Raw genomic sequence first — 109,301 nt, forward strand, 5'->3', positions numbered from 1 at the left:
CTCTGAATTTAAAAAACGAACCATTCTACTTCAAGACAATCCTCTTATAGATCGAATGGGACGTGTCAATGGCACGCGGGAATTAGTAATAACAGGAACTCACTACATTTTGCCGTATCGTGTGCAAGCCAACCAAATTCAAATTTTAGCCGTTTTTCATACAGCGAGAAAATGGCCTGATGCCTTTGAAAATTAATCGCTTATTGTTATTCAATACCTTCGCCAAAATGGAAAGACGTACAAAACAATAAGTCATTGAATTAAAGTATGTATTTTCAAAAAATTGGTTTTTGATTAAAAATCATGTCAGCTTTTGGGTTTAGCGAGTTTTTAATACCAATTTTGGAAAATTAAAATTAAAATTACAACTTACAGCGTTTTCAACTTAGGACAGTTACAGCCACCGTTCGTGCTGAGCTTGTCGAAGCACGAACGGCACACTTCGACAAGCTCAGTGCGAACGGTTACGCTGTAACTATTGAACTGTGAAAACGCTGTAAGTAGTTTGGGAGAGTTAACTCATACGGTGCAAGGACGGCCAACCAAATTGGTGGTGATATTTAAGGCATATTGACATTACCAATATTTTTGATTTACCACCTGAAAGCGTTATGCTGCGGTATTACCTTATTTTGTAACGCAATGTAATTTAGGCACTAACTTCTCGACGTAAAGCATCAATAGCCCATTGATTAAGGCTTTTTCCGACTGCTTGTGCTTTAACTAGAGCCGCAGCATGAACTTCAGGAGGAACCCGTAACAATATTTTTCCATTAACTGGTTTCTCAGGCGATTTACCAATTTTTTTACATGCCTCAAGATAATCGTCTACAGCCTCTTTAAACGCTATATGTAATTCAGAAACATTATCGGCATGGAAGCTAATTAGGTCTCCAATACCAAGTAATTTACCAATTAAAATATTGTCTCGATCATCAAAGTCAATACGGGCTGTGTAACCTTTATAAGTCAGTGTGTTCATGATTAGCTCCGATTGCAATTAAAAATTCGCGAGCTTGCTCAACCTGATACGGCTTGGCTTCTTTGGCAGGATGCGGACGGTGGAACGCAGTAATTTTGCCATTAAACTCGAAGCGGACACGAGAATCGCGTCCTTCAATAACACAACAACCCAGTGCAATAAATAGCGCCTCAATGCGCACCCATTCAAGCGATGAAGAAGTTGGTTTAGTAAAAATAGCCTGCAAGGTTTTAGCGTGTTTAGCTCTCATGAGTAATATGCTATCAAAAAACGATAGCACAAGAAAGTTATTTTTTCTGTCATTATGTTTTTTACAGGCATTTTTGGTTTGAGGCGTTTCCTAACGAAGCTTTGGTGCTTTATCGGCTGTTAAAAGATATTCGTGCGATGCAGAAATTTTAGGCTTGTTGGTTACGAAGCCCAATTAAGTAATTTGGGAGAGTTAACCCATACGGTGCAAGGACGGCCAACCAAATTGGTGGTGATATTTGAGGCATATTGGCATTGCCAATATCCTTGAATTTACCACCTGAAAGCTTTATGATAAGGTATTACTTTTTAATACCCACGAGGCTAATTATGACCAGTCGAGCTGTCAAATTAGATGATGTTATTTATGATCGTCTGAAAGTTTTGGGCGAAGTACGCCAACGCTCACCGCATTGGCTGATGAAAGAAGCCATCCGTCAATATCTCGACCGTGAGGAAGCTGCGGAACATATCCGCCGGGACACTTTGCAACGGTTGGCACAATTTGAAGCTGACGGGAAAACAGTTCCCGATGATGCGGTGGATGCGTGGTTGGCCTCTTGGGGAACGGATAGCGATGCGGTGCAGAAGCGGTTACTTAAGTTAGTGGCGGATATTTAATAAAATAGATTTACAATAACAGTTCTTGTTATTGGTATTAAAACTGAGGCATTAAAACTATGAATATTTCCCTCAATCCCCATTTTGAAACATGGGTAAAAAACAAGGTTGAGAGCGGCCTTTATAACTCGGCCAGCGAAGTGATGCGCGAAGCCTTGCGCTTACTGGAAGAACGTGACCAACTGCGTGAATTGCGCCTTGAAACATTAAGGGCTGAAATTCAGAAAGGCATAGACAGTGGCGCGGGAACGGCTTTGGACATGGAAGAGATTAAAAATCGGGGTCGTGCGCGGCTTGCTGCTCAACAAATGGCAGGCTGAAATTTTAATGTCGTGCTTGTTAAAAAGGCCAGAAGCCGAAAACGACCTTGACGAAATTTGGTGGTATATTGCCCAGGATAGCCCAAACAACGCGGATATTTTTCTTGATCGCATTCAGAAAAGCTGCGAATCACTTGCCAATTATCCACATATGGGTATCAGTCGCGACGAGCTTAAGTCCAATTTGCGTAGCCACCCTGTAGGTAATTACCTGATTTTCTATTTTCCCATTGCGGACGGCATTGATATTGTTCGTGTCCTGCATGGGTCATGTGACATTGAAAATCTATTGTAGAAGCCGTCGTCGGTGACAGGTATTTGCTTTGAGCCGTTTCCTAACGAAGCTTTGGTGCTTTGTCGGCTGTTAAAAGATATTCGTGCTACAGTGTTTTTAATTTGAGACGGTTAATGTTGAAAATAGAAGTTCTATAAAAAATTAATATGAATCAACGTATTGATAATTTTGTATCTAAATTTCTAAGTAACTAATTGAGTATAAAAACACTGTAATATTTCTGTTATCCAAATAGCTATCTTTTAATTTTTTGATTTTTAAATGATTTCAATAAGTATGTTACATGAATTGGTGTTATTAAAATAGAAAATACAAGTGCGGTAATTTTTAATATTTGATCTTGTATGATATCCCAACAGGATTGCTTAATGAGCCGCCCTTGTTTCCATTGGTAAATCTGCGATGATTGTTTTAAAGAGCGGAGACTGTACTGTTTGCCTATGATTAGCATAGAATAGCTTTGTTCTTTGGCAGGCAGCATACCTTCCATATCAATAAATTTGAAATAATCTTTTAAATGTGATGCCAAAAAAAATACTGATGAAGGTTTGGTATTACGAATATGCTGCATTAAACTCATACAATCACCAGCCCCTTCACTAATATCAATGAGTATTTCATTAACAGTATCTGAAAATTCAATAGTAGATTGATTAGTTTCTGTTTGGTTTAGAGCGGTTAAATCTCGTTTGCCCAGTTTTCCTTCCAGTGTATCTTGGCGTGCCCATAGATAGGCATAATATAAATCGAAATAACCTTGCCATTTATGAGAGAATATTAAGTAATTCAAGTTCAAAAGATTTAGAAAAATAGCGATTGAACCGCCTTTTTTAGGTGGATACAAAGCCAATACAGTGAGGCGATTTCGTTTTCTATAGTATTCACGCCAAGCCACAGTAGGTTTTGTTGCACTAAAATTATGGCGAATGACTGATGAAGGTACGCCCCACAATAACCAACCTTTGCTTTGTGCGCGCAAACCCCATTCGACATCATCGTAAAATATAAAAAAATCACCAAAAATACCAACATTTTCAACACAACTTTTCTTAAGCAATACGGAGCATGCAGCAAGATAATCGACAGTCCAAGGTTGTGTATTTATTGGAACTCGAAATTGGCCAGAAAAGCATAGCTTTAAACTACCTATCCAAGGTGAAAAATGAGCTCCAATTTCCTGTACGATTTCTGGTTGATTATATAAACAAATTTGCGATCCAGCCGCACCAGATTTTGGGTTTGCATTAAGACAATCTAATAGTGGTTTTAATGCGTTTTTTTCGATAATAATATCATTATCTAATAGCCAAATAAACTGGCACTGTGAGCATTGTAACGCTATTTTCATCCCTGCGGAAAAGCCACCTGCACCACCTAAATTTTCTCCAGTTTGTAAAATGGAAACTTCTGGGAAATGGTGTTTAACATATTCACAACTACCATCTGATGAATTATTATCGACCAATAATAATTTTCCATCATGCAAAGCCAATTCTGAAAGTAAAGTAGATAAACTAGCTTGTAAATAATATTTACCATTCCAATTTACCATAACTGCAATAACAGTAGCATTAATTTGTTCGGCAAGAATTGATGGCATAGTATTAATTCAGGAAAATTTCATTATAATTTTGATAAAACTTTATCATATAAAGCTAAATGTCTATTAATAAATAAATCACGATTAAAATGTTTTTCAGCTTTTAGTCTCGCATTTTTCCCCCAACTTTTAAGGCGTAATGGTTCATTTATTGCAATTTCTAAACCAGCAGCAAGTCCTTGTGTATCTTTAGGTTTAACGAGCCAACCGTTTTGATCGTGATCAATAATTTCAGGTACGCCACCAGTTGAAAATGCAATAGCGGGCGTACCACATGCCATTGCTTCAATAGCAACACATCCGAATGTATCGGCAAGAGTCGGATACAAAAATATATTTGCGCAAGCATAATATTGAGCGAGTAGTTGATCGTTATAAATATATCCTGTAGTAACAACTTCTAAACCTTTAAAAAATATATTTTGGTGTTCATCCAGTTTACCAATAGCAATAATTAAAGGTTTAGACTTAAGCTGTTTTAAGGCTTCAACAGCATAATAATTTCCTTTATGTTTATCTGATAAATTTGTTGCTGTTAACAAAACAATAAATCTGTCTTTTGGTAAGCCAAGTATCTCTCTTACAATATTTTTGTCCAATGGTTTAAAAATAGCTGTATCAACAAAATTAGGAATCACAATTGGTTTAACTTTAAAATTAACAACCTTTATTGCTTCTTTAGCCAACCATTGGGAGGGAACAATTATAACAATGGGATAATCACCAAGTAATTTTATTTTAAAGTTCTGCATTGCCCCCGTAAAATCAATTTTAGTTCCTAATGGCAATTTATTAAGTTGTGGACATTTATTGCAGCCAGAATAAACAGCCTGACAATCCAGTGGAGCGATACATCCACCAGTAAAGGGAGAGCAATCATGCATTGTCCATATAATAGGCTTTCGCATGGCTAACCACTTAAGTGCGATAGGCGAAAACGTAAAAGAAATATCATGAAAATGATAAAGATCGTAGTTTACTGATTTGCGCTGTAAATGGATAAAAAGTTCTGGCGTCAAAAAATCTGGTAGGCCAATTGTTCTTGATCCAATTGCACATACGCCTTGAATCAATGATAACCATTGTCCACCATGCAGTTTATAAGTAAACCAATCAGCATTGATTCCTGGACGACCAACCCAATGATGCGCCTCATATTCCGGTAAATCATTTAATAATCGAGCTAGGCTAGCTGCAATTCTGCTTGCTCCACCACCTGTTGAGTCAGATTTACTTATAATAGCTATATTTGACATAAGATAATAAGATTTAGGCAACCTAAATAAATAGTTTTAGTTAATTTGGTGTCTGTGTTTTTTATAGAAAAAATAAGCCAAAATTAGCCAGTAGTTTATTGTTAAATATCGTTGATTATAAAATCTAGTAAATTCTAATGCTTTTTGCGCCGATAAAAACCTCTTATGCTTTATGGCATGAAAAGCACTTTGTATAAAAAAATTAAATTTATCAATTGTTCTATTAAATATGTCATTAGCATTAATATCAGCTAGACATTTTCTATAAAATTCATCACATTCAGAAATATGAATTGATATTATTTTATTAGTATCCTGTTCATTATGCAGGCGCGATTTTATAAGCAAATCAGTCATATGATGAAATTCGTATTTTTTAGAAATTCTGTACCACATATCATAATCTTGTACAGTTCTAAGCTGTTCATCAAAAAAGCCAACCTCTTCAAAAATAAAGCTAGGAATTAAGACAGTACAACCATGTATAGGATGACTAGTCATTAATGCATATTTAAATTCTTTTGGCTCAATATTTGGATTACGCTGTGTAAATAGATAATGGCCATTCTCATCAACAAAATCATAATCACTGTATAAAATGACATTTTTTTGTAGCTTATGAAGGTAAATTATTTGATTATTTATTTTTTCCGGACAATAAATATCATCATGACTTAACCAGGAAAAATACTCTCCCTCCATTTTGCGGATGCCCAGGTTTAGGGCGCTTGCTACTTTGCCATTTTCCTTATAAAAATAGCGAATTTTGTTGCCATAACTTAGTGCTATTTTTTCGGTTTCCCCATTATCACTAGAGCCATCATTTATAACAATAATTTCAACATTAGGATAAGTTTGAGCTAATGCACTATCAATTGCTTCATTAAGATAATTAGCTCCGTTATAAACAGGGATAATAATAGAAACAAGTGGTATAGGATTAGACATTAATATGTCCCTAATACAATTTTTACTACCGTTTGACTAACATTGTTTTTTTTGTATTCTTCTGGAATTTTCCATTCTGTATTTAAGTCTAATGCAATTTTGACACTATTTAAAATATTATCTATTTCTGCACCACTAATAATATTACTCCCTGATTCCAACGTTTCTGGTCGTTCAGTAACATCGCGCAACGTTACATTAGGTACGTTAAATAAGCAACATTCTTCCTGTACCGTACCTGAATCCGTCAAAACACATTTGGCATGTTGTTCTAAATGAACGAAATCAAATAACCCCAACGGCTCTAACATACGCACATCGCTTTGCTCATGATTAGAATTGTAAACAATACCTTGTTTTTCAATTTGGTATTTGGTTCTGGGGTGTGTACTACAAATGACAGGAATAGAATAATCTTTACTCAATCGGTGTAAAGCAGTTATAAATTTAACAAGCCTTTCATTAATGTCTACATTTTCTGCTCGATGCAAGCTAACCAAGAAATACTCACCCTGTTTAATATTTAAAATATGTAAAATATTGCTGTCTAAAATAGATTTTTGATAAAAATTTAATACTTCATGAATTGGATTCCCAATTACATAAATATTTTTGCTATTAATACCTTCTCTTAATAAATTAATTTTACTTTGTAGGGTATAAGGCAAAAGAATATCACTAGTGTGATCAATAATTCTACGATTGATTTCTTCTGGTACACGATCATCGTAACAGCGGTTTCCTGCTTCCATATGAAATACAGGTATGCCAAAACGCTTAGCAATAATTGCTGTTAATGCACTATTGGTATCTCCTAATAATAAAAGCCTATCTGGATTTTCTTGTAAAATAATTTTTTCACAGCTGGATAAAATATTACCTATTTGCTGAATGGCTGTATCCGCCTTAGAATCTAAACTATAATCTGGTTGTCTTATTTGTAATTCTTCAAAAAAAATATTACTCAAACATTTATCATAGTTTTGTCCAGTAAAAACGACTTTGTGCTCACAATAACGATCAAGTAAAGGAATAATTAAACTTAAACGAATGATTTCCGGACGTGTACCAACAATCGTCATTACCTTAAGCATTTGCAATTTCCTCTTGCACCATATCTAATTTAAGTAATATTTTTTTTATCTCTTCAATATTTAAACGGTGAGTATTGTGGGAAGTATAATCTTCAAGTGTAGCAATTTCAGTTTGGCCTTCGGAAAAATACTTATCGTAGTTTAAATCCCGATTATCTGCAGGAATACGATAGTAATTGAGTAAGCTTTCTGCGCGTGCCATTTCTTCCCTGGATACCAATGATTCATATAGTTTTTCACCATGTCGGGTTCCAATTACATTAATGGGATTAGATTTATTCAGTAGTTCCTTTAAAGCTATAGCCAAATCACCAATAGTAGATGAAGGTGATTTCTGTACGAAAATATCCCCTTGTTTACCGTGTTGAAAGGCATATAACACCAGATCAACAGAATTTTCTAGCGACATGAGAAATCGGGTCATACTTGGATCGGTTACTGTTATTGGTTTTTCTTGTAATAATTGCGTTATAAATAATGGAATTACTGATCCGCGCGAAGCCATAACGTTGCCATAACGTGTTGCACAAAATATGGTTTCCCCTGTGTTTTGGTTTCTCGCTTTAGCGATCATTAGTTTTTCCATCATAGCTTTGGATAGTCCCATTGCGTTGATTGGATAAACAGCTTTATCAGTACTGAGCACGATTACATGCTTAACATTCTGGGCTATTGCAGCGGTCATCATATTCTCTGTACCCAAAACATTGGTACGGACAGCCTCCATTGGATAAAATTCACAAGATGGAACCTGTTTTAGCGCAGCGGCATGAAATACAAAATCTACTCCTTTTAAAGCCTGATGAATACTGTCATAGTTTCGAACATCGCCAATATAAAACTTCAGTTTGTTATTATTTAATGACAACCGCATTTCTTCTTGTTTTTTTTCGTCACGACTAAAAATACGAATTTCTTTGACATCAGTTGCTAAAAAACGGTTAACAACTGTATTACCAAATGAACCAGTACCACCAGTTATCATTAAAATTTTATCTTTGAACATTATTTTCCTGTAATTGATAATAGTCATGCATTATTTTTATTAACTCTGGCCATTCAGGAGAAACATAGCCTGTTGCTTTTAGAAAACGTTCTGCATTTAATGACCTGTCAATAACTAAAGAGTCATCAGGAATAATTTGAATTTTTTTAGAGTAAATATCCGCTATCAATTGTAGTAGATCAAGTTTACTAATGGGTTTGGCTGCCACATGATAAAGGCCTTTTAATGATTTATTAGGTATAACAATATCTCGTATTATTTCTGCAAGTACAACAGCAGGTAAACCTGAAAAAATGACTTTTTTGAAACCTTTTACTTTAATTTGTTGAGATAAAAACCACTCAACTAATCCTCGCTGGGTATTTAATTCATGACCAATGATAGATGTTCTCAATGTAACAACATGAGCCTGATCATTTATTTCACCTAAATATTTAGATCGACCATATAAATCGTTAGCATCACTTAAGTCTTGCTCAATATAATTCCCAATATTTCCAGAAAATACACAATCAGTACTGATGTGAATAAGACGCGCCCTAGATATTTCGCAGAGTCTTAATAGACGGTGTGGTAATAGTGAATTAATAGAAATTGTTAATAATTGGTCATAAGAGTTTGCTAATTGTTTGACTACTCCTATACAATTAATCACAATATCAGGTCGAACGATACGAAATATATTTACTAAAGAATCATTATTTTCGATATCAACGCCGGAAATAATTCGTTGTGAAAATTCAATAGGAAAATATTTCTTAATATTTTCTGATCTTACTGTGCTAAAAACGATGAACTTTTTTTGTTCATTTAAAACACGAACCATCGTATTTCCCAGCATTCCACTGGCACCTAATACAAGAATTTTTTCTGGATTAATATTATTTTTCATAGGGATTTTATCAATACAGAACGGAATTATTTTTGCTTTTCATGATTTAATTTGTTGTTTTATAGTTATCCAGCATAAGCCAAAGTGACAGTAATATTTTTTGCCATAAAATTACAGAATTATAGTTTTTATAACGCCTTGATTATTAATAGTAAATATTCAACAGCAAAGCCGATGGCTTCATGTTGTGAACCGCTCGAAGCGGTAAGGGCATGTCTTTATACATAAGTCGAAAAAACCTAAAAAAATTAATAGCGCTATGTTTTTGTACCCTCGTTGATTTTACTAGAATTTTCGGACTTGTGTATAAGGACATGCGGTAAGGGGGGGGTCGCTAACGCGGCTCCAATTTAATAGCTACCAATAGGTAGCAAGTCAGTGCCATAGGCTCAATTGTTCAATCCTATGATCTTCTTATTCTTGGTGACGTATGTACTGCCGAATAATGGTTTCATCCCGCTAAACCGTTGAAACAAAATAACCAGGCGCCCAAAAATGTTGTCCAACATTGTTCGCTGTTTCTCTCCATACACCCGTGCAAGATGAATAGCACTCTTGCCTTTAATATAACCAATCATCTGCGATACTGAATATTTCGGTGGTATCGATATCAGCATATGAACATGATGATATTTACATTTTATTTTTGAATGGCTTAAGCTTTCTTTGTCGTCCATCAGACTCTCCTCTATCACGTACTTGGCGGTTCACGATTACGAGTGTCTTGATGGACTCCTGTTAATATCAAACTTTTGCTGTCTCCCAGGCAGAGTCGAGGGGATACTTATGATTAATTATTAATTTAAGCAACTATCATTCCGCTCTGTATTGGGATTTTATAAATTATCTATAGCGAAGAAAAAGCCTTTGCATTGTTGTAATAAAGCTACTACGACATATTGAAGAAAACAATTTAAATAACGAACAATTAATATTTATTGCCAAAATAATTAAAAAATTTAAAAAATTATTTCTATTTAAAATCAATTTTAATGTATTAAGTAATAAAATTTTTACATAACTTTCATATTGACAAAGGTATGAATCTCTCATTATATAAATGGCTATATTTAAATGCCCAATAACTTGCTTACGAAAATTAATTGCAGCTGATTCTTCAGTCACGCGAACAAATGATAACCCCTTACTAATGCCTCCAAATTTATATCGACTAACAAGAGAAATCCAAAGGCAAACATCTTCTCCTATGTCAATTTTTTCTTGAAAAAAATAATTGTCAAAAACTTCTCTACGCACCATAACTGATGGCGCTGCAATAGGACAATTAATCATAATATTAGGAAAAGCATTTTTATTCAGAGAGCCTGAATTTATAAAACCTATAACTTTTCCATAGGAATCAATACGAAAATATGAAGTGTGTGAAATAAATAATTCGTTTTCTTCCATATATCTAATTTGAATATCAAGTTTTTCTTGATCAAACAAATCGTCTGAATCGAGGAAGGCAATATAATAACCAGTCGCAAGAGCAATCCCACTATTTCGCGCTTTTGCAGAGCCTGAATTAATTTGCTTAATATATTTTATTCTATTATCAAGCCTAATTATTTCAAATAGCGACTCTAGGTTATCTGTTGAACCATCATCAACTAATATTATCTCAAATTCCTGATGTGTTTGTGCTTGTACGCTATGTATTGCTTCAATTGTCCAGCCAATACGATTATAAAATGGAATTATTACAGATACCTTTATATTACTTAAATGTTTTTCAATCATTGATATAGCTAATTTTTCAGCCTTATCGTACAATGCCGATGAAAGAAACTGAGAGCTTTTCAATAAAAAGCGATAAACAGAACCCTCCATTAAAATCATTTCTTCGTCAGTTAGGCGTTTTAAAAAACTTGACCATAGTGCATTACATTCTTCTATATGTTCTTTAATTTTATGTGTATCTTGTTCAGGATGAACACGGGATTGAATAAGAATTTTAGAGTCGAAATGTAATGGCGCTATTCTGAAAAACTCAAACCATAGAGCATAATCCTGAGTTGATGGCAGGGCTTCGTTAAACATACTGATTTCGAAAAAATATTTTCGATGAATTAATAAAGAGCAACCGTGAATTAATCCTCTTAATAAAGGAAGTAATGAAATATTGAGCTTTTCCGATGATAAAATGGAATCAGGACGAATTAAGTATAAGGGTTTAGAATTAGAATCAATTACTTGATAACCACCATATAGGATTGTTGTTTTATCCTCTAAAAGAGATAGTACATTCAATTGGTGTTCTATTTTTTCTGGAAAATATCGGTCATCATGACTTAACCATGAAAAATACTCACCAGACATTCTTGAAATTGCAAAATTAAGAGCAGATGCTACTTTTCCATTTTCTTTAGAGAAATAACGGATTTTATCACCATAAGAAAAAGCGATTTTTTCAGTTGCTCCATCATCATTCGAGCCATCATTTACCACGATAATTTCGATATTTTTATATGTTTGTGCAAGAGCGCTATCTATAGCCTGATTTAAATAGTTAGAACCATTATAAACTGGTATGATGACCGAGACTTTAGGTGAAAAATTCATTTTTTTACTCAATTTTTAGAAGAAAGAGCTATGAAAATTCACGCGTTTTATTTCCACGTTTATCAAGAAAATTCCTCTTTTTCCACAAAGCGCTATGAGGCTCTGAAACTGTAATTTGCTCATTTGGTCGATTTTCTTTTGTATAATAGTATAGAATAATAGAGCGTCTTGGCTCATTTATTGGAAAGTTGACGGGGTCTGGAAGACCGTGAAAACTTTTATCATGAGAGTCAAATATTACGAGACGATTAAATAGAGGAGCTACTTTTTTCAAGCAAACAGTGCCCGTTGAATTATAAATACCAAATTCTCCTCCCCAGTTTTCTTGCCACCCAGGATTTAGGTAATAAATCGCATTCAATCGACGATTTAAACCTGTTGCATCATGATAGTTTCCATCCACATGCACATCTAGTAGCCCACCACGTTTAGTCACATTTAAACCTCCACCTAAGAAATATGGATCGGGAATAATCTTTTCTATACCAATGGTTGAAGATACAGAGCGCAAAAAAATAGAGCTATTCATAATTCGAATAGCCGCAATTAGTCCTTCAGGAATATCAAATTCAGATTGCCATTTTGTACGAAATTTTATTTCAATATCTTCATCACAAGCTTCTTCCCAGTCCATCTGATTGACTTGGGGAAAATGTTTTAAACACATTAATGCAATTTCTTTGGGAAAGAAATTATCAATAACTAAGTGTTTATATGGTTCAGTGAAATATTCAACACCTTCTGTTGCCATAAGAATCTTTTGACATGAGTACTCTGAAATTTCTTTAAGTTGTGTTTGCGTAAAACCAAACATTAATTCCCCTTGATAACAAACAAATTATAAAATATTAATTTTTTTAAAATTTTTTTAATTTTCTTCATTATTTTAATAGCCATTAAACTATTAATATCATTAAGTTTAGATTCCAAATGAAATAATTTACTTTCCAACTCCCATACACGACCATGAAGTATTTGCATTGCATTTGGTAATACTGCATTAATAGGAAAATCCAATAGATTTCTCACAGGCAATAAATATTTATTACTATATATTCCAATTATTGAATTAATATTTTTATTTTCTTCATCTAGAAATGTAACACCTTTTAAATCTTCGTAAAAAAATTCTAAATTATTATATTTTGGAAAACTTATTTTTGTTATGTTTGTCAATAAATGAAATTCATTTCCTGGCATTTCATTATATGGTACGTTTATTATTAAGCGTTGTTTCCATTTTAGACTTAAACAAAGTGTTAAGCCATTTTGTATATGCTCAACTGCATGTCTTGACACGATATAATCATAATCAGGCATTTTATCAATAAGTTTTTGTATATCTGTCACTATATAATCAAGATTAGTCACAAAATAATTATCTCTAGCATATGAAATAGATTCAATGCTAATATCAACACCAGTTACTTTTGAGTTTGGAATATTGGCAAGATAGCGACTACCATGTCCTGTTCCACATCCAAAATCAAGAATAGTTATTTCTTTATTTTTTATTTGATTAGTAGCTATATCTTTCTCAATAACTTTTTTAAAAAATTGATAACTACTTTGATGCCGAATTTCTTCCTCCAAATTATGGGTTACACCTAAAATCAATCGTTCACCATTGTTATAAATATTTTTTTGTTGTTCGGTAAGTGTTTTCATTTTAATAGCATAATAATTAGTTACAACGTTCCCAAACAGGGTAAGGAAGATAAGTAATACTTGGCCAGAAAATATTGTGTGTGGATAACCGCGTTATAATTGTTTCTTCTTTTCTAAACCATATCCTATCTGAAGGAAAATGAACAGGCTCTCTTCCTGGTTCCCAAAAGCCAAATGCAATCCAATATTCTCCAGGGGCTAATATTGAATAAGGTACATTAAGAGTTACAACATGTGTTCCTACATTACGTTTGTTTCCATCTTTCCAAAATTCGTCATTCGCATAAAAAACTGAGACATCGGATTCGTTTTTTATCTCTACACATAACAAAGTATTTTCAATACTATTATCTTCAACCTTATAACTAAATTTTAGTTTAAGATCATCTTCATGATAAATAGAATTAATTAACTCTACTGTCAAAAATTGAATTGATAGATTACAGTTAGAATAAACAAATTTATATAATTGTCGTTTATTATTAGAATGCAAATATAATCCAATTGCTTCAGAAATGCTTCCATCAACAAAAATCTCACCTTTATCTAAGATAATTGCTCTTGAGCATATAGCTTTTACAGCTTGCATCCCATGACTTACAAATAATAAGGTTATTCCATTACCTGATATATCTTTCATTTTATTTAGACATTTTTCTTGAAATTGGTTATCCCCAACCGCCAAAACCTCATCCACAATCAATATCTCAGGTTCCAAATGCGCGGCCACAGCAAACGCCAAACGCACATACATACCTGATGAATAATGTTTAACTGGCGTATCCAGAAACTTTTCCACTTCCGCAAACGCTACAATTTCATCAAACTTGCTTCTTATCTCTTGGCGCTTCATACCTAAAATGGCACCGTTAAGAAAAATGTTTTCCCGCCCCGTCAGTTCAGGATGAAAACCCGTACCGACTTCCAGCAAACTGGATACACGGCCATTAATGGTAATCTTGCCGGTAGTTGGCGCAGTAATGCGGCTTAAAATCTTTAATAAAGTAGACTTACCCGCACCATTACGGCCAATAATACCCACCCTGTCGCCTTGGTTAATCTCAAAATTAACCTCTTTTAATGCCCAAAACTCTTCGTGTTCAACGGTATTGTCCAAACTGGAAAACGGATGGCGCAAGAAGTTATAAGCTTGTTTGCCGCAATTTGACAACGCCCCGCCCAACGTTTCGTAACGGTAATGGCCTTGTTGTTTTTGGTGGTCGATAATATAGCGTTTACCGAGATTTTCTACTTTAATCGCTGTCATAACACATCCGCGAATTGTCTTTCGCGTCGGCTAAAAAAGGCAATGCCGCTGATAAGCAGCATGGCCGACAGCACAATGGACACAACCAAGCCAGGTAGATATAACTGAATATCCGAGCCAAGCAAACACCAACGAAAACCATCAATCACTCCCACCATAGGATTAAGACTGTACAGTAACCGCCATTGCTCAGGAATAATGCTGCTGCTAAAACCAATCGGTGAAATGTACAAACCAAATTGCAGAATAAACGGCACGATATAGCGGAAATCGCGGTATTGGGCATTAAGAGCCGCAATCCATAAGCTGACACCTAAAGCTGCAACTATCGATAACAGTAAAAATAACGGCAAATAGACTATTTTGATGCTCAAAGGGGTGTGATAGAACGCCATTAGCACTAACAAAATCACAAATGAAATAGCAAAATCCATTAAATTAACAAAAAACGGCGCAATCGGAATGATAATGCGCGGAAAATAAATTTTGCTGATCATATTGGCGTTATTGACGATAGACAAACTGCTGTCTTGCAGCGATGAGGAAAAAAAATACCACGGCAACATGGCGGTAAACACCATAACAGCATAAGGGCTTTGGCCTTCAACCGGCAGCTTGGCCAATATTCCGAAAACAACGGTAAACACCACCATAGTCAGCAACGGTTTTAACACAGCCCACGCCACGCCAATAACAGTTTGTTTGTAGCGTACCTTAAAATCCCGCCACGCCAAAAAATACAGTAAATCTTTATACTCCCAGAATTCACGGCTGGAATCTTCCAAGGTTTTGTTGGCAGTGATTATGGTTTGTTTCTGGTGCATTATTTTTTTATGAGCTACAAACAATAAAATACAAAATGGCTGAAGGGCAGGGCGTTTATAACGCAGTAAATGGCTATAATGAAAGTATAGTGAAAATATGTAAAGTAGTTGGTAGTTCCTTAAAAAATGTTTTGCTACACGGTATCATGCAAAAACTTGGGGGTGATAATTGTCGTGATGTTTTTTTAATCCTAGCGGTTACAATGACTACGAATGTAGCACTATCGCAAGAGGTTTCAAATGGCCGGAAGCCTTCAATTCGAATTAATCAAGAGCTGTACGATCAGGCTAAGCAAGATGCGGCTTTGGAGCACCGTTCTATCGCTGGACAAATCGAGTTTTGGGCGAAGGTAGGTCGCGCCGCCTTAGACAACCCTGATCTTCCTGTCAGTTTTGTAGCCGAGTCGTTGGCTTCAATATCCGAACCCCGTGAGCAGTCTCAACCGTTCGTGCCTCGTAGATAATTTATGACATGGGTAGTCATATATTTTTGAAAAATCTGTAAAAAAGATTGCTTTTCTATAAACTAGCTAATTTATGGGTATTATCAGCTAATTTTTTAGGATAAGATTATGAAAACAATATCTTCTGTGGAAGCACAAAATAATTTTGGAAATATGGTAGCCCTGATAAAAGAGGGTGAACCCGTGACAGTAACACAGTACGGGAAACCGACCATGCTTATATTACCATACGCTATCGGTTCTGATGCTTTACGCCAATACAATGCACGGCGCATGGCTCAATTTATGGACGCACTGCCACCTAGCAACCTTAACGCTCCAGAATTGACTGACGATGAACTGACCAAGCTTATCCATGAATTACGCCCGTAAAAAAATTGTTTTTGACACCAGCTCGCTTATCCCAATTTGTTTGTATCCTGAGCGAGCCCCAGCCCAAATTTTCAAACGAGCCATTTTCAATCATGATCTTTTTGCTTCAAGTGAAACCATTACCGAGTTAATGGCAGTTTTGGCTCGCCCAAAGTTTGATGCGTGGCGCTCAGCTAACCAGCGTATGGCATGGGGTATTTTTTATCAATCGGTCGTTATTGTAATTGATTCGACCGTAAAAATTGATGATTGCCGTGATGTAAAAGACAATAAATTTTTAGAATTGGCAGTATCCGCCCAAGCGGACATTTTAATTTCTAGTGACATCCACCTTTTGGAACTCCACCCCTATCGAAACATGGACATCATTAAGTTAAAGGACTTTGGAGAAAGATTTTTTTAAATTTTACTGGGGTGCTTTCGTAAGATTACTGTGAAAATAAAAACAAAATGGCCGTAGCTCATGAACAAGGCGGTTAATGTCTTCTAGGGTGAGGCTTTCGGCTTCGTCATTTGTTGTTATGCTTTTCATGAAGTGTATCATTTGCTCCGCCCGGTACAGCCTCATGGCCTCCAGTCCAACTTCGTAAAGCAGGATCATAAGCGTGGGTTTGTTGTATTGGGTAACAACCACCCCTTCTCCACGGAGCACCGTATTAGTAACTTGCCCAAAGTTGTTTTGTACTTCACGGGAAGCTAAGGGACGTGCATGAAATAACTTGAACAACTTAAACGCCACCACTGTTCGTGCTGAGCCTGTCGAAGCATGAACTTGCTCAAGTTATTTCGTGCGCGTTCCTAAGGTTTTCATGGGTATACCTTAAGTGGCTACCAATCTAAAACGGGACAGCTTTAAAAAAGCCGTTCGTGGTGAGCTTGTCGAACCATGAACCACAAGTCCTTCGACAAGCTCAGGACGAACGGATGCCCCGTCTTAAATTGGTAGCCTCTTAAGTTTAACTATTAGCGAAAATTATCATTATAGGTAAGATAGCTACAATCATAATAAATAGTTTGTTGTGCCTAATAAAAATAGGATTCAATAAGTTCAGTGCCTGGAGATCGGGCTAGCTTTCCAGATTGTCACAAATTTGTGGTGGCGTTTTATCTGTATCTCATAGCTAAAACGGTATATAATCAAGTTATTTTGTTAAATCTTTTACTGAATTCATACCGGAAAAAAACATGTTGGGTAAGCTAGTCAAATTAGTGATAGGAAGCCGTAACGACAGGCTGGTCAAGAAGAAAAGAAAGCTGGTAAAAAGCATTAATGCTTTATCTTCTGAGTACGAAAACCTGTCTGAGGATGCTTTAAAAGCTAAAACTCAGCAGTTTCGTGACCGTTTGGCACAAGGAGAAAAACTCGACAATTTAATAGTAGAGGCCTTTGCAACCGTGCGAGAAGCCTCGGTACGCGTGTTTGGTATGCGGCATTTCGATGTGCAGCTTATCGGCGGTATGATTCTTCATGACGGCAAAATTGCCGAAATGAGAACCGGTGAAGGTAAAACCTTAATGGCCACCTTGGCGGCGTATTTAAACGCCTTACCTGCCAATGGCGTACACGTTATTACTGTCAACGATTATCTAGCCAAGCGTGATTCGGCATGGATGGGTAAATTATACGGTTATCTGGGTTTGACTACCGGTGTTATTATCAGCCAAATGGATAATGAAGAGCGCCGCGTTGCTTACGCTGCCGACATTACTTACGGCACTAACAACGAATTTGGCTTTGATTATCTGCGCGATAACATGGCATTTACCATTCAACAAAAAGTTCAGCGCGAATTGAGTTTTGCTATTATCGACGAAGTCGATTCGATTTTGATTGACGAGGCCAGAACCCCGTTGATTATCTCCGGGTCTACCGAAGAAAATACTGAAATTTATATCAGAATTAATAACATAATACCTTTATTGATTAAGCAGGAAAAAGAAGGTACGCCAGGGCATTACACGGTTGATGAAAAAACCCGTCAAGTGCATTTGTCAGAAGCAGGCCATGAGCGCATAGAAGAGCTGATGGTTGAGCACGGTTTAATGTTAGACGGTAGCAGCTTGTACGATGCGTCTAATATTCGCTTGATGCACTATTTAAATGCTTCGCTACGCGCCAACGTATTGTATAGAAAAGATGTGGATTACATCATTACCAATGGCCAGGTTGTTATTGTAGATGAATTTACCGGTCGTATTATGACTGGTCGTCGCTGGGGCGAGGGCTTGCACCAAGCCATTGAAGCCAAAGAAAGAGTGCCGATTCAAAACGAAAACCAAACGCTGGCATCCATTACCTTTCAAAACTATTTCCGTCTGTATCACAAACTGTCTGGCATGACCGGCACTGCGGATACCGAAGCGTTTGAGTTGAATAAAATTTACGGCTTGGAAGTTATTGTTATTCCCACTCATCGCAATATGATCCGTAAAGACATGGGTGATATGGTGTATTTGACTACCGATGAAAAGTACAATGCGGTGGTCAATGACATTAAACGCTGTGTGGAAAAACAACAGCCGGTGTTGGTAGGTACTACGTCGATTGAAAATTCGGAACGTATATCTAATTTACTGAAGCTGCAAGGTGTTCCGCACGAGGTTCTGAATGCTAAGCAGCATGAGCGGGAAGCGTATATTATTTCACAAGCAGGGCAACCCAGCGCGGTAACCATTGCTACCAATATGGCAGGTCGTGGTACCGATATTGTGTTGGGGGGTAATCTGGATGCAGAATTAGCCGCCTTGGATAGTTCAGCCAGTACTGCACAAATGCAGCAGATACGTGACGCTTGGCAAGAACGCCATAATCAAGTGGTTGCCAGTGGTGGTTTGCATGTGATTGGCTCAGAGCGGCATGAGTCACGTCGTATTGATAACCAGTTACGTGGCCGTTCTGGACGGCAGGGCGATCCTGGTTCAACTCGTTTTTACTTATCTTTGCAAGATGATTTAATGCGTATTTTTGCATCAGACCGTGTTGCGGGGCTGATGAAAAAACTGGGTATGGGGGATGGTGAAGCTATTGAACACCCTTGGGTAACCCGATCTATTGAAAATGCCCAGCACAAAGTTGAAGCGCGTAACTTTGATGTCCGTAAAGAAATTTTAGCTTACGACGACGTGGCTAACGATCAGCGTAAAGTAGTGTATGCCCAGCGTAACGAGCTAATGGCAGCTGAAGAAGTGTCGGACATTATTACCTCCATACGCGAAGATGTGGTCAATAATTTGATTACCCAATATATTCCGCCTAAAACAATGGCAGAGCAGTGGAATATTCAGGGCTTGGAAGACCATATTTTGCAGGAGTTTAACGTTGAAGTGCCTGTGACACAGATGTTTAAGGAAAATAAAGCCTTAAATGAAACTGCATTACGGGCGGGTGTCATTAAAATTTTAGAAGACAGCCACAAAGACAAAGAGCAGCAAATTTCCACAGAGGTCATGCAGCATTTTGAAAAGTCGGTCATGCTGCAAGTGTTAGACAATAGTTGGAAAGAACATTTGTCAGCAATGGATTATTTGCGCCAAGGCATTCATTTTAGAGGGTATGCGCAAAAAGATCCTAAGCAGGAATACAAACGTGAAGCCTTTGAAATGTTCACCAGTTTGCTGGATCGTATTAAGTACGAGGTCATCAGCATCTTATTTAAAGTCAATGTGGCTGATGATGAAGATGTGCAGGCGATTGATGATCAAATGCACTTGCCTAAGGACATGCACTTTGATCATGCCTTAGCGCCTTCCATAGATGATTATGACAGCGCTCAAGGTAATTTATTGGGTCAAGATGAATTGCCCATACTTAATAATGCTAACGTAGGTCGTAACGATCCTTGTCCGTGTGGATCGGGGCTTAAGTTTAAGCAATGTCACGGTAAAATCAGTTAAAATTAACTGGCACTTAGTTAATCTTGATATGTCAGGTATATTTTTGACCGGTGTGAGACCTACGAGGTTTTAAAAACCTCGTAGGTCTTTAATAGCATCCAACAGAATAATATTGACTGAGTACTAGTACTTAGTCATTTTTACTTTGTCGAGTACTATAAAATACTCCGTTCGTCCTGAGCTTGTCGAAGGACTTGTGGTTCATGGTTCGACAAGCTCACCACGAACGGTTTTTTAAAATTCACACTCGCCAAAATAAAATTGACTGAGTACGTATCCTTGGGTTAACCGTTTAATGTTAACCCAGCGTGTTTTTAGCCAGTGCGATTACTTACATTAAAACGCCGCTCACCTCACCTATATTTAACCAACACCGCATTAGCCCCCAACAATACTTTCAACTGTCCAAGCAACACATCAGTCGGATTAATTCGCCACTGGTCGCCAAACTGCACATTAGCCTGCTCAGTTGCCGTACTGTAAGTAAGTATAATAGGACATGTCCCCCCAGAAAACGGCTGTAACACGGCCTTTAATTTGGCCATGAATACCTCAGGTGCCAAGGTATTTTCCGCTGCATCCCAGCTTAGCTGAATATGCCGTGCAAACACCACCCGTGCCTGGTCGATATTGTAGAGCTTGTCGGCATTCAAGCGCAACGTACCCAAATAATCATCTACGCCCAACTCACCTTCAGCCACTAACAAGCTGTCACGGACAAAAATATCGCGGTAGCTGTCATACACAGGCCCAAAGGCCGCTACTTCCAATCGACCCGTTTTATCATCCAGGGTAGCAAAGCCCATCGTTTTACCGTTTTTAGTTTGCCGAGTACGCACTTCCACCACCAAACCTGCTACCCGCACATTCATCTTGCCCTTGGAACGCTCCATTTTTTCCAATAAGGCCGCAATACTGCTTTGGGTAAATTGCTGTAATTCCGGCAAATATTGCTCAATGGGATGGCCAGTTAAAAACAAACCCAAAGTCAGCTTTTCCGCTGCCAGGCGTTCGTTTTCAGTCCACGGTTCTACGGTGCTTGCGTAAGCGGCGTTTTCAGACTCATTGGCAGACTCCGACATTAAACCAAACAAATCATCCTGACCGGTTTGCGCCATTTTACCGTGTTGTTCGGCCACTTTTAACGCCATCGGCAATTCTGCCAGATGCGCGGCGCGGTTATCGTCAAACACATCAAAGGCACCGGCACGGATCAGGGCTTCCAGTACACGGCGATTAAATTTACGCAAATCCACTCGCTGGCATAAATCGTACAAGCCCGTAAAATCAGCGTGTGCAGCACGGTTTTCCAGCATATCTTCAATAGCGGCCTGTCCCACGCCTTTTACAGCACCCAGCCCATACACAATATGGCCTTGGGCATCCACAGTAAAACGGTAGTTAGATACGTTAATATCAGGCGGACAAATCACCAGCTTCATTTGCCGACATTCTTCAATCAATACCACCACCTTGTCGGTGTTGTCCATGTCCGATGACAACACCGCCGCCATAAATTCGGCCGGATAATGGGTTTTTAGCCACGCGGTTTGATACGCCACCAACGCATACGCGGCACTGTGGCTTTTATTAAAACCGTAACCGGCAAACTTTTCCATCAAATCGAACACATAGGTGGCGATTTTCTCATCAATCTGATTAGCAATTGCGCCCGTGGTGAATTTTTCACGCTCCTTGGCCATTTCCTCGGCTTTCTTTTTCCCCATGGCTCTTCGAAGCATATCCGCCCCACCCAGGGTATAACTGGCCAGCTCACGGGCAATCTGCATCACCTGTTCCTGATACAAAATAACGCCGTTAGTCGGTTTTAAGATAGGTTCTAGCCAGGTATGGGCATACACCGCCTTCGTGCCGTGCTTGACGTTAATATAATCATCCACCATGCCAGACTCCAACGGCCCTGGGCGAAACAACGCCACCAAGGCGATAATGTCATCAAAACAATCGGGTTTGAGCTTTTTAATCAGCTCTTTCATGCCGCGCGATTCCAACTGGAACACGGCGGTGGTCAAGCCGTATTTTAATAGCTCGTAAGTTGGCGCATCATCGCGTGCAATCAGCGTAATATCGACTAACGCGGCGTTAGTTTGCTGTTTTTTAAGGTTGATGGTTTGCAGCGCCCAATCAATAATGGTCAGTGTGCGCAGCCCCAAAAAGTCAAACTTGACCAAGCCGACCGCTTCCACGTCGTCTTTATCAAATTGCGTAACCAGATTACCACCGCCTTGCTCGCAATACAGCGGGGTAAAATCAGTCAGCTTGGTGGGCGAAATCACCACCCCACCGGCGTGTTTTCCGGCATTTCTGACCGTGCCTTCCAGGCTCAAGCACATATCAAGCAGCGCTTTGACTTCTTCTTCGCTGTCGTAAAGGAGCTTAAGATCAGGGCTGTCTTGCAGCGCTTTGGTCAGCGTCATGCCGATTTCAAACGGCACCAATTTAGCCAAGCGATCCACAAAACCATAGGCATGGCCTAATACTCGCCCGACATCACGGATTACCGCTTTGGCGGCCATCGAGCCATAAGTGATGATCTGTGCGACATGGTCGCGGCCATAATGCCGTGCCACGTAATCAATCACCTCATCGCGCCGATCCATGCAAAAGTCGATGTCAAAGTCGGGCATGGATACCCGTTCGGGGTTTAAAAACCGTTCGAACAACAAATCAAATTCAATGGGATCCAAATCGGTAATTTTAAGCGCATACGCCACCAATGAACCCGCACCGGAGCCGCGTCCTGGCCCTACCGGAATCAGCTGATTTTTTGCCCATTGGATAAAATCGGCAACAATCATAAAATAGCCGGGAAAACCCATTTGGGTAATCATCTTCAGCTCAAAATCCAGGCGCTCATAGTAGACAAGACGATTTTCCGCATCCGTGCCTTTACCCACAGCGGGCGAATGCGTCAGACGCTCTTCCAAACCTTTTAACGCGGCTTCGCCCATCACGTCACCGAGCGTCATACCTTCTGGTACGGGGAAATCGGGCAGAAAATTTTTACCCAGTGTTAAGGTTAAATTACAACGCTTGGCAATCTCGACAGAATTTTCCAAGGCTTCGGGAATATCGGCAAATAGCGCTAACATTTCCTCTGTACTGCGTAAGTATTGCTGGTTAGTGTAGTCTTTGGGTCTACGCGCATCATCCAGCACGCGGCTCTGGTTGATGCACACGCGGATTTCATGGGCGGCAAAATCCTTGGCGTGGATGAAACGCACATCATTGGTGGCCACTACCGGCAAGTCCAGCTCTAGCGCCAACGCTACCGCTGCGGCGATATAACGCTCTTCATCGGGTTTACCGACGCGTTGCAGCTCCAGATAAAAGCTGTCTTTGAACAATCTCTGCCAGAAAACAGTCAACCTTTTGGCGGCATCCATTTTTTCCACCAATAACGCGCGGCCGATATCGCCATCCATTGCACCAGACAGTGCAATCAAACCGCTGTGATTATCTTCTATCCATTCATAACGCAGCATGGGCACGCCCTGATGCTGGCCTTCTTGATAGGCTTTGGAAATTAACTCAGTGAGGGTGATATAGCCTTGGTGATTATTGACCAGTAAGCTTAAGCGGTAAGGGCTAGCAGGATCTTCGACGTTGAAAATCAATACGTCAGCACCCGCAATAGGTTTTATACCCAGCCCTAACGCGGCTTTATAAAACTTAACCAGGCCAAACAAATTGGCGTGATCCGTTACTGCGATCGCTGGCATGTTTAGTTCAGCTAGCCGCTTAATCAGTGGTTTTATTTTAACAATGCCGTCTACCAGCGAAAATTCGGTGTGGAGTCTTAAATGGATAAAAGCAGGTTGCATAGAATTGGATAATAAACCGATTGGAAACGAGCAACACTATACATCAAAACAGTATTTTAAACGGCAAACAGTGCCGCTGTGTGTCATGTGCAGTGACAAAGTCCCCCAGTGATTAAGTAGCGATTCAATGCCACAGTCAATAACATGTGCAGTTGGTTTTACAAGAACAGGAGGAATCTTAAACGCCTATTTTTGTAAAAAATATCTGTAAAAAACAGTAAGATAATTTACATAATAAAAAAAACTACATACTATAAGCATAGGCCTACACGGTAGGCTGTTCATATAAAATAGGAGTCCATTACATGCTTGTAAAGAATAGAAGATTATTTATTATTTTTTTGGTGTTAGGCGTTGCCAGTATCGTCAGTAGCTGCATGACGCTGGCGTTACTTAACTTAATCGGCTAATGATTGCTGATAGACACTATATCGCACTGTATATAGTGATGACGTGAGTTTTTTATGACTATTCATAGGCAAGAACCGCAGACCACTCATGGGTTTGTGTATGAAAAATAGTGGTCGACGGTGTATTTCAAAGTAGCTTTAAATACACTGTTGTCGTCCATCTATCAATTAGAAAAATAATTGTCGCTGAACAGCACACTGTTGAGTTCGGCGCTGCTGAGTATTGTGTCGTCATAATACGCATTTATCGTCAGGATGCGATAGGGCAGCACGATGCCTCAAGCTGATTTGCTGTGCAAAAGCCGTGCTGAGCTTATATGCTTACTTACGCATTTGATTTTCAAAAATACTGTTCAAGCGTCTATTTTCTTCTTCGTGACTGTATTGATCCGCATTTTCAATTACGGGCAATCTGGGTTTAACAATCGCAACTGTTTGTGCAATAGGCGCTCTGGCAGACTTATAAGACGTATCGAGTCTGAAAATCTTTTCGTAAGTATTGGCTTTGTCGAAATCATCCCAAACCCGTTGTGGATAAACAATCGGTTTAGTAATCAGCGGTGCGGTTAATAAATCAAACGTACCGGCTGTCATGCGCCCAACCGTATCCAGAATACCTTTGACACCACCGCCAATCACACCATAAACAATATTGCTGTCTTCTTCGTTAGTGAGATTAATCATATTTTTAGGCACTTCAAGAAAACCAGTAGCAATGTTAGTAATACCGCTGATGGCTTTTTTTTCTACCTGGCGTTGATATTGTTGCTGACGAAAATGTTTTTGCACTTCCAGTTCGTGTTTTAAGAGCTTTTCATTTTGCGACTGTTGTTGGACATAATCTGCCTGTATTATTGGCGCAATTGTTAGCAGCACGCTGGTACAGGTTAAGGAAACGAAAAAACGATAGAATTTGCTCATCTCACATCCTACTGGTTCAGTGAATAATTATGATCAGTATAGCAGAGCTTTTCAGGTTTTATTTTTTCAACGCCTTGGCCATTGCATTGGCCATTGCATTGGGTAGTGGCGCTGCTTGTGGTTTGATTTTATTGACGTGTTTTGAATGATCACGCTCTTGCTTAGGCTGTATTTTATCTGCCGGATCAATCTGGCTTTTCATGGTTAACATAATACGTTTACGGTCGAGGTCAATCTCCAAAACCGTCACCTTGACCATATCGCCGGTTTTGACAATATCCCGCGCCTCTTTAACAAACGCATCTGCCAAATGCGAAATATGTACCAAACCATCTTGATGTACACCAATATCGACAAACGCACCAAAGTTAGCCACATTAGTCACTACGCCTTCTAAGCGCATACCCACTTCCAAGTCAGTGATTTTTTCAATACCCGCTTTAAAAGTGATACTTTTAAAATCTGGCCGAGGATCACGACCAGGTTTTTCCAATTCTTGCAAAATATCGGTCACCGTTGGCAAGCCGAAACGCTCGTCGGTGTAATTGGCGGCTGTTAAGCCGCGTAAAAATTGGCTTTGGCCGATAAGATCACGGATGGATTTACCAGTATCTTTAATAATCGCTTCCACTACCGGATAGGCTTCAGGATGCACGGCGGACGCATCCAATGGATTTTCACCATTCATAATACGTAAAAAGCCTGCCGCCTGTTCATAGGCTTTATCACCCAGACGCGGTACTTTTTTTAACTGCTTTCGGTTACTAAACGAACCGTGTTCGTTGCGGAAAGCGACAATATTTTCGCTGATACTGGCAGACAAGCCCGACACTTGCTTTAACAAAGCCACGGAGGCGGTATTTACATCGACACCTACTGCGTTCACGCAGTCCTCAACCACGGCATCCAGGCCTCTGGCCAAGTGCGCTTGATTCACATCGTGCTGATACTGACCGACACCAATAGATTTGGGATCAATTTTTACCAATTCCGCCAGTGGATCTTGTAAACGTCTGGCAATAGATACCGCGCCACGTAGCGAAACATCCAGATTCGGAAATTCCTTGGCGGCTAATTCCGATGCGGAATACACCGAAGCCCCCGCTTCTGAGACCGTGATCTTGGTAAATTTTAACTCCGTGTAAAATTTCATCACATCCGCTACCAATTGGTCGGTTTCGCGTGATGCCGTGCCGTTGCCAATACTCACCAAATTAACGCCGTGGGTTTTTATCAATTTGGCCAAACTGGCAATAGATTCTTGCCATTGGTTGCGTGGTTGATGCGGGTAAATGGTATCGGTGGCCAGTAATTTGCCGGTGGGATCAACCACCGCCACTTTTACACCGGTACGTATACCGGGATCTAAGCCCATTGTGGTTTTGGCGCCTGCGGGGGCTGCCAGCAGTAAATCGCGTAAATTACTGGCAAACACACGAATGGCTTCACGTTCCGCAGCCTCACGTAACGTGAGTTTTAAATCCAGATCAATACGGGTAAACAGCTTTATTTTCCAGGCCAAGCGAGCCGTTTCAGCCAGCCAGGCATCGGCAGGTTTACGGGTATCAGGAATAGTAAGATGGCGATGCACCGCTTGAATACACACTTCCTGCTCTAAGGGCTCATCCATGCCCGGCTTTAAGGTCGTGCTTAAAAAACCTTCGTTACGGCCACGGAATAAGGCTAACGCGCGGTGCGAGGGAATTTTATTGATGGCTTCATGGTAATCAAAATAATCTTTAAACTTTTCGGCTTCGCGCTCTTTACCTGCCACAACAATTGAATGTATAACGCCTTTTTGCCAGACATGTTCACGTAAACTGGCCAGCAAACCCGCTGCTTCAGAAATACGCTCCATAATGATTTGCCGCGCACCTTCTAAAGCCGTAGTTACATCTGGCACACCTTTTTCACTGTCGATAAAGCGGGCTGCAATAACATCCGGCAGCAGATTGCGGTCTTCCAATAACGCATCAGATAGCGGTTCTAAGCCTGCTTCGCGGGCTATTTGCGCTTTGGTACGGCGTTTGGGTTTATAGGGTAAATACAAATCTTCTAACAGCGTTTTGGTATCGGCGGCATTGATGGCATTTTCAAGTGCTGGGCTTAATTTATCTTGCGAGCGAATACTGTCCAAAATGCTGGCACGACGATCATTGAGTTCGCGTAAATAAACCAAGCGTTCGGCCAGTGTTCTTAGCTGGGTATCATCTAAACCGCCGGTGATTTCTTTGCGGTAACGGGCAATAAATGGCACGGTTGCACCTTCGTCCAATAAGGCAACAGCGACGCTGACTTGCTGGGTATTAACAGATAATTCTTCGGCAATGCGTTGGATGACATCCATTTTTCTATGATTTATACAGTTAAAGTAAGTGTATTGTAGCAGTAAGCCAATAACACATCGAACTTGGCGGGTAAAAATTGATACAGCGGAGAGAGATTGGACAAATCAAGAAATATTTAAAACACTGTGCTGTTATAGGGCAGTTAGTGGTTTATTAATGATATTTTAGCGAGCCATGAACGCATTGTTTGCACTCGCTCCCAGAGCTTTGGCGTGTGTTTGACTTTACGCTTTAAGCGATGATAAGCCACCGAAAATACCGTGTAGGTTTTACCTAATACAGTTGTGCCATGATAATAATTATACAAATTTAATTCGTGATTACACCATTGGGTTTTATAAGCTTCATCGCCAATGGTAAAATCGTAAGTTTCGATACCATTATCAATGCACCATTCAAATAGCTTCCACATCAATAAGCCGCCCGGTGCATACCGGGTTAGTTCAGATTGCTCGTAAGTTGGGTACAAATGGTAAAAACGTTTTTTATAAACCAGACCCCAATGCGTAGCAATAACTCTATCATCTAATGTCAACGCACTCATATGCACCATGCCTGATGGATATAATTGCAGCGATAATGCTGCAAAAAAATCACAGACTTCTTTGCTGGCAAATAAATTACTGACCCCCATTTCCATATAACTACGCACTTTTTGGCTAATCATATCGGCCAAAAAACGCTTTGTTTGCGTAGAATGGGTGGCGATAACAAATTCAACCTGGCCGAATTCTCGTAAGCGCTTATGTTTTCTTTTTTCGGTATCAAGGGATTTTTTACTGCGTTTTTGTGTTAGGAAGGCATTAAAATCAGTTCCTAAGTCGGTAAAATGGGCGCTGCTGGCGGTTGGGATGCAGGGCAGTGATACAAAGGGGTTAAGTTGGCCACCAATAGTTTGCGGCATTTCTTCGAAGACAATGCTGTCAAAAGCAGGTAATTGTGCTTGAATGATACGCCATGCTTGCTGAAATAGCGCTGCGGGCAGTTTTTTAGAATAGTCGGGGCTTAATAATGGCCCATGATAATCTGCAACTTCGCCGCCTAGCCAAACTAAACAGCGGATACCGTGGCGTTTTTCAATACCCAGCGGTAAAATCATAATCGGTTGGTCAAGCGGGTATTTAACAACAACTAAACACGCTTGACAATTTGTTACTATGTCAACGCTGTCATGCCATTGTTTTAAAAAATTAAAACTCTGAAACGCATAGTTATCACCGGACTCTTCAAAAGAGCGCCAAATGCTTTCTATGTCGGCAAAAGAATTAAAAATAACGGTTTTAAGAGACTCAGTTACTAACAACGACGACCTACCAATTCTATTAAAGGGATTAAAGGGATATTGAATGCACTTGCTTTTATTGATATTCCCAGAAAACACTATTTTAAAATAATGCGTTGCCAGTAATTGCAGTAATTGTTAAATTTTTAATGACAGTGTTTTCAGTCTGCATTGATTACCCAATAGATACAGCGTTTTCAACTTAGGACAGTTACAGCCACCGTTCGTGCTGAGCTTGTCGAAGCACGAACGGCACACTTTGACAAGCTCAGTGCGAACGGTTACGCTGCAACTATTGAACTGTGAAAACGCTGTATATGCGCTCTATATTTGGAGGCCAGGTTCTGCTTAATTATCAGGCAGAGCCTAGTACTCAGTCAATCTTGGTATGTCAGGTATATTTTTGATCAGCGTGAGACCTACGAGGTTTTAAAAACCTCGTAGGTTTTTGCAACACCCGACAAAATAAAGTTGACTAAGTAGTAGCATCCATTTGGTGTAATTAACGTAATATAACACTACTGTACCTGACATTGCCTTAGCAGATGTCAATAAAATCTAGCTTTTTGCAGGTATTTCAATAGGAAAAGAAAGTAATTCACGGTAAAACGCAATAATATGCTCTACCATTGTGGAAAATCTAAAATGAGTATAGACATATTTATGCAAGGCGGCAGCTAATTGTTCAGCGCCGTCATGATCATCAAGTACAAATTGCATTGCTTTGGCCAGTTCATGTGCATTGCCTGCTGGCAATAACTGATTGGCATGTGGACCAAAAATTTCAGGAATTCCGCCTACGTTGGTGGTCAATAACGGTACTTTTGCCGCCGCAGTTTCCAAGACAATGTAAGGGAATGATTCTGCCAAAGAGGGCACAACAACACACCGCGCATTAATAAAGGCTTTGGTTACCGGAAAAATGGGTGGGTTAAAGGTGACTTGTTCGGTTAAATTAAGCTCTTTAACACGGTGTTTAAAAAACTCTTCATCAGGGCCTGCGCCAAAAACCAATAGGCTGACATTACGCTCTTTGAGCAAAGTGAGTGCCTGTAATAAAATATCCAAGCCCTTAAGCTTTCTTATTTCACCCACAAAGACAAACTGATTTTCAGGTGTGTTGCGATTAAGGCTGTTAAATTCATGATCGCGCAAACCGTTATGCACGATGCGATGCTCACACGAGAAGCCGCCCATTTTACCACGATATGTTTCTGCGCTGGATTTACTATCGAAAATAATACCGTCAGTGAATTTTTTTAAATAGCGTTCTAACGACAAATAAAACATGCCTGTTGGTGTGGTAATAGAATAGTGCATTGAGCCACCGTGTGGGGTGTAAATGGCTTTGGCAGTTAATATTTTGGCCATAATGCGTCCGTAGGCACCGCCTTTAGCACCGTGCCCATGCACAACATCGATATTTTGTTTAGCACACAACCGTGGAATATCGCGTAAAACTTTTATGTCAGAAAAGCCAATATGGCGACTCATTGGAACCCGATGTACACCTAAAGTGCAGATGGCTTGTAACGCATCCAGCTTACTGGCTGCGCTGTTGCCACCGGTTGACGCATCGCAAATAATACCGACATTATAACCCAATCGTGCTTGTTCTTCGGCAAGGTCGCACACATGACGAAACAGCCCACCGACAGGTGAACGAAATACATGAAGAATATTCATCGACATACAATCCTTATTAATTGTTTAGCGTTGAAAAAAAATTTAATATTTTCAGCGGCTGATGTACAAAAAAACATATAAAACTGCCACGTTTTGGTAATTATTCAGTCCTCCTCTTTGAAAAAGAGGGGTTAGGGGAGATTTTTTAAATAAATCTCCCTCAATCCCCCTTTTTCAAAGGGGGATTGAACACTTACAGCGTTTTCAATTTAGAACAGTTACAGCCACCGTTCGTGCTGAGCTTGTCGAAGCATGAACGGCACACTTCGACAAGCTCAGTGCGAACGGTTACGCTGTAACTATTGAACTGTGAAAACGCTGTAAGCGTTTTCAATTCACATCGATTACTCAACAAAATATACCTGTTCTGGAGGTCAGGCTTTACCTGATCTCCATTTAGTGTAATTAATCAGTTATGAAAATACTGTACACATTTTGTTCATCATCATTTCACACCTTTGTGTCGCCAATTTTGTATATACTCCAATAAAGTGGGGTGATGCCATAGTTGTGACGGAAATACACCTTGTTTAATAGTTAACCGATTTTCTTTTATATCATCTAGTGTCGCTATCATCAGTGGAATCGCCTTGGCGATTTGATGAATCGGGTAGGTATTTAAATTATCTTGCTTATTTACCTGAATAGTGGCTTGATAAAGTACACCTCCTGTATCAATGCCTGGGTCAACAAGGTGTAATGTAACACCACAATTATCAGCATCGCTATTTGCCAAAGCCCAGTAGCCGCCATGTGTGCCACGGTATTTTGGCGTAATGCCGTTATGGGTATTAATAAAAGGCGCGGCTATGCACGTCAGCACGTTGTTCGCTATGATTCTCGTGCCATTAACAACCACTGCATCAGGTTGAATTTCTTTTAGTAAAGCAATTACTTCCGCACTGTTAACGGTGGCTACTCTAATGGTAGTCGCGGTTGGGAAATTGTCCTCATTCAGCCCGTAAGCAGAAATAAGTTGCGTAATTCTGCCGGTAGATAATTTTTCAAGTAACCGATTAACCACTAAAAAAAACAATTGTCCAACTGTTTTTGCAGCACCTAGTTTCGCCATTCTGCGTTGTATCATTATTTTTGCCGAAGGTTTATCTTCAACAATTATGTTGACGATGTCGACATGCGAGGCTAAGCCGTTATACATTATTCTGGAAGACTGCCTATTACCACACAACATAACAACGCGGATTTTTTTGGTATTCATTTATGCGTCCTGCATTTGACACAACTCGCTCATATTTAATGAAACCATGTCGTAATTTTTTGTTAAAAGCTGATAGTGTGTAATAATTTCGCTAAGAAAATCAATGTTTTTACTGATATTAATTCCAAAGTCATGTGGATGCCACCACAAATGAAACAAGCGTTTATTAATAGCGGCATCGTCCATTGCTTTTTTAATTCGCCTTAAACGCAATTTTTCCAAACCGGCTAACTTGGCTGAATAGGGGCGAAGATAGCGACTTGACGGGAAGTTAAATGGCGCATTTTGGACACAGGTGTTTAAATCGTAAGTATTTTGGCCGGACAGATTAATATACGCATCCATTAAGCGAAACGCTCTTCGAAATTGATTTTGACTGACATCCACAGAGGCGGCTTTATACATCCAGCTTGATTCTTTACCTCTAAAACACTGCACACCCAATTGGGTTAGCGTAGAAAAATAGTCAGCATTCCATTGATTGCGCGGAAAAACAATGCTTTTTATGGTAATGCCTTTGCGTTTTGCAATCGCGATAGCCGCAGCAATGTCTTGTTCAAATTGAGCTTGTGTTTGGCCGTCTTCGAGACAGTAATAATGGGAAAAGGTATGTGTACCTACCTCCTGGCCATCGTGCTGAAGAATTAAGTCGATAAGCTCAGGGGCAAAATGATATAAGCTATCAAGTTCTCCTGCTTGTTCTGCATATTTATACGGTGAAAGCACTGCCTTGGTATAGGTTGGCAATAAGTCAGGTTGGTTTTGCTTTAAATCGTGAGTATCATTACAAAACAAAAGCCCGACCGCTGCCCACGTCACATGAACATCGTTCTGACTGAACACCTGTAACATTTCGGGTATGGCTTTTCTAACACCCTGAAGATTATCTTTGTATTGTTCAATGCTTACTATATCTCTCATTCCCCAATACAGCTCAAAATCAAGAGACACAGTAAAAACGCCACGGTTTAGATTCATATTAATATCCTATTGTAATGAAACCGAGGAGAAGCACACTGCCTTACCACTGCAAAACGAGTCCCCTCGAGTATGATTAAAAACTAAAAACCGCCAACGTCCAATTAACAGCCAGCATGAAATAAGCTTAATAACACGTCCCTGGTTATGTGCCAGTTTTTAGTTTTGTTAACGTACTTTACGCGATACAGTTAACTTTAATACGCATTTTTTTGATCAAGAACAACAAATACGGTTCTGAAGATAATAAAAATGTCTAAAAAAAACGACCAATTTTTAATGTAGTCTATGTCGTACTCTACGCGTTTTAATATTTTTTCTTCGGTATCGGTTTCGCCACGCCAGCCATTAACTTGTGCCCAACCGGTGACACCTGGCTTAACTTTATGGCGTTCAGCATAGCCTGCAACCGCTACTTCATACAGTTTACCTGCCGCACTGGCTGATAACGCGTGAGGACGTGGGCCAACTATAGACATGTCACCTTTTAACACATTGTAAAATTGAGGAATCTCATCAAGACTGCTACGTCGTAAAAAAGCACCTAACTTGGTCACTCTGGGGTCATCTCGAGTAACTAAGGTTTTTGCCGTCATGTCCGCCTGATTAACATACATTGAACGGAATTTATAAACCTCAATTAACTGGTTGTTATAGCCATAGCGTTTTTGTTTAAACAATATAGGTCCTGGGCTATCCAGTTTAATAAGCAGGCCAATAATCAGATACACTGGGGTTAGTAGCACGCAAAAAAGTAAGCCCAGTAAGCGATCTTCCGCCAGCTTTATCAAAAAATCCCAATCGGAAAGGGGTTTATTCAAAATTTCTACCGTTGGAATACCGTTAAAGTATTCTATCTTGTGATCGGCGTAACTGTGCATAGAAAAGCTGGGAATTAATCGAACCGGCACGGGTAACAGCTTAAGTTTCATGCTGATCTCTTCAATTCGTTCACGGGCTTCTAAAGGCAATACCACAAATATTTCGTAGCAACGGTTATCACGTACGTATTGCACTAAAGCATCTATATTGCCAACCAGTGGACTGCCATTAACCATTGCGGGGGTTCTGTCTAAACGATCGTCAAACAGTCCTGTTACTTTAATCCACGGGCTTTTATCGTTTTGCACGGCATCAATAAATTCGCCTGTCCGCGCATTGACACCAAATATTACAATTTGACGTGTTAAGTGTCCCTTAATGGCGAGTTCTTTGAGCAGCATATAAACTGCGGTTCTCTCAAGACCCAAGGCAAGGGTAACGCCTAGCCACCAAAGCAGTACCCACCACTGTGAAAATATCGCTATTCTGAAAGAGCCCAGTAAAATCACACAAAAAATAAATGCAACCACTCTGATAAGGCCAACAATTTTTTTGTCTTTCTCAAGCGCATTCGCGGTTAAATTAAAGCGATATAATCCGGAAATATAAAATACGCCCACGATTGAAAGTGCGGTCAGCATCATGAGTAATTGATGTGCCAGATAGCTTTCGTTGCTATTGTGAACAACAAATAAACAGACGACCGTGCCGGATAGCCACACGATGAGTCCTTCTAGTACCATCAGGCAAGCAACGACTATTTTTCCGGATAGCGCATTACAGTTAAAGTGTTTCATAATATTGGAATAATACAGAAAATTTGTTAGCATCCTTCGATTTCCTCCATGGCGCGTCCGCGTTAGATTACCTAGCGTAAAGGACGTGAATAATTTTTTGGCATAAACACCGTCATAATCAGAGCAGTTGGGTTATTCAAATTGAATTTTTACCCCAGTATTCTTAATTTTGTATTCATTTCAAAATGTAAAATTACCAGACATTGAAAAAATGATTACACACTTACCTGTACATTGGTGTGTAGTAAGCATTTTTAAAATTCAGTAACAATTATTTGTTTTCACCAAAAATTAATGCTTTTGCAGTTGCTTAAAAAACACTGCATGGCGGAGTAATTTTTAAAGTCTCAACTGATGGCCTCTTAAATTTATGTAGACTAAGAGGATAACAGCATAATTTAACAAAAGCATTATTTAGGCCAACTTTTAGAAAATTATAAATATTTAATATAGGGATATGATTGTTATAATATTTTTTATTGAATGATTTTTTTTGTATTTAAGTTGTGTCGTAAAAGAAACCAATTATTTGCGCTAGTGTTAAATTATAAAGACAACTCTATTGTGCATTTTATAAGCAGCCCTTACACAGAGGGTGGATTAGCGCCTTACATTAAAAACTATTACACTGTTTTAGGTGTATATTTTGTTTACAATCACTGGGCTTAAGGTAGTAAAGGCTGTTATTTATTAGATAAATTACACATAATTGAGGTATATGTTGCTTGAGGCATATTGTAAAATTTAGCTAATAATTACAGTGTCTACATCGTAATGCCAATCAGTTATTTTGTCTAGTACCAATGGTAAGTAGCGGCCTACGTTAAAAATAATGCGCCGAATTACCGGTCGTCATCCAGTGCTATAGGTTGTATAAATATTTTACATTTTTGCTGTAATTGTCTTGCATACTTGTCAAAAGTAATTCTTTCATAAGCTATATTAACTATACGGCAAGACAGCGATTTTATGTTTTTTTACTGCTGATAATTACATAATAGTCAGTAATAAAATACAAAAAACTAAAAATATATTTTATTTTAAATAAAATAATATCAAATAAAATGTGATATGTAAAAAAAATATACATAGTACTGTGCTTCAGGTAATTAAATTAAAATGTAGCAAATATTTTACATCTGCTCTGCATTACAAGGCGTATTGCTTGATGAGATTAGGGCAGTCGGCTGTGGATTTAATGCTTACAGTCAAAGATTTTGATGCCTAACTGAGTAGCGTGGCATATGTCTTTTGTGGCCACGCAGAACAAGTGTTAATACCAATGGTGGGTGCCTATCTTATACGATTTGCCTTAATTTAAGGGCAGTGGCGTACTGTGATGGCAAAAGCGCAAGGCTTGAAATGCGTGTTTTCGCGCCTGTGTCAGCGCTTACAGTTAATATTGAGAAACCTTCTCCAAAGAGAGAAGGTTGGCTCGGGTTAGTTTAATATTTTGATTTTAATATAAAAATATACGTAAGGTGAGTACTAGCGCGTATTGGTATAGCTTGCCCCTAATTGATGTTTTTGAGCCTCATTTACACCTAAATTACTCATAGACCACACTTTGCCGGTGTAAATATTGCCTACATACAGACGATAAAATTTGTCACCACGGTTGCTGGAAAAAAAGATATTGGCGTTATCTATTGGTGCAGGATCAGAATTATCCGCATTGCAATCATTTAAGCTAAGCTCTACAGGTTGCCCCTGTAAATTGGGTAAATACCAATAGATTTGATCCATCTTGGTTAGCGCATCTTTCCAGCTAACAAAAAATAAAGCGTTATTTTTAGTGACTGGATAGTATTCACTTAAGCCTTCTTTGCCTGTAACTAAGCTGGGTGTATCGGCAACCAATTGATTGTATTTTATTTTAAAATTGACGCGATAAATATCGCTGTTAGCCCCCGCGCCTTGGCTGTAAAAAACAGATTTACCATTGGTGGAAAAATAAGGCATTGATTCTTCTGTATCGTAACCATTATTAGTTAACCGCGAAGAAGTTCCCAGAAGCGGTGCATCTGGATTAGCAAACGTTAAGCGGCTTAGCACAATATCAGCATTATTTTTATAAACAATGTAGTTTCCGTCTGGGGAAAACTTAGGATCTTCACTCACATCGCTGGAGTCCTGAGTATGATTGGTTAAATTTATTGGCGCTAATGATGAACCTGGCTTCCAGATAAAAATATTCCATCGTGTATTTTGCTTACCCATAAAAACGATATATCGTCCGTTTGGCGAAAAATGGGCATTCATGGGATCTTCAATATTCCAAGAAGCTTGATTTAATTGCACTAAAGTATTAGTACGAAAATTTTTTAAAAATAAATTGGATGATCCGCTGCCATAGTCGCTATACGAGTGATAAATCAATCTACCGCGTAATGACTGCGGAAATTTTGAATCGGATTGTAACACTGGGCTAGAGGTACATTGCGCGTAACTGGTAAAACTAGCCATTAAAGATGACACGATAATAGGTAAAATTAAGAGTGTTTTCATAGTGTTTTTTAGTTAGGTTAAGGTGTTATAAAGTTTTCGAACCGATGTGTTTTTATGGCCTTAAGTTATGAAAACGCGCTTGTTGTCTGTTTAAGAGTGGTTTCTAAAAACACAGTAATTCAAGCTAAATTCATAGATAATTTATTTTATTACTGATGATTAATAGCTTAGATGAACTGCCGATTTGCTTCCGTGACGCAGTTCACAAAAGCATTATTCTTCTTGGGGATTTACAAAATAATTCAGCTAACGAAGCTGCATTCAGTAAATGGGCAAAAATAATTGAATGCCGTGAGCAGAAAAAGATATTTTAGATGTTATGTGTAAAGATATTTTTAACTGTATGTGTAATAAGGTGTTGCAGGTTTTGTTGTTAGGTTGATAGGAAATATAAATATAAGTTATTGATTAAAATATATTTTTATTGGTATTTTACGATAAATGCGGGGTCAATTTTTGGATGTCATGATTGTGTGAGTGGTGATTTTGTTTTTTTATTTTACACTATGTGCTTAATAAAATAACATGTGTCTATAAAATTTATTATGGTCACTAAGATATCGGTATCGCCGGTGTGGTTTATTCACATGATTACAATCCTGATAACTGAAGCACACGCAACCCTGTTAAAATGAAAAAACTTTTCACCAAAAAACGACACCCTCCATGGAAAAAACCTACGCACCGCATTCAATAGAACAACGCTGGTATCAAACTTGGGAGCAAAACGGTTACTTTGCCGCCAAGCCCGACGGCGAATCGTATTGCATTATGATCCCTCCACCCAACGTTACTGGCAGCTTGCACATGGGGCACGCCTTTCAAGACACCATCATGGATGCGCTCACACGATATCATCGTATGAAAGGCTGTAGCACCTTATGGCAAGCGGGCACTGACCACGCAGGCATTGCTACGCAAATGGTGGTGGAGCGCTTATGCAATGCCGAAGGCAAAACCCGCCATGATTACGGGCGTGAAAAATTCATCGAAAAAGTCTGGCAATGGAAAGAAGAGTCCGGCGGCACGATTACCCGGCAATTACGTCGCATGGGGTCTTCTTTGGATTGGAATCGCGAGCGCTTTACTATGGACGATGGCATGTCCGATGCCGTACAGGAAGTGTTTATCCGCCTGCATGAAGAAGGCCTGATCTATCGCGGCAAACGCCTGGTGAACTGGGATCCGGTTTTGCATACCGCTGTTTCTGACCTGGAAGTGTTGTCCGAAGAAGAAAATGGCTTTATGTGGCACATACGCTACCCGTTGTCCAATGGACTAGGCCATTTGATTGTCGCCACCACCCGTCCCGAAACCCTGCTCGGTGATGCGGCGGTGGCCATCCACCCTGACGATGAGCGGTATAAGCATTTGCTGGGTGAATTTGTGGAGCTGCCGCTCACGGGCCGACGTATTCCGATTATTGCTGATGACTATGTTGACCCTGCTTTTGGTACCGGCTGCGTAAAAATTACCCCCGCGCATGATTTTAACGATTACGAGGTCTGGACACGTCACCGCCATACGTCAGTTGTACAAGACTTGCCACACGGCGGCTTAATCAATATTTTTACCAAAGATGCCCGTGTGGCGGCTGATGAATTAATACCTGTCTGCTATCAAGGTTTGGATCGCTTTGAAGCCCGTAAGCAAATGGTCGCTGATCTTGAAGCGCAAGGCTTACTGGAAAAAATTGCCGATCATAAATTAATGGTGCCGCGCGGTGACCGCACCAACAGCGTTATTGAACCGCTATTGACTGATCAGTGGTATGTCAAAGTTGCGCCGTTAGCAGAGCCTGCGATTGCTGCTGTCGAAAACGGCGACATTAAGTTTGTGCCCGACAACTGGAAAAACACCTATTTTGATTGGATGCGTAACATTCAAGATTGGTGTATCTCACGGCAAATTTGGTGGGGACATAGAATTCCTGCTTGGTACGATGAGCTGGGCAATATTTACGTGGGACAATCGGAGCAGGCCATCCGTGATAAACACGGCTTAGCCGCCGATTATCGGCTCAAACAAGATGAAGATGTGCTCGATACCTGGTTTTCATCGGCGTTATGGCCGTTTTCTACCTTGGGCTGGCCGGAACAAACACCAGAACTGGCCAAGCATTACCCGACCAGTGTTCTAGTTACCGGCTTTGATATCATCTTTTTCTGGGTGGCGCGGATGATTATGATGGGTCTCAAGTTCCAAGGCACAGTGCCGTTTAAAGAAGTCTATATACACGGTTTGGTACGCGATGCCGAAGGCCAGAAAATGTCCAAGTCCAAGGGCAATGTGCTAGATCCTATCGACATCATTGACGGCATAGATTTAGAAGCGCTGGTCAGCAAGCGGGTTTCCGGCATGATGCAGCCGCATTTGGCGAAAAAAATCGAGCAAGCCACCCGCAAGCAGTTCCCTGATGGTATCCAGTCGTACGGCACCGATGCCTTGCGCTTTACTTTTGCCTCTTTGGCATCAACAGGCCGCGATATTCGTTTTGATTTGGCGCGTACCGAAGGTTACCGTAATTTCTGTAACAAACTGTGGAATGCGTCGCGCTTTGTATTAATGAATACCGAAGATCAGGATAACGGCTTATCCGGCGAAACCTGCCAGTATAGCCAAGTAGATCAATGGATTAATACCCAGTTAAACCAGGTAATTGCTGAAACCTGCAAAGCCATAGACCACTACCGTTTTGACTTGGCCGCCCAAGCCATCTACGACTTTACTTGGAATGCGTTTTGCGACTGGTATTTGGAGCTTGCAAAAATCTCCCTGCAATCAGACGATGCCGCGTTGCAACGTGGCACGCGTAAAACCTTGTTGACAGTATTGGAAAAACTGCTGCGTTTGGCACACCCCATTATGCCGTTTATTACCGAAGAAATCTGGCAAACGGTAGCGCCGCTTGCGGGTATTCACGCAGATACCATCATGTTGCAGGCGTATCCGAGTGTGGATGAAGCCCAAAATGATCTGGATGCGGTGGCTAACATTAACTGGATGATGCAGTTTATTTTAGGGGTGCGCCGTATCCGAGGCGAAATGAATATTGCCCCCGGTAAGCCTTTACCTGTGCTGCTAAAAAATGGCTCTGCTAGCGATCAGCACAGCGTCACTCGCAACGAAGTTTACTTACAAAAAATGGCCAGGCTAGAATCAATAACCTGGCTACAAGACCATGAAATTGCGCCAGAATCTGCGATGGCACTGCTCGGCGATATGCAAATATTAATCCCGATGGCAGGTTTAATTGATAAACATGCCGAATTGGCGAGACTGGCAAAAGAAATTCAGCGTATTAAAAATGATTTGCCGCGTATTGAGGGCAAATTAAGCAATCCGGCTTTTGTCGATAAAGCGCCACCCGAAGTCATTGATAAAGAAAAAACAAAATTAGTGGAGTTAAACTCTTTGCTGCATAATCTTGAACAACAACAACTTAAAATTCAAAACTTGTAAAATATGACGTGAGTTGGTAGCAGATTTACGTTTTGTTAATCGTAGGTGGGGTGAGATGACGCACTCCAACCTGCGATGCCGAATAGGTGTCATCACACGCCACAGCATTAACATTTTGTAAGGTAGCGCTACAGTAAATAGCTCACGCGCTACCCTCATATTAACTTTTATGCCGTCTACAGTTTAACCGTACACATCAAACGATTGATACACCAACAGCAAACACTGTAAAGGTTTGTATTGGCGAGCTAGGAATCTAGGTAAAAACGGACATAATTGGCTTATAGATTGAATAAAACCAATATTTCATCTATATTTTTCTTGTTACATCTCACTTGATATTTATCTTATGGCAACTGCACCAATAGATTTTCGCCTCAGCGGTCTTACTAACTGTTTAATTCAAGAAGGCTTGCTGTCTGAAAGCAATGCAAAACTACACGCTCAGGAAGCAAAAAAAAATAAGCAGTCTTTAATCAGTTACCTTGTTGCTGCTAAATTGGTAGACAGTAAAACTGTTGCTAACCTTGCCATGACAGCATTCGGCATTCCGTTTTTCGATCTAGATGCTATTGATAAGGCGCATCTTCCCATTAATCTGGTCAGTGAGGTATTAATTCGTAAACATAATGCCTTGCCATTGTATAAGCGTGGCAAGACTTTGTATATTGCAATGTCTGATCCGACTAATTTACAAGCTTTAGATGATATAAAATTTCAAAGTCGGCTTAATCCAGAGACTATACTGGTAGAAGAAAATAAATTGGTTAATGCCATTGAGTCGTCGCTGGAATTGGTCAATACGGTCATGTCCGATTTAATGGATTCTGATTTGGATAATTTGGTCACTTCGTCCGGCAGCGAGGATGACAACCCTAAAGATAACATTAATGGCGACATTGAAGATGCACCGATTGTGCGTTTTGTTAATAAAATTTTGTTGGATGCTATCAAAAAAGGTGTCTCTGATATTCATATGGAGCCGTATGAAAAGAACTTCCGTATTCGCTTTAGAGCTGACGGCATTTTGTTTACCGTGCCTAGCCCACCGGCCAATATCGCCAGTAGAATTATTTCCCGTATAAAAGTCATGTCTAAAATGGACATTGCTGAGCGTCGCATTCCTCAAGATGGGCGCATTAAATTAAACATCTCTAAAACCCGCGCCCTTGATTTTCGGGTTAATACCTGCCCCACTTTGTTTGGCGAAAAAGTAGTTTTGCGGATTCTCGATTCCACTTCCGCACACATAGGTATTGAAAAACTGGGTTTTGAACCCGAACAAGAGCGGTTGTTTATGGCGGCTATCAACAAGCCTTATGGCATGGTATTAGTGACAGGCCCCACCGGTAGCGGTAAAACCGTGACGTTATACACGGGTTTAAACTTACTCAACAGTGTTGAGCGTAATATTTCCACGGCGGAAGATCCGGTGGAAATTACCGTAGAGGGTATTAATCAGGTTAACGTTAATCCTAAGGCAGGTTTAACCTTTGCCAGTGCATTACGGGCTTTTTTACGTCAAGATCCAGACATTATTATGGTGGGTGAAATACGCGACTTAGAAACCGCCGAAATTGCGGTAAAAGCCGCTCAGACGGGGCATTTAGTGTTGTCGACACTGCATACCAACGACGCACCACAAACGCTAAACCGATTGGTACAAATGGGCATAGAGCCGTTTAATATTGTGTCAGCGGTTAATTTGATTATGGCGCAGCGTTTGGCAAGACGGCTGTGTGAGCACTGCAAAATTTCTGTTGATTACCCTGACAGCGTTCTCAAATCCATCGGCTTTACCGATGCAGAACTTGCCACTATTACTATCTACGGCCCAGTAGGTTGCGATAATTGCACCAACGGCTATAAAGGTCGCGTAGGTATTTATCAGGTGATGACCTTAAGCGAAAAAATGCGCCAAATTATCTTGGAAGGCGGTAATGCCATGCAAATAGCCGATCAAGCTGCCGCAGAAGGTATTAATGATTTACGTGCATCAGGCTTAAATAAGGTACGTGCGGGCATCACCAGTCTTGAAGAAATTGACCGAGTTACTAAGGATTAATCATGGCAGAACAAACTGATCAACTGAGTTTTACTTGGGAGGGTAAGGATAAAACCGGTAAAAGAACCAAAGGAGAAGTCGCTGCCAAGAGCGAAACCGTTGCGCGTGCGGAATTAAGGCGACAGGGCATTAAAGTTATTACTTTAAAAACCAAATCAAAATCCTTATTTAGTCCGCGCACACGTCCCATTACCCCTGCGGATATTGCTATTTTTTCTCGGCAACTGGCTACCATGCTCGGCGCTGGCGTACCATTAGTACAGGCGTTTGATATTGTTGCCAGAGGCCATGAAAATCCCAGCATGCAAAATATGTTACTGAGTGTAAAAGCCGATGTTGAAGGCGGTGATACTTTAACTGAGGCATTGAGTAAAAAGCCGCTGTATTTTGATGAGTTATTTTGTAACTTGGTAAGAGCTGGTGAACATGCCGGTATTTTGGAGACGCTTTTAGATAAAATAGCGACTTACAAAGAAAAAACCGAGTCCATGAAGAAAAAAATCAAAAAAGCTTTAACCTATCCCGCTGCGGTATTGGTGGTGGCTTTTGTGGTGACGGTAATTTTATTACTGTTTGTGGTACCTGTTTTTGAAGATTTATTTAAAAGTTTTGGTGCAGATTTACCAGGTTTTACCCGCATGGTTATTAATATGTCGGAATGGATGCAAGAATGGTGGTGGATTGTTATTGCGGCTATTGTTGGTGCGGTGTACACCTTTTCATATTTTAAAAAACGCTCACGAAAATTTTGCCATGCACTGGATCGTACTTTATTAAAAATACCCGTGGTAGGTTTAATTTTAAATAAATCGGCCGTCGCGCGTTTTGCAAGAACCTTATCTACCATGTCAGCTGCTGGTGTACCGCTTGTCGATGCCTTGGAATCTGTAGCCGGCGCATGCGGTAATATTATCTATTCTGATGCGGTGTTAAAAATGCGTGAAGAAGTTGCTACCGGTCAGCGCTTACAATTTGCCATGCAACAAACTTCTTTATTTCCGCATATGGTGCAGCAAATGGTGGCTATTGGTGAAGAATCCGGTTCTATTGATTCAATGTTAGCAAAAGTGGCTGATTTTTATGAGGAAGATGTGGATAATCTTATCGACAATTTAAGCAGCTTAATGGAACCTTTAATTATGGTTATTTTAGGTATTTTAGTGGGTGGTTTAATTGTCGCTATGTATTTGCCTATTTTCAAAATGGGCGCAGCGGTTGGTTGATGTATTTTTACGGAGTAGGTCATTGTTAATACATAAGATATTCGCTAGCATACTGGGTTAACCTGTGTTAAAAAAATCATGACTTTAGCATCTTTATCACCTTATTTATTTTCCATGCTGATCGGTGTTATCGGTTTGCTGGTCGGTAGTTTTCTTAACGTACTTATTTACCGGCTACCCATTATGATGCGCCGTGATTGGCGTAATGAATGTGCAGAATATTTACAAATTTCAATTGATAGCACCGACGATATTGAGCAGCCGTTTAATTTGGTTTTACCTTTATCACGCTGTTCGGCGTGTAAGGTTGCTATCAAACCGTATCAAAACATTCCTGTCATCAGTTATGTTTTGTTAAAGGGGTGTTGTGCAAGTTGTAGGCAGCCGATTTCACTGCGCTACCCTGCCATTGAAATACTGACGGCGCTGGTTTCGGTGCTGGTTGCTTGGCGTTTTGGTTACTCTTTGCAAACCGTGTTTGCGTTATTATTGAGCTGGTCTTTAATCAGTTTGAGTTTTATTGATATTGATCAGCAGTTATTACCCGACTCCATTACCTTGCCCATGCTTTGGCTGGGTTTAATAGTAAGTGTTTTTTCTGTGTTTTGTGCGGCAAATACCAGTATTATCGGCGCTGCGGCGGGCTATTTAGTGTTGTGGAGTGTTTATCATGTATTTAAACTGGCAACCGGCAAAGAAGGCATGGGTTATGGCGACTTTAAATTACTGGCTTTATTGGGGGCGTGGCTAGGCTGGCAGGCTTTACCGATGATTGTCTTATTATCGTCACTGGTCGGTGCTATTATTGGCAGTGCTATGATTATTTTTGGTAATCGTGATCGTAACACAGCGATTCCTTTTGGGCCTTATTTAGCGGTTGCAGGTTGGATAGCACTGATCTGGGGCAAGCAGATTAATGCGCTATACTTAAGTGCAGTGGGCTTATAACAATGCTTAAAATTGGTTTAACAGGCGGTATCGGCAGTGGCAAAACCACGGTTACCCAATTATTCGCAGCGCTTAATGTCCCCATTATTGATGCAGATGAGCTGGCTCACCAATTGGTTGCAGTAGGGCAACCTGCGTTGAAGCGTATCCAAACAGAATTTGGTGCGGCGGTTATTAATGCAGATGGGTCATTAAATCGAAAAGAAATGCGAGAGCGTATTTTTTCAGATGCAGCAGCCAAAAACACACTGGAGGTAATTTTACATCCGTTAATTTATGCGGCTATACAGGCAAAAATTAACCAGCTCACGGCGGCTTATTGCATAATTTGCGTGCCCTTGTTATTTGAAACCCAGATGACCGCCATTGCCGATAGAATATTAATTATTGATTGCCCCGTAGGGCAGCAGATAGAACGCGTTAAACTGAGAGATCAACTGACGCGTGAAAAAATTCAGGCGATCATCGACAGCCAGATAAGCAGGGAAAATAGATTGTCAAAAGCCGATGATATTATTAATAACTCAGCAACGGACGCTGACCTTGGCCAACAAGTTAAGGCGCTGCACCATTTATATATCTCATTAAGTACACTTTAGGATAAATTGTCTGTGAACACCTCTATTATCTATGAATTCCCACTCAATGAACGCATTCGAGTTTTCATACGGCTCGAACAATTATTTCAACAATTTAATTATTTTTTAATACGGGATAGCATTGCCGATAAGCGTATCGCTATGAGTCTTTTGTTGGATATTGTGTCTATTTTTAGGCGTAACAATCTTAAGTCGGAAGTTTTGCAAGAACTGGATCGGCAATCAAAAGTTTTAACAAAAATTGTTAATAGCCAAAATTTGGGAACCGGAAAGCTACAGGAATTAATTAATAGAATCAATGGTATTAGTAAAAGACTGTACGCAATTAAAGACCGTGTTGATGTCAATATCATGGCCAGCGATTTGTTTCAAAGTATTAGCCAGCGCAGTGCTATTCCTGGTGGCAGTTGCTCTTTTGATTTGCCTGAATACCATTACTGGTTAGAACAGCCAGAGGCTACGCGGCTTGCAGATTTGGAATATTGGAGTGATCCGTTCGAAGATATTCGAGAGGCCAATCAGTTGGTGCTTGAGTTGATACGCAGTAGTAACACCACCAGCCATGAAGTGGCGGAATCTGGCTTTTTTCAGATTGTGTTGGATGCCAATCAACCCATGCAATTAATTAAAGTTGCTTTAAGCAAATCAGTGCCGTGTTTTGTGGAGATAAGTGGCGGTAAACATCGTTGCACTATTCGATTTATGGTGCCATCGCCAGATGAAAAACGCCCCGTACAAAGTGCCGAGGCTATTCCTTTTGTCTTGAGTTGCTGCATGCTCTGATGACATCTGGTACATGTATACATGTTAAGTGTCCCACCTGTAAAAAACAGGTTGCCTGGGGTTACGAGCAATTATTTAAGCCTTTTTGCAGCGAACGCTGCAAACTCATTGATTTGGGCGAGTGGTTCATGGAAAACAAGGTAATCCCTGGTGAGGCTGTATCAGATGATGAGCCAGAACAATAAAATAAGCGCAGCTTATTGTTGGGTAGTTTTTTCAAGGCAACGCAGGATTCCATTCGGTTCTTGCGTTGCTAGCGCGGCAATGGTATCCGCACGTATTGCTGTATTGGCAACCGCGTATATTCTTAGTTCATCGGCATTGCCAGAAGGGCGCAAGTGCGCGATGTCGTTATTGCTAAAATAGAGTCGCACACCATCAATATAGTTGATGCCAGCAATATCAGTAAAGCCCAGCGCCTGTGTAAAAAAACTCTGTAGCGTTGTGCGGATAGCGCACAGTGTAGTCACGTCTTCTGCGCTAACGCTCAGTGCTAAATTGTTGTTGTCAAAAAATGTACAGCTATCGTTGGAAAATACCACGTCACAAATCGCTGCATTGGCAGGCGAGAAACGTTTTACTATAGCCAGTCCTAAAGCTTTTGGAAATTGCTTAAGCAGCGCAGCGCAGCTATACCGCTTGGGTAAGCGAGCAAATAAGTGGGTGAGTGTGATGTTTTCTCGTTGTGCAGTAGCCAGCACTGCCAAAAGAGGCAGCACGGCATCGCGTGTTGGCAAGGCGGTCAGTTGCTTGCCATTGTAGACTATATCCGAAGCTGTCAGGAAGCCACCATTGGCTTCAAATCCACATACCGCCTGCTTGCCTTGCGCTAAAGCGATCTCCATGCCAGCAATCACATAAGGTGAGCCTATGCGGGTTTTAGGTTCAAGCAGGTGTTTTAGGGGGCTATGGTCAATACTGTCATTGCTGCTAATGGGGACAACGATGGCCTTCGCACCTAAAAATTCAGCAGTTACCATGCCCACTAAATCGCCGCTAAAAAAGCGGACGGTGTTGGTTTCGGGGTCTATACCCAGCAATAACGGACGGTCGCTATCACCATCGGTAGAGATAATCGCATCGAATGTGCCGTGCTTCACTATTGCTTCATCATACAATGCTTGCAGTGTCGCCAGTTGAGCGGCGTGTATGTTTTCAGTATCTATCGGTACAAACGTTTCGCTACGTCCTACCGGCAACACCATCGCCCCCAAGGCGCGGAAAATATCTACTATTATATCGCGGCCAACAGCAGAGTGTTGGTAGGCCAATACGCGCAATCCTGTTAACGCATCAGAACTAAAAAAATCCACGTAACGTTGAATATATGCTTGTTGCGCGTGTTGATATTCGGTAGATAAATTATCGGGATCATTTTTTAAAAAACCGTCTGTGGTAAATAACGATTCTTCAAGAGGCTGCGCGTAAAATGCTGCTCTGACTTGTTTGACTTTGGCGTTAATAGGGTTTTCATGCTGTTTGAGCAATTCGCCGCGTGAGGTATTGGTTTTATAGCCATTACGGTCGAATGGTATATGGCTACCGGTAACCATAATGCTAGCTTTACCTTGCAGTAAAGCGTAATACATGAGGGCAGGTGTTGGGATTTGACCTTGATTAACGGGGATCATACCTGCGTAACGTATCGCTTGTTCAATGGCTTGTGCCAGTTTACCGCGATTGTCTTGCTCTATGACGTAACTATTTGAGCTAGGGCGTAAGTCGTAGGCGTAAAAAAATTCTTCGCCGCGTAAGATGCCGCCTTGCTCCTTTGGTAGTGATTGCAGAAACTCAAGTTCTGCCACTACATTAATAAAAACTTCCAGGTGTGTTAAGTGAGTTACTAAGCCGCGTCTACCACTGGTGCCAAATTGTAATTCTTGTGGGGTATATTTGAGGTTGGTGCGTAACGACTCTTGTGGATAACTGTGATTTGACATATAATACTCTTGGAATCTCAAGTTGGATGCACAAAACCTCTAATTATAGCCCGTAAAAAATCCAGTATAGAAAGTATTTTGAGCTATTCTGGGTGATTTTTAAGCGACAAGTTAAATTAAAGACGCTTTTAGTTTTTTTTTTCGGAAATGCTGATATAATTCCCAGAGTAAGTTAAATGCTGTGCTTAGTGCAGTGCGTTATTAATTACATTAGGAAGAAGCCATGCTTATCTTGACTCGTCGAGTAGGTGAAACTTTAATGATTGGTGATGAGGTTACGGTCACGGTTCTTGGAGTGAAAGGGAATCAAGTTCGTATAGGGGTTAACGCGCCAAAGGAAGTTTCTGTACATAGAGAAGAAATTTACGAAAGGATTAAAAAGGAACTGGCTGAGTCTTCAGGTTTAACGGGTTCTACACAGCAATAAGTATTCAGGAGGGATGGCCGAGAGGCTGAAGGCGCTCCCCTGCTAAGGGAGTATGGGCTTTAACTCCCATCGAGGGTTCGAATCCCTCTCTCTCCGCCACAACAACAAGCGCTATTATTTTTAATTGTTGACATGAAAGCAATTAAATTAGATAATGTAGGGCTAAATAAAGCGCCCGTAGCTCAGCTGGATAGAGTAATCGGCTACGAACCGATCGGTCGGGAGTTCGAATCTCTCCGGGCGCGCCAATTAAGAGTAAAAAATAATTCCCCTGTAGCTCAGCAGGTAGAGCAGGTGACTGTTAATCACCTTGTCGGCGGTTCGAGCCCGTCCGGGGGAGCCAAGCAAATCAAGGGCTTAGAGTAAAATCTAAGCCCTTTTTTTATGCCTGAAATTTAGTGGGTTATGTTGGGTCAATTTTTACATGACCACAACCCGAATTACTCGATATGGTGGATCAAACTTACTTTCTGGGGACATTTTTAACCTTCATTCATTGGTAATCATTGAAGCTAGCAACGCATCCTGCATTTTACAAACCCTCACTACAGGCCAACCGATAACCCACACCGGTTTCTGTGAGTAAATAACGCGGCTGGGTAGAATCTGCTTCTAATTTTTGCCGCAGTTGTCCCATGTAAATCCGTACATAATGGTCGTGTTCGACATACGTCGGCCCCCAGACATTTAACAGCAATTGCCGGTGCGTCATCACTTTGCCCGCATGACGGATCAAAGCACTTAACAATCGATATTCGATGGGCGTTAGATGCACCTCGTGTGTGCCGACAGTAACCAGCCGACGTGCCAGATCAACCCGCAACTCACCCTCACAAAATACGGTTTCCGTACTGTCTTTAAATTGCGCGGCGTGACGAATGGATACCCGAATCCTGGCCAGCAATTCACCAATACTGAACGGTTTTGTCAAATAATCATCTGCTCCTGCATCCAGGGCAGTAATCTTATCAAGTTCCTGACTCCTGGCTGACAACACGATAATAGGTACACTAGACCACTCCCGCACTTTATGGATCACGGCAAACCCATCCAGGCGCGGCAAACCCAGATCGAGGATAACCAGATCAGGTTTTCGAGTGGCAATTTCAACCAGGCCTTGCTCACCGGTATTCGCCTCAAACAAGCTAAAACCATTGGCGTTCAAACTCGTGCGTAAAAACCGGCAAATTTGCGGATCATCCTCAATCACCACGATGATGGATTTTAGGGTGTCCATTTTCCTAAGCCTCTGCTTCTAATTCGGGTGGCGCTTCATCCATAGGCAAGACAAAATAAAATTGTGCGCCGCCACCGGGTCGATTGGCTGCACCCACCAGGCCGCCGTGTGCAACCACAATCGCCTTGCAAATAGCCAAGCCTAAACCCACCCCGCTTTGAGAACCTTCCCGATGCAACCGGTAAAATTTATCAAATAACTTTTCTTCTTCGCCAACCGGAATGCCTAAACCGCGATCCGCGACACTGATTTTTAATGTATGTACTGCTCGCTCCGCTATAACATCAATCGGGGTAGCTGGCGGCGTGTATTTACAAGCATTTTCCAATAGATTGATAAGCACCTGCTCAATCAAAACCGCATCAACACGCACCAGGCACAGGCCTTCGGGAAGTTCGGTGTTAATCATCCGTCCAGCAGTTAGTTTGCGTACCCGCGTTAAAGCACCGCCTATAATCTCATCCAGAGGATACCATTGCCGGTTCAGTTGCGCTTGCCCTGCATCCAGGCGAGCCATGTCTAAAATATTGTTGGTTAAATTGGACATGCGCAAGGCTTCATCGTAAATGGTAAGACTTAACTCATGCCGATCCTCTGGAGAAAGCTGCCCGTCTTCAGCCACTAAGGAACTGGCTGCACCAACAATGGAGGCCAGCGGTGTGCGTAAATCATGCGAAATTGCACTGAGCAACGAATTGCGCAACGACTCCGATTCCATGCGTATTTGGCTTTGCTGTGCATCGTCCGACAGGCGCACACGTTCAATGGTTTGCACAATCTGATTGATAAAGGTATCCAGCAACCGGCGCTGTTCAGGTAGGAACACCCGACGCAAATTAGCCGCCTGTAAAGCCAGTACGCCTATAACGCCCCGATAACCTGTCATGGGGAAAAACACGGCATTCGCGCCGGGTAAAGTATCGGTGCCTTGCCCTGCAATCTGGCCATGATCAAACACCCATTGCGCGACACCCAGATCACACCCGCGCAAGGATTCCGGTAAGGGTGAGTCCAATGGGTAAACCATGCGCCCCCCGTCAACGGGAAACAATAAGACATTAGCGCCGCCAAATTCGGCTTGAATATGCCGCGCGGCAACTTTTGCTGCATCGGTTAACGTGCGGCCAACCGCTAATTCTTCGCTTAAGGCATACAACACGCTGGCACGGCGCTCACGGTGCGCGGCAACTTTAGTTTGTGCCCGCATATCACTGGTTAAATGGCTAATCACCATGCCAACCAACAGCATAATAAGAAAGGTCACCAAATACTGGGCATCAGCCACCGAGAAGGTATTGATAGGATTGACAAAGAAAAAGTCAAACGCCAACACGCTTAAGACTGATGTCATGACCGACGCTTCACGGCCAAAACGGGCGGCAACAAACACCACCCCCAGTAAATACACCATGACGATATTGGCCAGCTCAAACCGACCGCTCATCAACCACGCCACCAAACTGCTGCAAACGGTACTGGTCAACGCCCATCCGGCATTTATTCCCCACTTTCTTGTTGGGCCTTTAGGATAATAAAAGCGGCTGGATTTGGTTTTAAGTGTCTGCTTAACCTGTGTTAAATCCCCTGGCTTTGATCGGGGGCTGCCCAACAAATAAATATTAATATTATGGGCTTCGGAAATGAGATCATCGACCACCGAACCTAACAGCCAGCGTTTCCAGCCCCTGCGGTTGGGTTTACCCAAAACAATTTTGCTGACATTGCGACTTTTGGCGAAATTCAACACGGCATCGCTGATGACCAAACCTGACAGCGTCACGGTTTCAGCACCTAACTGCTCGGCAAAACGCAGCACCCGCAGAACATCATCACGCTGTTCAGGCTTTAGGCGTTGCAGCTTAGGGGTTTCGACATACAGTACAATACACTGGGCATGCAGGCTGGTCGCCAGGCGTTTACCTGCCCGTACCAAACGCTCGGCAATCGGGTTAGGGCCAATACAAATTAAGATACATTCACCGACCTGCCAGATGTCACGTATCGCATTGTCATCGCGATAATCCTGTATTTGGGCATCGACCCGGTCAGCGGTCAGCCGCAACGACAATTCGCGCAAGGCAATCAGGTTACCTTTGCGAAAAAAGTTTTGCATCGCCCGTTCTGCCTGCTGAGGAATGTAAACTTTGCCTTCTTTAAGCCGCAGTAATAAATCATCGGGCGGTAAATCAATTAGTTCGATTTCATTGGCAAGCTCAAAAACCGTATCGGGCACTGTCTCCAAAATCTGTACGCCGGTCACCTGGTTGACATCATCGTTCAGGCTTTCCAGATGTTGTACATTCAGGGTAGTGTAAACATCAATCCCGACCTGTAACAGTTCATCAATGTCCTGCCAGCGTTTGGGATGACGACAACCCACCGCATTACTGTGTGCCAGCTCATCGATTAGGATTAAGGTCGGATGGCGTTTAAGTGCACCATCCAGATCAAATTCACGTTGTACCGTGCCACGGTATTGCACCAATTTCGGTGGCAGCACGTCCAATCCCTGTAAGACGGCAATGGTTTCCTGACGCTCATGGGTTTCGACCAGTCCAACGACAACATCGATACCCTTAAGACGGAGAGATTGTGCCGCCAACAGCATAGCGTAGGTTTTGCCCACACCTGCGGCCGCTCCGAAAAATATTTTTAAGCGGCCACGTTTGCGCTGTTGTTCTTCCCGTTCTACACGAGCAAGCAAGGCATCTGGATCTGGTCGAGTATCGTTCATAGCTTAATCCACCACTTACTCAAGGCAAGAACGCCTATTATCCAGCGCTAGATTTAATCTTAAAATATTCACCCGTGGCTCGCCTAATACGCCCAATTGCCGCGCTTCAGTGCACTGCGTCACTAACGCTTCTATCTTATCCAAGGGTAAATGTCTGACTGCCGCTACTCGGTTTAATTGAAACAGTACCGCAGCGGAGCTGATGTGTGGGTCAAGGCCGCTTGCCGAAGCCGTGACCAAATCCACAGGAATGGGTTGAGTGTTGCTTGGATCCAGTTCGCGCAAGACTTTGATGCGTTGCTGCACGAGTTCCCTTAAATTAGGATTGCTTGGGCCTAGGTTAGAACCACTAGAGGCAGCGGCATTATAAGCACTGGACGAAGTCGCAGAAGGCCGTCCCCAAAAATACTCAGGCCGGGTAAAGGATTGCCCGATCAATTCCGAACCCAAAGTGTGCTTATCATTGACGATTAAACTCCCATTAGCCTGGGCAGGAAATAAAATCTGCGCACCGAAAGTAACCAAGAGCGGGTAGGCAATGCCCGTTAACACCGTGAAAAACAAAAGCATGAATAATGCGGGTTTTATGTGTTGCATCATAACAGTCTCCTTAGCCTTTAAAACGCTAACGCGGTTAAACCGAGATCAATTAACTTAATCCCAATGAACGGCACAATAACGCCACCGCCGCCGTAAATCAGCAAATTAGTACGCAGTAAACTTTCAGCACTTTGAGGCCGATAAGTGACACCTTTGAGTGCCAAAGGAATCAGCGCAACAATAATCAGGGCATTAAAAATAACCGCCGCAAGAATCGCGTTGGCAGGACTGCTTAAGCCCATAATGTTTAGCGCCCCCAATTCAGGGTAGGTGCTGGCAAACGCAGCGGGCACAATCGCAAAATATTTTGCCAGGTCATTCGCTAAACTGAATGTCGTTAACGCACCGCGTGTCATCAGCATTTGTTTGCCGGTTTCGACAATTTCAATCAGTTTGGTCGGGTTGGAATCCAAATCGACCATATTACCGGCTTCCTTAGCCGCCTGCGTACCCGAATTCATCGCTACCGCCACATCGGCCTGTGCCAGCGCGGGCGCGTCGTTGGTACCATCGCCGGTCATGGCGACCAGGCGGCCTTCTGCCTGTTGTTCGCGGATGAGTTTAAGCTTGGCTTCCGGCGTTGCTTCCGCCAAAAAATCATCAACACCGGCTTCTGCGGCAATGGCTGCTGCTGTCAAGCGGTTATCGCCGGTAATCATAATAGTTTTGATGCCCATCCGGCGCAGCTCGACAAAGCGTTCTTTAATACCACCCTTGACGGTGTCTTTCAGCTCAATCACTCCTAATACTCTGCCACCTTCAGCCACCAACAGCGGCGTACTGCCTCGGCGAGCGACGGTATCGGCAAGCTGTTTGGCTTCATCCGGAAACTTGGCCTGTTGCGCTTCGATGTAGGTACGAATGGCATCCATAGCGCCCTTACGAATTTGCTTGGCACCGATATTAACACCACTCATTCGGGTTTGGGCACTAAAGGCGACAAAGGTAGCGCCTAATTCCTGAATATTACGCTCCCGCAAGGCAAATTTTTGTTTGGCCAGAATAATAATACTGCGGCCCTCCGGCGTTTCGTCCGCCAAGGTTGCCAGTTGCGCGGCATCGGCCAGTTCCCGTTCGCTGATGCCGTTAAGCGGGAAAAAAGCCGATGCTTGCCGGTTGCCTAAAGTAATTGTGCCGGTTTTGTCGAGCAGCAACACATCCACATCACCGGCCGCTTCAATGGCTCTACCAGACGTGGCAATGACATTTTTTTGCATCATCCGGCCAATACCGGCTACGCCAATCGCGGACAGCAAACCACCGATGGTGGTCGGAATCAGGCACACCAGCAACGCGACCAGCACGGTTATTGATACGGGCGTTCCGGACTTGGCAATGTCCACGCTGTAAATTGAAAACGGCAGCAAGGTCACGGTGGTGAGTAAAAAAATCAAGGTCAGTGCGACCAGCAAAATGGTCAGGGCAATTTCGTTAGGGGTTTTTTGCCGTGAGGCGCTTTCCACCATTGAAATCATCCGGTCAATAAACGCTTCCCCAGGATTAACCGTTACCCGCACCACCAGCCAATCCGACAATACCCGTGTTCCGCCAGTGACTGAACTAAAATCGCCGCCGGATTCACGGATGACCGGCGCACTTTCACCGGTAATAGCACTTTCATCGACCGATGCCGCGCCTTCGATAACTTCGCCATCGGCAGGCACAAAATCACCCGCTTCAATCAACACAACATCACCACGGCGTAATAGTGTGCTGACCACTTTAGTGTAATCAGTATCGTAGTGTGGCTCATTAAGTTGCTTGGCCATGAGTTCTCGCTTTGCACCCCGTAATGAAGCTGCCTGGGCTTTACTGCGGCCTTCGGCGATACTTTCAGCAAAGTTGGCAAACAAAACAGTAAACCAAAGCCAAAACGTTATCGCCAGCATAAAACCAAGCTGTTGCTCGTTACCTTGGTAGATACTGGTAATACATAAGCCGGTAGTCAATAGACTGCCCACGTAAACCACGAACATTACGGGGTTTTTCCATTGCTGCTGCGGCGCTAATTTACGTAGGGTGTCAGTCAGTGCTACCCACATAAGCTGTTTGGTAAAAAACGGCTGGGACTGATGTTTTGTAGTCATCATTTAATTCCTTTTCAGTGAGGCTTGGCAGCATTAAAGTTGGTTGAGCATTTGTAGATGTTCAACAATAGGCCCTAGCGCCAAGGCCGGTACAAACGTCAACGCACCGACCAGTAAGATCGTTGCAATTAGCAGCAGTACAAATAAAGGCGTATGGGTTGGCAACGTGCCAACGGTTGCCGGTACCGATTTTTTAGCCGCCAATGAACCAGCCATTGCCAGTACCGGCAGAATGATGCCAAAGCGCCCAAATAGCATAATGATGCCTAACACAATATTGTAGAATGGCGAATTGGCGCTTAAGCCTGCAAAGGCGCTGCCGTTATTACCGGCAGCCGACGAAAAAGCGTAGAGAATTTCACTGAAGCCATGTGCGCCGGGATTGGCCGTCGCAATTTTACCGGCATCTGACAGTACCGCCAGCGCCGTGCCCATTAGGATAAAAAAAGCCGGTATTAAAATAACGATGGCGGCCATTTTGATTTCAAAAGCCTCCATTTTTTTACCCAGATATTCCGGTGTACGACCAATCATTAGCCCTGCAACAAAGACGGCAATGATGGCAAAAATTAACATGCCGTACAGACCAGAACCGACCCCGCCAAAAATCACCTCGCCCAGTTGAATCAGGCACAACGGCACCATGCCACCGAGCGGCATAAAGGAATCGTGCATAGCATTGACGGAACCATTGGAAGCGGCTGTTGTGGTCGTTGCCCACAGCACCGAATTAACAATGCCAAAGCGGGTTTCCTTGCCTTCCATGTTGCCGCCAGATTGCGTTAGGCTGGACGTTTGATCTACCCCTAAAGCATTCAACAAGGGATTGCCTGCTTGCTCATAGTGCAGCGTAACCAGCAATGCACCCAGCAAGACCAGTGTCATCGTGGTTAAAATCGTCCAGCCTTGGCGCGGATCATTAACCATAGTCCCGAAACTATGACACAACGCTGCCGGAATCAGCAAAATGGCCAACAACTCCAGAAAATTCGACAACGGCGTTGGATTTTCAAAAGGATGTGCAGAATTGGCATTAAAAAATCCGCCACCGTTGGTGCCCAACTGCTTGATGGCGACTTGTGATGCCGCAGGACCAACGGCAATCGTTTGGCTACTGGTTTGTTGTGTTGGCGGGCTAGCTTGTACCTGCTCTACCATTGGAATAGTCAGGTAGGGCTTGAAAGTTTGCACCACGCCTTGACTTACCAATATGAATGAAAATACCAAAGCCAGCGGCAATAAGATATATAAAACACCACGGGTTAAATCCACCCAAAAATTTCCGATAGTGGTCGCATGGGTGCGTTGAAAGCCACGAATCATCGCCACTAAGACCGCCATCCCAGTTGCAGCAGAAACAAAATTCTGCACACTAAGCCCCAGCATTTGGGTGAAATAACTCATAGTGGTTTCACCGGAATAACCTTGCCAATTGGTATTGGTGACAAAACTAACCGCCGTATTAAACGCTGAATCAAACGACACATTGGCGAGTTGTTGCGGATTTAACGGTAAATAGGCTTGCGCTATTTGCACTATAAACACCGCTAAACCGCCGAAAAAATTAAACCACAACAAGGCCGCCACATACTGTTTCCAAGTCATTTCCTCAGCTGCTTTAATGCCGCTCAAACGGTATAATGCTAATTCGACAGGAGCGAACAAGCGATTTAGTAGCATCGGATTATTTTCATAAACGTTAGCCATATAAACGCCGAGCGGTTTTGCCAATAGCAACAGCGTTATCAAGTACAACGAAATTTGGGAATACGTGTTAATGAACATTAGAATTTCTCCGGAAAAAATAACGCCACTAACAAATAAATGAACAAAGCCAACGCCAATAATGCGCTTAATGCGTAAATAAAGGTCATGATTATTCCTCCTAACAATTGATACGTTGGAGAGCAATTTATCGAAATGCGTGTAAAAAAGCTGTAAAAATTGTCTTTTGGACACAACACCTTCGCCAAACGCATAAAGTAAGGTGCTGTAGACTTGAAGCTGTGCTACTTTGTGTATGAGGGTGCTCTGGGCAATAATAACGGCTTGCAGTGAGTCAAACAGACGAGCCTAAACTTTTTAGGTTAATATGCGGTCAATTTTTACCGCAATGATTAACGCCGCGTTTGATCACCGCTTATTGTGCATATTTTTAATCACCAATAACTTACAAACGTACTATTTTTTGCCTAATACGTGCGCCATAGCTCTCACCAAAACGACATAAGGCAACAGTACACGCGGCGCTGTCTGTTGAATATCAAGATAAACCTGTTGGTATGATGTAAGCCGCTGCTGTACTTCGGGCAAGGTAAAATAATCGCCACACGTCTTAAGTGAGCTGGCCAGAATTTTCTTCACTATCTGGCCAATATAGTGTTGCATATCTTCTTGCAGATCATGGACGACAAGACTCTCCCAGTTATCACGTAACGCAATAGCAGCTATTTGTTGCTGGATGTCATTCACGGCTAGTCTGTGGGTCACCTCATCCAACAAGGCCAAAATAAGTGTAAAATCCTGTTGGGTTTCTTCCGTTAATGACACCCAATAGGGGAAGTTGTGTATCGCGTCAATAACCCCCCATTTTTGCGCCAGTGCCGCCGGTAATTGCGCTAACGGGTGCTGGTGTTGCGCTTGTTCCTGTTCCGATCTGTGCTGGTTAATATAGGTTTTATAAGCATTTAAATAGGCACTGTACACATTAATCGTGCTGGCATCAGGCCGTATCTCCCTACCGTGTAATAATGCCCAGCGGCAAAAAGATATCAATCTGTGTTCCAACTGGTTTAACAATTGATATTGCTGTGCTGCTGGTATTTGGTTATCCAGTTCCGCTATCGCTTGCCGCAGTGCATCAGCCTGTAAAATCTGGTCAAACGCCAAATAGCAATCGATTGCCGTTATGATGTTGCCGTCGGTATCGAATATCAGGCCTAAAAAACCACAACCTGCCTGATTGATAATCAGGTTACTGATGACGGTGGCCTTAATTTCAGTGGCTAAGGCATGTCCAGAAAGATACGCCTTAAAGCCCGTACGCAGCTGCACTGGAAAATACGCCTGGCAATAACGCTCATAACAGTCATCCTGCAATAAATCCGCCTGATCTTGTAGTTGTTGCGCCAGATACATTTTACTGGCCGCCATTAAATCAGCCAACTCAGGGCGAGAAATGACTTGTCCAGGCCTGGTCAGGATATCCTTATTAGAAGCAAAGCACTGCACCGCCCTATCCAGAACCCCTGCCGCTTCCAGGTGTTCTGCCAGTTGCAAAAACAGCGCCGGATTTTCTGCACAGCGCAGCTGTTCTAAAGACAAGCACAGGCTTTGCGCTACGTTATCCGCCAATACCAACTGACAAACTGCGTCGGTCATGTCGGTAAACAACGTGTGGTAATCGGCTACCCGCTGTTTTTTTTGCAGGCTATTGAGTAATATCTTTAAATTGACTTCATGGTCAGAGGTGTCAACACCCGCCGAATTATCTACCGCATCGGTGTTGATACGGCCACCGCGTAAACTGTATTCAATGCGAGCCTGTTGAGTAAAGCCTAAATTTGCACCCTCGCCAACCACGGTTGCACCCAGTTCACTGGCATTTACCCGCACAGTGTCATTGCCGCGATCACCGACCTCTTCGTGTTTTTCGGTGCTGGCTTTTACATACGTGCCAATGCCGCCCAACCATAATAATTCCACCGGTGTAACCAGTAGGGCACGTATCAGCGCTTCACCGTCTATCGACTTGTAACGGATACCCAGCCAGCGTTTTAGCTCGTCTGAAACGGGGATATCCTTGGCTGATCTCAAATACACGCCACCCCCTTTGGAGATCAGGCTACGGTCATAATCATCCCAGTTGGAACCGGCCAATTCAAATAAACGCTGACGTTCCTTGAAAGCGGCATCACTTTGCGGTGGTGTAGGATCGATGAATATATGCTGCCCGCTGAACGCTGCCAGCAAGCGGATACACGGTGATAGCAACATGCCATTACCAAACACATCACCGTCCATGCTGCCGATGCCGATGACGGTAAAGGGGTGCCGTTGAATGTCTTTGCCCAATTCCCGAAAATGCCGTTGTATGCACACCCAAGCCCCGCGTGCGGTGATACCTAAAGCTTTATGGTCGTAGCCATAGCTGCCGCCACTGGCAAACGCATCCCCTAACCAAAAGCCGTATTCAGCGGCGATGGCATTAGCGCTGTCCGAAAATTGTGCCGTACCCTTGTCTGCCGCCACCACCAGATACGGGTCTGGGTCATCGTAAATCACCAAGTCTTTGGGGTTAATATGGTTGTTATCGATAAAGTTGTCGGTTAAATCCAACATACCGCGTATCAATCGACTATAAGCTTTTTTACCGGCGGCTTTAAAATCTTGCCGGGAAGTATTGTCTTTCACCACAAAACCACCCTTGGCACCGGTTGGGATAATCAGGGCGTTTTTATTGATTTGGGTTTGCATCAAATCCAGTATTTCCGTTCTGAAATCATCCAGGCGATCCGACCAGCGAATGCCGCCGCGTGCTATTTTGCCACCGCGCAAATGAATACCTTCCATGTCGATGGCGTGGACATAAATTTCACAATACGGCTTGGGGGTTGGCATGTCGATAACGCCCAGGCTATTGATCTTGAAGGCGATAAAATAATCATCCGCCGTACAGCGCTGGTGGAAATTACATCGAACCGTTGCATCAATCAGGTTAAACAGCGTGCGTAAAATCCGGTCGTCATTAATGTCGGCTACCGATGCTAAATTGTCGAGTATGCGTAATCGCAGTGGAAACAAAACCTGCTCTTCCCTGAAAACCGGATCTTGCCAATCAGGATCGGGTTTAAAGCGCGCATCAAAATACTGGTAAAGGGCTAACGCCACGTCGGGGTTATTTAGCAAAGCATGATGCACACTTGCCCGCGTGGTGCGGTAGCCCAGTTGCAGATAATAGTTCCGGTAAGCCCGCAACAAATCGCAGGCTTGCCAATTCAACCCTGCCAGAACACATAATTTGTTGAGCGCATCGTTTTCAACCTGGCCTTGCATCACCCGCTCAATAGCCGTCAGCAAGTGGTTTTTTATCAGGTTTAAAGGATGAGACGGCAGGTGGGCGGACTTAATGGTAAAGCTTTTAAGGCTGACGCTAACGCCATCAACATTAAAACTAAATTGCACCTGATCCATCACCCGTAAACCCATATTTTCCAGCACAGGGATAAATTCATCCAGGTAACGGGCTTGCTGGCTATAAAAATGCAGGCGATAATGCGGGTAGTGCGGGTAGGGTTTAAGCAGGCTGATAGCTTGCTGTTTCGTGCTAATTAAACGCTCAAGCTGCAAAATATCATTCAGGGCATAGCGGGGTGAAATCAGGCTTTGATAGTCTGCTGATAATAAGGGCTGGTATTTTTGCCATAAGAGCCGAGCCGTTTGTACACCCAATACTCGTATAGCAAAGGCCTGAAGCTTGTCATGCCAAGCGGTGGGGAAGTTATGTTCTGGCTCATCTGGGTTCATGATTATAGGTCGCCGATGTGAGGGTTAAAAACGTGGCTACTTCAAGTATTTGATAATCTCCAGGACATTGTAATCGGCTTGCCTGGTATACGTGACTGAATCCATCAGGCTGCGGATAAAAAACAGCCCCATGCCGCTTTCCTGGGGATGCTCAAAATCCGGTATCGGCACAGTGTCCAGGTCAAAGCCCTGGCCATAATCATACACTTTAATATGTAATGCGTTACTATGCAGGTGTATTGATATTCTGACCGTGTGTTGCAGGTCATCATCGCTAGCATGTTTGATGGCATTGGCAGTCGCTTCGGTCAATACCAGATTCAGCTGGTAGGCTAAGGCTTCTCGGTCACCGGTAAAGCCATCTACTTTTTTAGCGATGCGTTCGCCAATGCAGCCGATTAAATCCAGGTATTTGGTTTCAGTGGGAATAACAACGTCTACTTGCAAGAGCGGTATACACATGGCGGTCTCTAGGTTTCGTTGTTGAGGATGTCATTGATATCGGCATAGATTTCAAACACCCGATTTAACCGGGTTAATTCGAACATCGACAATACCTGTGGCTGAATATTGACTAATACAAAACGACCCGATTTGGCAACAATGTGCTTGTTGCCAGCCAATAACGCACCTAAACCGGAGCTGTCAATAAAGCGGACTTGTTGCAATTGCACGATGATCTGAGTGTCGCCACGCGCTATCATTTGCAAGAGCGTGTCTTTTAATTCGCCTGAGTTATGGGCATCAATTCTTTCATCCTGTACGGTCAAAATATTAAAGTTGTTTATGTTTTCACAAGTTGCACGCATGGGTTGCCTTTATCGGTGTCTTAGACGTAGTCAGGGTGTGATTAAAAGTACGGAGAATTTATAAAATATCATATGTTGGTAATATTCCTCAATCTACCCCTATCATTTAGAATTATAGTTATGGAATACCCAACATTCGGTGCATTACGCTTACGCTATGCGCCCTATGAATTCCCGTACTTTTAATCGCATCCCGTCGTCAATAAAATAATGCAGGGCAATAAAGTCAACGAGTTGAGATGTTTTTTAACTTTTAATGTTTGATGCTTTATGCGTCAATACGTTAAAACTGACAATTTATACAAACAACCTACCTGTGTTGTGTTGCAGGCACTACCCATTTTTACACGTTGATTAATATAAAAAAGCGTGCGCGCCATTTTACATAGCACTCGGTTATTTTTGTAATAAGTGTAAAAAAATTAAAAAATTTGATCGTTATAATGGATAAGTTGACTATACTCAATAATATATTAAAGAACACAGATGTATTAACTTTAATAATTTGTTTCCTCTTTTTGTGAATATAACTTCAGGTATCTTTTACAGCGTATCAGTAAAGCATAAAAAAGAAGATTGGCGTGTAAGTATTTCAATAAAAGCTGGTTTGATCCGTCTGGTAGCGGGCAACTATAATGACTAATTAACAAATAGTGTTGGGTTTGTTGCTACACTTCAAGCTGAAAAATTTGCTCATCCTTGTAAATTTGGTAATTAAAAAAATACCAAAAATTATAAAAGATAGCCACAATAGATTAAATTTTGCCGGATTAATTAATAATGATGCGTTTTTATCCTAACAATAGGTTATGGAAAGCAATAGGGCTGTGGGTATTGCTGTTGCCAGCGGCCTGCAATAACAATGATCCTAAAGAGCATTTGCAGCGCGGTGTTGAATATTTTAAACAAGGCGATTATGAAAAAGCTAAGCTGGAACTAAAAACATCCAACCAATCGGACAAAGATACGGCTCAAACGTATTATTATCTGGCGTTGTTAGATGAAAAAAATCATCAATATAAAGCGATGCGGGAAAATTTGGTTAAAGTAATTGAGCTAGAACCTAAAAATACCGAAGCCAGATTGAAGCTGGGTAAATTATTACTACCGTTTGGTGAGCCTGATGCGGCGTTGGTACAAGCAGAAAGTGTTTTAAAAGAAGCGGCTGAAAATTTAGAGGCGCTTGCTTTAAAAGCTTCTGTATTTATCAGGCAAAAAAAGCAAGAAGATGCCTTACGTATTATTGATAGTATATTGCAGAAAAATCCTAAATTTATTGACGCATTATCATTAAAGGCGCTGATTTATAACGAAAGAAATGAAAAAGATAAAGCATTAGCCTTGATGGAAACCGCAATGGCGGTGGAGCCTAAAAATATAGATTTACATTTTTTCAAGATCCAATTACATGCAAAAGCCAAAGATATGGCGGCTGTTATGGCGGATTATGAGGTGTTAAGTCGTTTGTATCCTGAAAACGATGACTATAAAGTGACGTTGGCTAGGCTTTATACGCAGATGGATAAAAAACAAATTGCTGAAAATCTATTGCGTGAGTTGATGGCAAAATCGCCTAATGACATAAAACCCAAACTATTACTACTGGATTTTTTGAGTGATACTGCGCTAGATAAGGTGACGGATCATTTGCATCAATTTATAAAAACGCATAACGATGAACCGCGTAAGTTGCTGGAGTTAGCTAACTGGACGATTGCACACAAACGTTTAGGGGAGTCAGAGAAAATACTCAATCAGGTTATTGAGATGGAGCAAGACAGTCCGGTGGGGTTGCTGGCAAAAACATCACTGGCAAAAATTGCCTTTGATAGGCAAGACCTGATTGAAACAGAAAAGCTCATTGGTGAAATTTTAGAGGACAATGCAAATTATAACGATGCGAAAGTATTACGTGCGCGGGTGCTGTTAGTAGAAAAACATTATGACAGCGCACTTGAATTGCTAAATAAAGTATTGTTAAGTCAACCTGAGCTGGAAGAGGCCTTAGTGCTGTCAGGGCAGGCATTTTTAGCGACAGGTGATCGGAAAAAAGCCACGCAATATTTTGACAATACGCTAAAGATAAATCCGACTAATGCGCAGGCTTTAAGGTATTTATATGATAAAGCGCTCAGTGAGAATAAAATAAAATCTGCTAAAGATATGGTGCTTACGGCGGTTAAGTATCAAGCTAATAATATTGATTTTCTTGAAAAATTAGCCAAAGTAAGTTTGTTGGATGCCGATTTGCCTGCTGCAAAAGAGGTGGTAGAAAAAATTGCTGAGTCAGCCAGTCCGTTAGCGGAAGATGTTGCTAATTTTTTACGCGCACAAATTTTTCAAGCAGAAGGTGCGTACGGTCAAGCGATAGAGCTGTACAAAGTATTGCTGGTTAAATTTCCAGGCCATAAAAACACGCTGGAGAATATGGCGCGTTGTTTTGACACGCTTAATAAACGTTCGGAGATGATTGTTGTGCTGAATGCAGTGCGTGATAAAGAGCCTAATAATGTCGCGATTAATTTAATATTGGCTGATTTATTGTTGCGTGATAAAAAAATCACCGAAGGCGTTGATATTTTAACAGCGTTGCTTAAAAACAATGCTAAAGTGCCGCAGGCGTACATAAGCTTGGCTAAATTTAAGCTGGCTCAGAATGATAAAACAGCAGCTGTTGCCGTTTATCAGGATGGCTTACAGCAAAACCCTGATGACGTGGGGCTTTCATTGGCATTGGCCAGTGTCTATCAAGCGCTGGGTGACAATGAACACGCGATTTTGATTTATGATGCGCTGTTGGCTAAAAATCCTAATCTCGATACGGTGATTAACAGTTTTGCGGTCTTGTTAATTGAGCATGAGGGTAGGGTAGAGCAGTTACAAAAAGCGTTGCAATTGTCTGAGCGTTTTAAAGATTCCGATCAGCCGTACTATAAAGATACCTATGCGTGGGCGTTAATTAAGCAGGGTAAAACACAGGAAGGTATTACGCTGTTACAAGACATCATTACAAGTGCGCCTGATATTCCTGTATTTCGTTACCATTTAGGTGTTGCTTATGCTAACAGTGATAACAATGGCAGCGCTATGGCCGAGTTGCAGCAAGCACTGGATTTAGCCAATAAAAAAACTGACTTCCCTGAGTTACAAGCAGCAAAAACCTTATTGACACAGATTATTGCCAAAACAAGAGGTCATTGATTTTTAGATAGGGCTATACAGTTACAGCGTTTTCACAGTTCAATAGTTACAGCGTAACCGTTCGCACTGAGCTTGTCGAAGTGTGCCGTTCATGCTTCGACAAGCTCAGCACGAACGGTGGCTGTAACTGTCCTACGTTGAAAACGCTGTAAGGCCGGATAAAAAAATAACAACAACATTCAAGTAGGTTGGGCAGCCTGCTGTTTGGCAAGCCAACATTTACAATACTTGGGAATGTTGGGTTGATAAAAGCGTTCAACCCAACCTACATTTTGTCTCTTGTTAAGCTGGTAGTCGACTTTTAGACAGGGCTATACAGTTAATATCGGATAAAAAATACTGCTGAAGTAGTAGGTTACCTGCTGTTTGGCAATTCAATATGTGCATCGATTTGATTGTGTTGGATTGAGCAAAGCGTTCAACTTAATCTACATTTTGCCCCATCTTCTTGGTAGCCATAGCCAAAAAGCAGTCGAACCATAACCGCACACCGTGCATCTTTCGACCGTTCAGGATGAATGGTGTGCCTTGTTGCGCGTAGCGCCTTAGATATAAAGTTGGTAGCGAGTACTCAGTCAATATTATTCTGTCGGATGCTATAAAGACCTACGAGGTTTTAAAAATCCCGTAGGTCTCACACCGGTCAAAAATATACCCGGCATATCAAAATTGACTAAATACAGCGTTTTCAACTTAGGACAGTTACAGCCACCGTTCGTGCTGAGCTTGTCGAAGCACGAACGGCACACTTCGACAAGCTCAGTGCGAACGGTTACGCTGTAACTATTGAACTGTGAAAACGCTGTACTAGGTAATGCAATACGTAACGTTAACACGGTGCAGAATATAAATTAAACAGCTTAAAATCCGGTTTTTGTTCGTTCTGAGCTTGTTAAGACATGGGTTTGCTTAAATTATTTCGTGCGCGTTCTGTGTTTATTGTGTGGCCAAGTAAAATAGCATATTCAAATAATTGAGGTATTTTTGGTGAGTTTTTTTAAAAAAATAAAATGGCTATTACTTTTTTTAGCAACCTTGTCGCTTGGCGGATGCGGCGGCTATCCGCTGTTAAGCGAGGAAGAAGATGCTGTTATTCCCAGCGATTACACTTATATTATTGGCCCTGGTGATAATGTTAATATTTTCGTTTGGGGTAATCCTGATATTTCCACCACAGCAATAGTAAGACCGGATGGCAAAATTACTATCCCGCTGGCAGAAGATTTATTGGCGAGCGGTAAAACACCGTCTCAGCTGGCGCGGGTCATGGAAAAACAACTGTCTAAATATGTACGTGATCCTCAAGTGGTTATTATGGTCAGTGGTTTTGAAGGGGTTTATTCTCAGCAAGTGAGAATTATTGGTCAATTAAGTGGCGGCAGTGGCGCATCAGGAAATGGCGGATCAGGCGCTCTTGGTATCGGTGCTAGCAATGGTTTTTCTGGCGGAGGTTTTGGCGGTGGTGGTAGTGGCTTTTCTGCACGCACATTTCCTTATAAAAAGGATATGACTTTATTGGATTTAATGATACAAGTCGGTGGGTTAGGGCAATACGCCGATGGTAATAAAGCAAATATTATTCGTAATATTGACGGTGAGCCACAGCATTTTGGTATCAGGATAGATGATTTGATTGATAACGCTGATTTATCTGCCAATGTAAAAATCTTACCCGGCGACATTATTATTATTCCGGAAGCATTTTTTTAACAGCTAAGTCAGACATTAATAAGGTGTTAAGCAGGGCAGTAAAATAATATGCAAGAGCAGATTTCTGAGATTATCTATTACGTAAAAGGCACGTTACGCTATAAATGGCATGGTATTGTTATTGCTTGGGTGGTGTGTTTAATTGGTTGGGTATTTGTATTGGCAATGCCTAATAAATACACTTCTGAGGCCAAAGTGCATGTTGAAACACGGACTATGTTACAGCCTTTGTTGCAAGGAATGACTATTCAGTCAGATATACGTGGTTTGTTGCGGGTAATGCAATCTTTAATGTTTACGCAATCTAATCTTGATGAAATTATTAAACTGTCAGATTTGGGGAAAACTGTTCAGAATGAAACAGAACGACAAGCGATGATGACACGCTTGAAAAAAGACATTCAAATTAATGGCGGTGCCGATGAGATTTTTATTATTAAATACGAAGCCCGTGAAGCCGAGATGGCTAGAAATGTGGTGCAAGCGGTATTAACGGTTTTTTCTGAGCAAACCCATAAATCTACTTTGGTAGGCGCTGATTCGGCGAAAAAATTTATTGATGTGCAAATAAGTGATTATGAAACACGCTTAAGAAATGCCGAAAAAGCCAGAGAAAATTTTAAACGTACTAATTTTGGGCTATTGCCTGGCGAAGGTAATGATCAAATTGCTCAAGTGCAAACCACGGCGGGTATGTTAGCCGATGCCAAAATGAAACTGAATGAAACTTTATCGCGTAAAGAAGTGTTGCTTGCTCAGTTGAAGGAAATTAAAGAATCTGATGAAGAATGGGGTGTCACTGATTTACAACAGCAAGAGCAAAATTTATCGGAAGAAGATACCACTATTCAGGTATTAAAAATTCGTAAAAAAGAATTGTTAGTACGCTATACCGAAAGGCATCCAGAAATTGTATCCATTAATAAAGCTATCGCGGAAATGAAGCAACGTAAAAAAGACACGGTGCAGGTTGAGCAGAAAGCAGATGATGCGTTAATTAAGCCCAGTGTGATGGCAAATCCGTATATACAAACAATCAAGGTAGCGTTGAACGAAGCAGAGGCCGATGTAGCTTCGGCGCAATCTCGCGTTACTGAGTTGCAACAACGTGCTGATAAAATAGGCACGGAGTTGAATTCTCGGTTGACTGTGGAAACCGAGTTGAAAAACTTGAATCGTGATTATGATGCTATTAAAAGCACTTATGACAAGTTACTTGAAAGCAGGGAGCAAGCCAAGATGTCTGAAAAAGTTGATAATCAGGCTGAGGCGTTGAAATTTAGAATTGCCGATGCACCCAATAAACCGCTGGCTGCGTCTTCGCCAAACCGACCGTTATTATTTTCAATTGTTTTGGTAGGTGGCGGTTTGTGTGGCTTTGGTTTAGCGTTGGCTTTGTATTTTATCAGACCTACGGTTATGTCTACCTTGCAGTTACGGCAGCTAACAGGACTGCCTGTGCTAGGTAGCGTGTCTTTAAAAGTGACTGAGGATAAAGTGCAAAAGAATAAAAAAGATCGCTTGCGTTACAGTTTTGCTGGTGTAGGGTTACTGGTTATTTATGTTGGTTTTATGGCGCTTGAGTTGATGGGTGTTAGGTTTTTCAGCCTTTCTAAATTATTACAAAGCATTACTTGATATTTCTGTAGAGGCATACGATGAGTATTATTGAAAAAGCATTAAATAAAGCCAAAACTCAAGAGCAAGAAACTAATAGCGCTACTAATTTTTCTAATACTGCATTTAAAAATACAGATCGAGTGCGTTCAATCAGTCCCGCGATACCGCTATTTTCGGGTAATGACTATGAAAAAACCCGACATGATTTTGAGCCTGCTGAAACCGTAGAAATTGATTGGCAGCGTTTGGCGAGTATGGGTTTTGTGACACCGGATGATGTTAATACACAAACCATAGAGGAGTACCGTAATATTAAAAGACCGCTGGTCAGTAACGCCTTTGGCAAAGGCAGTTTAGGTATAGAGCGGTCTAATTTGATTTTAGTGACCAGCAGCGTGCCAGGAGAAGGGAAAACATTTACCGCCATTAATCTGGCATTGAGTATCGCTAATGAGCGAGATAAAAATGTTTTATTGATTGATGCTGATGTCGCGAGGCCGTCAGTTTCAAAAACGTTAGGTATTAAATCGTCGCCGGGCTTGATTGAATATTTAGAATCGACAGATATTGATTTTGTTGATGTTATTTTGGCAACCAATATGCCTGGGCTGAGTGTGGTGCCGGCCGGTAAGAAGCATAAATATTCCACCGAATTACTGTCTAGCAATAAAATGGGTGTGTTGGCTCAGGAGTTAAGCACTCGATATCCCAACAGAATAGTGATTTTTGACTCACCGCCTTTGCTGGCCGCCACGCAAGGTGAAATATTAGCAAAATTGGTAGGGCAGGTGGTTTTAGTTATTGAAGCGGAATCTACCTTGCAAAGTATGGTGATGGAAGCGGTTGCTAAGTTAGCGCCGTGTGACGTTGTGTTGACGGTTTTTAATAAATCTCAAAACACCGGAATGGACGGCAGTTATTACGGTTATGGACAGTATGCGCATTAATACCATGCGTCTGTTGTTTGCGTCCGCATGATAGGCGCATTTTAATTTATGGGGTATCAGTGAGTAATGTACGTACAGTGTTTTGATTTCAGCTGGCGCAAACGAGGCGAATTCAGTTTGTCAAATACACCCGTACGATTTGTTAATTCATGGCGTAATCAGACAATTCGCGATAACCTTCAGCGCCAATGGATTAAGTCTGGTGTGTTTAGACTGTTGTATTGGGGCGGCATTCAGGTATTAGTGTTTTTGTACAGCGATCAAAGTTGGGCGAAAAATTGGCATGTAGTGCCCAGTCTTCAATGGCAAGAAATTTACTCCGATAATATTAATCTGGCGGCATCGGGTAAAGCTAAAAATGGATTTGTTACCCAGTTAAGTCCGGCGGCTAATATTATTTGGCAGGTAGGTAAATCTAGCCTTAACCTCAGATATAACATGCAAAATTTGTACAATGCCCACGGTGATGGTGATTATAGTTTAGCGCATCAATTACAGTTTTCTGCGCATAATGTACTGCTGAAAAATCGTTTTTTTGTGGATTCCAGAGCATCAATAGGTCAGCAAAATATCAGTAATACCCGTTTGATAGCAGACAATATATCCGGTAATAAAGATGATACGACAACTATGCGTTCTTTTGGTGTGTCACCGACGTGGCTAGTGCATTTGGGTAATTATGTTAATGGCAGTGTACGGGTTAATGCCGATACCTTTTCTTCGGGCGCGACAACGCTGTCCAATTCTGAAACTGTGGCTGAAATGATTCAGCTTAACAGCGGCAGTCAATTTAAACGTTTACAGTGGTCGGCAGGTTTTAATAATTCTAAGGCCTATCGTACAGACGGTGAAGATGTTGCTTTTCAAAGCTCCAGCGTGAGTGTGAGAACGCATATCCATAAAAAATTCAGTCTCTTTGCAACAGTGGGACACAGTGCTAATGCTTTTAATGCCGCAGCTAACGTGGGTAGGCATAATAATGGTTTTTTTTATACACTAGGCGGTCGCTGGAGTCCGAGTCGTTATTATTGGTTAGAGGCAGGCGCTGGTAATAATAGTTATGCTACGGTTAATATTATGCCGATGAAACGTTTGAGCTGGTTGACGACAGTAAAATGCAATGCGATAGGCTTAAACACCGGCACAACCTGGCAAACGGCTTTAAATTATCGGACACGTAATGCGAGTTGGACGTTAACACATGACAATGATACAACGACAGTTCAGGATATTTTTACCACGCAGAACGCTGCGCTGGTTAAAGTAAATTCGCCTGCTATTCAGTTAGGAGCTATGCCAGTCAATATATCAATTAGTAGTCCATCGGCAATTGATGGGGTTGTTGAAAGAGCAAGCTGGAATCTTTCCGCAGTATTTTTTACTGGTAAAAGTACTGTTTCAGTTCATGGCTTTAATCAAGATCGGACTTTTCAAGCCAGTAAAAATAATGCCCCTAGCACGGAACGTGTTAGAGGTGTTAACGCCACCTGGCAGTGGCAATTTGCCAGAAAAACCAGTGCTTATCTGAGTCCAGAGTGGCAGCAGATTGATAGATACAGTGCTAAAAATACCTCATCGCATGACAATCGCTATGATTTTGCTATTGGCTTAAACCAGGCAATTACTCAGCGGGTGAGTGCGCAGTTAGAATTTAGACACGTAACGCAAACGTCAGATTTATTAAGTAATGATTATCAAGAAAACCGCGCGACAGCCAATTTATTTATGAGATTTTAATTATGTATGATGGTTTTTATAACCTCAGTAAAAAACCTTTTCAGTTAAATGCTGACAGTGATTTCTTTTTTAACAGCGTTGTACACAAACGCGCCTTAGCTTATATGCGTTATGGATTGACGCAAGGTGAGGGTTTTGTGGTGGTTACCGGAAAGCCCGGTACCGGTAAAACGATGTTAGTTAAAGAGCTGGTCAACAGTTTAAACAGCAATGATATTACTATTGGTATCATGGTGTCGTCGCAAGTAGGGGCGGATGATTTACTTAAAATTATTTCAGCAACTTTTGGTTTGCCTTACGATGGCGAAGATAAAGCGACTTTATTGACACGTATTGAACGGTTTTTTATTCAGCAGGCGGTTGATGGCAAAAGGGTGCTCATGATTGTTGATGAGGCGCAAAATTTGCCGAAAGATTCGCTGGAAGAATTGCGTATGTTGTCTAACTTTGAAATGTCTGGTAAAGCTTTATTTCAGACCTTTTTGATTGGCCAGTTACAATTGGGTGAAACTTTGTTTTTACCCGAAATGGAACAGTTAAGACAACGTATTGTGGCTACTTTTCAGCTAAAACCACTGGAAGAAGAAGAAACCAAAAACTATATTTTGTTTCGTCTTGAAAAAGCCGGTTGGCAACAAACCCCCCAATTTGATGATGATGTTTTTAATGCGATTTGTACTTACACACAAGGTATTCCAAGACGTATTAATACCTTGTGTGATCGGGTTTTGTTGTTTGGCTATCTGGATGAATTATCGGTTATTAGTCTTAGTGCGGTTAATAAAGTCATTGCCGATATTGAAGAAGAGGCATCTATTGTCACTGATGAATTTCATGATGTCGTGGCGTTGTCAACATCCTCGAATATTAATTATTCGGATACACTGTCTCCGCAGATGGAAGAACGTATCGCTGTGTTAGAAAGAACCGTTGCCAATTTACGGACGATTTTGAGTAAAGAGCGCGTGCTTTTGCGTAAAGCCATTCTTATTCAGTTGGATATGGATGGCGCATATGATGATTTGAGTGAGTAATATTGTGTCAGATCGGCTAGGTTTTAACATAAACAGATCTGATTTTACGGGATTTACGTGCTTAGGAACGTGCATGAAATAACTTGAACAATTTAAACGCCACCACCGTTCGTGCTGAGCCTGTCGAAGCATGAACTTGCTCAAGTTATTTCGTGCGCGTTCCTTAAGCTAAATAAAAATACTGCAAAACACCTCGTAACGCTGGAGTAAAACCGCAGTGCATAAAATAAATGCCATGACAGTTGATGTTGAAGATTATTTTCAGGTGGCGGCGCTTGAGCCGTATATTGAAAAAGCATACTGGGATAGCTTGCCGCATCGGGTGGAGCGCAATACCCATAGAATTTTGGATTTGTTTGCCAGCCGGCAGATAAAAGCCACGTTTTTTACTTTAGGTTGGGTGGCTGAGCGTTACCCTGCGTTGATTAAGCGCATTGTTGTTGAAGGCCACGAATTAGCCTGTCATGGTTACGCACATCAGCGGGTGACCGAGTTAAGCCCTGCACAATTTCGTGCCGACATCAGTAAGGCGAAAAAAATTCTGCAAGACATAGGCGGCATACAGGTTAAAGGTTACCGTGCGCCGACCTATTCCATTGGCGCAAAAAACTTGTGGGCGCTGGATGTATTGTTAGAGGAAGGTTTTAAATACAGCTCCAGTATTTATCCTGTCAAACATGATTTATATGGGATGCCAGAAGCGCCGCGCTTTATGTTTGAACCGATAGCCAATCACGATTTTAAGGAAATTCCTATTACTACCTTAAAGCTAGGCCATAAAAACTGGCCGTGCGGTGGCGGTGGTTTTTTTAGGTTCTACCCATACGCCTTGTCAAAATGGGCGTTTCAACAAGTGAATGACAAAGATCAGCAAGCGGGGGTTTTTTATTTTCATCCGTGGGAGATTGATCCAAAGCAGCCTAAACAACAAGGCTTAAGTCTTAAAGCCAAAACCCGACATTATCTTAACTTGCATAAAATGGAAGCACGGATTAGCCGTTTGCTGACCGATTTTCAGTGGGATACGATGGAAAAAGTTTTTTTAAAATAAGTTTTAAAACGAAGGCACTGACAGGGATTGCTAACTATGATTAAAACATTGGATGTCTCCCAGTACGCGCGTTGGGATGCGTTTGTTGATAACACCAAAGAGGCTAGTTTTTTTCACCTGGCCGGCTGGCAACAAGTGATTGAACGTGCTTTTGGCCACAAAACCTATTTTCTATATACCGAACACGACGGTGAAATTACTGGGATTTTGCCGTTAGTGCATGTAAATAGTCGGTTGTTTGGTAATCAGTTAGTATCAACGTCGTTTTGTGTGTATGGCGGGATTGTTGCTACCAATGAACAGGCTTATGCGGCTTTGGATCAACACGCTTGTCGCTTGGCGGAACGGTTGGGGGTAGATTATTTGGAAATGCGTAATCAAGTGCAAAAAAACCCAGAGCGCCCACACAAAGATCTGTATGTTACTTTTAAAAAAACGTTGGATGCCGATAATGAGAAAAATAGGTTGGCAATTCCTAGAAAGCAACGGGCGATGGTGCGAAAAGCCATTGATGCTGGGCTTAACAGTACGCTGGATGTGACTGTTGACAGAATGTATCAGGCCTATTCAGAAAGTGTTCGCAATTTAGGCACGCCGGTATTCCCCAAAAAATATTTCCAACTTTTAAAACAGGTATTTGGCGAGCAATGCGAAGTGCTAACGGTTGAGTTAAATGGCCAGTTGGTGGCCAGTGTAATGAGTTTCTATTTTAAAGACCAAGTGTTGCCTTATTATGGTGGCGGTACGGCATTGGCGCGGGAGTTAAAAGGCAATGATTTTATGTACTGGGAAGTGATGCGCCGTGCGGTAGACAAAGGTATTAAGGTGTTTGATTTTGGTCGCAGCAAAATAGGCACTGGCTCGTACAGCTTTAAGAAAAATTGGGGATTTGTAGCGCAGCCGCTGTTTTATGAATTTTATCTGGTGAAAGCTAAAATCTTGCCGGATATTAATCCATTAAATCCTAAATATAAGGTATTTATTGCCGTCTGGAAGCGCTTGCCGTTGCCGGTTAGCCAGTTGCTGGGGCCATTTTTGTCCAAGGATTTGGGCTAATGATCTGTCATTTTGTGTGCGGTTTATCAAATATTTCCTGATGCAAGACTTACTTTTTCTCGTCCACCGTATTCCTTACCCACCCAATAAAGGCGATAAAATTCGTTCCTTTCATTTTTTAAACCACTTATCAACGCGGTATAAGGTGCATCTTGCTACGTTTATTGACGATGAAAACGACTGGCAATATACCGCTAAAGTGGATGCCTTGTGTATTAGCAGCTGCTATCAAGTACTTAAGCCATTGCATGCCAAGCTTGGCAGTGTAACGGGTTTGCTCACCGGTGATGCACTCAGTGTGCCGTATTACCGTAATCAAGTGTTGCAAGCGTGGGTTGATAACACCTTAAAAACCCAGGCAATTAAAAAAGTGTTGGTTTTTTCATCGGTCATGGGGCAGTTTATAAAGCCTGAGCACGGTGTTGATATGGTGGTTGATTTTGTTGATATTGATTCGGATAAATGGCGACAGTACGCAGAAAAAAAGCGCGGTATTGCAAAATGGATTTATCAGCGTGAAGCCAAATATTTGTTTGATTTTGAGCAAGCATTAGCGGCTAAAGCCAAAGTCAGTGCATTTGTATCAGCACAAGAGGCTGAGTTATTTAAAAAATTTGCACCTAGCGTCAGTGATAAAATTACCCATATCAATAACGGTGTGGATGTTGTGTATTTTTCGCCCGAACAAGATTTTGTATCACCTTACCCAGTTCATGCTGAGCAAGTGCTAGTGTTTACCGGTGCGATGGATTATTGGGCCAATGTTGATGCGGTAGTGTGGTTTGTTGAGCAGGTATTTTCGCTGTTGATTAAAACCCATCCACAACTAAGGTTTTATATTGTGGGTGCTAAACCCAGTAAAGCTGTGCAAGATTTAGCCAATAGCCAGGTTATTGTGACGGGTTCGGTACCGGATGTCAGGCCGTATATTGCCTATGCACACGTTGTGGTTGCACCCTTACGGATAGCCAGGGGTATTCAAAATAAGGTATTGGAAGCGATGGCGATGGCCAAATATGTGCTTGCAACTTCGGCGGCTATGGAGGGGATTTCGGTTGATTCAGCGTTATCGGTTGCGATTTCTGATGATGCGGCGACGATGATTGAACAGCTCAAGGTCTTGTTAGGCGCTGATGGCGTTATTGCTGCCCCGACTAATCGTGCGTTTGTTAAAGCGCAATTCAGTTGGGAGAATAATTTGAATGCGTTGCTGGCCTTGTTGGCGTAATACAACTGTTGGGTTATGGACATCCGCCGATTAAGCGCGATGTCCATATCGAAAAGCTTATTAATTTATGCGAGGAATAGCGTTATGTCTAATGTATCCCTCCCCGTATTCATTATCTGCGGGTTGGCTGTCTTGCACGGTAAAAAATAAGATGGTAAAAAAACCAATCAAAGGTACTAAATTAAGTAATTGCCACCAGCCATTTTTACCCATGTCGTGTAAGCGCCGACAGGTTACCGCGAGGGTGGGGCAGAGCATCAGTAGCATATAGGTAGCGCTGATAAAGCCGAGACCCAGCGCTTCGTTCATTGTGCCAGTAAAAAAATCTATAATACTCAGTGGAATGAGGGTGAGTAAGTAAATCAAGATAAAATACCAGTATTCTTTTTTTCGTGCGCGACCTTCAAAAACAGCATATTTTTTTAAGGCGATCATAAACCAATCAATACTTTCTTTCATACGATTTCCCTCGCTTTACGGGTTGTTTTAATGCGTTAATTCATTCGCAGGTGGTATAGCTTAGCGTTTTTGCTACTTGACTAACGTCAAGCAGTATTAGCTTAGCGCTAATTACGGTTGGTTTCAAGGCTGATATTAAGTGTTAGACTAAACAGGTTAATGCTATGGTTTTATAGGGTGCGTGTTGTCGAAATTTTTATGAAAATAATCAGATAATGGACAAACAAAATAAGGCAGTTTGTCTCAACTTGAGGATATGGCGTGATGAGCGTGGATAATGTATTTACTAGGCTTCCTGGTGCGTTACCGGAAGAGCTTTTTCAAACACTGTTGCGCCGCGATACTGTCCACATTGAACGTATTGTGTCGCGCGGCCATAGTACACCCATTGGGCAATGGTACGATCAAGCCTGGGACGAATGGGTGCTGTTATTGCAAGGCTGCGCCGTGTTACGTTATGCGAACAGTGATACCGTCATTACGTTGAATGCTGGCGATTATCTGTTTATTCCTGCGCATACCAAACACCGTGTCGACTTTACGCAGCCAGATCTTGACAGTGTTTGGTTGGCGGTGCATTTGTATTAACCCGGTGTGGTAGTTGCTAGTGGACGTTGCTGTAATTTTGCCAGCACTTCATCGCGCGGGCCATCCATTGCCAATAAACCATCGTTTAATATCATAATGCGATCGGTAAAACCTAACACGCCCATACGATGCGTAATAACAATGACCGTGCAGCCACGTTGTTTTAAGCCTGCCAGTGCTTGACTGAGTGCGATTTCTCCTTGCTCGTCCAGATTGGAGTTAGGTTCGTCTAATACGACCAGCACAGGGCTACCGTACAGTGCCCGCGCTAGACCGATACGTTGTCTTTGGCCAGCCGATAACGCGCCACCGGTGCTACCAATTTCGGTATCGTAACCTTGTGCTAAATGCAAAATCATATCGTGTACACCGGTGGCTTTGGCAGCAGCAACAATTTTTTCGGAATCCAGTTCGCCAAAGCGGGCAATATTATCGGCAATCGTGCCGTCAAATAACTCGATATCTTGAGGTAAATACCCTACATGGGGGCCGATTAACGCACGATCCCAGTTAGAAATTTCAGCGCCATCGAAGCGTATAGCGCCGTTAGCTGTTGGCCAGATACCTAATAGTGCGCGTGCTAAAGTGGATTTCCCAGAGGCGCTAGGGCCAATTAAAGCGACAAAAACCCCAGGTTCAATTGAAAAATTAACGCCTTTAATGACCGCTGTTTTAGAGCCTGGCGGCACGATAACGGCTTGTTCAGCACGTAATGCACCTTTAGGTGTAGGCAAGGGCATGCGTTCGGCTTCGGCAGGGTATTGTGCCAAAATAGTATTAAGGCGTTCGTAGGCAGTACGTGCGCTTAAAAATTGTTTCCATGTACCAATCATTAAATCGATAGGCGCTAACGCACGCCCCATTAATATAGAGCCGCCGATCATCAGGCCGGGGCTGATTTCTTTGTCGATAGCCAGCCACGCACCCAGGCCTAGAATCAAAGATTGCATGGTCACGCGATACGTTTTGGACAGTGCAGAGATTAACCCCGCTTTTTCGCTGGCGGTAGCTTGTAGAATAATCAACTGTTGTTGCTTTTCTTTCCAGCGTGACATTAATGCGGGTAACATACCCAGCGCATGAACGATTTCAGCATTACGCAGGTTACGTGAAGTCATGTTGGAACTTTCTACCGAAACACGGTTGGCTTTTTCCAAATCATCATGGGTGGCTTTTTCATTCCAGATGGCTAATAAAATTAATAATATCGCGGAGCCAATCGCAACATAGCCAAAACTGCTGTGAAACAAAAATAATAAACCAATGTAGATAGGAATCCACGGGGCATCAAAAAAAGCAAACAAACCTTGGCCTGTTAAAAATTGCCGTAAAGCCAGTAAATCGTTTAATGGTTGTGTGCTGGATTTTCCACCGGTAGCCAGGGCTTGTCGAAACAATACCCGATACAAACGCTCGTTAAGTAATAAATCAAAGCGTGCGCTGACACGAATTAAAATTTGTGAGCGTATCCATTCTAATGCGCCAAGGGTGATAAACAATACCACCACTAACAGCGTTAGCATGATGAGAGTAGAGATGCTATTGCTGCCTAATACTCTGTCATACACTTGCATCATGTACACAGAGGGCATTAACATCAGTAGGTTGATAAATAAGCTGAATATTGCCGCTGACATAAAAGAGTGGCGGCAGTGACGAATAGCCTTAGCGAGTTCTGAGGCGGGTGAGAGCATGGGTGTTGCCTTTTAGTGATAAAAAAAGGCTAGCAATTTAAGCTGGAACAAAATGTAGTTTGGGTTGCGTGTTTTTTTCAATCCAACATGATTCAATGGTTATCAATATTGGTTTGCTAAATAGCAGACAGCCTAACCTACTTCAGTATCATTATTTTTTTGTCCCGTTTTAGTTGGTAGCCTAAAAAAACAAACCCCTGAATCGGGGCTTGTTGCTGGCGTATTTTACCTAGAAGGTCTTAAGCAAGCTAGTTTATCTGTATTGTTTCTAATGATTGCCCGATAAACTGTATAGTAGGGCTAGAAATAGTGTCACTAAAATACGGTACGTGGTCAAATTCTGCTGTATATACAAGGGCTAGTGGTGTTTGGATGTCATATTTTAATACACCGTCACCCATGTTAAGCGGCGTTAATGCAGATTGTTCAATGGCTGTTTGTGTGGGTTGAAGCAGCTCAATAAAATTTATTTTTAGTGTTTTGCCAGTTAATAACTCTTCTGCCCCAGTGCAGACTTCCGTGTTGTGAGTGTTTATGTTATAAAAATCTTCAGCAGAGATTTTATGGCCTGCAACAGAGATATCAATAGGCTTGGTGGTGTAAGTCGGTGTTAGTTCAGCGTGGGTATTTGGTAAATTTTCGATAGCATTATAAATCAGCGCATCATCAGTAGGCCACCAATGAGAGACTGGGTCATTGTGTGGCGTTAAATGATCAGGTATTGATAGCGTATTTGTATTGGTAGAGGCCAAAGCGCTGGTTTTTGTTGTTTGGATCATAAATTTCCCACTGTCTACTTTATAAAAAATTGCCAAAAAATACTGTTTGTATATACAAAAAACGGATTGCAGTTTGATACAACTAATTATTTTTAAATGGCTGAGCTTATTTGTTTAATTGAGGTTTTATGCTGAATAAGTATAGATCAGACAAAAAAAAGCACAGGAAATAGACAAATATTTTTTAAAAATCCACTGTTATTGTTATATTTTTTACAATAGATTCGTTTTTAAGCTGATATTTTAAAAATATCAGTGGGTTTTAGTTATAGCCGCGGATTTTGAGGTGAAGGGTATGCGTGGTTTTGCAATAAAATGTGCTTAGATTCGCGTACTGTGGCGCATCATCAAGACATTAGCTGATTTTTTTTGTACTAAGGTGTTATTGATTACTTCTGTGCTATGTTGCTATAGTACCCACAGATTCTGTTAAGCCAAATGCGTGCTTAGGTTGTTTGATAGCTTGAGGAATTGGGACGAGTGTCAGATCAGAATTTATAAATACATATTCTCCATAGGCTTTTTCTGCTCAGGAGGCCTGTTTTTGGAGACAATGCTACTTTTATGAGGCTTTCACGGTATGGATGGTTATGAACAAATTACAATTAATAATGAAATTTCTATTGAGTTTTGTGCTGGTTATAGCTGTGTGTCTTACAGGATGTGCCAGTGGCAAAAAACATGAGAGTACGGGTGAGTTTTTTGATGATACTGTGTTGACTACAAAGGTTAAGGCATCAATATTGGCCGATTCTAGGTTGAAAGTATTACAGATTGATGTTGAAACTTATAAGGGTGTTGTGCAACTGAGTGGTTTTGTTGATACCACAGAAGGTGCGAACAGAGCGGTAGAAATGGCGCGACGCGTACGTGGCGTTAAAATGGTTAATAATAGCCTTATTGTTAAATAAAAAATCTGTAAGAATAAATCAATGAAGCGCGAGTAACTAAGCTAGCCCTTTCTTTAATGTGAGATTTAAAGGTTTGCCAGATTCATTTTGTATTGGAAGAGACTTGGTCTTGTATTATTTGGCGTAATAAGTGATAATACAACTTCTTTAGCCTTTAGCGCTGAATTAATGGTAGCCGTATCGGTCCTCTCGCAACGATACCCTGTGAACCCCGCCAGGTCCGGAAGGGAGCAACGGTAACAGGGGATTCGTGTGCCGGGATGTGGCTGGTACGGTTGCCGCCCAAATATGTGTGACTATCTTTCGAGCCTGCAATGAACTACCAGGTTCTTGCCAGAAAATGGCGACCCCATAATTTTTCTGAAGTCGTTGGACAATCCCATGTCGTAAAAGCGTTAATGAACGCTTTACAGCATAATCGCCTCCACCATGCTTACTTATTCACCGGTACACGCGGCGTTGGTAAAACCACGCTGGCCAGAATTTTGGCTAAAGCCATCAATTGTGAAAACCTGCAAGATTTCAATCCCTGTGGTGACTGCCCCATCTGCCGTGAGGTTGATGAAGGCCGATTTTTAGATTTAATCGAAGTCGATGCCGCCTCGCGCACCAAAGTGGAAGATACCCGTGATTTGCTGGATAACGTCCAGTACGCGCCGAACCGTGGCCGTTATAAAGTCTATTTAATCGACGAAGTTCACATGCTGTCCGGTCACAGTTTTAACGCTTTGTTGAAAACCCTGGAAGAGCCGCCCGCACACGTTAAATTTCTGCTGGCCACCACTGATTCGCAAAAAATTCCGGTCACGGTGTTGTCGCGCTGTTTGCAGTTTAATCTCAAGCAATTACTACCCTCGCAGATTTTCGGTCAAATGACGTATATATTGGAGCAAGAAGGCATTGCCTCCGATACCAGCGCGTTAAAATTATTGGCGCGTGCCGCCGATGGCAGTATGCGCGATGGCTTAAGTCTGCTCGACCAAGCCATTGTTTTCGGCAATGGCAGTGTACGTGCCGATGATGTGCGTGACATGCTCGGCACGATTGCCCAGCAGCCGGTAGAAGATATTTTGACCGCATTGGCAGCCGGTGATGCTAACGCCATATTGGCTACCATCAGCAGTATTACCGATTTAAGCCCTGATTTTGGCGACGTGTTAGCGCAGATTTTGCAGGTGTTGCACCGTACTGCCTTATTGCAAGTTGTGCCTACGGCTATCGATCAGGATTTTGATGCCGAGATGCTCAATACTTTAGCCACGCAATTTACGCCTGAAGATGTGCAGTTGTATTACCAGATTGCTTTAATGGGGCAGAAAGATTTGGATTTAGCACCCGATCCGCGCAGTGGTTTTGAGATGGTTATGTTACGGATGTTAGCATTTAGGCCGGTTAAGATCGAATCGGTTGTCCGTGTGGGTGCTGCGTCTGTACCAGCAAAGCCAGCGCCTGCTGCGGTGCAACAAGCGCCAGTAAATACTATGGCACGGCCTGCGCCACCTTTAGTAAGTGTATCGCTGCCGATAACCCCCCCCAGCATTTCCGTTTATGCGCCACAGCCGGAGTTATCTACCCAGATACAAGAGCCGCCGGTTACGTTGCTGCAATCTGCCCCTGTGCAACTGAGCGATAATTGGCCGGATATGATTGCTGCCATGCGTTTGAGTGGCTTAAGCCGCGAACTGGCCAATAACTGTATACTGGAAAGTATTGATGATACGCTGTGTACTTTGCTGATTGATCCTGGCTCGGCCAGTATCCGCAGTGCGCGAACCGAAGAAAGCTTGCTGAAAGCTTTGCAGGCGTATCGGGGTAGCCAGATAAAACTGGTCATTACGGCGCAAAAAACTACGACAGACACACCGGCTATCCAAAATATTAAAGACCGTGAAAGCCGTCAACAGACGGCTGTGGATGCTATTAATACCGATGATAATATACAGGCGTTAAAAAAACACTTCGGTGCGCAGGTGATTCCTGGCACGGTAGAGCCTCGCTAACATAAGTGGAGAAAATATAATGAAAAATGCCTTGGGTAATTTGATGCAGCAAGCCCAAAAGATGCAGGAAGACCTAAAGAAAGCCCAGGAAGAATTGGCGACCATGCAGGTGGTGGGCGAATCCGGTGGCGGTTTAGTGCAAATCACCATGAGCGGTAAGCGCGAAGCGCGAAAAGTCTTTATTGATTCGTCTTTGGTTGGTGAAGACCGTGATATGTTGGAAGATATGGTGGCTGCGGCGATTAACGATGCGGTCAATAAAGTCGGCAAGCTGAAAAAGGAAAAAATGGCTTCAGTGACGGCGGGTATGCCGCTGCCGCCGGGTTTTCAAATGCCGTTCTAATATGCTAAAGAAGGGATTGCTGGGGCAGGTGATTCAGCATTTGTGCTGTTTACCTGGGGTTGGGCCAAAAACCGCGCAGCGTATGGCGTTTCAGCTGTTGCAACGCAACCGTGATAATGCCAAAGCCTTGGCCGAGATATTGCTGAAAGCACTGGCGGAAATTGGCCATTGCCAGCAATGTCGCACCTTGACAGAGCAAACCTTATGTGAGATTTGTGCTGATCCTGCCCGTGAATTGGCGCTGTTGTGTGTGGTTGAATCACCGGCTGATGTATGGACAGTGGAGCAGGCGACGGTATTTAAAGGCCGCTATTTTGTGTTGCACGGACATTTGTCGCCGCTGGATGGTATCGGCCCTGATGAATTGGGCTTGGATGCTCTTGAGCAGATATTGGCTAAAGGTGAGGTTAAAGAGTTGATTTTGGCGACCAACTCCACACTGGAAGGCAATGCCACTGCGTATTTTATCGGTGAACTGGCGGTTAAGCATAAAGTGCAAGCCAGTCGTTTGGCATCGGGTGTGCCTATGGGGGGCGAGCTGGAGTTTATTGATCGGGTTACCTTGTTGCATGCGTTTAAAGGAAGACGTAACATTGAATGAGTTCCCTCTAAAAAGTAAGGTAAGTCATGAGCCTATCACCCCTATTACTTCAGGCCAGCGAGCTTGGCATTCGTCTTGAAATCGTCAACGGCCCGCACATTTTGGAGGCACAACCTGTTTGTTTATCGCCATCAAAAACACATCGAGCGAATTGTTCAAGGTATAACGAAAGCAGACACGGCTGAATCAGCATGTGGATGTGTTCATGCCGTGGATGTTTGTGTGCAATTTCCTACCGGATTAAAACGTCCCGACATCTCGATTTTTTGCCGAGAGCCCAGTGAGGAAGAGCAGGATTCAGCCTTAACCATGATTCCAGAAGCTGTCATTGAGGTGGTCAGCAAAGGCTATGAAGCCAAGGACTTGGAAATCGGCTCGCCGTTTTACCTGTCGCAAGGGGTCAAGGATGTGGTGGTATTTGACCCGCTCACTTTCATGGTTCTCCATGTTCGAAAAGATAGAACTACACGGCAAGTCTCTCCGGTGGTTATCGATTTGGAGTGTGGGTGTCAGGTCTTGGTATAATTGTCGGCTCATTAATTTTCATTGATCGGGGTAATCATGACAGAGTGTTTGTTTTGCAAAATGGCCGCCGGTGACATCAAGCCGGATGTAGTTTATGAAGATGATACTGTGCTTGCATTTAGGGACATCAGTCCACAAGCCCCCGTGCATGTGCTGGTAATTCCTAAACGCCATATCGCGAACTTGAATGATCTCGACGATACCGAACTGGCAGGACAATTATTGCGTACCGCTGCCATTATTGCCAAGCAGGAAGGCATCTCTGAGCAAGGTTATAGGACAGTATTTAACTGTAACCAGCACGGTGGCCAGACCGTGCATCATCTGCATTTGCATGTTTTGGGTGGACGGCAATTGGCCTGGCCACCCGGTTAATGGGCGTTAATCTACTGCCCGACTTTATCCGTGAGCATTACGAAATCCACGAATGGAAACATGCCTGCGCCATTTTAAAGGAAGATTTTCCGGAAGAATGGCAAGACATCATCGATGTGCTATCGGAATTTCGTTTGTACAAAAGCTGGATTACCAATCCCGGTGGCAGCAAATCACAAATATCCGGATTTATCGACTCTTATCTCTATAACCGGCACTGGCAGGAGAAGCAGTTTAAAACCCAGGTGGTGGTCGATGAACACAAAATCGACACGCCAACTCACAAGGTCGACTGCTTTAAAAACCGTGTCGCCGTTGAAATCGAATGGAATAACAAAGATCCGTTTTTTGATCGTGATCTCAACAATTTCAGGTTGTTGTTTGATCTACGGGCGATCAGTGTCGGTGTCATTATTACCCGCTGTGATGAATTGCAGGAGGTATTTAAAACGTTAGGGCGTGGCGCATCCTATGGCGCGTCAACGACCCATGTCGGTAAGCTGTTACCGCGTATTGAAGGGGGCAGTGGCGCAGGTTGTCCGTTGTTAATTATTGGAATATCCAAAAAATTGTATATTGAGGACGAGTAAACATGAGCGCTTCTGATGACCTGCTGCAAGCCGTAGGCAAGCAAAAATTTGCCACGGTGTTGGCCGACCCGCCCTGGCAGTTTGAAAACCGCACGGGCAAAATGGCACCGGAACATAAACGCTTGCAACGTTATCCGACCATGGCGTTGCAGGCGATTAAAGATTTGCCGGTAGAAGCCATTGTTGCTGATACCGCGCATCTGTATCTGTGGGTACCTAATGCGTTGCTGGCAGAAGGCATGCAGGTCATGGAGCATTGGGGTTTTACCTATAAGACCAATCTGGTATGGTACAAAATCCGCAAAGATGGCGGACCAGATAGGCGTGGCGTAGGGTTTTATTTTCGTAATGTCACCGAAATTATTTTGTTTGGTGTGCGCGGTAAAAATGCCCGTACTTTGCAGCCAGGACGTAGCCAGGAAAATATTATTGCTACCCGCAAGCGCGAGCACAGCCGTAAACCGGATGAGCAATATGACTTGATTGAAGCTTGTAGCCCTGGGCCGTTTATTGAGTTATTCGCCAGAGGTCCACGGCCTAACTGGGTGGTCTGGGGCAATCAGGCCGAAGACTATACGCCGGATTGGGATACGTATGCCAATCATTCGCAGTCTGCGGTTGTACCATCGACGGTGGTGCCGTTTCAAAGGAATATTAAAAAGTAGTATGCTGTTGTCTATGCTCATTTAACTTTTCATCAGACAGGTTTTTTGTATGGCTATCGCTGAAGCTCATAAAAATCAAGGATTTTTGTTCATAGCGAGCTTAGTTTTTAGTTTGCTTATTTTGTCCAACAGCCTTGTACTATGGATAGGTTGGGTTTGGTTTTACAACAGCGACATGAACGGTTGGTGGATGATCGTTTTGTTTTCTTACGCGGTTATTGATCTTGTGTACGCTGTCGTTTTTACAGCAGCAATACAATCGGCACGTTGCGTTACTATCAAAGCTGTGGTTATTTACAATGCCTTGTTATCGGTATTGTTATTTTTACAAGGTTACTGTGAGTATTATTATCGCCACAAAATTGATTGGCTGTCGGTAAATTCAGGTACGGTTAAATTAACGCTATTCCAAGAAATCATAGTCCGAAATAATGTATGGGCTTGGCTTTATGGCTCGTTTTTGTTGGGTGCTATTGTGTTATGGTTTATCCAAAATCAACGACACGAACTGGTCAGGCGCATGTCGATATTGTTGGCACATTTGTTAAAGTGGGAATATCAACCGGAACGGCGTGGCGGTAGTTGGAAAGATACCATTCGCACCCAACGGCAAAGAATTGCATTGTGTCTCCGTAAAACACCCAGCTTGAAAGCATCGTTGATTGATGCTGATTGGCAAGCCGATGTGTGGGATGATGCAGTGGATAATGCTATAAAAGAAACCGGCATTGCCCGTAAGGTGTTTCCTAAAGCCTGCCCTTGGTCGAATGAACAGATTATGTCCCTTGATTTTTATCCTGATTAAAAAAGTAAACAGGTATTTTTTACTTTATTGATTTATCTCAACAGATTGATCCCAGGATGGTGTTATTCTGCACTTGGTTTTTGAACACATCGGTAATAAACCAACACAAGGAATACAAAATGAATTCAACAGCATTAATTAAAGTTTGGGATTTGCCACTTAGAATTTTTCATTGGTTATTGGTTGTCAGTTTTTTTGTAGCCTATCTGACTGAAGAAGAGCTGTTACCCGTACACGTTTGGGCAGGGTATATCGTACTCGGTTTACTGGTCTTTCGCTTGATTTGGGGCTTTGTGGGTAATGAGTACGCACGGTTTGCTAATTTTTTATGCAGCCCTTTGCAATCATACACGTACACCAAAGAAGCCATTGAGCTAAAAGCCAAACGTTATTTGGGACATAATCCAGCCGGTGCAGCCATGATAGTGCTGTTAATGCTGAGTTTATTGCTGACTGTTATCTCAGGTCTTATTGTTTATGCCGCCGACCAACACTTGGGGCCACTTGCTGGCATGGTAGGCGCTAGTAATGAAAAACTGTGGGAAGAGCTCCACGAATTTGCGGCTAACTTTACCTTGTTACTGGTTATTGTGCATGTTCTGGGAGTTGTTGTTGAAGGCTTTGTACATGGTGAAAATTTGGTGAAAGCCATGTGGAATGGTTATAAAAAATCGGATACACCGGATGCTGGTAAATAAACGGCTGGCAGCTTTTAATCAACAACTGTTTTAGCCCTCTCGTGCAGCATCACCCGCGCTTAGATAGTCATAATTAATTTTTCATTTTGCTAATTTCCTATGCCAGAATTACCCGAAGTTGAAACGGTCTGTCGGGGGGTTACCCCCCACATTACCGGACGAATCGTTCAGCAAGTAATTGTGCGTCAACCTCGGTTACGCTGGCTTGTGCCAAGTAATCTACACGATACGCTCACCGGATTAACCCTACACACGGTGAGTAGACGTGCAAAGTATCTGCTGTTTACAACGGACAAAGGCACGCTGATCATCCATTTAGGCATGTCCGGTAGCCTACGGATAGTCAATAGCCAGCAAGACCTTAAAACCCACGATCATATCGATTTTGTCTTCGCCGACACTATCATTATGCGTTACAACGACCCGCGCCGCTTTGGTGCGGTGTTATGGACAACCGATCCAATTACCGAACATAAGCTACTCAAAGATTTAGGCCCAGAGCCGTTGCTGGCTGATTTCACCGGCGACTATTTACACACAAAATCCAAGAATCGCAAAGTGCCGGTTAAATCTTTCATTATGGACAGCCATGTGGTGGTGGGTGTCGGTAATATTTATGCCAATGAAGCGTTGTTTATGGCCGGTATTCATCCACTTAAACACGCTGGCCAGATTACTTTGGCCGAGTATGCAAAACTGGCCGACTGCATCCGCACAGCGTTGGCCAACGCCATACAGCAAGGCGGCACAACACTGCGCGATTTCGTCAACGAAGCGGGCAAACCGGGCTATTTTCAGCAGCAGTTGCGCGTGTATGGCCGTGCGGGTTTGCCGTGTGTTCACTGTCAACACCCTTTGCAAGAAGTAAGACTGTCCAATCGTTCGACGGTATTTTGCCTTAGCTGTCAGCAGTAAATCATGCGCTGACTTAATGCTTGTAGCAGTAGTTATGCTAATTGTAGCCAAACAAAAGTGCAAGATTACGCCTAAGTGTCGCAGCACCTCTTATATTGACATACTGTAACCAGCGAGATAAAAGGTAATGCAGGCTACCAAATTATCAACCAAGATTAAACCGATACACCGCATTCCGGTCATCATCATCAGCGGTTTTCTCGGCAGTGGTAAAACCACCTTACTCAATGGTTTACTAAGCCACGCACCCAAATCAGCCGTTATTATTAACGAATTTGGCGCAACCGGCATTGACCAACACTTACTGCGCCAGCACAAAGTACCCCTATCAACCTTGGTGGGTGGGTGTTTGTGTTGCCAAGTGCGCGGCTCGTTAACGCCCCTGTTAAAAAATCTACGCATGGCCTGGGATGCTAATAATAACTATTTTGAGCGGGTGATTATTGAAACCAGCGGCATTGCCAATCCTGAATCCGTATTGGATATTTTATTGAAAGATCGCTGGTTATCAGCTCGTTACAGCGTGCAAAGTGCTATCACCACGGTATCTGCCATTATGGATGTACAGCACTTTGAACGTTTTCCTGAAGTAGCCGCTCAAATTGCCTGGGCAGACAGCGTGGTTTTAACCCAGACTGATTTAGCTGACGCTTTTCAACAACAAAGCATTCAAGCAAAACTGGATCAGTTAGCGCCAGCAGCAATGCACTTGATGGCCGTGCAAGGCGACATTGATGTCGATGTCATTTTAAACACGGGTAAAAAAATTCGGCCATTGCTTAAAGATAAATTACCTTTGTTGGCAGCCCACGCCTTCAATACTATCAGCGTACCATTGCCAGTTGCTATGTCTTGGCAACAATTGCACACCGCGTTAAGCTATTTAACGACATATTACAGTGAGCAACTAGTCAGATTAAAAGGTCTGGTGTACACGCCAGAGTGCCCACAGCCGTTACTGATACAAGGTGTGGCAGGGAGGCTTTACCTACCAACGCGTTTAGCGCAAAGAGTGTCTGATGATGGCGTGGGGCGATTGGTGGTTATTTATACGGGTGACATAGCCAATTTTGCAGAGATTATTTTAGCGCAGTGCGCGATTACTCGAAGCTGATGTGAGCGCAGCAATTATTAACGCACGCCTAACACCACAATGGTTTTGCCATGTGCAGTAATGAGCTTTTTATCTTCTAATTCTTTTAGTACACGACCAGCCATTTCTCTTGAACAACCAACAATACGTGCAATCTCTTGGCGGGTAATGTGTAACTGCATACCGTGAGGATGTGTGATAGCGTCTGGTTCTTTGCACAAATCTAATAGCGTTCTGGCTACTCGGCCTTCTACGTCCATAAATGCCAGATCACATAAATTACGACTGGTTAATAATAAACGATTAGCCAATTGACTGCCCAGTATATAGAGCAAAGTGGCGGCACATTCTCGCAGCTCTTTTTTCAGCAATTGATGCAGGCGTGCGTATTTTATTTCTGCTAAATAACAAACGGTTCTTGTTTTAACGGTTACTTTACGACTGCCTATATTTTTAAAAACCCCTATTTCACCAATAAATTCATTTTTATTAAGATACGCCAAAACCAGCTCTTGGCCCGTGTTTTTATCTTCTGCATAAATACTCACTGAGCCATCAATAATAAAATACAGATAATCGCCGGTGTCGCCAGGTTGAATAACAATGGCTTTTGCAAAGTAATGTTTTTTATGACAATACTTTAAGAATTGATCTAAAGGCTCTTCGTAGAGTGGTAAGCTGTTTTCAATATTTTGTTCATTAAGAGATGTCATTTGGCTTTTTTTTGAGATAATTCCTTTTAGATTACCTTTAGACTAGGCGATTCTAACAAAAAATCAATATTTGCCTATTTATATGCTACCCTATGCGACATTTATTGCCTGGGGGCTTATCATGCAAGCAACAATTAAATGGATAGACGGCGTGATGTTTGTTGGCGAGACAGGCAGCGGCCATGCGGTAGTTATGGATGGTCCTCCAGATCATGGCGGGCGTAATATTGGCATGCGACCAATGGAAATGTTGTTATTAGGTGTTGGCGGCTGTTCATCGTTTGATGTCGTTCAAATTTTACAAAAAGGTCGACAAGATTTGGTCGGCTGTGTAACAACAGTAACGGCAGAGCGCGTCGATGCAATACCCAGTGTGTTTAGCAAAATGCACTTGCATTTTACGGTGTCGGGGCGCGGCTTAAAAGCAGCAACTGTGGAGCGAGCGGTTAAGCTATCCGCAGAAAAATATTGTTCCGCAGCTATTATGCTAGGAGCAGCGGGGGTGGAAATCACCCATGACTTTGAAGTTATCGAGGTATAACGGGTTTGAATAAATTGCAATTACACGGCTTTAACAATCTAACAAAGTCGCTCAGTTTCAATATATACGATATTTGTTACGCGCCTGCCGAACAACAGCAAGCGTATATTGAATATATCGATGAAGCTTACAACGCAGATAAGCTCACGCAAATTCTGAAAGATGTTGCGGAGATTATTGGGGCTACTATTCTTAATATAGCCCATCAGGATTATGATCCACAGGGCGCGAGTGTCACCATGTTGATTTCGGAAGGCAATGTAGAGTTACCCTCCAGCATGCACAGCCAATCACCAGGGCCATTGCCTGATACCATACTGGCGCATTTGGATAAAAGTCATATTACCGTACATACTTATCCAGAAAGTCACCCCGATAACGGTATCAGTACGTTTAGAGCCGATATTGACGTGTCAACGTGTGGCCGTATTTCGCCGTTAAAAGCCCTAAATTATCTGATACACAGCTTTGAATCTGACGTGGTGATTATGGATTATAAAGTCCGTGGTTTCACTCGTGATATTTCTGGTAAAAAACATTATATCGATCACAATATTACGTCTATCCAGAATTATATTGCCAAAGATACTCAAGAAAGTTATCAAATGATAGATGTTAATGTCTATCAGGAAAATATTTTTCATACCAAAATGATGCTCAAAGAAACCGAGCTAGAAAATTACTTGTTTGAAAAAGAAAGTAATTTGAGTGATGAGCAAAAAACCGGCATCCAAAAGAAATTACAAAAAGAAGTTACCGAAATTTTTTATGGCCATAATTACCGCCGTAAAAAAATTGACGTTGCGGATTAAAAAAATTGGGGATGCAGATTCTGCATCCCCATAATAAAGCATCCCGAATTAACCGCCTACCTGGGCAATCCAATCCTGCAAATTGTAATAATTGGTAATCCGCGCCACTTTATTATCACGGATTTCAAAGAAAGCACCTGCCGGTAAATGGTATTTTTGGCCTTGGGCTTCGGGTAAGCCGCTGTCGGTTTTAATGTATTCACCCAGTACCACAAATTCGGCAGCAGCGCGCTTGCCATCGGCCGTTGCCATAATCACCATATCAACCAGCTGTTCTTTGTAGTTATGGTTCATACATGCCATAAATTGCGTAAACGCTTCTTTACCCACTTCCCGCTTACCTTGATTGATGTCGTGTATAACATCATCGGTTAATAAGTTTAAAAAAGTGTCCATATCGCCACCGTTAAACGCGGCATAATATTGCTCTACAAGTGTGATGCTGGTTTGATTCATAATGATTCCTGATAGCGCCGAAAAATCGGTTATTATCCTGCAATTTAAGCCTTAGGCCAACCAAATAAAACGCTGTCAAGTAGTTGCGGACTATGTATAAGGTGAATGCCATTGAATTCAGGTTTTATGGGTTCTACTATTTTCCCGAACCTGATTTCCGTGTTGCATAACGCAGATACATCAATACCGAAAATTGTGCCCCAAAAATGAGATTAGCCATCAATAAATGCAAAGGCTGAGCCACGGCTGGCATACCCAATCTATCCAAGCTGACACCTGCCAAAATTGCAGTAATAATGCACACCATCAAGGCTAAGCTACTGCGTTGTAAAAACATCACCCGTCCACGGTACGTTCGATACAGCTGCCAAACCAGCCAACTGTTGGTGAACAGAATTAACGATGAGAACGAACGGTGAACATAAAACACAATCGGGAAGCTTTCGCGCCAGTAAGCCCGATCCATAGCCACAAGCTGCCCTGTACTGTCTTTGGTATTGGCTAGCACATCAACTGCTTGCCGTATTTGTGTACCCATCGCCACTTGCAGCAATAGTATTGCCATAGCAACCATTAACACTGTGTTAAATTTGGCTGGTAAATCGTTGCTATCAAGCGTGGCAATAAAATTTCGTTGCGAACGTAGCGCAGTATAAATCAGCAAACTCACCAGAAACCAGGCCAGTAGCATGTGCAAGGTAATAATAACCGGCTTTAAGTTGCTGGCCACCACGGTTGAGCCTAGCCAACCTTGAAAGCCCACTAAAAAAAATGCAGTTAACGACAGATAAAATACCGTGTTATCAGTCTTGCGGTAAGTTCTGGATGCAACAGCGGTCATAAATATTAGTATGCCAATGGCAACACCGCACAACCGATTAACGTATTCCGTCCACGTTTTAAAGGCATTAAATTGCGTGTCTTTGTAACCACGATCAGCATAAAGTTGGTGATAATTGGCGGGCAGTTGCGCTTCGTCGGTCGGTGGTATCCACTGGCCAAAACAGGTGGGCCAATCAGGACACCCCATGCCCGCCCCTGAAGCGCGTACAATGCCACCGACAAGAATCAACAGATAAATCGCAAAAATGGTAATGGTTGCCAATCGCCGAAAATACAACGCTGTTTGTGGGTCAAACCTATCAGTCATGCTAATAAAGTCAGTTGTGTTTGGTCAGCTAGGGTAAGTTTCGTGGACGTGATTTCTGTCATATTTAATACCAGTAATAGCTTGCAATTGTGCGAATCAGTGTGTGCCATAAGCACACTGCCCACAGCTTGCGGATTATCGGCATTATCGTCAAACACTGGTGCATTGGCGAGCGGCAGTATCGGGCTAGCACACTCGGCAACAAACAATGCCCGTTTGGTTTTGCCGAGATAATGGGTACGCGCGACAATTTCTTGGCCGGTGTAACAGCCTTTGTTAAAACTGATACCGCCCAATTTATCCACATTGAGCATTTGTGGAATGTGCTCTTCTGACGTTTCTATATCCAGCCAGGCAATACCAGACAAGATGTCAAGACAGCGCCAAGCATCAGCATTATCAGCTTGAAAACCTTGCTGGGTTGTCATCTGCGTCCATAAAGCGATTGCACTGTTGGTATCTGCAACAACAAGTTGGCGATTTTGCGTAGCAGACAGCGATACGAAAATAGCATCTTCTTGCGTGTCGCTAGCAAACTGCGCTGATTGTGGAGGCTCTTGCGTTAATAAACCCAGTACACACAAAGTATCCGAGCTGTCCGTTAAGATGACTTTTGAGCGCAGCACGTACATTTGCAATCTTTTTTTAACCGATTCCAGTAATACTTTGGGTAAAATAAGCAGAAAATCATCGTGTTTTTTAAGCGCTAAAAAAGTGGTGATAACACGACCTTTCGGATTGCACATGGCACCAAAAATTGCTTTTTGTGCCGTTACTTCATGTACATTACAGGTTACTTGGCCTTGCAATAAAATGGCGGCATCTTTGCCAGACACCAACAAAACGCCTAAATGTGCCAGCGAATACAGGCGTTTTTTATTATCAGATGGCCGCACAGGAAAGACAGCCTCTTGGATACTTTTAAATGTAGCCTGTTCAGACAGTAAAAAATCGTGCCAATGCGCATTCATAAGTTGTGGTAAGGTCGTTTAGAAAAACTCATTTTTTGCCGTAATCCAATACTTTTTGCAACTCTTCCTTCGTTGCATGCCTTACATTTTTGCCTTTCATCATGTAAATTAAATGTTCGCACACATAACAGGCATGATCGCCAATGCGTTCTAAAGCGCGCACCGTCCATAACACGTTTATGGTGCGGGTAATATTGCGCGGGTCTTCCATCATATGAGTAATTAATTGCCTAAAGATGCTGACATATTCACGGTCAACATTTTCATCGCGGCCAGTAATGAGTGCCACATCATCAACATTCATACGGGCAAACGCATCCAGCGAATCGTGCAGCATGCCTCTGACCAAATCCGCCATGTGCTGTAATTCGTAATAACTGTCTTTTTTAGTTCCCGAACCTTCAATATCGGCGATAGAAATCGCCATTTTGGCAATACTTTCTGATAAATCTCCGACAATTTCCAACTCGTTAATTACTTTAATCACGGTAATTAACAATCGTAAATCGAACGCGGCCGGTTGTCTTAATGCCAAAATCTGGTTGCATTCGCGGTCTATCTCTATTTCAAGATCATCAACCTGATTATCTTGCCTGATAACTTGCTCTGCCAATTCGGCATCGCCGTTGGTAAATGCTTGCACAGCCCATTCTATTTGCTGTTCAACCAAACCACCCATAGTTAATACTTTATTGCGAATGTCTTCCAGCTCTTTATTAAACTGACCTGATATGTGTTGCCCTATTTTCCCATTGTCCACACTTTATTCCTCTTATCCGTACCTGCCGGTAATGTAATCCTCTGTCTGTTTTTTGCGAGGGTTAGTAAACAGTTCACTGGTTGTGCCCATTTCAATCAATTCCCCCATGTACATAAAAGCAGTGTAATCCGATACCCGCGCAGCTTGCTGCATATTGTGGGTGACGATAACAATTGTGTACTTTTCTTTCAATTCGTTAATCAATTCTTCAATTTTTAGTGTGGAGATGGGATCAAGCGCCGAGGCCGGTTCATCTAATAACAACACTTCTGGCTCAATGGCGATAGCTCTTGCAATCACCAAACGCTGCTGCTGGCCACCGGACATGCCTAAAGCATTATCATTTAAGCGATCTTTCATTTCGTCCCACAACGCCGCGCCGCGTAATGCATTTTCGACGGTTTCTTCCAGTATACGCTTATCGTTAACACCTTGAATACGTAAGCCATAAGCCACGTTTTCAAAGATTGATTTAGGAAATGGGTTGGGTTTTTGAAATACCATGCCCACCTGCCGACGCAATGCTGCTACGTTAACGCTTTTATCGTAAATATTTTCATTGTCGATTAATATTTTACCTTCGATTCGTACGCTGTCCACTAAGTCGTTCATGCGATTAATGCAGCGCAACAAGGTGGATTTGCCACAGCCGCTAGGGCCAATATAAGCGGTTACCCGTTTTTTGGGCATATCCATCGTAACATTATGCAGCGCTTGTTTTTGTCCATAGAACAAATTCAAGTCTTCTACTCTTACACACACTTCAGTGGGTGGGGCTTTTTTGCTTTGTCCACGCAAAACAGAATTCATGTCGATTGCGTGGGTACGTGATTCTTGTGCTGCCATTCGTTTAACCTTATGTGAGTCGGTATTTTTGTATTGTAGTCTGTCATTTCTAGTAAAGCGTTTGTAATTTGGGCTTTCACCGCCTAAATTTAGCCTTCCAAAGCACGGTATTTTTCACGTAGATTATTTCTAATGACAATAGCCGCTAAATTTAAACTGATAATCACTAATACTAACAATAGCGCTGTGGCATAGACTAAAGGCCGTGCCGCTTCTACATTAGGGCTTTGAAAGCCAACATCGTAAATATGAAAACCTAAGTGCATAAATTTTCTGTCTAAATGCAAAAATGGGAAGTTACCATCTAACGGTAAAGTGGGGGCTAACTTCACTACGCCGACTAACATCAGTGGTGCAACTTCGCCCGCAGCTCTGGCTACCGCCAAAATCAAACCTGTCATAATGGCAGGGCTTGCCATGGGTAATACGGTTAACCACAAGGTTTCAAATTTAGTAGCACCTAATGCCAAACTGCCTTCGCGTATCGATTTGGGAATACGCGCCAAACCTTCTTCGGTTGATACAATCACCACCGGCAACGTTAATAGCGCTAAGGTAATGGATGCCCACATTAAGCCGGGTGTACCAAACACCGGTGCAGGGGCGGCTTCTGGGAAAAATAAAGTGTCAATATGGCCACCAAGGATATAGACAAAAAAACCTAAGCCAAACACACCATACACCACCGACGGCACACCGGCTAGATTATTGACGGCAATTCGAATCAAGCGCGTGACAAAACCCTGTTTGGCATATTCACGCAAATACACAGCAGCAACTACGCCAAACGGTGTCACAATCACTGACATAATTAACACCATTAACACCGTGCCAAAAATAGCCGGAAAAATACCCCCCTCGGTATTGGCTTCGCGTGGCTCATCGGTCAAAAATTCGCGAACCTTAACCCCGTAATGACCGATTTTATCGAACAACCCCATCGCATTAGGCTGGTATACGCGCACGACTTTAGCCAGCGGAATCGTGACACTTGCGCCACTTTCTGTTTTGGCAACCAAGGTATGCTGGCGTATTTTTTGGTAAAGCTCAGCCAGTTGTGTTTGATACTGTTTGTATTTTAAATCATAATCGGTTTTTTGCGCTGCAATACGTTGTTTGGCTTCGGTATCTAAATGATTTTCCAGTGCCAGCTTTTTTTCTTCCAGTCGCAAACGCTCCAAGCCATAATTAACCGCGCCGATTTCTTTTTTTTCCAATGTATTGATAGTTTTAAACATGATCAGTGCATCGGCCAACTTTTCTTGTACGATAGGCAAGGCCTGCTCACCACTGGCAATCACGGTATTGTTTTCTTTAAGTTCCAGCAATTGACCGTAAAAATTACCCCATTCGCGCCGCTCAATCACCATCATATTAGTAGGATAGTTTTCTTCTTTAACACGACGCGCTTGTATCCAACGAAAATCAGCGCCCGTTACATCGCGGTTACCGGTTTTTAGCTGATATTGAATCAAGGCATCTTCGTTTTCCGCCATTTTGTAGCCCGCTGATTTGGCAGCCGCTAACGAGGTGACGGTGGCATCAACTTTTTCACCAAAGATGATTTCTTGTTTACCGTTATCGGCCTCGTAACTGTATTGCCCTACTTGTGCTGGCCAAAAATGACCAACACCCCGTACCGTAATCAAGCCTAATAAACCCACCACCATAATCAGGCAGGTGCTGACCGCCGCTGCATTGAGCCATATCCACGGTTTGCCACTTTTAAACCATAATTTCATCATAACGAACTGTATTTTTCGCGTAAACGCTGACGAATAACTTCAGCCAACGTGTTGAAAACAAAAGTAAAGGTAAATAATACTAGGGCAGCTAAAAATAACACCCGATAATGTGTGCTATCGACTTCGGATTCAGGCATTTCCACAGCAATATTCGCCGCTAAAGTACGCAGACCCTGAAAAATGCTGAGATCCATTACCGGCGTATTACCGGTTGCCATCAGTACAATCATGGTTTCGCCAACAGCCCGGCCTAAGCCTATCATCACCGCCGAAAAAATCCCGGGGCTAGCCGTAAGCAAAACTACTTTAGTCATGGTTTGCCAGGTAGTTGCGCCCAGTGCTAAAGAACCGACTGTCAAATGTTTCGGTACACTAAAAATGGCATCTTCAGCAATCGAGAACATGGTAGGAATCACTGCAAAACCCATCGCAATACCCACAATTAAAGCATTGCGTTGATCATAACCTATGCCCAATTCCGCTTTAAACCATTCGCGCATTGAGCCGTGAAATAACAACAATTCTAATGAAGGCGCTAAGGCAAACGCTAACCAGCCACTGAATAAAATTACCGGAATTAAAAATGCCGCATCCCAACCTTCAGGAATTTTTTCGTATAAACTTCGGGGTAAATATTGCCAAGCATAAGCAAAAATCATTACCCCCAACGGTACGGTCATGATCAAGAAAAATAGCCCTGCCAAATGTTCTTCTACAAACGGCGCTAACCATAGCCCCGCTAAAAAGCCCAAAATAACCGTGGGTAATGCGCCCATAAGTTCAATGGTAGGTTTTACGTACTGACGCATACGCGGTGCCATAAAATACGCCGTGTAAATCGCCCCCATTAACGCTAATGGCATTGCCACTAACATACTGTAAAACGCCGCTTTGAGCGTACCAAATACCAGTGGTGTTAAGCTAAATTTAGGCTCAAAGTCACTGCTGGCAGAAGAGGATTGCCAAATATAATCCGGTTTAGGATAGCTTTCGTACCATACTTCTTGCCAAATAGAAGCCAATGACACTTCAGGGTGTTCGTTTTTAACATTCCAGAGGTTTATTTTTCCGTTATCTAATTGTACCAGCAGTGCATTAGCCCGTGGCGATAACGCGGCAGCCACCGGAAGCGTTTCCCCTACTGATTTTTTAACCAATTCACGTTCAGCAGTGGAGCTGTAAATTCCCATTACGCCGTCGGCATCAATGGTAACAAAACCTTTGCGACGTTGTTCTGTTTGTATTGCCACCACCGCTTTGTCAGAGACTTTAAATGAGCGAATTTTTTGCAATGCCGAGCGGTTTAATTTATTTCTCACCATACTCCACTGCGATACCAAACCATTAGACTCACCAATCATTAGCGACAGATCACCGTTTAGAAATGCCACACGGGTGATTTTTTGCCCTGATTCAACCACATTTTGGTGTTGCTTGAGCAGCGGATTAGTCTTGTCGCTAATATCAAACACACTCAATCGGCCATCGCTGCCTACTAAAAACAACGAGGTTTTGTTTCTATCAATTAAAATAGCTTCAATACCGGCTGCGGGCATATCCAACACGGCATCGCTGCGGGTTAGTTTGTTTTCTTCAGAAAATAACGAGGTCTCTTTTTCAAAATGAGTCAGACGAATTTTACCGAGTCCTTGTGTACTATTCGCGGTTTTTGCCACAATCGTGGTGGCATTGTCACCGGTTGCCACGGCTATTTTTTCCAAGGCCGCGCCGGTATCATCTAAAATCAGGGCTTGTTCACCGGATGGATAAAACAGCTCTGGCGTAATCACCCGTGCGTCGTTTACGTAACTGATTTTATATTGGTGTTTAACGATAATGACTTGGCCGTTAGACAAGCCATAAACCACGGTGTTTTCGCTGACGGGACTGGCCTGAGAAAAACTGGTGATTTGTACGCCGTCGGGTATAGCGACTTTTTGATTAAGCAGGGTTTTACCGGTAGCGACATCAAAAAATATCACTTGACCCGTGTCGGTAAAACGCACCGCCACTTTATTTTGCTCTTCCATATCCAGCAACACGGTTTTACCTTGCGTAGCTTCTGGTACGGCGTATTGACTGGTGGAGTCTGCACTGGCGGGCAAAAATAAAGGAAAAACCACGTACAGCAAATAAAAGAAGATTAACACCACGGCAACAATAACCGATAAGCCGCCTAATATCACACCATAGCCTGCAATAGAATCTTTCAGTAATCGCCACCGTTCATGAATATCACGATCCGACTTCTGCATTGACGATTTTTTTTTCTGTGCGTTTATATCCGACATGGCAAAGGTCTAAAGTTTAAAATGTGACAATGATATAACAAAAAGCAAAAAAAACGGCCGAGATTTGATCTGCAAATCTCAGCCGTTTGGTATGCCATGTATTGAGGCTTTAAATGTTAGCTAATTTATGATGTAAAATCAGTATGATAAAAAGCCAACAGTACCTTATTTTATCAGTGCTAAGGCTTTTTCTACCACTTTGGCAGGTAAAGGCACGTAACCGTCTTTTATAACGACCTCTTGGCCGGTTTTAGACAATACCATTTTAATGAATTCATTTTCTAATGGCGCTAAAGCGGTATTAGGTTTTTTGTTGACATAAATAAACAAATAACGCGTTAACGGGTATGTGCCGTTAATTGCATTTTCAGGCGTTGCTTCAACAAAAGCTTCGCCAGTTTTTTTAGCTAAAGGCACCATTTTTATGCCAGAAGTGGTGTAGCCGATACCAGAATAGCCAATACCATTAGTCGATGATGTGACTGACTGCACTACAGAAGCCGATCCTGGTTGCTCATTGACATTGCTTTTAAAGTCGCCTTTGCATAGGGCGTTTTCTTTAAAATAACCGTAAGTACCGGACACCGAATTACGCCCGTATAACTGAATGGGTTTTGCCGCCCATTCGGCAACACCAGCACCGCCCCAGGTATCAATATCGGCTTCTGCGCCACATTTGCGTGTCGATGAAAAAATGGCATCCACTTGAGCAATTGTCATGCCTTTAACAGGATTGTCTTTATTGACTAAAACGGCCAAGGCATCAATGGCAACAGGGATCGCGGTCGGTTTATAGCCGTATTTACTTTCAAAAGCTTCCAGCTCGTCGTCTTTCATTTCACGGCTCATAGGGCCAAGATTTGCGGTGGCTTCTGTTAGCGCAGGCGGCGCAGTTGAAGAACCCGCTGCTTGAATCTGAATGTTGACGTTAGGGTATTCGCGGTTAAACGATTCTGCCCATAAAGTCATTAAGTTTGCTAAGGTATCAGAACCTACGCTCGATAAATTACCAGAAATACCGCTGGCTTTTTGATAATCCGGTAAGCCTGCATCCACAGTTTGCACTGCACTGGCGCTACCGGCCATTATAAGACCCGATGCTAGGCTTATCGCGGCAATCAAACCTTTGGTTTTAAATAATTTCATTCTCGACTCTCAATAAATAAGATTGTTAGGAGGTTTTATAACAAACACATAATAAGCATATTCAAGTTATATGACAAGATTGTGACAATAGCATTTTTATTTTCTGCTTTTTGTAAAAAGCTATGATTATCAATATGCAGGGCTTGAAGCTGTGGTATTACCGGCTTTTTACACGCAATACCAAACCATTAGTCAGGTACTGTTTAAGCGTTTTTTGGGTGTCGATAATACAGATCTAATGCTTGTAAACGTTCAGGCGTACCGATATCCATCCAAAAGCCGGTGTATTTTTGCCCAGAAACACGCTGATTTACCATACCGGCACGCAATAACGGCGCTAGTTTACTTTTGCCAGGCGGTGTGTTTTTAAATAAATCAGGATGGTAAATGCCGATACCACTGAAAGTAAATTTTTCTGTGTCACTGGTATTCACGCAGCCGTTATTATCCAAACCAAAATCGCCCAGTGGGTTGTGCTGTGGGTTATCTATCAGCACCAAATGGGCTAAATCAATGCTTACGTTTTTAAGGGTAGCAAAAGGAAAGTCGGTAGCAATATCGCCGTTAATCACTAAAAATGGCGCATTACCCAGCAATGGCAATGCTTGGACTATACCGCCAGCCGTTTCCAGTGCGCCCTGTGCTTCAGAAGAATAGGTAATGCGGGCACCCAGGTCGCTGCCATTACCTAGCGCCTCTTCAATCTGATAGCCTAAATGTGCGTGATTAATCACCAATTCGTTAAAACCTGCGGCGACTAATTGGTTAATACTGTGAAAAATCAATGGCTTGCCTGCAACGGTCAATAGCGGTTTAGGCGTATGATCGGTTAAAGGCCGCATTCTTTCGCCGCGCCCTGCGGCCAGTATCATCGCCTTCATGCGGACAAACCTTGCTTAAACATTAGCTGGGTATTTAAGTAATTTGAAAATTCACTCAGTTCAGGGTAGCTGGCGCTAATGCGTGACACATAGTGTAACGTGCGCGGTATGTCGTTAAGATAACCGGATTTGCCATCTCTTAAATGTAAGCGTGAAAAAATACCGATGGCTTTAAGGTGGCGTTGCATACCCATTAAATCAAACCAGCGTTTAAATTGCGCTATTGTGCAAGTAATTAACGTGGCATCAACAAGGCGCTGATGATACAGCGTCATCCACGCATCCACCTGTTGCTCTGGCCAGGCAATATAGCAATCTCTTAATAAAGATACGATGTCGTAACTAATAGGCCCTATTACCGCATCTTGAAAATCAATTACACCAGGGCAGTTTTCAGTAGTGACCATTAAATTACGCGAGTGAAAATCTCGGTGTACACAGACGCTGGGTTGCTCTAATGCGGAAGTTATCAGAATATTTTGTGTGTTTTGCCAAAGCGCGTCGGGGATTTTACTGTCCAGTAATTGATCAATATACCAGTCTTTGAAGATAGCCAGTTCGCGGGTTAACAAAGCATTATCGTAACGGGGCAGCGGGGCTGTTTCGGTAACGGTGTTAGTTTGCAGGGTAATTAAGCTATCGAATGCCGTTTGATACAGAGCCGTGGCATTGTCGGTGCTAAGTTTATCTAAAAAGCATTGTGTGCCAAAATCTTGCAGTAACAAAAAACCATCAGTGATATTGTGCTGAAAAATCGTCGGTACATTGACTTGCGAGCCACTTAATAAAGTTGCGACTTTAATAAACGCTTCGACATTTTCCTGTGCTGGTGGTGCGTCCATCACAATGAATTGTTGTTCGGGTGTGGTTACACGAAAGTAACGCCGAAAACTGGCATCGCTAGAAGCCGGTACGCAGCTTAAAATGGTTAATAGTAAATCGTTCTCGAGCCAGTCACGCATGGCCAGTATTCTTAAGTCTTCAATCATCATGCTGCTTAGGGTAGATTAGTTATAATGCAGCGGCAAATTGGGTTAAAATGCTCACTGGATGTTTTATTTTGATTCACGATTCATTACGTCACAAGACTTACACTGCCTATGGTTCGTCGTTTATTTTGGGTTTGTTTACCCACACTGCTGTCACAAGCCAGTTTGGCCAGTGATGACGCTTGGAATTGCCAACAAGATAAGAATAGCAAAGAATGGGTTTGTATGGGCGATAAAAACCCAACACCGCCTGTCGATGCAGCTAAGCAACTTGGTAACAAACCGCTTGTTAAAAACAGGGCGAGTGTTGCTGCGCCAGCTATGCAACCGATTCCGGAAAAACCAGGCGCTTTAGCGCCTGCTAGTAAAGTTGAGCCTGTTAAACTTAGGGTAGCGCCTGTTGTTAAAACTGCGCCGGTCAGCCTTCAGCCCCCCGCCACTGAGCCTACAACCAGTACGCCCACTACAGTAACTAAAGCGCTTGACGCTATGTCGGCAGCGAAAGAGCCGGTAGAGATTCCCGATACTACAGTGGAAGACATTCCCGTTGTTGCCGAAAAAGCTAGTGCGACTGATGTTACGCCTGCACAATCGTCGACTGATCCTGGCTGGCATTGTGGCGCTGTGGATGCAAAAGAAAATTGGGATTGTAAATTGGTCGGGGCTGACCCTAAAGGTAAGCCAAAAACCGTAAAGTCCAGTGATGACGACTTTGATTGGCGTTTGCTGGCACCGGTGTTTGATCGTCAGGAAGAAAGTATCTTCAGTAATTTAAACGATCGATTTCCCGTTGATCCGTGGGCAACGTGCAGCGTAGAAGCCAGTGCGCGGAAAAACAAGCCTGCGGATAAAAAGCTGCGCGAAGAATCACCGTTGGATATGAATTCTAATTACTCGGAAGTTTTTGATAACGAAGTGGGTAATTATGTGGGTAATGTTGATATAAGTCGTGCCGATCAGCGTGCATCATCGCAGGCCGCGCATTACGATACCGTATCTGAAATACTGGATTTACACGGTAATGTATTTTACAGCGAAGATGAAATCGGCATGTACACTAACTCGGCAACATTAAAACTCGCCTCCGATGAAGCACGGCTCAGAGACAGCTTGTTTATCTCGCCCACCACGCCGATCAGAGGCCGCGCCAAAGCTATTTACCGAGATAATAAATTTTTATCGCGTTACCGTGATGCGACCTATACCAGTTGTAAACCCGGCAATCAGGATTGGGCGGTACACGCCAGCGAGTTAAAACTAAACAAAGAAACCGGCAAAGGTGCCGCCAAAAATGCCTGGTTAGAGTTTAAAGGCTTCCCCGTGTTTTATTCGCCGTATTTGTCGTTTCCTATGGATGACCGGCGCATGACAGGGTTTTTAGCGCCAGTATTTCATAATACACGCAGTAATGGCTTTGATATCAGTACGCCGTTTTATTGGAATATTGCACCCAATTATGACGCGACCTTAAGACCGCGTTACTTAATGGAGCGGGGAATTTTGTTGGGTGGTGATTTTAGATACCTGACAGAAAGCGCACACGGTGAGTTCAGTGCTGAGTTTTTACCCAATGATGCAAAGTTGTCGGGTAATACAAAAGTGGGGGACACGGCGGTTAGTGAAAACCCTAATTATGATAAATCCCGATACCAGTTTTCTTTAAATAACGCGATACGATTTTCGCCTAAAATTACCTCGAATGTGGATTTAAATTATGTATCCGATTCAAATTATTTTTCTGATCTAGGTAATTCTTTAAGCTTTTCTAATTTTAGGTATATTAAAAGTAATGCTGATCTTAAATATATTGATGACGGTATTCGCTTAACGACCCAGGTGGTGAGTTATCAGAAAGTCGATCCTACCTTAACGGGTCGAAGAGTGCCTTATCGTATGCTGCCGCAGATTAATTTAGGCTTGGATCACACCTTTAATCTCATGAATACGCCTGTTTTCGCCGAGCTTGACAGTGAATTTGTGTATTTTCAACATGATACTGACACCGAATTAAAAAAAGTAACTAATCCAGTGACGGGAAGGCAAAACCTTCAGTCAGTTACCACAGTCGTCCCCGAAGGTCAGCGTTTAAATATTAAACCTTCTGTGAGTTTGCCGTGGAAATCGGAGTCGGCTTACATTACGCCCAAAGCATCGTTGCAGTATACGCAGTATTTACTGAATAATCAGGGTGACGCTCATCCTGACACGGTGTCCAGAGTATTGCCTATTTTGTCTGTGGACAGTGGTTTATATTTTGAGAAAAATGTAGATATTGCCAGCACTACCTTGCAACATACCTTAGAGCCGCGTTTATTTTATTTGTATATTCCAAGGACAGGTCAGAAAGATATGCCTGTGTTTGATTCGGGGCTTTATGATTTTCGTTATAACAGCATGTTCAGGGAAAACCGCTTCAGTGGTACAGACCGGGTGCAAGATGCTAATCAATTCACGTTGGCGCTGACATCGCGGTTAATCGACCCTCGTAATGGCAAGGAGCGCTTAAAGCTTAACGTGGGCAGTATCTTGTATTTGCAAGATCGGGATGTCACGCTGGCTTCATGGAATTCAGACGAGACTACGTCAGATGGTGATACGTATGAAGCGAATCCAGAAAAATCTGCTTTCAGGCAACAACGGTTTTCTAATTTTGTCGCCGAAGCCAGTAGCCAATTAAGTGATCATTTTTCAATGGATGCCGGTTTACAATGGAATCCGCGTACCAACTATATGGAACGCGGTAATATTGGTATGCATTTTGTTAATAACCCAGGCGAGCTGATTAATTTGTCGTTTCAGTACCGCAGAGATGATTCAAAATGCCGAACCAGTGATGCCGTTATAGAAAAAAACGTGGGGGTGGCTTATAAACCCGCAACACCCGGTTGTGAAAACTTACCACACGCGACACCCACTGCGGCTGAGTTGAAAGATCCGGACAGCCCTAATAACCCCTACAACGATAATACGACACAGGATATTATCCTGTCCGATGCGTCTTTTCGCTGGCCAATTTATGATGACTGGTATGGCATAGGGCGTTGGCAATATTCCTGGGCATATGGCAGAACTCAAGAAGCATTTTTGGGTTTAGAAAAAGAAAACTGTTGCTGGCGCTTTCGTATTATTGGTCGACACTATTTTAACGGGCTTACCAATCCCAATTCCTCGGTAACAACTTCGGTGGCAAACAGCTTAGCCAGTGGAGCCGAAGCACAAACCGGTGTATTTTTCCAAATAGAATTAAAAGGTTTAACGGGTATTGGTCAAAAGCTTGATGACTTTTTTGAACGTAATATTTATGGTTACCAGAAGCCACAATAATGATGAATCCACTACAGATAAAAAAAACGCTTGTCACCGTCATAACCGGTTTTGGGTTATTGCTTAGCGTTAATGCGTATTCAGAGCGCTTAGATAGAATCGTTGCGGTTGTCGAAGATGATGTCATTTTAGAACGTGAGCTTGAACGTGAAGTAACCACCGTGGTTAAAAGAATTCAAGCCAGTAAAATGGAAATGCCGCCGTGGTCGGTGTTACGTAAACAAATTGTTGAAAAAATGATTATTGAGAAGCTTCAGCGCTTATTAGCAGAGCGAACCGGTATTAACATTAGTCAAGAGGCACTGGACAGCGCCGCCGCTGACATCGCGCAACGCAACAATATGAATACGCAACAGTTTAAAACTGAGCTGGAAAGCCAAGGGCTGTCGTATCAGGATTTTTTAAGTAATTTACGTAATGAAATTATTATTAATCAGGTGCGTGGTAAAGAAATTGGCAGCCGTGTTAACGTCAGCGACAGTGAGGTTGAGCACTATTTAGAAACACAAGATAAGTTTGGTGAAGAATCTACCCAATACCATTTGGGGCATATTTTAATTGCGGTGAAAGAGGCTGCATCGTCAGCGGAAATTCAAAAAGCCAAGGCCAAAGCCGATAATTTGGTCAGCAAGCTACGCGCAGGCCAAGATTTTTCTCAGGCGGCGATCAGTAACTCTCAAGACAGCAATGCTTTAAAGGGCGGTGATTTGGGTTGGCGTAAAATTGCTGATGTGCCAAGCTTGTTTTCTGATATTGTCAGTAAATTATCGCAAGGTGAAATTACCGAACCTATTCGTAGCCCCAGTGGTTTTCATATTGTTAAATTGCTGGAGGTTAAAGGCATAGGTAAGGCAATGATTACTAAAACCAAAGTCCGGCATATTTTAATTAAAACTAACGAGTTGATAGACGATGCCGAAGCGCAAAAGCGCTTGTTGGCATTAAAAGCCCGTATTGCTCAAGGGGATGATTTTGCGGTATTGGCACGCGCTCAATCCGATGATAAAGGCTCGGCGTTAAAAGGTGGTTCGCTGGATTGGGTTGCGCCAGGCGATATGGTCAAAGCCTTTGAAGACAGTATGAGCAAGCTGGCAGTCAATGAAATCAGTGAGCCGATACAAACCCAATTTGGTTGGCATATCCTTCAGGTGTTAGGCCGTGAAAATAAAGATAACAGCGACCAAAATAAGAAAAATTTTGTTAAAGAAGCCATACGCAAACGCAAAATTGAAGAAGAAACCGAGCTGTGGTTACGGCGATTGCGCGATGAATCGTTTGTGGAAATTTACGAGGATCGTATCTAACGTGATCTAAACGTTAGAAGATACCACTTCAGGATGAGTACACATCAAGCACTGCCCAGTATTGTTACAGAGAGTGAGCAATTAAAAGCCAGATTGCAGGTAATTTTAAGCAATCAAGATTTACACGCGCAACGCGTATTACTTCTTTCTTTGGCAGATGATTTGGCGGTTGATTTTTTGGATTGTGCCGCTGCTTTGTTGGCTATTATTCAAAAAGATAAGCGTGCAAGCGCTGCGCTGTTAATGGCAGACAATGCGATTATTCTACCCTTGGTAAGCGTGTCTAATTCTGTGGGAAACACTTTACGCGCAGAGACCGATAATCACACGGTAACAACATTATCGGCGCTTAATATTGTTATGCCTGCTATAAAAATGCTGCGTTATCGATTGGACATCGGTAAAAAACACCAGCTAACGCTGACACAACTCAAAAAACTATTGGTTGAAGAATCTGGAGTCGATGAAAATAACATTAATAATGTTATGATCCACGGTCAATACACACTGGTCGAATTGCCGGATGACATGCCGCAAGATATTTTTCAGCATTTAAGATCGGTGGAATTTAATCAACAACAGCTTAATATAAAACGATTAAAATCGCGCAGCAAAAAACATAACTATAATCGTTTTCGGCGCGGCAAACCACGAGCGGTTACGCTTGCTGATCCCGATTCGAATTAATCCCTTCAGCCAATATTATTTAGGACTTCGGAGACACCGCGATAAAATACTTGTCGTGACAGTCAACCATTATGACCACTATCCAATATATCGATTCCGCAGAGCAGTTGCCGCTATTATGCGAGCAAATTAAGCAAGCCGCTTGGTTGGCGCTGGATACGGAGTTTTTACGTGAGAAAACCTATTACCCTAAATTTTGCTTATTGCAAATTGCTACGCCAGAGTGGGTTGTATGCGTTGATCCGATTGCCTTACCGCAACTGGAAACGTTGTTTGATGCGATTTATGATCCCAATATTATTAAGGTGTTTCATTCCTGTCGGCAAGATTTAGAGATTTTTCATCAAATCACCGGTAAATTACCCTCACCCGTGTTTGATACCCAAGTGGCAGCACCTTTATTGGGTTTTCAGGATAATCCTGGCTATGCCATGTTGGTATCCAGTTTTTTAAACGTCAATTTAAATAAAGCCCATACCCGTGCGGATTGGAGCAAACGCCCGTTGAATGAAGAACAAATTCAATACGCGGCCGATGATGTGATTTATTTGTGCCAAATTTATCAGGTCATGATACAGAAGCTAGCTGAGCTTGGACGTACTGATTGGTTGATACACGATTTTGCAGCGTTGGAAAATCCTGAACTTTATTTGGTTGAACCTGAAAAAGCGTGGTTAAAAATTAAAGGTAAAAACAAGTTAACTGGTAAGCAATTATCTATTGTGCAGGCCTTGGCAGAATGGCGAGAAAGAACTGCACAAGCTGAAAATCGCCCTAAAAATTGGTTATTACGCGATGAAATTGTTTTTGATATTGCTAAATTGCAACCTGAAACACCGGCACAGTTAGCCGATATTCGTGGTATGGATATGCGGATTATCAGTCGGCACGGTGTCGCGCTGAGTAAATTGGTGAGCGAGGCTAAGTTGCGTCCACCCATTCCGTTGAGCTTGACGGGGCGATCTGCGAAAAAATCTCAGCAACAAGAAGCCATTTTGGATATTTTGACGGCATTAGTACGGATACGCGCAGAAGAAAACCAGTTGAATCCGAGTATTTTGGCCAGTCGTAAAGATTTGGAAGTATTGTTATTTGATGACGATGATGAATGCCCGTTGTTGCACGGCTGGCGTTTTAGTATGGCGGGTAAGGAGTTAGTGGGTTTGTTAAAAGGTGAGTTGTCGCTGGGAATTGCTGTTGATAAAATAAATATTATCAATAACTAAAAATAATTACGCCTCCGTAGAGGCGCAGAGAATGAAGAATATTGAATTAAAAATAACGGGCATTAATCCAAAAATGTACAAAAATACTGGCTACATAGCCTAGCAAAATAGTAGGCATCCAACGCATGTGGTAGCCGAAGGTATAACCCTCTTTGATCTGGCCGAGTAAACCAACGCCTGGCGCTGAACCAATCGCCAACAAACTTCCGCCTACACCCAGTGTCAAGGTGAGCAATAACCACTGCCCATGTGGCAAGTTCGGGTGCATATTGAGCACGGCAAACATCAGCGTGCCGTTATCGATAAAAGCCGATGACAATCCGATGATGATATTGGCATTGGTTGGATGATTTTGGCCGTATAAAAAACCGGCAATGGCATCCAGGTAGCCGATAAAACTCAATGCGCCAATAATCATCATCGCGCCATAAAAAAACAGCAAGGTATCCCACTCCATATTGCCGACATTCTTGTAAATATCAAAATCCTGCTTTTCGTTGTCAACAGGTACATCCACCCCAAAAAATTTATACGCATAAGCATACTGGCTTTCCTGGTTCTTGACCGTCTTGGTCAGATAAAAGCTGAAAAACTGCAACAACGCCAACCCCGCCATCATGCCAGCGGCGGGAGGTAGTTCAAGGTAGACATTAGCCCACACTGTAATCATTAGTGTCACCGCGAAAAAAAATAAAATCCGCTTACTTCCGCGCCTAAGATTTATCTTCCGACTGGATGCGGCGGGTGTTTCTTTGGGAACAAAAAAGTGCATGATGATGGCGGGAACGAGAAAATTGACCAAGCAGGGCAGCGCCAAAGCGAAAAAATCTGCGAAGTGCAGGATTTTATTTTGCCAGACAAACAGCGTCGATATACCACCCAACGGGCTAAATGTCCCACCTGCATTGACAGCAACAACGATATTGACACAGGCTATCCCAATGAATTGCTTTTTATTTTTACCTACCGCCGACGCTACCGCCCCCATTAATAAGCCAACCGCAAGGCCGCTAACCACGGTAGAAAGCAAAAAGGCCAGAAAGCCGGTTATCCAAAACAATTGCCGGTAGTTAAATTGCTTGTTAAGCAGCCAAATCCGCAGACCATCAAAAATACCGCGCTCTTCCATAGCGTTTAGGTAAGTCATCGATACCAGAATGAACAGAAGCAGTTCGATATAAGCCAGCAAATTGCTTTCGAACCGACATTCCGCACCCCCCTACCCAGAATTTGCATATAATTTAACATACCGATTTCCAAG

90 protein-coding genes, 3 tRNA genes, 1 other RNA gene and 2 pseudogenes (1 of these 96 running past the window's edge) are annotated in these 109,301 nt (G+C 42.3%); 48 read left to right on the forward strand and 48 right to left on the reverse strand.

The window, feature by feature from the left end; translation table 11 throughout:
* On the forward strand, positions 1–196 hold the 3' portion of the coding sequence (locus tag CRENPOLYSF2_RS11595; RefSeq protein WP_087144105.1) for a type II toxin-antitoxin system RelE/ParE family toxin. 95 nt of this gene lie to the left of the window's left edge; only the last 196 of its 291 coding nucleotides appear in the window; its start codon lies beyond the left edge, outside the window; it ends in the stop codon at positions 194–196.
* A 453-nt stretch (positions 197–649) separates the two neighbouring features.
* On the opposite strand, the gene CRENPOLYSF2_RS11600 is transcribed toward CRENPOLYSF2_RS11595, so the two are convergent.
* Positions 650–982, reverse strand: coding sequence for a type II toxin-antitoxin system HicB family antitoxin (locus CRENPOLYSF2_RS11600; protein WP_087144106.1), 333 nt, complete (start codon positions 980–982; stop codon positions 650–652).
* Complete coding sequence (locus CRENPOLYSF2_RS11605; RefSeq protein ID WP_087144107.1) at positions 963–1,232, reverse strand: type II toxin-antitoxin system HicA family toxin; 270 nt, start codon at positions 1,230–1,232, stop codon at positions 963–965. The genes CRENPOLYSF2_RS11600 and CRENPOLYSF2_RS11605 overlap by 20 nt, the downstream gene beginning before the upstream one ends.
* 329 nt (positions 1,233–1,561) lie before the next feature.
* On the opposite strand from CRENPOLYSF2_RS11605, the gene CRENPOLYSF2_RS11610 reads away from it, so the two are divergent.
* Genes CRENPOLYSF2_RS11610 through CRENPOLYSF2_RS11620 form a run of 3 tightly spaced genes read left to right on the forward strand, consistent with a single transcriptional unit; the run spans position 1,562 to position 2,467 of the window.
* Entirely contained in the window at positions 1,562–1,852 is a 291-nt protein-coding gene (locus CRENPOLYSF2_RS11610; protein ID WP_245807985.1) for a CopG family ribbon-helix-helix protein, read from the forward strand.
* Positions 1,853–1,911: 59 nt separating this feature from the next.
* The gene (locus CRENPOLYSF2_RS11615) at positions 1,912–2,172 is read left to right on the forward strand and encodes a type II toxin-antitoxin system ParD family antitoxin (RefSeq protein ID WP_087144108.1); all 261 of its coding nucleotides are present in this window, start codon (positions 1,912–1,914) and stop codon (positions 2,170–2,172) included.
* A 7-nt stretch (positions 2,173–2,179) separates the two neighbouring features.
* Entirely contained in the window at positions 2,180–2,467 is a 288-nt protein-coding gene (locus tag CRENPOLYSF2_RS11620; RefSeq protein ID WP_087144109.1) for a type II toxin-antitoxin system RelE/ParE family toxin, read from the forward strand.
* 235 nt (positions 2,468–2,702) lie between these two features.
* Here CRENPOLYSF2_RS11620 and CRENPOLYSF2_RS11625 read toward each other — a convergent pair whose 3' ends face one another.
* The 12 genes and pseudogenes from CRENPOLYSF2_RS11625 to CRENPOLYSF2_RS11680 form a co-directional block, all read right to left on the reverse strand.
* Positions 2,703–4,067, reverse strand: coding sequence for a glycosyltransferase family 2 protein (locus tag CRENPOLYSF2_RS11625; protein WP_087144110.1), 1,365 nt, complete (start codon positions 4,065–4,067; stop codon positions 2,703–2,705).
* Positions 4,068–4,090: 23 nt separating this feature from the next.
* The gene (locus CRENPOLYSF2_RS11630) at positions 4,091–5,323 is read right to left on the reverse strand and encodes a glycosyltransferase (RefSeq protein WP_087144111.1); all 1,233 of its coding nucleotides are present in this window, start codon (positions 5,321–5,323) and stop codon (positions 4,091–4,093) included.
* Between the two features lie 36 nt (positions 5,324–5,359).
* Positions 5,360–6,271, reverse strand: a complete 912-nt coding sequence (locus CRENPOLYSF2_RS11635) for a glycosyltransferase (protein ID WP_087144112.1) — start codon at positions 6,269–6,271, stop codon at positions 5,360–5,362.
* Positions 6,271–7,365, reverse strand: coding sequence for a non-hydrolyzing UDP-N-acetylglucosamine 2-epimerase (gene wecB / locus CRENPOLYSF2_RS11640; RefSeq protein ID WP_087144113.1), 1,095 nt, complete (start codon positions 7,363–7,365; stop codon positions 6,271–6,273). The genes CRENPOLYSF2_RS11635 and wecB overlap by 1 nt, the downstream gene beginning before the upstream one ends.
* Positions 7,358–8,371, reverse strand: coding sequence for a polysaccharide biosynthesis protein (locus CRENPOLYSF2_RS11645; RefSeq protein ID WP_087144114.1), 1,014 nt, complete (start codon positions 8,369–8,371; stop codon positions 7,358–7,360). Before CRENPOLYSF2_RS11645 ends, wecB begins: the two co-directional genes overlap by 8 nt.
* Positions 8,358–9,263, reverse strand: a complete 906-nt coding sequence (locus CRENPOLYSF2_RS11650; RefSeq protein WP_087144115.1) for a dTDP-4-dehydrorhamnose reductase family protein — start codon at positions 9,261–9,263, stop codon at positions 8,358–8,360. The genes CRENPOLYSF2_RS11645 and CRENPOLYSF2_RS11650 overlap by 14 nt, the downstream gene beginning before the upstream one ends.
* A 414-nt stretch (positions 9,264–9,677) precedes the next feature.
* A pseudogene (tnpA, locus tag CRENPOLYSF2_RS11655) lies at positions 9,678–9,940 on the reverse strand (IS200/IS605 family transposase).
* Between the two features lie 166 nt (positions 9,941–10,106).
* Positions 10,107–11,828, reverse strand: coding sequence for a glycosyltransferase family 2 protein (locus CRENPOLYSF2_RS11660; RefSeq protein WP_087144116.1), 1,722 nt, complete (start codon positions 11,826–11,828; stop codon positions 10,107–10,109).
* A 28-nt stretch (positions 11,829–11,856) separates the two neighbouring features.
* Positions 11,857–12,642 (reverse strand): 2OG-Fe(II) oxygenase, encoded by a 786-nt coding sequence (locus tag CRENPOLYSF2_RS11665; RefSeq protein ID WP_087144117.1) that lies wholly within the window; start codon positions 12,640–12,642, stop codon positions 11,857–11,859.
* Positions 12,642–13,496: a class I SAM-dependent methyltransferase gene (locus CRENPOLYSF2_RS11670; protein WP_176371110.1), complete on the reverse strand. Its 855-nt coding sequence runs from the start codon at positions 13,494–13,496 to the stop codon at positions 12,642–12,644. Before CRENPOLYSF2_RS11670 ends, CRENPOLYSF2_RS11665 begins: the two co-directional genes overlap by 1 nt.
* A gap of 16 nt (positions 13,497–13,512) precedes the next feature.
* Positions 13,513–14,763, reverse strand: coding sequence for an ABC transporter ATP-binding protein (locus tag CRENPOLYSF2_RS11675; RefSeq protein WP_087144118.1), 1,251 nt, complete (start codon positions 14,761–14,763; stop codon positions 13,513–13,515).
* Positions 14,760–15,587: an ABC transporter permease gene (locus CRENPOLYSF2_RS11680; protein WP_087144119.1), complete on the reverse strand. Its 828-nt coding sequence runs from the start codon at positions 15,585–15,587 to the stop codon at positions 14,760–14,762. The genes CRENPOLYSF2_RS11675 and CRENPOLYSF2_RS11680 overlap by 4 nt, the downstream gene beginning before the upstream one ends.
* Positions 15,588–15,790: 203 nt before the next feature.
* On the opposite strand from CRENPOLYSF2_RS11680, the gene CRENPOLYSF2_RS11685 reads away from it, so the two are divergent.
* The 4 genes from CRENPOLYSF2_RS11685 to secA all read left to right on the forward strand — a co-directional run bounded on the left by CRENPOLYSF2_RS11685 (position 15,791) and on the right by secA (position 20,317).
* The gene (locus CRENPOLYSF2_RS11685; protein ID WP_087144197.1) at positions 15,791–16,051 is read left to right on the forward strand and encodes a ParD-like family protein; all 261 of its coding nucleotides are present in this window, start codon (positions 15,791–15,793) and stop codon (positions 16,049–16,051) included.
* A 108-nt stretch (positions 16,052–16,159) separates the two neighbouring features.
* Entirely contained in the window at positions 16,160–16,423 is a 264-nt protein-coding gene (locus CRENPOLYSF2_RS19375) for a type II toxin-antitoxin system Phd/YefM family antitoxin (protein ID WP_087144120.1), read from the forward strand.
* A complete protein-coding gene (locus CRENPOLYSF2_RS11695; RefSeq protein WP_087144121.1) occupies positions 16,407–16,826 on the forward strand; it encodes a putative toxin-antitoxin system toxin component, PIN family in 420 nt (139 codons plus the stop codon). Before CRENPOLYSF2_RS19375 ends, CRENPOLYSF2_RS11695 begins: the two co-directional genes overlap by 17 nt.
* Before the next feature lie 782 nt (positions 16,827–17,608).
* A complete protein-coding gene (secA, locus tag CRENPOLYSF2_RS11705) occupies positions 17,609–20,317 on the forward strand; it encodes a preprotein translocase subunit SecA (RefSeq protein WP_087144123.1) in 2,709 nt (902 codons plus the stop codon).
* Positions 20,318–20,670: 353 nt separating this feature from the next.
* Here the strand turns inward: secA and dnaE are convergent, their stop codons facing one another.
* From dnaE to CRENPOLYSF2_RS11755, 9 genes are all read right to left on the reverse strand, one after another.
* A complete protein-coding gene (gene dnaE / locus CRENPOLYSF2_RS11710) occupies positions 20,671–24,162 on the reverse strand; it encodes a DNA polymerase III subunit alpha (RefSeq protein WP_087144124.1) in 3,492 nt (1,163 codons plus the stop codon).
* A gap of 731 nt (positions 24,163–24,893) precedes the next feature.
* A complete protein-coding gene (locus CRENPOLYSF2_RS11715; RefSeq protein ID WP_087144125.1) occupies positions 24,894–25,493 on the reverse strand; it encodes an exosortase system-associated protein, TIGR04073 family in 600 nt (199 codons plus the stop codon).
* Positions 25,494–25,551: 58 nt separating this feature from the next.
* A complete protein-coding gene (locus CRENPOLYSF2_RS11720; protein WP_087144126.1) occupies positions 25,552–27,840 on the reverse strand; it encodes a Tex family protein in 2,289 nt (762 codons plus the stop codon).
* 143 nt (positions 27,841–27,983) lie between these two features.
* Entirely contained in the window at positions 27,984–29,144 is a 1,161-nt protein-coding gene (locus CRENPOLYSF2_RS11725; protein ID WP_087144127.1) for a GNAT family N-acetyltransferase, read from the reverse strand.
* A 537-nt stretch (positions 29,145–29,681) separates the two neighbouring features.
* Entirely contained in the window at positions 29,682–30,809 is a 1,128-nt protein-coding gene (locus CRENPOLYSF2_RS11730) for a glycosyltransferase family 4 protein (protein WP_176371111.1), read from the reverse strand.
* 445 nt (positions 30,810–31,254) lie between these two features.
* Positions 31,255–32,028, reverse strand: a complete 774-nt coding sequence (locus CRENPOLYSF2_RS11735) for a formyl transferase (RefSeq protein WP_217884105.1) — start codon at positions 32,026–32,028, stop codon at positions 31,255–31,257.
* Positions 32,029–33,006: a polysaccharide deacetylase family protein gene (locus tag CRENPOLYSF2_RS11740; RefSeq protein WP_087144129.1), complete on the reverse strand. Its 978-nt coding sequence runs from the start codon at positions 33,004–33,006 to the stop codon at positions 32,029–32,031.
* Positions 33,007–33,203: 197 nt separating this feature from the next.
* Positions 33,204–34,658, reverse strand: coding sequence for an undecaprenyl-phosphate glucose phosphotransferase (locus tag CRENPOLYSF2_RS11745; RefSeq protein WP_087144130.1), 1,455 nt, complete (start codon positions 34,656–34,658; stop codon positions 33,204–33,206).
* A gap of 1,455 nt (positions 34,659–36,113) precedes the next feature.
* Complete coding sequence (locus tag CRENPOLYSF2_RS11755) at positions 36,114–37,133, reverse strand: TolB family protein (RefSeq protein ID WP_087144132.1); 1,020 nt, start codon at positions 37,131–37,133, stop codon at positions 36,114–36,116.
* 666 nt (positions 37,134–37,799) lie between these two features.
* On the opposite strand from CRENPOLYSF2_RS11755, the gene CRENPOLYSF2_RS11760 reads away from it, so the two are divergent.
* From CRENPOLYSF2_RS11760 to CRENPOLYSF2_RS11790, 7 genes are all read left to right on the forward strand, one after another.
* On the forward strand, positions 37,800–40,595 hold the full coding sequence (locus CRENPOLYSF2_RS11760; protein ID WP_087144133.1) for a valine--tRNA ligase: 2,796 nt from the start codon (positions 37,800–37,802) through the stop codon (positions 40,593–40,595).
* A 349-nt stretch (positions 40,596–40,944) separates the two neighbouring features.
* Positions 40,945–42,660, forward strand: a complete 1,716-nt coding sequence (pilB, locus tag CRENPOLYSF2_RS11765) for a type IV-A pilus assembly ATPase PilB (RefSeq protein WP_087144134.1) — start codon at positions 40,945–40,947, stop codon at positions 42,658–42,660.
* A 2-nt stretch (positions 42,661–42,662) separates the two neighbouring features.
* Positions 42,663–43,883 carry a type II secretion system F family protein gene (locus CRENPOLYSF2_RS11770; protein WP_087144135.1) on the forward strand — a complete coding sequence of 407 codons (1,221 nt, stop codon included), beginning with the start codon at positions 42,663–42,665 and terminating at the stop codon, positions 43,881–43,883.
* 78 nt (positions 43,884–43,961) lie between these two features.
* Positions 43,962–44,831, forward strand: a complete 870-nt coding sequence (locus tag CRENPOLYSF2_RS11775; RefSeq protein WP_087144136.1) for a prepilin peptidase — start codon at positions 43,962–43,964, stop codon at positions 44,829–44,831.
* A 2-nt stretch (positions 44,832–44,833) separates the two neighbouring features.
* Entirely contained in the window at positions 44,834–45,430 is a 597-nt protein-coding gene (gene coaE / locus CRENPOLYSF2_RS11780) for a dephospho-CoA kinase (protein ID WP_087144137.1), read from the forward strand.
* Positions 45,431–45,442: 12 nt separating this feature from the next.
* Positions 45,443–46,213 carry a cell division protein ZapD gene (zapD, locus tag CRENPOLYSF2_RS11785; protein ID WP_087144138.1) on the forward strand — a complete coding sequence of 257 codons (771 nt, stop codon included), beginning with the start codon at positions 45,443–45,445 and terminating at the stop codon, positions 46,211–46,213.
* Positions 46,213–46,398: a DNA gyrase inhibitor YacG gene (locus CRENPOLYSF2_RS11790; protein ID WP_176371112.1), complete on the forward strand. Its 186-nt coding sequence runs from the start codon at positions 46,213–46,215 to the stop codon at positions 46,396–46,398. The genes zapD and CRENPOLYSF2_RS11790 overlap by 1 nt, the downstream gene beginning before the upstream one ends.
* A gap of 12 nt (positions 46,399–46,410) precedes the next feature.
* Here CRENPOLYSF2_RS11790 and CRENPOLYSF2_RS11795 read toward each other — a convergent pair whose 3' ends face one another.
* Entirely contained in the window at positions 46,411–48,153 is a 1,743-nt protein-coding gene (locus tag CRENPOLYSF2_RS11795) for a phosphohexomutase domain-containing protein (RefSeq protein ID WP_087144139.1), read from the reverse strand.
* Between the two features lie 223 nt (positions 48,154–48,376).
* Between CRENPOLYSF2_RS11795 and csrA the strand changes: the two genes are divergently transcribed.
* The 4 genes from csrA (at position 48,377) to CRENPOLYSF2_RS11815 (ending at position 48,923) form a co-directional block, all read left to right on the forward strand.
* Positions 48,377–48,580, forward strand: a complete 204-nt coding sequence (gene csrA / locus CRENPOLYSF2_RS11800) for a carbon storage regulator CsrA (RefSeq protein WP_087144140.1) — start codon at positions 48,377–48,379, stop codon at positions 48,578–48,580.
* A 7-nt stretch (positions 48,581–48,587) separates the two neighbouring features.
* Positions 48,588–48,679 (forward strand) — tRNA-Ser (locus CRENPOLYSF2_RS11805).
* 72 nt (positions 48,680–48,751) lie between these two features.
* A tRNA-Arg gene (locus CRENPOLYSF2_RS11810) sits at positions 48,752–48,828 on the forward strand.
* A 19-nt stretch (positions 48,829–48,847) separates the two neighbouring features.
* A tRNA-Asn gene (locus tag CRENPOLYSF2_RS11815) sits at positions 48,848–48,923 on the forward strand.
* A 189-nt stretch (positions 48,924–49,112) separates the two neighbouring features.
* On the opposite strand, the gene CRENPOLYSF2_RS11820 is transcribed toward CRENPOLYSF2_RS11815, so the two are convergent.
* From CRENPOLYSF2_RS11820 to CRENPOLYSF2_RS11860, 9 genes are all read right to left on the reverse strand, one after another.
* On the reverse strand, positions 49,113–49,817 hold the full coding sequence (locus CRENPOLYSF2_RS11820; RefSeq protein WP_087144141.1) for a response regulator: 705 nt from the start codon (positions 49,815–49,817) through the stop codon (positions 49,113–49,115).
* Positions 49,818–49,821: 4 nt separating this feature from the next.
* Positions 49,822–52,551 (reverse strand): sensor histidine kinase, encoded by a 2,730-nt coding sequence (locus tag CRENPOLYSF2_RS11825; protein WP_087144142.1) that lies wholly within the window; start codon positions 52,549–52,551, stop codon positions 49,822–49,824.
* 15 nt (positions 52,552–52,566) lie between these two features.
* Positions 52,567–53,151, reverse strand: a complete 585-nt coding sequence (gene kdpC, locus CRENPOLYSF2_RS11830; RefSeq protein WP_087144143.1) for a potassium-transporting ATPase subunit KdpC — start codon at positions 53,149–53,151, stop codon at positions 52,567–52,569.
* Between the two features lie 17 nt (positions 53,152–53,168).
* Positions 53,169–55,238, reverse strand: coding sequence for a potassium-transporting ATPase subunit KdpB (gene kdpB, locus CRENPOLYSF2_RS11835; protein ID WP_087144144.1), 2,070 nt, complete (start codon positions 55,236–55,238; stop codon positions 53,169–53,171).
* A gap of 33 nt (positions 55,239–55,271) precedes the next feature.
* Entirely contained in the window at positions 55,272–57,023 is a 1,752-nt protein-coding gene (kdpA, locus tag CRENPOLYSF2_RS11840) for a potassium-transporting ATPase subunit KdpA (RefSeq protein ID WP_087144145.1), read from the reverse strand.
* On the reverse strand, positions 57,023–57,112 hold the full coding sequence (kdpF, locus tag CRENPOLYSF2_RS18570; RefSeq protein ID WP_140396852.1) for a K(+)-transporting ATPase subunit F: 90 nt from the start codon (positions 57,110–57,112) through the stop codon (positions 57,023–57,025). The genes kdpA and kdpF overlap by 1 nt, the downstream gene beginning before the upstream one ends.
* Before the next feature lie 307 nt (positions 57,113–57,419).
* Positions 57,420–60,764, reverse strand: a complete 3,345-nt coding sequence (locus tag CRENPOLYSF2_RS11850; RefSeq protein WP_087144147.1) for an NAD-glutamate dehydrogenase domain-containing protein — start codon at positions 60,762–60,764, stop codon at positions 57,420–57,422.
* A gap of 36 nt (positions 60,765–60,800) precedes the next feature.
* On the reverse strand, positions 60,801–61,226 hold the full coding sequence (locus CRENPOLYSF2_RS11855) for an ATP-binding protein (RefSeq protein ID WP_087144148.1): 426 nt from the start codon (positions 61,224–61,226) through the stop codon (positions 60,801–60,803).
* Positions 61,227–61,234: 8 nt separating this feature from the next.
* Positions 61,235–61,573 (reverse strand): STAS domain-containing protein, encoded by a 339-nt coding sequence (locus CRENPOLYSF2_RS11860; RefSeq protein ID WP_087144149.1) that lies wholly within the window; start codon positions 61,571–61,573, stop codon positions 61,235–61,237.
* A gap of 780 nt (positions 61,574–62,353) precedes the next feature.
* Here CRENPOLYSF2_RS11860 and CRENPOLYSF2_RS11865 point away from each other — a divergent pair.
* The 9 genes from CRENPOLYSF2_RS11865 to CRENPOLYSF2_RS11905 all read left to right on the forward strand — a co-directional run bounded on the left by CRENPOLYSF2_RS11865 (position 62,354) and on the right by CRENPOLYSF2_RS11905 (position 75,157).
* A complete protein-coding gene (locus CRENPOLYSF2_RS11865) occupies positions 62,354–64,774 on the forward strand; it encodes a tetratricopeptide repeat protein (RefSeq protein WP_087144150.1) in 2,421 nt (806 codons plus the stop codon).
* Positions 64,775–65,761: 987 nt separating this feature from the next.
* Complete coding sequence (locus tag CRENPOLYSF2_RS11870) at positions 65,762–66,484, forward strand: polysaccharide export protein (protein ID WP_087144151.1); 723 nt, start codon at positions 65,762–65,764, stop codon at positions 66,482–66,484.
* Positions 66,485–66,532: 48 nt separating this feature from the next.
* Positions 66,533–68,122: an XrtA system polysaccharide chain length determinant gene (locus CRENPOLYSF2_RS11875; protein ID WP_087144152.1), complete on the forward strand. Its 1,590-nt coding sequence runs from the start codon at positions 66,533–66,535 to the stop codon at positions 68,120–68,122.
* A gap of 20 nt (positions 68,123–68,142) precedes the next feature.
* Entirely contained in the window at positions 68,143–69,051 is a 909-nt protein-coding gene (locus CRENPOLYSF2_RS11880; RefSeq protein ID WP_087144153.1) for an XrtA-associated tyrosine autokinase, read from the forward strand.
* Between the two features lie 117 nt (positions 69,052–69,168).
* Complete coding sequence (locus CRENPOLYSF2_RS11885) at positions 69,169–70,788, forward strand: TIGR03016 family PEP-CTERM system-associated outer membrane protein (RefSeq protein ID WP_176371113.1); 1,620 nt, start codon at positions 69,169–69,171, stop codon at positions 70,786–70,788.
* A 2-nt stretch (positions 70,789–70,790) separates the two neighbouring features.
* Complete coding sequence (locus CRENPOLYSF2_RS11890; protein ID WP_087144155.1) at positions 70,791–71,822, forward strand: XrtA/PEP-CTERM system-associated ATPase; 1,032 nt, start codon at positions 70,791–70,793, stop codon at positions 71,820–71,822.
* Positions 71,823–72,039: 217 nt separating this feature from the next.
* The gene (locus CRENPOLYSF2_RS11895) at positions 72,040–72,873 is read left to right on the forward strand and encodes an XrtA system polysaccharide deacetylase (RefSeq protein WP_245807987.1); all 834 of its coding nucleotides are present in this window, start codon (positions 72,040–72,042) and stop codon (positions 72,871–72,873) included.
* A gap of 36 nt (positions 72,874–72,909) precedes the next feature.
* Entirely contained in the window at positions 72,910–73,929 is a 1,020-nt protein-coding gene (locus CRENPOLYSF2_RS11900; protein WP_087144157.1) for a FemAB family XrtA/PEP-CTERM system-associated protein, read from the forward strand.
* Positions 73,930–73,969: 40 nt separating this feature from the next.
* Complete coding sequence (locus tag CRENPOLYSF2_RS11905) at positions 73,970–75,157, forward strand: TIGR03087 family PEP-CTERM/XrtA system glycosyltransferase (protein WP_087144158.1); 1,188 nt, start codon at positions 73,970–73,972, stop codon at positions 75,155–75,157.
* A gap of 60 nt (positions 75,158–75,217) precedes the next feature.
* Here the strand turns inward: CRENPOLYSF2_RS11905 and CRENPOLYSF2_RS11910 are convergent, their stop codons facing one another.
* Entirely contained in the window at positions 75,218–75,616 is a 399-nt protein-coding gene (locus CRENPOLYSF2_RS11910) for a DUF805 domain-containing protein (RefSeq protein ID WP_217884106.1), read from the reverse strand.
* Positions 75,617–75,880: 264 nt separating this feature from the next.
* On the opposite strand from CRENPOLYSF2_RS11910, the gene CRENPOLYSF2_RS11915 reads away from it, so the two are divergent.
* Positions 75,881–76,204: a cupin domain-containing protein gene (locus CRENPOLYSF2_RS11915; RefSeq protein ID WP_087144159.1), complete on the forward strand. Its 324-nt coding sequence runs from the start codon at positions 75,881–75,883 to the stop codon at positions 76,202–76,204.
* Here the strand turns inward: CRENPOLYSF2_RS11915 and CRENPOLYSF2_RS11920 are convergent.
* Positions 76,201–77,898, reverse strand: coding sequence for a type I secretion system permease/ATPase (locus tag CRENPOLYSF2_RS11920; protein ID WP_087144160.1), 1,698 nt, complete (start codon positions 77,896–77,898; stop codon positions 76,201–76,203). The two genes, CRENPOLYSF2_RS11915 and CRENPOLYSF2_RS11920, sit on opposite strands and share 4 nt — an antisense overlap.
* Positions 77,899–78,146: 248 nt before the next feature.
* On the reverse strand, positions 78,147–78,677 hold the full coding sequence (locus tag CRENPOLYSF2_RS11925; protein WP_087144161.1) for a hypothetical protein: 531 nt from the start codon (positions 78,675–78,677) through the stop codon (positions 78,147–78,149).
* 590 nt (positions 78,678–79,267) lie between these two features.
* Here CRENPOLYSF2_RS11925 and CRENPOLYSF2_RS11930 point away from each other — a divergent pair.
* The 13 genes from CRENPOLYSF2_RS11930 (at position 79,268) to CRENPOLYSF2_RS11990 (ending at position 88,219) form a co-directional block, all read left to right on the forward strand.
* Positions 79,268–79,588, forward strand: coding sequence for a BON domain-containing protein (locus CRENPOLYSF2_RS11930; RefSeq protein WP_087144201.1), 321 nt, complete (start codon positions 79,268–79,270; stop codon positions 79,586–79,588).
* Between the two features lie 178 nt (positions 79,589–79,766).
* An RNA gene (gene ffs, locus CRENPOLYSF2_RS11935) (signal recognition particle sRNA small type) lies at positions 79,767–79,863 on the forward strand.
* A gap of 39 nt (positions 79,864–79,902) precedes the next feature.
* Positions 79,903–81,588: a DNA polymerase III subunit gamma/tau gene (gene dnaX / locus CRENPOLYSF2_RS11940; RefSeq protein ID WP_087144162.1), complete on the forward strand. Its 1,686-nt coding sequence runs from the start codon at positions 79,903–79,905 to the stop codon at positions 81,586–81,588.
* A gap of 19 nt (positions 81,589–81,607) precedes the next feature.
* Complete coding sequence (locus tag CRENPOLYSF2_RS11945; RefSeq protein ID WP_087144163.1) at positions 81,608–81,931, forward strand: YbaB/EbfC family nucleoid-associated protein; 324 nt, start codon at positions 81,608–81,610, stop codon at positions 81,929–81,931.
* Position 81,932: 1 nt separating this feature from the next.
* Positions 81,933–82,532 carry a recombination mediator RecR gene (gene recR, locus CRENPOLYSF2_RS11950; protein WP_087144164.1) on the forward strand — a complete coding sequence of 200 codons (600 nt, stop codon included), beginning with the start codon at positions 81,933–81,935 and terminating at the stop codon, positions 82,530–82,532.
* Between the two features lie 75 nt (positions 82,533–82,607).
* Positions 82,608–83,057 carry a Uma2 family endonuclease gene (locus tag CRENPOLYSF2_RS11955; RefSeq protein ID WP_245807991.1) on the forward strand — a complete coding sequence of 150 codons (450 nt, stop codon included), beginning with the start codon at positions 82,608–82,610 and terminating at the stop codon, positions 83,055–83,057.
* A gap of 36 nt (positions 83,058–83,093) precedes the next feature.
* Positions 83,094–83,432, forward strand: coding sequence for a histidine triad nucleotide-binding protein (locus tag CRENPOLYSF2_RS11960; protein ID WP_087144165.1), 339 nt, complete (start codon positions 83,094–83,096; stop codon positions 83,430–83,432).
* Complete coding sequence (locus CRENPOLYSF2_RS11965) at positions 83,432–84,022, forward strand: BglII/BstYI family type II restriction endonuclease (protein ID WP_087144166.1); 591 nt, start codon at positions 83,432–83,434, stop codon at positions 84,020–84,022. Before CRENPOLYSF2_RS11960 ends, CRENPOLYSF2_RS11965 begins: the two co-directional genes overlap by 1 nt.
* Positions 84,023–84,024: 2 nt before the next feature.
* Positions 84,025–84,687 carry an MT-A70 family methyltransferase gene (locus tag CRENPOLYSF2_RS11970; RefSeq protein ID WP_087144167.1) on the forward strand — a complete coding sequence of 221 codons (663 nt, stop codon included), beginning with the start codon at positions 84,025–84,027 and terminating at the stop codon, positions 84,685–84,687.
* Between the two features lie 49 nt (positions 84,688–84,736).
* Positions 84,737–85,492 carry a DUF29 domain-containing protein gene (locus CRENPOLYSF2_RS11975; protein WP_087144168.1) on the forward strand — a complete coding sequence of 252 codons (756 nt, stop codon included), beginning with the start codon at positions 84,737–84,739 and terminating at the stop codon, positions 85,490–85,492.
* Between the two features lie 119 nt (positions 85,493–85,611).
* On the forward strand, positions 85,612–86,190 hold the full coding sequence (locus CRENPOLYSF2_RS11980; protein ID WP_087144169.1) for a cytochrome b/b6 domain-containing protein: 579 nt from the start codon (positions 85,612–85,614) through the stop codon (positions 86,188–86,190).
* Positions 86,191–86,289: 99 nt separating this feature from the next.
* The gene (mutM, locus tag CRENPOLYSF2_RS11985) at positions 86,290–87,105 is read left to right on the forward strand and encodes a bifunctional DNA-formamidopyrimidine glycosylase/DNA-(apurinic or apyrimidinic site) lyase (RefSeq protein WP_087144170.1); all 816 of its coding nucleotides are present in this window, start codon (positions 86,290–86,292) and stop codon (positions 87,103–87,105) included.
* A 127-nt stretch (positions 87,106–87,232) separates the two neighbouring features.
* The gene (locus CRENPOLYSF2_RS11990) at positions 87,233–88,219 is read left to right on the forward strand and encodes a CobW family GTP-binding protein (protein WP_087144171.1); all 987 of its coding nucleotides are present in this window, start codon (positions 87,233–87,235) and stop codon (positions 88,217–88,219) included.
* Positions 88,220–88,236: 17 nt separating this feature from the next.
* Here the strand turns inward: CRENPOLYSF2_RS11990 and crp are convergent, their stop codons facing one another.
* A complete protein-coding gene (crp, locus tag CRENPOLYSF2_RS11995; RefSeq protein ID WP_087144172.1) occupies positions 88,237–88,911 on the reverse strand; it encodes a cAMP-activated global transcriptional regulator CRP in 675 nt (224 codons plus the stop codon).
* Between the two features lie 121 nt (positions 88,912–89,032).
* Here crp and CRENPOLYSF2_RS12000 point away from each other — a divergent pair, with 121 nt between their 5' ends.
* Both CRENPOLYSF2_RS12000 and speD read left to right on the forward strand, forming a co-directional pair.
* A complete protein-coding gene (locus CRENPOLYSF2_RS12000; RefSeq protein WP_087144202.1) occupies positions 89,033–89,452 on the forward strand; it encodes an OsmC family protein in 420 nt (139 codons plus the stop codon).
* A gap of 5 nt (positions 89,453–89,457) precedes the next feature.
* Complete coding sequence (gene speD, locus CRENPOLYSF2_RS12005; protein WP_087144173.1) at positions 89,458–90,264, forward strand: adenosylmethionine decarboxylase; 807 nt, start codon at positions 89,458–89,460, stop codon at positions 90,262–90,264.
* A 48-nt stretch (positions 90,265–90,312) separates the two neighbouring features.
* On the opposite strand, the gene CRENPOLYSF2_RS12010 is transcribed toward speD, so the two are convergent.
* The 10 genes from CRENPOLYSF2_RS12010 to CRENPOLYSF2_RS12055 form a co-directional block, all read right to left on the reverse strand.
* Positions 90,313–90,720, reverse strand: coding sequence for a ketosteroid isomerase-related protein (locus CRENPOLYSF2_RS12010; RefSeq protein ID WP_087144174.1), 408 nt, complete (start codon positions 90,718–90,720; stop codon positions 90,313–90,315).
* 136 nt (positions 90,721–90,856) lie between these two features.
* Positions 90,857–91,870, reverse strand: coding sequence for a COX15/CtaA family protein (locus CRENPOLYSF2_RS12015; RefSeq protein ID WP_087144175.1), 1,014 nt, complete (start codon positions 91,868–91,870; stop codon positions 90,857–90,859).
* Entirely contained in the window at positions 91,867–92,841 is a 975-nt protein-coding gene (gene ygfZ, locus CRENPOLYSF2_RS12020; protein WP_087144176.1) for a CAF17-like 4Fe-4S cluster assembly/insertion protein YgfZ, read from the reverse strand. Before ygfZ ends, CRENPOLYSF2_RS12015 begins: the two co-directional genes overlap by 4 nt.
* Before the next feature lie 28 nt (positions 92,842–92,869).
* Positions 92,870–93,601, reverse strand: coding sequence for a phosphate signaling complex protein PhoU (gene phoU / locus CRENPOLYSF2_RS12025; protein ID WP_087144177.1), 732 nt, complete (start codon positions 93,599–93,601; stop codon positions 92,870–92,872).
* Between the two features lie 12 nt (positions 93,602–93,613).
* Positions 93,614–94,447, reverse strand: a complete 834-nt coding sequence (gene pstB / locus CRENPOLYSF2_RS12030) for a phosphate ABC transporter ATP-binding protein PstB (RefSeq protein WP_087144178.1) — start codon at positions 94,445–94,447, stop codon at positions 93,614–93,616.
* A gap of 89 nt (positions 94,448–94,536) precedes the next feature.
* A complete protein-coding gene (gene pstA, locus CRENPOLYSF2_RS12035) occupies positions 94,537–96,192 on the reverse strand; it encodes a phosphate ABC transporter permease PstA (RefSeq protein ID WP_087144179.1) in 1,656 nt (551 codons plus the stop codon).
* Positions 96,189–98,483, reverse strand: a complete 2,295-nt coding sequence (locus CRENPOLYSF2_RS12040; protein WP_087144180.1) for an ABC transporter permease subunit — start codon at positions 98,481–98,483, stop codon at positions 96,189–96,191. Before CRENPOLYSF2_RS12040 ends, pstA begins: the two co-directional genes overlap by 4 nt.
* Before the next feature lie 165 nt (positions 98,484–98,648).
* Positions 98,649–99,629 carry a PstS family phosphate ABC transporter substrate-binding protein gene (locus tag CRENPOLYSF2_RS12045; protein ID WP_087144181.1) on the reverse strand — a complete coding sequence of 327 codons (981 nt, stop codon included), beginning with the start codon at positions 99,627–99,629 and terminating at the stop codon, positions 98,649–98,651.
* Between the two features lie 203 nt (positions 99,630–99,832).
* Positions 99,833–100,510, reverse strand: coding sequence for an N-acetylmuramate alpha-1-phosphate uridylyltransferase MurU (gene murU, locus CRENPOLYSF2_RS12050; protein WP_087144182.1), 678 nt, complete (start codon positions 100,508–100,510; stop codon positions 99,833–99,835).
* Positions 100,507–101,472 (reverse strand): aminoglycoside phosphotransferase family protein, encoded by a 966-nt coding sequence (locus tag CRENPOLYSF2_RS12055; RefSeq protein ID WP_245807988.1) that lies wholly within the window; start codon positions 101,470–101,472, stop codon positions 100,507–100,509. The genes murU and CRENPOLYSF2_RS12055 overlap by 4 nt, the downstream gene beginning before the upstream one ends.
* A 138-nt stretch (positions 101,473–101,610) precedes the next feature.
* Here CRENPOLYSF2_RS12055 and CRENPOLYSF2_RS12060 point away from each other — a divergent pair, with 138 nt between their 5' ends.
* From CRENPOLYSF2_RS12060 to rnd, 4 genes are all read left to right on the forward strand, one after another.
* Positions 101,611–104,823: an LPS-assembly protein LptD gene (locus CRENPOLYSF2_RS12060; RefSeq protein ID WP_087144184.1), complete on the forward strand. Its 3,213-nt coding sequence runs from the start codon at positions 101,611–101,613 to the stop codon at positions 104,821–104,823.
* Positions 104,823–106,127 carry a peptidylprolyl isomerase gene (locus CRENPOLYSF2_RS12065; protein ID WP_087144185.1) on the forward strand — a complete coding sequence of 435 codons (1,305 nt, stop codon included), beginning with the start codon at positions 104,823–104,825 and terminating at the stop codon, positions 106,125–106,127. Before CRENPOLYSF2_RS12060 ends, CRENPOLYSF2_RS12065 begins: the two co-directional genes overlap by 1 nt.
* Positions 106,128–106,160: 33 nt before the next feature.
* Positions 106,161–106,814, forward strand: coding sequence for a DbpA RNA binding domain-containing protein (locus CRENPOLYSF2_RS12070; protein ID WP_087144186.1), 654 nt, complete (start codon positions 106,161–106,163; stop codon positions 106,812–106,814).
* Between the two features lie 71 nt (positions 106,815–106,885).
* Positions 106,886–108,040 (forward strand): ribonuclease D, encoded by a 1,155-nt coding sequence (gene rnd / locus CRENPOLYSF2_RS12075; RefSeq protein ID WP_087144187.1) that lies wholly within the window; start codon positions 106,886–106,888, stop codon positions 108,038–108,040.
* 46 nt (positions 108,041–108,086) lie between these two features.
* On the opposite strand, the pseudogene nhaD reads toward rnd, so the two are convergent.
* Positions 108,087–109,238, reverse strand: a pseudogene (gene nhaD, locus CRENPOLYSF2_RS12080) (sodium:proton antiporter NhaD); the annotation flags it as partial.
* Between the last annotated feature and the right edge of the window lie 63 nt (positions 109,239–109,301).

Origin of the sequence: Crenothrix polyspora, assembly GCF_900163755.1 — a bacterium.
In the GTDB taxonomy this organism is placed as follows: Bacteria; Pseudomonadota; Gammaproteobacteria; order Methylococcales; family Methylomonadaceae; genus Crenothrix; species Crenothrix polyspora.

Coding starts and splice junctions, on each gene's coding strand:
- csrA (WP_087144140.1), top strand. CDS start 48,377: ATGCTTATCTTGACTCGTCGAGTAGGTGAAACTTTAATGATTGGTGAT.
- CRENPOLYSF2_RS11675 (WP_087144118.1), bottom strand. CDS start 14,763: ATGACAGCGATTAAAGTAGAAAATCTCGGTAAACGCTATATTATCGAC.
- CRENPOLYSF2_RS11970 (WP_087144167.1), top strand. CDS start 84,025: ATGAGCGCTTCTGATGACCTGCTGCAAGCCGTAGGCAAGCAAAAATTT.
- CRENPOLYSF2_RS11760 (WP_087144133.1), top strand. CDS start 37,800: ATGGAAAAAACCTACGCACCGCATTCAATAGAACAACGCTGGTATCAA.
- pilB (WP_087144134.1), top strand. CDS start 40,945: ATGGCAACTGCACCAATAGATTTTCGCCTCAGCGGTCTTACTAACTGT.
- CRENPOLYSF2_RS12040 (WP_087144180.1), bottom strand. CDS start 98,483: ATGTCGGATATAAACGCACAGAAAAAAAAATCGTCAATGCAGAAGTCG.
- CRENPOLYSF2_RS12000 (WP_087144202.1), top strand. CDS start 89,033: ATGCAAGCAACAATTAAATGGATAGACGGCGTGATGTTTGTTGGCGAG.
- CRENPOLYSF2_RS11975 (WP_087144168.1), top strand. CDS start 84,737: ATGGCTATCGCTGAAGCTCATAAAAATCAAGGATTTTTGTTCATAGCG.
- CRENPOLYSF2_RS11880 (WP_087144153.1), top strand. CDS start 68,143: ATGAGTATTATTGAAAAAGCATTAAATAAAGCCAAAACTCAAGAGCAA.
- CRENPOLYSF2_RS11635 (WP_087144112.1), bottom strand. CDS start 6,271: ATGTCTAATCCTATACCACTTGTTTCTATTATTATCCCTGTTTATAAC.
- CRENPOLYSF2_RS11645 (WP_087144114.1), bottom strand. CDS start 8,371: ATGTTCAAAGATAAAATTTTAATGATAACTGGTGGTACTGGTTCATTT.
- CRENPOLYSF2_RS11695 (WP_087144121.1), top strand. CDS start 16,407: ATGAATTACGCCCGTAAAAAAATTGTTTTTGACACCAGCTCGCTTATC.
- CRENPOLYSF2_RS11605 (WP_087144107.1), bottom strand. CDS start 1,232: ATGAGAGCTAAACACGCTAAAACCTTGCAGGCTATTTTTACTAAACCA.
- CRENPOLYSF2_RS11630 (WP_087144111.1), bottom strand. CDS start 5,323: ATGTCAAATATAGCTATTATAAGTAAATCTGACTCAACAGGTGGTGGA.
- CRENPOLYSF2_RS11990 (WP_087144171.1), top strand. CDS start 87,233: ATGCAGGCTACCAAATTATCAACCAAGATTAAACCGATACACCGCATT.
- CRENPOLYSF2_RS11610 (WP_245807985.1), top strand. CDS start 1,562: ATGACCAGTCGAGCTGTCAAATTAGATGATGTTATTTATGATCGTCTG.
- dnaX (WP_087144162.1), top strand. CDS start 79,903: ATGAACTACCAGGTTCTTGCCAGAAAATGGCGACCCCATAATTTTTCT.
- CRENPOLYSF2_RS11965 (WP_087144166.1), top strand. CDS start 83,432: ATGGGCGTTAATCTACTGCCCGACTTTATCCGTGAGCATTACGAAATC.
- CRENPOLYSF2_RS11925 (WP_087144161.1), bottom strand. CDS start 78,677: ATGATCCAAACAACAAAAACCAGCGCTTTGGCCTCTACCAATACAAAT.
- CRENPOLYSF2_RS11625 (WP_087144110.1), bottom strand. CDS start 4,067: ATGCCATCAATTCTTGCCGAACAAATTAATGCTACTGTTATTGCAGTT.
- CRENPOLYSF2_RS11865 (WP_087144150.1), top strand. CDS start 62,354: ATGATGCGTTTTTATCCTAACAATAGGTTATGGAAAGCAATAGGGCTG.
- CRENPOLYSF2_RS11730 (WP_176371111.1), bottom strand. CDS start 30,809: ATGAATATTCTTCATGTATTTCGTTCACCTGTCGGTGGGCTGTTTCGT.
- CRENPOLYSF2_RS12070 (WP_087144186.1), top strand. CDS start 106,161: ATGAGTACACATCAAGCACTGCCCAGTATTGTTACAGAGAGTGAGCAA.
- kdpF (WP_140396852.1), bottom strand. CDS start 57,112: ATGACCTTTATTTACGCATTAAGCGCATTATTGGCGTTGGCTTTGTTC.
- CRENPOLYSF2_RS12055 (WP_245807988.1), bottom strand. CDS start 101,472: ATGCGTGACTGGCTCGAGAACGATTTACTATTAACCATTTTAAGCTGC.
- CRENPOLYSF2_RS12015 (WP_087144175.1), bottom strand. CDS start 91,870: ATGACTGATAGGTTTGACCCACAAACAGCGTTGTATTTTCGGCGATTG.
- ygfZ (WP_087144176.1), bottom strand. CDS start 92,841: ATGAATGCGCATTGGCACGATTTTTTACTGTCTGAACAGGCTACATTT.
- CRENPOLYSF2_RS12045 (WP_087144181.1), bottom strand. CDS start 99,629: ATGAAATTATTTAAAACCAAAGGTTTGATTGCCGCGATAAGCCTAGCA.
- CRENPOLYSF2_RS11875 (WP_087144152.1), top strand. CDS start 66,533: ATGCAAGAGCAGATTTCTGAGATTATCTATTACGTAAAAGGCACGTTA.
- kdpB (WP_087144144.1), bottom strand. CDS start 55,238: ATGACTACAAAACATCAGTCCCAGCCGTTTTTTACCAAACAGCTTATG.
- CRENPOLYSF2_RS12065 (WP_087144185.1), top strand. CDS start 104,823: ATGATGAATCCACTACAGATAAAAAAAACGCTTGTCACCGTCATAACC.
- CRENPOLYSF2_RS19375 (WP_087144120.1), top strand. CDS start 16,160: ATGAAAACAATATCTTCTGTGGAAGCACAAAATAATTTTGGAAATATG.
- CRENPOLYSF2_RS11945 (WP_087144163.1), top strand. CDS start 81,608: ATGAAAAATGCCTTGGGTAATTTGATGCAGCAAGCCCAAAAGATGCAG.
- kdpA (WP_087144145.1), bottom strand. CDS start 57,023: ATGTTCATTAACACGTATTCCCAAATTTCGTTGTACTTGATAACGCTG.
- CRENPOLYSF2_RS11665 (WP_087144117.1), bottom strand. CDS start 12,642: ATGTTTGGTTTTACGCAAACACAACTTAAAGAAATTTCAGAGTACTCA.
- CRENPOLYSF2_RS11755 (WP_087144132.1), bottom strand. CDS start 37,133: ATGAAAACACTCTTAATTTTACCTATTATCGTGTCATCTTTAATGGCT.
- CRENPOLYSF2_RS12060 (WP_087144184.1), top strand. CDS start 101,611: ATGGTTCGTCGTTTATTTTGGGTTTGTTTACCCACACTGCTGTCACAA.
- CRENPOLYSF2_RS11860 (WP_087144149.1), bottom strand. CDS start 61,573: ATGCGTGCAACTTGTGAAAACATAAACAACTTTAATATTTTGACCGTA.
- CRENPOLYSF2_RS11735 (WP_217884105.1), bottom strand. CDS start 32,028: ATGAATACCAAAAAAATCCGCGTTGTTATGTTGTGTGGTAATAGGCAG.
- CRENPOLYSF2_RS11825 (WP_087144142.1), bottom strand. CDS start 52,551: ATGAACGATACTCGACCAGATCCAGATGCCTTGCTTGCTCGTGTAGAA.
- wecB (WP_087144113.1), bottom strand. CDS start 7,365: ATGCTTAAGGTAATGACGATTGTTGGTACACGTCCGGAAATCATTCGT.
- murU (WP_087144182.1), bottom strand. CDS start 100,510: ATGAAGGCGATGATACTGGCCGCAGGGCGCGGCGAAAGAATGCGGCCT.
- CRENPOLYSF2_RS11790 (WP_176371112.1), top strand. CDS start 46,213: ATGACATCTGGTACATGTATACATGTTAAGTGTCCCACCTGTAAAAAA.
- recR (WP_087144164.1), top strand. CDS start 81,933: ATGCTAAAGAAGGGATTGCTGGGGCAGGTGATTCAGCATTTGTGCTGT.
- mutM (WP_087144170.1), top strand. CDS start 86,290: ATGCCAGAATTACCCGAAGTTGAAACGGTCTGTCGGGGGGTTACCCCC.
- CRENPOLYSF2_RS11770 (WP_087144135.1), top strand. CDS start 42,663: ATGGCAGAACAAACTGATCAACTGAGTTTTACTTGGGAGGGTAAGGAT.
- CRENPOLYSF2_RS11685 (WP_087144197.1), top strand. CDS start 15,791: ATGACTACGAATGTAGCACTATCGCAAGAGGTTTCAAATGGCCGGAAG.
- CRENPOLYSF2_RS11980 (WP_087144169.1), top strand. CDS start 85,612: ATGAATTCAACAGCATTAATTAAAGTTTGGGATTTGCCACTTAGAATT.
- rnd (WP_087144187.1), top strand. CDS start 106,886: ATGACCACTATCCAATATATCGATTCCGCAGAGCAGTTGCCGCTATTA.
- CRENPOLYSF2_RS11670 (WP_176371110.1), bottom strand. CDS start 13,496: ATGAAAACACTTACCGAACAACAAAAAAATATTTATAACAATGGTGAA.
- CRENPOLYSF2_RS11890 (WP_087144155.1), top strand. CDS start 70,791: ATGTATGATGGTTTTTATAACCTCAGTAAAAAACCTTTTCAGTTAAAT.
- crp (WP_087144172.1), bottom strand. CDS start 88,911: ATGACATCTCTTAATGAACAAAATATTGAAAACAGCTTACCACTCTAC.
- CRENPOLYSF2_RS11720 (WP_087144126.1), bottom strand. CDS start 27,840: ATGGATGTCATCCAACGCATTGCCGAAGAATTATCTGTTAATACCCAG.
- CRENPOLYSF2_RS11920 (WP_087144160.1), bottom strand. CDS start 77,898: ATGCTCTCACCCGCCTCAGAACTCGCTAAGGCTATTCGTCACTGCCGC.
- CRENPOLYSF2_RS11930 (WP_087144201.1), top strand. CDS start 79,268: ATGAACAAATTACAATTAATAATGAAATTTCTATTGAGTTTTGTGCTG.
- CRENPOLYSF2_RS11795 (WP_087144139.1), bottom strand. CDS start 48,153: ATGTCAAATCACAGTTATCCACAAGAGTCGTTACGCACCAACCTCAAA.
- CRENPOLYSF2_RS11855 (WP_087144148.1), bottom strand. CDS start 61,226: ATGTGTATACCGCTCTTGCAAGTAGACGTTGTTATTCCCACTGAAACC.
- CRENPOLYSF2_RS11900 (WP_087144157.1), top strand. CDS start 72,910: ATGATTAAAACATTGGATGTCTCCCAGTACGCGCGTTGGGATGCGTTT.
- kdpC (WP_087144143.1), bottom strand. CDS start 53,151: ATGATGCAACACATAAAACCCGCATTATTCATGCTTTTGTTTTTCACG.
- CRENPOLYSF2_RS11600 (WP_087144106.1), bottom strand. CDS start 982: ATGAACACACTGACTTATAAAGGTTACACAGCCCGTATTGACTTTGAT.
- CRENPOLYSF2_RS11915 (WP_087144159.1), top strand. CDS start 75,881: ATGAGCGTGGATAATGTATTTACTAGGCTTCCTGGTGCGTTACCGGAA.
- CRENPOLYSF2_RS11745 (WP_087144130.1), bottom strand. CDS start 34,658: ATGCTAACAAATTTTCTGTATTATTCCAATATTATGAAACACTTTAAC.
- CRENPOLYSF2_RS11660 (WP_087144116.1), bottom strand. CDS start 11,828: ATGAATTTTTCACCTAAAGTCTCGGTCATCATACCAGTTTATAATGGT.
- dnaE (WP_087144124.1), bottom strand. CDS start 24,162: ATGCAACCTGCTTTTATCCATTTAAGACTCCACACCGAATTTTCGCTG.
- CRENPOLYSF2_RS11910 (WP_217884106.1), bottom strand. CDS start 75,616: ATGAAAGAAAGTATTGATTGGTTTATGATCGCCTTAAAAAAATATGCT.
- pstB (WP_087144178.1), bottom strand. CDS start 94,447: ATGGCAGCACAAGAATCACGTACCCACGCAATCGACATGAATTCTGTT.
- CRENPOLYSF2_RS11620 (WP_087144109.1), top strand. CDS start 2,180: ATGTCGTGCTTGTTAAAAAGGCCAGAAGCCGAAAACGACCTTGACGAA.
- CRENPOLYSF2_RS11680 (WP_087144119.1), bottom strand. CDS start 15,587: ATGCACCAGAAACAAACCATAATCACTGCCAACAAAACCTTGGAAGAT.
- CRENPOLYSF2_RS11775 (WP_087144136.1), top strand. CDS start 43,962: ATGACTTTAGCATCTTTATCACCTTATTTATTTTCCATGCTGATCGGT.
- CRENPOLYSF2_RS11615 (WP_087144108.1), top strand. CDS start 1,912: ATGAATATTTCCCTCAATCCCCATTTTGAAACATGGGTAAAAAACAAG.
- CRENPOLYSF2_RS12010 (WP_087144174.1), bottom strand. CDS start 90,720: ATGAATCAAACCAGCATCACACTTGTAGAGCAATATTATGCCGCGTTT.
- CRENPOLYSF2_RS11740 (WP_087144129.1), bottom strand. CDS start 33,006: ATGAATCTAAACCGTGGCGTTTTTACTGTGTCTCTTGATTTTGAGCTG.
- CRENPOLYSF2_RS11850 (WP_087144147.1), bottom strand. CDS start 60,764: ATGAACCCAGATGAGCCAGAACATAACTTCCCCACCGCTTGGCATGAC.
- pstA (WP_087144179.1), bottom strand. CDS start 96,192: ATGATGAAATTATGGTTTAAAAGTGGCAAACCGTGGATATGGCTCAAT.
- CRENPOLYSF2_RS11960 (WP_087144165.1), top strand. CDS start 83,094: ATGACAGAGTGTTTGTTTTGCAAAATGGCCGCCGGTGACATCAAGCCG.
- CRENPOLYSF2_RS11820 (WP_087144141.1), bottom strand. CDS start 49,817: ATGGACACCCTAAAATCCATCATCGTGGTGATTGAGGATGATCCGCAA.
- CRENPOLYSF2_RS11715 (WP_087144125.1), bottom strand. CDS start 25,493: ATGAGCAAATTCTATCGTTTTTTCGTTTCCTTAACCTGTACCAGCGTG.
- CRENPOLYSF2_RS11650 (WP_087144115.1), bottom strand. CDS start 9,263: ATGAAAAATAATATTAATCCAGAAAAAATTCTTGTATTAGGTGCCAGT.
- CRENPOLYSF2_RS11905 (WP_087144158.1), top strand. CDS start 73,970: ATGCAAGACTTACTTTTTCTCGTCCACCGTATTCCTTACCCACCCAAT.
- secA (WP_087144123.1), top strand. CDS start 17,609: ATGTTGGGTAAGCTAGTCAAATTAGTGATAGGAAGCCGTAACGACAGG.
- coaE (WP_087144137.1), top strand. CDS start 44,834: ATGCTTAAAATTGGTTTAACAGGCGGTATCGGCAGTGGCAAAACCACG.